This window comes from Paenarthrobacter sp. NPDC018779 (genome assembly GCF_044391085.1).
Classification (GTDB): domain Bacteria; phylum Actinomycetota; class Actinomycetes; order Actinomycetales; family Micrococcaceae; genus Arthrobacter.
The window spans coordinates 21,607-133,534 of record NZ_JBIRZS010000007.1 but is presented as its reverse complement, the minus strand read 5'-3'; the positions used below and the strand labels follow the sequence as shown (position 1 = coordinate 133,534).

Genomic DNA, 111,928 nt, shown 5'->3' with positions numbered 1-111,928 from the left:
CGCACCACTTCCTTGCCCAGTTGCGACGACGGCCCGCCCAGCGATGCGGCGAAGTGCGGCACGCTGGTGTCCTCCCCGAGAGAGAAGAGCTGTCCTTCGGACGGTTCTTCGCTGGGAAATCCGCCCTCGAGCTTTTGCAGGCACACATAATTGGCCCGGCCCTTGACGAGCGCCACGTTCACGGGCCGTTCCAGGGCCGGGTTGATGGTCTCCAGCAGACGGGGAAGGTCCCTCCCCACGATCTGTGTCTGGAGGGCCAGGGTGGCGGTGGACACCAACGTGGGCTTGTTGCTGTCCATGGAATGGGCGATCAACGGGATCAGGTAAGCCAAGGACTTACCCGTTCCCGTTCCCGCCTGGACCAGCAGGTGTTCCCCGGACTCGATGGCCCGGGCAACGTGCTTGGCCATTTCATGCTGGCCAGTGCGGCTTTGGCCGCCCATGCCTGCAACAGCCTTGTCCAACAACTCGAGGGTGAACTTCTCCCCCACCGACGCAGCGGGTTCCGCCGCCACCTTCTCAACCATTGCTGACGAACGACTCCAGCTCGGCAGCAAGGCCCTCGCGGACCATCGCCACCACGCGCGTGCCGTTTTCCTCGTGCTCAAGGCTTAGGATTTCGGCGTCGGAGTTGTGCAGCTTGTTGATCATCTCGCCGCGGTTGTAGGGAATGAGCACCTCCAGGCGGACGCCCGGCCGCGGAATCGACTGGCTGATGGTCTCCAGAAGTTCGGCAATGCCCTCGCCCGTTCGAGTTGAAACCACGGCGTGGCGCGGTTCCTTCTGCCTGAGGCGCTCAACGACGAACGGATCCGCCACATCCACCTTGTTCAGGACGATGATTTCCGGAACCTTCCGGGCGTCGACTTCGCTGAAGACCGTCCGCACAGCGGCAATCTGGCCTTCGGGATCAGGGTGCGAGGCATCAACGACGTGGAGGATCAGGTCCGAATCGGCCACTTCCTCAAGCGTCGAACGGAATGCCTCCACCAATTGTGTGGGCAGCGAGCGGACGAACCCCACAGTATCGGCCAAGGTGTAACCGATGCCGTCGGGCGTTTGGGCCTTCCGGACCGTGGGATCCAACGTGGCGAACAGCGCGTTCTCCACCAGGACACCGGCATCCGTGAGGCGGTTGAGCAGTGAGGACTTGCCGGCGTTGGTGTAGCCGGCGATCGCAACGGAAGGAACGGCATTACGACGGCGGTTGGCCCGCTTGGTCTCGCGCGCCGGTTTCATCGCGGCGATCTCCCGGCGCAACTTGGCCATCCGGGTACGGATGCGCCGGCGGTCGAGTTCGATCTTGGTTTCACCGGGACCACGGGAACCCATGCCGGCCCCTGCGCCACCCACCTGGCCACCGGCCTGGCGGGACATGGATTCACCCCAACCACGGAGCCTGGGGAGAAGGTATTCCAGCTGGGCCAGTTCCACTTGGGCCTTGCCCTCACGGCTCTTTGCGTGCTGGGCGAAGATGTCCAGGATCAACGTGGTGCGGTCAACAACCTTGACCTTCACGATGTCCTCCAGGCCACGCCGCTGGGACGGCGAAAGCTCGGTATCCACCACCACCGTATCGGCGCCGGTGGAGGCGACGATCGCCTTGAGTTCCTGGGCCTTGCCCGAGCCAAGGAAGGTTCCGGGATCCGGCTTGGTGCGGCGCTGGACCAGTCCATCCAACACCTCCGAACCGGCGGTCTCGGCAAGCGCCGCGAGCTCACGGAGGGAATTTTCGGCATCAGCCAAGGTGCCCTCGGTCCAGAGGCCCGCAAGGACTACGCGCTCAAGGCGCAGCTGCCGGTACTCAACCTCGGTGACATCCTCGAGTTCCGTGGAAAGGCCTGCCGTCCGGCGGAGCGCGCGGCGTTCAGCAAGGTCTTCCTGCTCGCCGTCGAAAATGCTGTGCTCTTGGTCAAGCGTGGAGATTGCTTGGGCTTTGCCAAGAACGCCCTTGGCGTCAGGATCCCCGGAATCCTGGGCTGGTACATCCTTGGACAGAATCCGGTCGATGACGGCCTGGATCTCTTCAGGACTCATGTCCTGGGCGTCGGAATCGGATCCGGAGTGCTTCTGGGTGGTCATGGTCTCCTTAGACTGTTCGGCAATTCCAGAATAATGCTGTTTGCTGTGCGGCGCGTCGGTATTCGCGCTGGGCTGACGTGCTTGGGCCAAAAGGGCCTCCTGGAGCGTGGCCGGCAGCCGGATGGCGTCCGGCTGGCCTGGCTGGTGGGTGGTGGCGGTTGGATCCGCGCAGAGGTCCGGTCCGGCTGAAGACTGCCCATCCTTTCCGGTTGCTCTCACGCAAGCCGGTCAAGCCTGCAAGCAGCCAGGCCGGGTCAACGGAGCATGGGGGCGGATGGTGCAGCGATCTTCTGAGCGCCCACTCCCCGGAAAGGGACGCGGACTGAGCCGGGGAACCTGCCGGGCGGAATGGGCGGCGCTGGTCACGGAAGGTGATTCGGCAGCGCGGTCCTGCATCGCGGGCAGAGCCATGGGCTGATTACTCAAAGATCAAGAACATGCCTTCCACGGTAGCATCCCGTGTCAAACGGGCCCTTCCGGGCTGCAGTTTCCCAAGGCGCCGATCGCCAACTAATCTGGCAAATTATGGAGTCTGCACACTATTTCAGCGCCCAACCCGCCGGTCCCTTCACACGTAAGGCTTTGACGGTGGAACTGGCCGGAGCTACCCGGCACCTGCAGACCTCCTCCGGGATTTTCAGTCCGGACGGCATAGACAAAGGAACGGCGATCCTGCTCTCCGACGTGCCGCCGCCTTCGCCCCGCGGAAACCTGCTGGATATCGGCTGCGGCTGGGGTCCGATTGCGTTGACCATGGGGCTGATGGCCCCGTCAGCGCAGGTGTATGCCGTGGATGTCAACGAACGCTGCATCGCCTTGACCAATGAGAACGCGGCCTCGCTTGGGCTCGGCAATGTGAAGGCGAGCCTTCCCGACGAAGTAGCCGCCGACGTCGAGTTTTCCACCATTTGGTCCAACCCGCCCATCCGGATCGGCAAGGACGAACTTCACTCACTCCTGCTGACCTGGCTGCCCAGGCTGGCGCCGGGTGGCAACGCATGGTTGGTGGTCCAGAAGAACCTGGGCTCGGACTCCCTGCAGCGATGGCTGGCGGCCGAATTGGACAAGTCCTTCACGGTGTCCCGTGAAAGCACCTCCAAGTCCTTCAGGATCCTTCGCGTCAGGAAAGCGTCCCTTTAGCGACAATGACGGCTGGGCCGCTGAGTTCAACATGCTCGCGGCCATCCGGTCCCGGGAAGAACTTGACGTCCACCACGCCGCCGGGAACGTTGACGTGCCACGCGTTCGGCGCGGTACTTCCCGCCCAGTGGCGAATGGCAACGGCGGCTGCACACGCCCCGGTGCCGCAGGACTGGGTTTCACCTACGCCGCGCTCGTGAACCCGCATGGTGATTGATCCGAAGCCATCGTGGACCAGTGGCTCCGCGGGGACGACGAATTCCACGTTGGTGCCGTTGGCGGGCTTCGGATCCACCACGGGAGCCTTGAAAAGCTGTGTGGCCGACAATTCAGACAGCTCGGCCAGTGCCACCACGGTATGGGGGTTTCCCATGCTGACCGAAAGGCCAGGGCGGGCCACCTCGAGTCCGTCCGCGCTCACCAGGGCATCCATGGCCTTGGAGGTGGCTTCGGCCGGGAAGATGAACTCCCACGGGCCCATGTCCACGGCGTAACCGTTGTCCGAGCGGACGATCTTCTTGATCCCGCCACGGGTTCCGATGGTCAAGGCTTGACCGGGACCAAGCTCAACCAGGCCCTGGTCGATGAGGAAGTGGACAAAGACCCGAACGCCGTTGCCGCACATCTCGGACAATGAACCGTCGCCGTTGCGGTAGTCCATGAACCATTCCGCCGAGGAATCCTGCTCCAGCAAGGCGCGGCCTTCGGGCAGGTCGCGGGACGGCACGGCCCGGATCAGTCCGTCTCCGCCAATGCCGCGGTGCCTGTCGCACAACTGTGCCACTTGGTCCGCAGTGATCTCGTGGACGGCCCCGGGGTCAGCGATCAGCACAAAGTCGTTTCCGGTTCCGTGGCCCTTTGAAAAGGCCAGGCCTGACAGCTTGGCTTCGGGCAAAGTGGCCTCGGCAGCACCGGGCTGCGGGGCGGAAACTGCGGTGGTCTGATCCATGAATCTAGGCTACCTGCCGCTGGTCTTCGGCCAGAAATCACACGGCCGTGGTGAGGGCAACGGCTTTCGCAACAAGGGCCGGGTCCTGCCAATCGAGCCAGTGGATCCGCGGGTCCGCCCGGAACCAGGTCAATTGCCGCCGGGCGAGCTGCCTTGTTGCCACGATTGTTTCCTCGGCCGCTTGGGGAATGCCCGCCTGGCCATCCAGGACCTTCAGGAACTGTGCGTAGCCCAACGCCCGCGATGCCGTCTTGCCTTGCCGCAGGCCCGCCGCGTCCAATCGTTCCACCTCGTCCAGGAGACCCGCGTCCACCATCCGGTGGACGCGGTCCGCCAGCCGGTCCCGAAGAACGTCCCGGTCCACCGAGAGCCCCACTTGGATTGCCGGCTGGAAGTACTCGCGTTGGGGCATGAACGAACTGAAGGGCCGTCCGGTGAGTTCGTGGACTTCCAAGGCCCGGATCACCCGCCGGGCGTCACCCAGCCTGGCCGCCGAGACCGGATCGACGTGTTCCAGGCGCGCCCGGAGCGGGGACAGGCCAGTGGCCGCACACTCGGCCTCCAGCCGCTGGCGGATCACGGGGTCCGTACCCGGAAATTCGAGGACGTCCAGTGCCGCCCGGACATACAGGCCCGAGCCGCCCACCATGATGGCACGCTTGCCGCGCGCGTGGATGTCCTGGATGGTCCGTCGGCATTCAGCCTGGAAACCGGCCACACTGGCTTCCTCGGTGACATCCATGGTGTCCAGCAGGTGGTGCGGCACGCCCCTGCGTTCGTCCATGGTGATCTTGGCCGTACCGATGTCCATGCCACGGTAGAACTGCAGGGCATCGGCATTAATGACTTCGCCGTTCAGCGCGAGGGCAAGCTCAACGCCAAGGTCCGACTTTCCCGAACCGGTGGGACCCACAACGGCAATTATGGGCAGCACGGACGTATCCGGCCCTTCAGGGTGCATGATGCGCCAAGCCCGGTTCAGCGGCGGACAGGAATGGCCGGCATGCCGAGCGATACACCGGTCTTCGTGCTGCCGGCTCCCGGAGCAGGAACCCCGCAACTGTCAGCCTGCGCACGATCCCATGCGTCGCCAGCCCTGGAGCGGCGAAGAACGTAGTCCGCGGGTCCGGCGGGATCGGCCATAAGGTGGAAGGCAGCGGCCTCGGTGATGGTTACGGTGACGAAATCACCGGGCCGGGGAGTCTCGGAACCTTCGGGCACCGAGAAGTGCACCAGCCGCTGGTCCCTGGAACGCCCTGACAGCCGATGCGTCTCCTCCGCCTTGCGACCGGACTGCGCCGTCACGAGGATTTCGACGCTGCGGCCGAGCTGCTTGGCATTCTCCTCGGCAGCGATCCTGTCTTGGAGGGCCGTCAACCGCTCGTAGCGTTCCTGGACAACGGCCTTGGGCAACTGTTCGGGAAGATCGGCAGCGGGGGTGCCTGGCCGCTTGGAGTACTGGAACGTGAAGGCCGAAGCGAACCGGGACTGTTCCACGACGTCCAGGGTGGCCTGGAAGTCTTCCTCGGTCTCGCCGGGGAAACCCACAATGATGTCCGTGGTGATCGCCGCATTGGGGATCCGTTCACGGACCTTGTCCAGGATGCCGAGGAATTTGCTGGAGCGGTAGGAGCGGCGCATGTCCTTGAGCACCTTGTCCGAACCGGACTGCAGCGGCATGTGCAGCTGCGGCATGACGTTGGGTGTTTCTGCCATGGCGTCGATCACATCATCGGTAAACGCTGCGGGATGCGGGCTGGTGAAGCGGACACGCTCCAGGCCTTCGATGGCGCCACAGGCCCTCAGCAATTTGGAGAAGGCCAGGCGGTCGCCGAACTCCACGCCGTAGGAATTCACGTTCTGGCCCAGCAGCGTCACTTCAACAGCGCCGTCGTCCACCAGCGCCTGGATCTCCGCAAGGATTTCACCGGGGCGGCGGTCCTTCTCCTTGCCACGCAGCGACGGCACGATGCAGAAGGTGCAGGTGTTGTTGCAGCCAACGGAGATGGAGACCCACCCCGAATACACAGAATCACGCTTTGTAGGCAGCGTCGAAGGGAAGACGTCGAGTGACTCGAGGATTTCCAGCTGGGCCTCGTTGTTGTGGCGTGCCCTGTCCAGCAAGGCCGGGAGCGCCCCGACGTTGTGGGTTCCGAACACGGCGTCCACCCACGGCGCCTTCCGGACAATGGTTTCGCGGTCCTTCTGGGCCAGGCACCCGCCCACCGCGATCTGCATTCCCGGGTTGGCGGCCTTGACCTGGCGCAACTGCCCGAGGTTCCCGTAGAGCTTGTTGTCCGCATTCTCGCGCACGGCGCAGGTATTGAACACCACGACGTCGGCAAGCTCGCCTTCAGCCGGCACGTACCCGGCGTCCTCCAGGAGTCCGGCCATGCGCTCGGAATCGTGGACGTTCATCTGGCAGCCAAAAGTCCGGACTTGATAGGTCCGTGGCTCAAGGGAGGGCTGCACTGATTCTGCTGAAGGGGAGGGAATGGTCAAACTCACTACTCAAGGGTACCGGCTTCGTCCAGTACCTCACCGACGATCCTGAACGCCAGGGAGGGCGCGTAGCCCTTCCTGGCCAGCATGGAGGCAAGCCTCCGGGTGTACTTGTCGCGCTCGGCACGGTCCGCAAGGTCAAGTCCGGGCCTGAGCTTGCGCTGAACGAGCTCCCGAGCAGCCCGCTCTTCATCCTGATCGCTGAGCTGGGACAGGGCCTCTTCGGCATGGTCCAGCTCGATGCCTTTGTCCGACAACTCACGGCGCAGCGCACCCTTGGCAAGTTTCTTGCTGTGGGAACGGCTGCGGACCCACATGCGGGCGAACTCCGCGTCATCAATGAGCTGCACTTCTTCGAAGCGGTCCAGGACCGCTTCGGCGACATCCTCGGGAACCTTGCGCTCCGCAAGTTTGCGCGCCAACTGAAGCCGGCTCCGCGGCGCCATGGTCAATTGACGCAGGACGATGGCACGCGCCACGGACTCGGGGTCAGGCTCGGGATCGTCCGCGATGGGCGAATCCGGGTCCGGCCCGAACCTATCCGTCAACGGCCTTCAGCTTCGGGGTGTCCTCTTCGGGCTTGACGCCAACGCCCAGCTTCTCCTTGATGAGGCGCTCCAGTTCCTGGGCAAGCTCGGGGTTGTCGCGCAGGAACCGGCGCGAGTTCTCCATGCCCTGGCCCAACTGGTCGCCATCGTAGGTGAACCACGAGCCGGACTTCTTGATGATGCCGTGCTCAACGCCCATGTCGATGATGCCACCCTCGCGGGAAATGCCTTGGCCGTAGATGATGTCGAACTCCGCGACTTTGAAGGGCGGGGCCATCTTGTTCTTGACGATCTTGGCCTTGGTGCGGTTACCCACCGAGTCCGCGCCTTCCTTGAGCGTCTGGATGCGGCGGACATCGATGCGGACGGACGCGTAGAACTTCAGGGCCTTACCACCGGTGGTGGTTTCCGGCGACCCGAAGAACACGCCGATCTTTTCACGCAGCTGGTTGATGAAGATGGCGGTGGTCTTCGTCTGGCTCAGGCGGCCCGTGATCTTTCGCAGGGCCTGGCTCATGAGGCGGGCCTGGAGGCCGACGTGCGAGTCACCCATCTCGCCTTCGATTTCCGCACGCGGAACGAGCGCGGCCACGGAGTCGATGACGATGATGTCCAGCGAGCCGGAGCCCACCAGCATGTCCATGATTTCCAGCGCCTGTTCACCGGTATCCGGCTGCGAAACGAGCAGGGCGTCCGTGTCCACGCCAAGCTTTGCGGCGTAATCCGGGTCCAGCGCGTGTTCGGCGTCGATGAAGGCAGCAATGCCGCCATTACGCTGGGCATTGGCTACGGCGTGGAGGGCAACGGTGGTCTTACCCGAGGATTCCGGACCATAGATCTCCACGACACGGCCACGGGGCAGCCCGCCAATGCCGAGGGCCACGTCCAGGGCGATGGAGCCGGTGGGAATGACCTCAATGGGAGCCCGGGTATCGTCTCCCAGGCGCATGATGGAGCCTTTGCCGAATTGCTTGTCGATCTGGGCAAGCGCTGCTTCGAGCGCCTTCTCACGATCCGGGGTTGCCGCCATGGTTCACACCTCTGATGCTTTCTCGCTGTGGAGTGGCCTGAACGGCCGCTTTCCTTGTCATGTCTGACGCTATTACGGGGCCCTGACATTTTTGCCCAGCCCGCTTTGCCTATGTGGAAAACAGCTGCGGACTGCGTAGGAAATCGCCGCTCAGGATCAATTTTCCTCTCACAGGAGCATATCCCCATCCGAACAGATATTCGAACAATGCGGCGGCGTGTCACCAGCCAAGATCCGTGCTGCGCGCCTAGCTGATGGGCTTGATGTCCCTGCCCAACCGCCGTTCGAGGGGGACGTCCTGGACATCGCAGACCGCGATCCAGACCTCGCGAGGAGGGAATCCCGCGGCGAGGGCGTCAACCGCAGTCCGTCCCCCGACGCCTGCCAGGACAAGGGAACCTGCAAGGACCCGGGAATAGCCCGCGCCGAATTCGTCGTCCATCAATCGCCAGAAGTCACTCGCCCTCACGGATAGAGTCTCTCATGCTTGCCGGACCTTAGAATGGTTGCCATGAGCAATCCTCTTCCCAGCGCGCCCGCTCCGGCCGTTGCCAGTGACGACGTGGACGACGCCCTTCAGCAGGTGGAACACCAGCTGAGCCTGCTCTGGCGCCGCGCCCGCTCGATTTCGCATCAATTGTCCCGCCAGGTGCACCCGGACATGGAACCGGCCGCCTATGGCCTGCTGACCATCATCCGCCGTGAGGGTCCCATCCGGCTGACGGACCTGGCAACCTGCATTGGCGTGGGAAAGCCCTCAGTGAGCCGGCAGATCGCCTTCCTGGAAGGCATCGGCCTGGTCTACAAGGAAGCTGACCCCCAGGACGGCAGGGCACAGTCCATCCGTTTGACGGACAAGGGCGAAGAGAAAATGCACCAGGTGCAGGACGCGCGCCGGCAGGTCTTCCGCGAAAGGCTCGGCGAATGGCCGCTGGAAGACGTCAAGACCCTTGCCGATTACATGGGCCGCCTCAACGCCGTCTACAGCGATCCCCTCCTCAGGGAGGTTCCCCTCAAGGACAACGACCCGGGCGACGCCACGGACTAGGACGAAGAAAAGGTCCCCAGCCAAACGGCTGGAGACCTTTTCAATGATCTTGGTGGCTTGGTTACCGGGCTCCGGAGAGCATGCCCTGGCCGAAATCGTCGGTGAGATCGAGATCCCGCCCGTAACGCTGGGAGAACTCCTGCGGGACGGTGTCCGGAACAGCGACGCCCTCTGCAACTGCAACGCGGTCGCTGACTTCGCGGAGCATGCTGGACAACGGAACGTCCAATGCGGTGCAGATCGAGGACAGGAGCTCGGAAGAAGCCTCCTTTTGGCCACGTTCAACCTCACTCAGGTAGCCCAGCGAAACACGGGCGCTGTGTGAGACTTCACGAAGGGTTCGGCCTTGACGCTGGCGGACATCGCGCAGTACATCACCGATCTCGTGGCGTAGTACAACCATTTTGCGCTCCTTCTGTTCGCTCTGTGCCTGATCAGCCAAGCCCACATCCTTCCAGCGGACAACGCCGTTTACGGATACGGGCTGCTTTACCATCTGTATCGCCTTGCTCCCTCGTTCTTCCGGTCCGCTGGCTGGCGGACCGGGTTGGTTTCTACATCCTAGGCGCCCCGGCCATTCCGAAGCGACACAATGACACAACTATTGGCAATCAGTTTTTGTTCCCGGCTACTTTACGAACGGTAACCAAGCCCACGTACGGCGGCAAGCAGCCGGTCCAGGGCACCCGCGCACGCTTGTTCCCTGATATCTTGCCTGTCCCCCGAAAAGGAGTATTCAAACCATCGGCTGCCGGCTTCCGTGGCAACGCCAATGAAGACGGTGCCGACGGCCTTGCCGTCGTGCGGATCCGGCCCGGCCACCCCGGTGGTGGAAATTCCGACGTCGGCCGCACAAGCCCGGCGGGCTCCTTCCGCCATGGCCGCGGCAACATCGCCGTCCACCGAACCTACCGCCTCCAACAACTCCCGGGATACGCCGAGGACACCTGCCTTGACGGTGTTCTGGTAAGCAACCACACCGCCCTGGAGCATGCCTGACGCACCGGGTGTGTTTGCCAACGTGGCCGCTACCATGCCGGCCGTCAAGGACTCTGCCGTGGCCACCGTCAGGTGCCGTTCGATCGCTTCGGCGACTGCCGCCGTCGCGGTTTCAGCCGCGGTGCCCGCGGTGGGGGCCGTGCTCATGCGCGGCGTCCGGCGGCGCGGAGCTTCAGTGCCTGGACCACGTACTCAACGCCGGTCCACAACGTGATGGCCAAGGCGACCATCATCACCCAGAAGGCAACATCGACCAGCCACGGCGCAATGGTCTTGAGCGGAAGGGTGTAGAGGAAGATCGCCACTGTCTGGACCACCGTCTTCAGCTTCCCGCCGCGGGAGGCAGGCATCACGCCGTAACGGATTACAACGAAACGCAGCGCGGTAATCCCCCACTCACGCACCATGATCAGGATGGTCACCCACCAGGGCAACTCGCCCAGGACGGAGAGTAGAACCAGGGCCGAACCAATGAGCAGCTTGTCCGCAATGGGATCGGCGATCTTGCCGAAATTGGTGATGAGGCCGCGCGCCCGTGCGATGTCGCCGTCGAGCTTGTCCGTATAGATCGCGACGGCGAACGCGGCCACCGCCGCCCAGCGCCACCATCCGTGCTGACCGTCGTCGGCAAGCAGGAACCAGACAAAGAAAGGAACCAGGACAATGCGGAGCATCGTCAGGATGTTAGGCAGGTTCCAAAGATCGGAACTGCTCGACGTGGCGTTGTCGCCCTCGGCTGTAGTCACCCCTCTAGGCTACCGTCTGGAGATCAGCGGCCAGTGAGCGACCAGGCGTCTTCGCCGCCCTCATCGTCATCGGAACCATCGGCGCCGTCGTAATAGTCGATCGCCTGTGTCCGGTTGTCCAGGTCCGCCGCCACCAGGTCCTCGGCATAGCCACCCGCGGCGATGTTCGCGTTCGCGTTGTCGCTCAGGGCCGCCGTCTGGGCGTCCGGTGCGGCAGGTGCTTCCTGGCCCTTCATCGCAGCCAGGACGGCTGCGAGATCGTCCGGCTTGACCAGGACGTCGCGGGCCTTGGATCCCTCGGACGGACCCACAACGCCACGGGACTCCAGCAGGTCCATCAGCCGGCCCGCCTTGGCGAAGCCCACACGGAGCTTGCGTTGGAGCATCGAGGTGGAACCGAATTGCGTGGTGACCACCAGTTCGGTGGCCTGGAGCAGGACCTCGAGGTCGTCTCCGATGTCGTCGTCGATCTGCTTCTTGGGCGCATCGGCCGCGACGTCGTCCCGGTAGACCGCCTGCAGCTGCCCCTTGACGTGCTCCACCACTTTATGGATTTCCGATTCGGATACCCAGGCACCCTGCACGCGCATGGCCTTGGAAGCGCCCATCGGCAGGAACAGGGCATCACCTTGGCCGATGAGTTTTTCCGCACCTGGCTGGTCCAGCACAACGCGGGAGTCCGTGACGGAGGAGGTGGCAAAGGCCATGCGGGAGGGCACGTTGGCCTTGATGAGGCCTGTGACTACGTCCACGGATGGACGCTGGGTGGCCAGGACCAGGTGGATACCGGCGGCACGGGCCAGCTGCGTGATGCGGACAATCGAATCTTCCACATCGCGGGGAGCCACCATCATGAGGTCCGCGAGTTCGTCCACGATCACCAGGAGGTACGGGTAGGGCTTGATGACCCGCTTGGAATCCACCGGTGGTGTGACCTTGCCGGCGCGGACGGCCTTGTTGAAGTCGTCAATGTGCTTGTAGCCGTAGTTGGCGAGGTCGTCGTAGCGGGCGTCCATTTCCCGGACTACCCACTGCAGGGCCTCGGCGGCTTTCTTGGGGTTGGTAATGATGGGCGTAATAAGGTGCGGAACACCCTCGTACGCGGTCAGTTCAACGCGCTTGGGGTCCACCATCACCATCCGCACCTCGTCCGGCGTGGCGCGCATCAGGAGCGAGGTGATCATGGAGTTCACGAAACTCGACTTACCGGCACCGGTGGCACCGGCCACCAAGAGGTGGGGCATCTTGGCGAGGTTGGCCACCACGTAGCCGCCCTCCACGTCCTTGCCCACGCCCATGACCATCGGGTGGTCCGTACGGCGGGCGTTCTGGCTGCGCAGGACGTCGCCCAAGGAAACGGTCTCGCGGTCTGAGTTGGGAATCTCGATGCCGATGGCCGACTTCCCCGGGATGGGGCTCAGGATGCGTACATCGCTGGAGGCCACGGCGTAGGAGATGTTCTTGGACAGCGCCGTGACGCGTTCCACCTTGGTTCCCGGGGACAGTTCGATCTCGTACCGGGTGACGGTGGGCCCGCGGCTGAAGCCGGTCACCGAAGCGTCCACATTGAACTGCGTCAGGGTGTCGGTCAGGGCTGCGACGACGGCGTCATTGGCCTCCGTGCGCTCCTTCGGAATGGAACCCGGCGTCAGGAAATCCGAGGCAGGCAAGGTGTAGGTCACGTCCCCGGCCAGGGAAAGCTGTTCCGTGCGCTGCGGGATGGGCGCCTGCGGCAAAGGCGCGCCGGCAGGCTTGGCCGGTACCTGTGCCACGGGTGTGGTCATTTCCGGTGTCAGAACCGGGATGGCTTCGGTGGGATTATCCAGGCCAGGTGCCGCACCGAGTCCCTGGGCTGCCTTGATCTTCCCGACGGCGATCTCCGCCTGCGTCGGGCGGCGCACGCCCGGCGGTACGCGCGGTGCGGACGGCGCTGGATTCTCGTCGTCGTCCACTATTGCGTGTTCGAAAGCCTCGTCCCCGACGTAACCTTCAAGCTTGGACTCGGACTCCTCGTCCTTGCCGAAGAGCCGCGTGCGCTTCTTCTTGGGCTTCGCCGCCGGCTCCCCGCCATAGAGGTAGCTGCGGTCGTGCGCATCCTGGCCGGAACGGGCCTCTTCCAGGTCAACGCCCATGAGGTGCTCGTACCCGGTACGGATCCGCGAAGGAATGGCACCAAAAGGTGTTGCCGTGACGATCAGCAAGGAAATAAAGGCCAGCAAGCTGTAAATGAGGACCGGAACAGCCACGTGGATCGCCGCCAGCGGAGCCGCGGCGAGGAAACCAAGCATTCCCCCTGCCCGTCGCAGGCCGTCGAAGCCGTCGGCCACCGTGGGCTGGCCGCCGATGACGTGGGCCAGGGCCGAGCCGGCAAACGTCATGACCATGAAGCCGATGCCTACGCGGTTGTTGCCCCGGCCGTCCTGCGGCTTACGGAACAGCCGGAAGGCGCAGACAAAGAGCATGAAGGGCAGCAGCAATGACATCCACCCGAAGGTGCCGTTGACCACGCTGTACACGACGTCCGGAAGCCAGCCGGTCCAGCCCCACCACGCGAAGGTGGCAATTGCTATACCCAGGACGAGGTTGAAGAGCGCGGCGCCATCACGGCGGTCCTCGGGATCGAGATCGCTGACGTCCGAACCGATGCGGCGGACGCCAGCGCCCACCACGTGGCCGATGCCCTGCCAGGCACCGGAGAGCATCCGGACCGGCAGCGGCGCATGGGGCTCGACGGCGGCCTGCTTTCCCCGCGCGGAACCGCCGCGGCCGCTCCGGGCTGCGGTGCTTTTGCTTGCAGCTCCGCCTCGGCCGGTGCCGGATTTATTGCTGGAGCTGCCTCGTGGCGTGGAGGAAGTACGGGTCGCCATGTTTGCCACGCTACCCGAAGAGGGCCTGAAATCCGCGGATTTCAGGCCCTCTTCGGGTGCATGTTGCCGGAAGGTCAGGCCTCCAGGACCACCGGGATGATCATGGGGCGGCGACGCAGCTTCCGGTTGACCCAAGTGCCGATGACCCTGCGCACCACTTGCTGCAACTGATGGTTGGTGTGGTCGGCGTGGCTCAGCACGGCTTCTTCGAGGGCGGCATTGATCTTGGGAATGATCTCGTCGAACACGGAATCGTCCTCCGCCACGCCGCGGGCATGGATCTCCGGGCCGGAAACGATCTTGCCCGTGGTGCGGTTGATGACCGTGATGACGGAAATGAAGCCCTCGTCGCCCAGGATGCGGCGGTCCTTGAGGTCCGCGTCCGTGATCTCCCCGACACTGGAGCCGTCCACGTAGACGAAGCCCACTTCCACCTGGCCCACGATGTCCGCTTTGTGGTCCTTGAGGTCAATGACCGTGCCGTTGTCACTGAGGATGATGCCCTCGGTGGGAACGCCGGATTCTTCGGCGATCCTGCCGTTGGCGATCAGGTGCCTGGTTTCGCCGTGCACGGGCATGGCGTTAAGCGGTTCAAGGATGTTGTAGCAGTAGAGCAGTTCTCCGGCGGCAGCGTGGCCGGACACGTGGACCTTCGCAGTTCCCTTGTGGATCACGGCTGCGCCGAGCTTCAGGAGTCCGTTGATGATGCGGAACACGGCATTTTCGTTGCCCGGAATCAAGCTGGAAGCAAGGATGACGGTATCGCCTTGCCCCACCACCACGCGGTGGTCTCCGTTGGCCATGCGGGACAACGCGGCCATCGGCTCACCCTGCGAACCGGTGGACATCAGGACCACGCGGTTGTCCGGGAGGTCGTCGATGTTCTTGATGTCCACCAGGATGCCCGGCGGTACGTCCAGGTATCCGAGCTTGGCGGCAATCGCCATGTTCCTGACCATGGAGCGGCCCACGAAAGCGACATTGCGGCCATGCTTGGCCGCGGCATCCAGGACTTGCTGGACACGGTGCACGTGCGAGGAGAAGGAAGCCACAATGATGCGCTTCTTGGCCTGGGCAAAGAGGTTGTCCAGCGTGGGACCGATTTCCTTCTCCGCCGTGGTGAAACCGGGAACATCGGCATTGGTGGAGTCGGCCATGAAAAGGTCCACGCCTTCTTCACCCAGCCGGGCAAAGTGCCGAAGGTCGGTGATCCGGCCATCGAGCGGCAGCTGGTCCATCTTGAAGTCGCCGGTGTGGAGGACCGTCCCGCCTTCGGTACGGAGGAACACGGCCAGGGCGTCGGGGATGGAGTGGTTGACGGCCACGAACTCGCACTCGAAGGGGCCGAACTGCTCAACCTGGCCTTCGGTCACGGTCAGCGTGTACGGCTTGATCCGGTGTTCCTGCAGCTTGGCTTCCACCAGGGCAAGGGTGAGCTGGGAACCGATCAGCGGGATATCTGCCTTGAGGCGCAGCAGGTACGGCACAGCACCGATGTGGTCCTCGTGGCCGTGCGTGAGCACCACGCCCACGACGTCATCCAATCTGTCCTCGATGTACGAGAAATCAGGCAGGATCAGGTCCACTCCGGGCTGCGTCTCTTCCGGAAAGAGCACGCCGCAGTCGACAACCAGCAATTTGCCGTTGATCTCGAAGACCGCCATATTGCGGCCAATCTCCCCCAGCCCACCGAGCGGAACAATCCGCAACGTGCCCTGCGGCAGCTTCGGCGGAGTAACCAGTCCAGGAAGGGCGGTTTGGGTCATATTCAGCTACTTTCCGGCGGAACCGTCCTAGACGTTGAAGTCCATTCCGGCTTCCGCCAAGTCCCCGCGGATGGTGTCGATCTCGGCCTGGTCCGGCTCCACGAGAGGCAAACGGACAACCGAGTTGGGCAGGACTCCCTGCCACTTGAGAATCTGCTTGGCGGCTACTGCGCCTTGGACCCGGGTCATGGTTGCGCGAACCACGGGCTCCAATTCAAAGTTGATGGCCCTTGCCGTGGCGAGGTCGTTCGCGTTGACCGCGTCGATCAGTTCGCGGAAGCGGCGCGTCGCCACGTGCGTGGTCACGCCCACCAGGCCTGCGGCACCGAGCGCCATCCACTGCAGCGTCAGTCCGTCGTCTCCGGAGTAGAACACGAGGTCGGTCTCGGCCATCACGCGGGTGGCGGCGGCGAAGTCGGCCTTGGCGTCCTTGACGGCCACGATGTTCTGGTGCTTGGCCAGGGCAATCATGGTCTCGGGAGCAATCTGGATGGAGGAGCGGCCGGGAATGTCGTACAGCATCACCGGGAGGTCGGTGGCGGACGCAATGGTCTCGAAGTGCGCGCGCACACCGGACTGGCTCGGCTTGTTGTAGTAGGGGGTGACGATCAGGAGGCCGTCGACGCCCACCTCAGCGGCACGCTGGGAGAGGTGGACGGAGTGTGCGGTGTCGTTGGTGCCGGTACCGGCTATGATCGCGGCCTTGCCGCCGACCGCTTCCTTGACGGCACGGAACATGCCGATGTTCTCATCATCGGTAAGGGTGGATGTCTCACCGGTGGTGCCAGTGACCACGAGGCCGTCGCACCCATCTGCCACGAGCTTTTCTGCCAGCGCCGCGGCTTGGTCGTAGTCGACCTTGCCGTCCTCGGTGAACGGGGTGACCATGGCGGTCAGCAGGGTACCAAGAGCGGGAATGTGGGCGCGGGAGTCAGACATAGGAAAAACGTTACCCTGTCCCGCACGGGTTACGGGAATACGGTCCGCGTGATGGTCGTCATGAGGTGGAGGCCGGGCGGACGGTCCGCCGCCCCGGCTCCTCGGCACAGTAGTGCGCAACAGCCCGCTCCTTGAGCTGTTCGGCCCACGCCACGAGCCGCTGCGATGCCCGCACATACTCAAAGAGTTCGAGCGGGGTGAGGGCTTCGAGGTCCGTTTCAGCCAGGCGCCGGGCCAACTCCGCGCCGGGCGCCTGCTCCCCCAGCACTACTCCCTCGCGACGCCACTGGACATCCTCGGGCGGCTCGCCGGCAACGAGTTGCCTGAACAGGAAGTCCACCACGCCGGGGCTGATCGCCTTCATGGGACCAGCCAGGCCATCCGAGGATCTTGGAGCGTTCTTCATGCAGCAATATTATTCGAACATATCTTCGAAAAACAAGGGCAGCCGTCCGCCCAAACCATCCCACCGCCGGCACAGCGCCTTCACAGCAGCCCATGAGACGATCACTTCATGACCAGGCGAGAGACGGCCCCATCCCGGGAATCTCCCCGCGGAAGCACGCTCTCCACACGCCTCACCGGGATCGATGCGGCACGGGGCGCGGCACTCCTGGGCATGATGGCTACCCACCTGGTACCAACATTCGGGCCGGCGCCGGATTGGGCACCCACATGGGTGGGCTTGACGTTTTCCGGGCGCTCCTCGGCTTTGTTCGCCGTCCTCGCAGGCATTGGCCTGGCGCTCTCCACAGGCAAACAGGAACCCCGGGAGGGTGCCGCAGTTTGGGCTGCGCGGCGCGGCGTCGCCTTGCGGGCCTTGGTGATCGCCGTCGTCGGGCTGATGCTCGGCGGCCTCGAAGTCAACATCGCCATCATCCTGGTCCACTATGCCGTGTTGTTCCTCTGCGTCCTGCCGTTCCTGGGCCTTCGGCTGAAGGCGCTGTGCGCTTGGGCTGCCGGCTGGGTACTGGCCGCGCCAGTCCTGGCGTATCTGGTCCGTCCGCTGCTCCTGGAGGCCAACCCGCCCCTGCAGTTGGGCCACAACCCCGGCACCGATGACCTCGAAACGCCCGGCAAGCTCCTCGCGGATCTTTTCTTCACCGGCTATTACCCGGTGTTCCAGTGGATGGCGTACCTGCTGATCGGGCTGGCCATCGGCCGGCTGGCACTCACAACCGTTCGCACCCAGTGGCTGCTGGTTGGCGTGGGCACGGCAACTGGCCTGGCAGCAAAGCTCGCGGGAACAGCAGCCATGGAATCATGGGGCGGCCGCGCTGCGTTGGAGGCGCTCCCCCAAACCCGCGGCTATCCCTTGGAGAGCATGCTCCAGGTCAACCTCACCGGGCTCCAGCAAACCGGCTCCTGGTGGTGGCTTGCCACAGCGTCGCCGCATGCGGGAACCACATTGGACCTGCTGCACACCAGCGGCGTTGCCGCAGCCGTCACCGGCGTGTTCCTCCTCCTCGGCAAGCTGGCCGAGCGTATCAAGGTCAACTTCCTTGTGGTCCTCAGCGGCCCCGGAGCCATGACCCTGACCCTGTACACAGCCCATGTGTGGGTTGTGTCGGGTTTTACCGGCAACCCGCTGCCGGCAGGCTGGACGGACGAAGGCATGTACTGGCCACAGGCTTTGGCCGCAGTGTCCATCGGCGCTTGTTTTGCCTTGCTGCGGCGTCGCGGCCCCCTTGAATGGCTCGCCCACCAGGCCTCGCGGCTGGGCAGCTACCGCCCCGCAGCGGTGGGCTGAGAGCGGAACAGCTTAACGGCGTCGCGCATGGAGGCACGGGCGCGTTTCCGGTCCCCCGAGGCGTCGTACGCGCAGCTGAGCCGGAACCATGAGCGCCAATCTTCGGGTGCCGCCTCGGCTTCGGCCTTGTACTTTTCGAATTCGGCGTCGGCGGCGGCGCGGACGATCCGCCCGCCGGGTGTCCGCGGCAGGTTGTCTACCGGAAGGCCGCCTTCGGATTCAAGGACTTTGGCCATTTGCTCAGTCCGGGCACCAAACAGCAGTTCCCGGATCAGAGCCCAGGCACCGATAACGGGCAACACCAGGTATGCGGCGCCTATCCCCTTGGCAACGAGGTTGGGGTCGCCCAGCAACAGCAGGGACCGCTGCAGCGAAACCACCAGGTACAGCACCAGGAGCAGCGTGATCGCGCCGACCCAGATCTTGGTGCGGTTCTTCTTCAACGCCTGCCACAAACTGCCCACGGTGCTAGAGCCCCAGATCCAGGTAGCCGTCCAGTCCCACGGTGAGGCCGGGGTGGGCGGCGACTTTCCGCAGCCCAAGCAGCACGCCGGGCATGAACGACGCGCGATCAAACGAGTCATGGCGAAGCGTCAGTTGTTCACCCGGACCGCCGAAAAGCACCTCCTGGTGCGCCACCAGGCCGCGAAGACGGACGCTGTGCACACGGACGCCTTCCACGTCGCAGCCCCGCGCACCATCCAGCTCGGATTCCGTGGCGTCAGGGCTGGCCGGGACGCCTGCCTCCTGGCGTGCTTCGGCAATCAGCTGCGCGGTGCGCACGGCGGTACCGGAAGGTGCATCCACCTTGTTCGGGTGGTGCAGTTCGATGATTTCGACGGATTCGAAGTACTGCGACGCCTTGGCGGCAAAGGCCGATGCCAGGACGGATCCCAAGGCAAAGTTGGGAGCGATCAGGACACCGGTACCGGGCTTCTGTTCCAGCAGTTCGCCCAGCGATTCCAGACGCTGGGCGTCCCAGCCGGTGGTACCCACAACGGCGTGGATGCCGTGCTCAACGGCGAAGCGGACGTTGGTCTCGGTGGTGTCAGGAACCGTCAGGTCAACCACGTACTGCGCACCTGCCTCGAGCAGCGTCTCGAGGGAATCACTGCGGCCGAGGGCAGCCACCAACTTCATATCCTCGGCGGCCTCGACTGCCTTCACGGCCTCGATTCCCATGCGCCCGTGGGCGCCCAGCACTGCTACGGCAAGTTGTTCGGTCATGCCCTTAAGCCTACCGTCGGGGCGGGCAGGCCCAGGAACGGTTACTCCCCGGCGCCCACCCATTCGACGGTGCCGTCGCTGAAGAATTGTTCCTTCCAGATGGGAACCTGCGCTTTGATCCGGTCCACGAGTTCGGAGCAGACCGCGAAAGCCTGCCCACGGTGGGCGGCGGCAACAGCGCACACGAGTGCGGGATCGCCCACTTCCAACGTGCCAATCCGGTGGGCTGCCCAAATGCGCACCGGCTGCGAGGCTTCCCCGGAATGTTCGGCCACCAGCTGTTCCACCACCTCGGTCATGGTGCGGTGCGCTGTGGGATGGGCGCTGTAGGCCAGCCGGTCCACGGCCTTGCCGGCGTCGTGGTTGCGCACCACGCCGCTGAAGCTCACCACCGCCCCGGAGGTCTCCGATTCGACGGCGGCGATCGCCTGGTCAACGGAGATCGGCTCGGCACTGAGCACGGCGCTGACTACTTCGAAGTCTGTTTCAGTGGGCATGGCTTCCTTCCAATTGTTCGCAAAGGTGTCCGATCAGCGGATCGAGCACGGCCAGGCCGTCCATGACGCCTTTCGGAGAGCCCGGCAGGTTGATGATGAACGTCTGCCCGGCGGCCCCGGCGTGGCCGCGGCTGAGCATGGCCATGGGCGTCTTGGCGGCACCCGCCCTGCGGATGCCCTCCATGATTCCCGGAATCTCCCGGTCAAGGAGCGGCAGGGTCATTTCCGGCGTCCGGTCGTCCGGGCTGAGGCCCGTACCGCCGCTGGTGATCACGACGGCGGGTTGCTGGGTCAGCAGGGCACGCAGGGCTGCGCCAACCGGCTCTCCGTCAGGGACAACCATGGTGGGGAACGTCTCGAAACCGTGCTCGGCCAGCCAGTCCAGGATGACGGGCCCGGTCTCGTCGCGGTAGATGCCTGCCGCTGCCCGCGTGGAGGCTATGACGACGCCGGCCTTCCGCGGTCCGTGGGCGTTGGGCTCGCACGCGCTCATTCGGCGGCACCTTCCTGCTCGGCTGCGGCGCCCTGTTCGGTGATGTTCCAGTCGCCGCTCTTGCCGCCGCTCTTGGCCAGGACATGGATGTCCGTCAGGACGGCGTGCTTGTCCACGGCCTTGATCATGTCGTAGACGCTCAGGGCCGCCACGGACGCGGCTGTCAACGCTTCCATTTCGACGCCGGTCACCCCACGGGTCTTCACGGTCGCCATGACGGTCACTGACGCGGGGTCCAGCTCAAAGTCGATGGTGACCTTGGAAATCGGCAGGGGATGGCAGAGCGGGATCAGTTCCGGAGTCTTTTTCGCCGCCATGATTCCGGCCACGCGGGCAACGGCCAGCGCATCACCCTTGGGAAGGCCGCCAGAGCCCAGCAGGTCAAGCACCTCCGGGGTGCTGCGGACGGTCGCCGTGGCTGTGGCTTCGCGGGTGGTTACTGCTTTGTGGGAGACGTCCACCATCTGGGCCGTCCCGTCCTGCCGGAGGTGCGTCAGCTCGCCCGGCTCGTTGGAAAGGTGGTTCACAGTACCCATACTTCCACTTCGGCGCCTTCGGGCAGTTCCGTGACGTTCGCCGGGATCTGGACCAGGGCGTTGGAGCGGGCCAAGGCATGGACCAGGTGCGAGCCCGCGCCGCCCTCCATGTGGAGCACGCCGTCGGAAAGCCTGCCGCGCCGCACCTGGTGCTTGCCGTCCGGCGACGTGAGGGCTGCCGCGAGGCGGGCGTGTTGGACCGGTCGCGGCGCCGGGGTTCCCAGGACCTGGGACAGTGCCGGGCGCAGGAACATTTCAAACGAGACGAGGCAGCTGACGGGGTTGCCCGGGAAGCCCAGGAACGGAACGCCCTGGAAGCGGCCAATGCCTTGCGGGCCACCGGGTTGCATGGCTACCGGTACGAAGTCGACGTCTTCAGCAGCCAGGGCTTGGCGGACTACCTCATAGGCTCCCTTGCTGACGCCACCTGTGGTGACAATCAGGTCCACCTGCCCGGCGTGCCCGCGAAGAACCGCGAGAAGCGACTCGGGATGGTCGTCCGAGATCCCCGTCCGAACCACCTCGAGGCCGGCCTGCCGCATGGAGGCTTCCAGCAGCGTGCCGTTGGAATCGAAGATTTTTCCCGCAGTGAGGGACTGCCCCGGTTCAACCACTTCGTCGCCCGTGGTCACCAGGAGGACGCGGAAGGGCCGGCGAACGTCCACCGTGGCCAGTCCGAACGCCGCGAGCAATCCCAGTTGCGCCGGGCCCAGCTGCGTGCCGGCCGCCAGGGCGAGCTGGCCCTCGGTAATGTCGCTGCCCACGTTCCGGATGAACGTACCGGGGGCCGTGGCCGGAAGCCGGACCTCGGCGTTGTCGGCACCCGGCGCAGGGAAGGTGTCCGGGACCGCCTTCTCGATGGGCACCACAGCATCGGCACCCTCCGGGATCATGGCTCCGGTCATGATGGGCACCGCAAAGCCGGGCAGCATCGCTTCGGGGGCCGCGCCGGCCGGGATCGGAGCTGCCACTTTCAGCACCGCACCGCCATCGGAAAGATCAGAGGTCCGGACGGCGAAACCATCCATCTGGGAGTTGTCGAAGGGCGGCAGGGAGCGCGGGGCGTGGAGGTCGACGGCGAGCGCCCGGCCGAGCGCCGCCAGCAAAGGGACGGTTTCGCTGCCGTGGTCCTGGACGGCAGCCTTGCCGGCGGGCCGGGTCCGGTCCACCAGCCGGGCAGTGAGCAGTTCCACCACCGCGGCGCGGTGGTCGGCAACAGATCTGGGCACGGAGGTCCTCCTGTGGTTGCGCAGTTTGCACGCTTGGGATCCGGAGTTGTCCGGACCTACCCAGAGTAGGGCCTCAAGCCACCTTCAGGTTGATCGTGTGGTAGCCGGTGGCTCCGTCGGGGGCCACGGGGGCCCGGTTTTCGCTTTGGGGCTCTCCGGTCACGTCGGTGGCCCGGACCTGGACCTCGTAGTCTCCTTGCGCCAGGTCGATTCCCAGTTGCCACTGGTACCACGTGTCGTTGGAGATCCCGGCTGCCAGCGTGGCCTGTTGCCAGGCTCCCCTGTTGACGCGCAGCTCCACGCGGCTGATCCCACGATGTTGCGCCCACGCTACGCCGCCAAACCGGACTGTTCCTGCCTTGGCCGTCCGGCCACTGCGGGGTACGTCGATCCGTGATTGCGTCTTGATGGGCCCGTGGTCGCTCCAACCGCGCGTCGACCAGTACGCGGTGTCGTCGGCGAAACGGGTCACTTTGAGTTCGGTGAGCCACTTGGTGGCCGAAACGAACCCGTAGAGTCCCGGCACGATCATGCGGACGGGGAAGCCGTGCTCCAAGGGCAGCGGCTCCCCGTTCATGCCCACGGCCAGCAAGGCGTCCCGGTCATCGGTGAGGGCTTCGAGCGGCGTGCTTGCGGTCCACCCGTCATTGCTCGTGGAGAGCACCATGTCCGCTCCGGGTTGGGGGCCTGCCATGGCCAGGAGTTCACGGACCGGCCAGCCGAGCCACAGTGCGTTGCCGATCAACTCTCCGCCCACCTCGTTGGAGACGCACGCGATGGTGATGTGCCGGGCCGTCATGGGTTTGGTGAGCAGCGTGGCGAAATCGATCTCGACTTCCCGTTCCACCATTCCCGTCACTTTAAGCTTCCAGGACGGTGGATCAATGGCCGGAACGGTCAAGGCAGTGTCGATCCGGTAGAAGTCCTGGTTGGGGGTAACCAAGGGGCTGATGCCGTCAACGGCCAGGGAGGCTCCAGCGGGGACCGGCTGCGGTGCGGTCACGGCGGACGGCAGCGTCAGCGAATCACGGAAGCCCGAGGCGACCGCGGCGGCCCGGGTGAGGACCACTGTGACGACGCCGGCCACGGCAGCGGCTATGGAGGTCACGGCCATGGCATTGAGGAAGCTGCGGCGCGCCAGCGGTCCCGGCTCGCCGGCAGGCTCCTTCGGGTCCTCCGTCGGAGCCCATTCCACCAGCCGCCGCACGAGCGTCCGGAGCAACACCATGGTCACCACGGCGGCAACGATCGGGGCAAACCCGGCTTGCGGCGTGGATTGGGCCCGCGTCAGGACGGCCGTGAGCCCGGCGATGCCCGCGAGGCCGGCCAAGGCCAGTCCCAGGCCCTTCCGACGGCGTTCCAGCACGCCTGCTACGGCGGCAAGGACTGCAGCCACGAGCACAATCGAGGCAACCAGCACAATCTTGTCTGCCGTTCCGAAAAGCTGAATCACAAAGTCCTTCACTCCCGGGGGAACGGCATCGATCACCGCGCCGCCCAGTGCAGTGACCGGCGAGACCAACGGACTCAGCAAGCCTGCAGTGAGCTCCCCTGCGGCGATCCCGGCGGCACCGGCAACAACTCCTGCCCCGGCTGCCCAGCTTCCGGCCCTTCTGCTCATGAAGTCCCTCCCTGGACATTGTTCGCTGCAGTACCTCCGCCTGCCGGCAGTGAGAGCGCAAAGCGGCAACCGCCGTCGACGTTTTCCACGCTGACACGGCCTCCGTGGGCTTTCACGATCCCTGCCACCATGCTCAAACCAATCCCGGCCCCGCTGTAACTCCCCTGCCGTCCGGCTGCGCTCCCCCGGGCGGGGTCCTTCTGCCAACCGGTCTCGAACAGGTGCGGCAGGTCTTCGGCCGGGATTCCCCCGCAACGGTCCTGCACGGCAACCACCGCGTGGCCATCGTCCCGGCCCACGGTCACATGCACGTCGGTATCAGGCTTGCTGTAGATGATGGCGTTCAGCAGGACGTTCCGGAGCGCCCTTGCCACGCTTGGACCGTCAGCGACTGCCATGCATTCCCGGTCGCCACCGCCGTCCAGCGTGATGCCGCGTTTCGCCGCCAAGGGAGCTACATCGGACAAGGCATCACTCACGAGGTCGTAGAGGTCCAGGGGCTCGGCACGCAACTGCAGCGAGCCGGCCTGGATTTTCGACAACTCGAGGAGGTCGTTGACCATGGCAGTCATCTGCTCGGTTTGGCCGATGATCTTCCGGTAGTAGGCGGAAACGTCCGAGGCCATGCCGTCTTCCAGGGCCTCTGTCATGGCGCGCATGCTGGCCAGCGGAGTCCGCAGATCGTGGGAAATCCAGGAGACCAGTTCCCGGCGGGCGGTCTCGATCGCGGCTTCGCGTTCCCGTGACTCCGCCAGGCGCCTGCTGCTGGCCTCCAGTTCCTGCGCGAGTCCGGCCAGCTCGGACGTCATGGCGGGGGCGGCCTTGTGCTGGCTGTCCGCGGCCTCCAGGGTTTCCCCACGGCCCAGCCTGCGGGCGGCGTCCACCAGCCGGGCGGCGTTCCGTGACACCCCGGCGCCCAGCATGAGGGACAACGTCACCGCGACCACGGAGGCCATGGCAAGGATGTACCACATGACTTCGAGGTCCCGGGCGGAGATGAACATGGCATTGAAGACGCTGACCATGCCCGCCACAAGCACGGCGACGGTTGCCACCACCACCAGGCAAATCTGTGCCAGGACCGAGGCCCGCCGCAGGGCGCGGAGCAGGAACAGGGTGGCCGTGCCGATCACCACGGCCCAGAGAAGCACCCATGCGAGGATGGTGGCCAGTTCATTGCCCTGCAAGGCCGTCTCCTGAATCGAAGCGGTAGCCGACGCCCCACACCGTCTTGAGCAGTTCGGGTTTGGTGGGGTTGTCCTCGATCTTTTCGCGGAGCCGGCGCACATGGACCGTCACCGTGGAGAGGTCCCCGAAGTCCCACCCCCAAACAGCCTTGATGAGCTCCTCACGGCTGAAGACCTGGTTGGGCCTCCGGAGCAGGAACGCCAGGAGATCGAATTCCCGCACGGTCAACGTCAAGGGTGTCCCGTGGTGGGTGACCGTTCGGGATGCCGGGTCCAGGACGAACCCGGCCAGCTCCACGGTGGGTTCGGGCGCGTACTCCTTGACGCTTCGGCGAAGCACTGATTTCACGCGGAGAACGAGCTCACGCGGCGAAAACGGCTTGGTCACGTAGTCGTCCGCTCCCATTTCCAGGCCCAGTATCCGGTCGTCTTCAGTGCCGAGGGCCGTCACCATGATGACGGGCACGCTCATGCTCAAACGCAGCCGGCGGCAGACTTCCACGCCGTCGAGCCCAGGCAGCATCCGGTCGAGGATGACCAGGTCCGGCTGCCGGCCCGCCGCGAGCTTGAGGGCCGTGAAGCCGTCCCCGGCGATATCAACCTGGAAGCCTGCTTTCAACAGATAGTCACGGACCACTCCGGCGATGGTCTCTTCATCCTCCACCAGGAGGATGCGGCGGTTTCCGGTTTCCGCCGCTGGTGCTGCCGATTGCATGGTCACGCTTTCAGCATAGGTTCGCTGCCCGGGCGCAGCACCCGAATCCGGGCCGCGGACGGCAAGCGTACGGATTCCGTAAGAACTGGCTGTACCAGCCGGATATGACTGCGCGGACAGGTCCAATGCGTGGACTGCGAAGTGGCCGGTGTCACGGATCACGTCCGCTTGCCGTAGCCTTGATATATGAGTGTTCAGCTGGGGATGCCGCCGCTTCCCGGAGGGAACGGCGCGGGTCCGGTACCGCCGCCGCGTCCGGCCGGCACGCCTGCCGGGCTCTGGGACCGCTACGGCCGCCGTGCCACTGACATGCGGTTGTCCCTGACCGACAAATGCAACCTGAGGTGCACCTACTGCATGCCCGCGGAGGGCCTGGAGTGGCTTTCCAAGCAGGCCGTCATGACCAAGGATGAGATCGTCCGCATTGTCCGCGTGGGCGTAGAAGCCTTGGGCGTGCGGGAACTGCGGCTTACGGGCGGCGAGCCCCTGGTCCGAGCGGACCTCGTGGAGATCATCACGGCCTTGCGCAGCGGGCATCCGGACCTGCCCATCTCGATGACCACCAATGGTGTTGGCCTCGACAAGAAGGCCAAAGCACTGAAGGCCGCCGGCCTGACCCGCATCAATGTCTCCCTCGATTCCCTGCACGAGGAAACGTTCACCAAACTGACGCGCCGGCCTTTCCTGGACCGGGTCCTGGCCGGCGTGGATGCCGCCTGGGCAGCGGGCCTGGGACCGGTGAAGCTGAACGCCGTGCTGATGCGGGGAATCAACGACGCCGAATCCCCGGACCTCCTCGCCTGGGCCCTGGACCGCGGCTACGAGCTGCGGTTCATCGAGCAGATGCCCTTGGACGCGGACCACGGCTGGACCCGGCGCAACATGATCACGGCGGTCGAGATCCGCGGGTTGATGTCCGAGCGCTTCGTGCTCAGTGCCGATCCCCGCGAACGCGACGGCGCGCCTGCCGAGCGTTTTGAAGTACGACGCCGGGACGCGGCTTCCGGTGAAGCCACCGGTCCGGTCCTGGGCACCGTAGGTATCATCGCCTCGGTCACGGAGCCCTTCTGCGCCGACTGCCGGCGCACCCGCATCACCGCCGAAGGCAAGATCATGAGCTGCCTGTTCTCCCACGAAGAGTTCGACCTGCTGGGCCTCCTCCGCCAGGGCGCCACGGACCAACAGCTCGCGGAACGTTGGCAGGACGCCATGTGGGTCAAACCAAAGGCCCACGGCATGGACCACACCGGACTGGGTGCACCCGACTTCGTGCAGCCGGACCGCAGCATGAGTGCAATCGGAGGCTGAACCCTTGCTCGTCCGTTACTTCGCGGCCGCACGCGCGGCAGCGGGACTCGAAGAAGAAATCCACGAACTGCCGGAAGGCACCAGTCTGGAGGCACTGCTGGAAGCGGCACTCGCCGTCGAACGTCCGCGGCCGCCGGAAGGCACTCCGTCATTGTCCCGGGTTGTGGCGCGCAGCAGCTTCCTGCGCAACGAAGTGGCTGTCCGGGACCATGCGGTGCCGCTGGGCGCCGATGACATCATTGATGTCCTGCCCCCCTTTGCAGGCGGCTGAGGCTCAGTCCCTCCGGAAGACGCTTTTCAACAGCGGCCTGAATGCGGGCCTGCCCTCCCCTCGCTTCGCTTCCAGCCGGAGCTCCGCGGTGTGCACCAGGACATCGTCCTCGATGCGGAAGGTGTGGCGGGCCACGCCGTCGTCCGTCCTGCGTTCCAAGGTCAACACGCCCGCTGACCACAGTCCCCGCACGGGCGCCGCGGGCGGCCGGCCCATGCTGTCCACGTAGTACCACAACGTGCCACCGTGGCTTGGGTCCACCGTGAACATGCCGTGCCCCTCCAGGTGGGTGCCATCGGGTTCCCGATGGCGGTAGCTCTGCACCACCGCATGTCCCCCGGCTGCCACGGTGAAAACCACCTCGGCTTCCGCAGTGCGCGCCGGACCCCAGGGCGAAGACGCAATCTCGGTCAGTCCGCGCCAATGCCCGATGAACGGGCGCAGCAGTCCAGCAGCGCGTCCGGCGTCCGGATGATCCCGGGATGGCTGGTCCATGGCGACTCCAACGTTCGGCCTTAAAGTACTCGGCCCTAAAGGACAAGGCAGCATGATCGTGTGATCATGCTGCCTTGCCGGAAGTCCTGAGTCCAGAGGGTCACACGGCCTGGAGGCCGAAGGTCTCGTTCTCTTCGAAAGGCCCGACGACGGTGATGGTCCGGGGAGCTGCGGCGAGTTCGCGGGCGAGTTCCTGCACTTCATCCACCGTGACGGCCTTGATCCGGTCCAGGGTCTCGTCAATGTCCTGGAATTCTCCGGAGACCAGTTCAGCCCGGCCCAGGCGGGACATCCGGGAGCCGGTGTCTTCCAGGGCCAGGACTATCCCTCCACTGAGCTGGCCTACGGCCTTGCGCAATTCTTCTTCCGTGATTCCATCGGCAGCCAATTTATCCAGTTCCACGCCCAGGAGTTCCAGGACCTGGGTGACCTTGGACGGTGTGCAGCCGGCGTACATGCCGAAGTAGCCAGCATCGGCATAGGCAGCCGTGAAGGAATAGGTGGAGTAGACGAGTCCGCGCTTCTCCCTGATTTCCTGGAACAGGCGCGAGGACATTCCGCCGCCAAGGACGGCATTGAGCACGCTCATCACGAACCGCCGGTCATCGGTGGCCACGATCGTGGGGCAGCCCATGATGATGTTGGCCTGCTCCACGGGACGCTTGACCACGTGGAGGCCGGCAGTCCCGGTGATGACGGCGCGATCCGTGGCGCGGCGGTCCACGGGAGCGGCTGCGGTGTCCAGCTCCCAGCCCGCCGATTCGAGTGCTTTCTGCACCAGCTCGCAAACGACGTCGTGGTCCAAGCCACCGGCTGCCGTAATGACGAGTTCTTCGGGGCGGTAATACCGCTGGTAGTGCGCCCACACCGAGTCCCTGGCCACGGCCTTGATGGCGTCCGGGGTTCCACCTATGGGACGGGCCAACGGGTGGTTGCCCAGGACCGCTGCCACGAACTTCTCGTGGGCCACATCCGTGGGGTCGTCGCTGTCCATGGCGATTTCCTCGAGGATGACGTCCCGTTCCTGCTCGAGTTCGGCAGGATCCAGGACGGCACCGGTGATCATGTCCGCGATCACGTCGATGGCCATCGGCAGGTCGGTGTCCAGGACCCGCGCGAAGTAGCACGTGCTTTCCTTGGCCGTCGCCGCGTTGGATTCGCCGCCAACTTCGTCGAAGGCCGAGGCGATTTCCAGGGCGGTGCGGCGCTTGGTCCCCTTGAACAGAAGGTGCTCCAGGAAGTGGGTGGAGCCATGCTGGCCCTCGGCCTCATCCCGCGAACCTACTGCCACCCAAAAACCGATCGTGGCCGAACGCTGCCCCGGCATCGCTTCCGTGAGGACACGCACGCCGCCGGGAAGGACCGAGCGCCGCACGACGGAACCGCCCTCGGCGCCATGGATCAATTCGCCGCCGGGAAGCGTCTGCTGCAGGGGCAGGGGTACGACAGTCATTCAAACCTTTCAGATAAGCCGGAAGGGCCGGTGGACCTTTAAGCCCACCGGCCCCTTCAGGGTACTGCTTTGCAGACTACTCTGCGGATGCCTCAGCGGCCTCGGCCGGAGCGTCCTCGGAAGCGCCTTCTTCCTCGGCAACAACCGGGGAGAGGGACAGCTTGCCACGGTCGTCGATCTTGGTGATCTCAACCTGGACCTTTTGGCCCACGGAAACGACGTCCTCCACGTTGTCCACGCGCTTGCCGTTGGCCAGCTTGCGGAGTTCGGAGATGTGCAGCAGGCCGTCCTTGCCCGGGGTCAGGGAAACGAAAGCGCCGAAGGTGGTGGTCTTGACGACCGTACCCAGGTAGCGCTCGCCGATTTCCGGAACCTGCGGGTTGGCGATGGCGTTGATGGCCGAACGCGCAGCGTCTGCGGAAGGACCGTTGGTGGCGCCGATGTACACGGTGCCGTCATCTTCGATGGAGATGTCCGCGCCGGTGTCTTCCTGGATCTGGTTGATCATCTTGCCCTTGGGGCCAATGACCTCGCCGATCTTGTCAACGGGGATCTTCACTGCGATGACGCGCGGTGCGAACTCGGAGAGCTCGTCCGGGGTGTCGATCGCTGCGTTGATGACCTCGAGGATGTGGAGGCGGGCTTCGCGGGCCTGCTTCAGGGCTGCTGCCAGCACGGAAGCGGGGATGCCGTCGAGCTTGGTGTCCAGCTGGATGGCCGTGACGAACTCGGACGTACCGGCAACCTTGAAGTCCATGTCGCCGAAGGCGTCTTCGGCGCCGAGGATGTCCGTCAGTGCTGCGTAGCGGGTCTGGCCGTCAACCTGGTCGGAAACCAGGCCCATGGCGATACCGGCAACAGCGGCCTTCAGGGGCACACCTGCGTTGAGCATGGACAGGGTGGAGGCGCAGACCGAGCCCATGGAGGTGGAGCCGTTGGAGCCCAGTGCCTCGGAGACCTGGCGGATGGCGTAGGGGAACTCTTCGCGGGTGGGCAGGACCGGAACCAGGGCGCGCTCAGCGAGGGCACCGTGGCCGATTTCGCGGCGCTTCGGGGAGCCAACGCGGCCCGTCTCACCGGTGGAGTACGGCGGGAAGTTGTAGTTGTGCATGTAGCGCTTGCGCGTAACCGGCGACAACGAATCGATCTGCTGCTCCATCTTGAGCATGTTCAGCGTGGTGACACCCATGATCTGGGTCTCGCCGCGTTCGAAGATGGCCGAACCGTGAACGCGGGGAAGGACCTCCACCTCGGCTGTCAGCTGGCGGATGTCCGTCAGGCCACGGCCGTCGATGCGGATTTGGTCCTTGAGGATCCGCTGGCGCACAACGTGCTTGGTGACCGAACGGAAAGCAGCGGAAAGCTCCTTCTCGCGGCCTTCGAAATCTGCGGCGAGTGCGCCGAGGACTTCATCCTTGAGCTCGTCCGAGGCGTTGTCGCGATCCTGCTTGTCGGCGATCTGGAAGACGGCAGCCAGCTTGTCGGCGGCGGCAGCTTCCACAGCGGCGTAGGCGTCATCCTGGTAGTCGAGGAAGACGGGGAACTCCACGGTGGGCTTGGCGGCGCGTGCAGCCAGGTCGGCCTGTGCCTCGCACAAAGCCTTGATGAACGGCTTGGCAGCCTCGAGGCCCTCGGAAACAACCTCTTCGGTGGGAGCGGTTGCGCCCTGTTCCTTGATGAGGTTCCAGGAGTTGTCCGTGGCTTCGGCTTCGACCATCATGATCGCGACGTCGTCGCCTGCGATGCGGCCGGCGACAACCATGTTGAAGACAGCGTTCTCAAGCTGCGAGTGCTTGGGGAAGGCCACCCACTGCGAACCCTGCTCGTCGGCGATGAGGGCAACGCGCACGCCACCGATCGGGCCGGAGAACGGCAGGCCGGAAAGCTGCGTGGACATGGAGGATGCGTTGATGGCAACGACGTCGTAGAGCTCGTCCGGGTTGATGGCCAGGACGGTGACGACGATCTGGACTTCGTTGCGGAGGCCCTTGACGAAGGCCGGGCGCAGCGGGCGGTCCATGAGGCGGCAAGCCAGGATGGCCTCGGTGGACGGACGGCCTTCGCGGCGGAAGAACGAGCCCGGGATGCGGCCCGCGGCGTACATGCGCTCTTCGACGTCGACCGTCAGCGGGAAGAAGTCGAAGCCTTCACGCGGCTGCTTGCCCGCGGTGGTGGCGGAGAGGAGTGCGGTGTCGTCATCGATGTAGACCATCGAAGCGCCGGCGGCCTGCTTTGCAAGGCGGCCGGTTTCGAAGCGGATGACGCGCTTGCCGAAACGGCCGTTGTCAATGATCGCTTCGGAGAACTGGATTTCGGGACCCTCCATGAGAGTCACCTCCGTTTCTGTTAGCGGAAGTCCGCCGCATCAACCCAGGCCCCTTCTTTATTACTGGCCTGTACTACACCCGGTCATCGATCGAGACCCACGGGCTGCACCGTCTCCGGTGCCCATCCCGGGAATCACTACCGAGGACCGCGAATGCGCGATGCGGTTGATTCCTGTTTTTAGTTGTTGAAGAAGGCGGCCCGTTCCGCAAGGGACCGGGCCGCCCGAAAGGCAGACTAGCGGCGCAGGCCGAGACGCTCGATGAGCGAACGGTAGCGGGCGATGTCGGTGTCCTTCAGGTAGGAAAGCATGCGCTTGCGGCGACCAACCAGTGCGAGCAGGCCGCGCTGGGTGTGGAAGTCGTGCTTGTGCGCCTTCATGTGCTCAGTCAGATCCTTGATCCGCTGGGTCAGGACTGCAACCTGTACCTCGGGCGAACCGGTGTCGCCTTCAGAGGTTGCGTATTCCTTGATGATGGACTGCTTTACAGCGGCGTCAAGTGCCACGTGAACTCCTAGAGTTGTGCCGTGCTTCCCGATGCAGCGCCTCGCTGACGGGTTGCTTCCAGTGCGTCACCGCACATAAAAACAGGTCCAGCTGCCACGGACTGCGGCCGGAACCATTCATCAGTTTACCGGCAGGTAAGCGGTGTTGTCGAAAGCGCTAGCGTTGGGCCAGAAGCTCGTGGGCCTGGGCAACGTCGAGGTTCATCTGTTCCACCAGCGCCTCCGGCCCCCGGTAGGCCACCATGCCGCGCAGTCGCTGGGTGAATTCCACTGCCACGGTCTGTCCGTAGAGGTTGAAATCCTCCACTTTCTCGTGTGGACGATCTATCACGTGGGCCTCCACCTGCCGGCTCACGCCGTCGAAGGTGGGGTTGGAACCTACGGAAATCGCGGCCGGCCACCGGGTGCCTGCCTGGTCGATCAGCCACCCTGCGTAGATCCCGTCAGCGGGTACGTAGCCGGTGGAATCGTGGGCCAGGTTGGCCGTGGGGAAGCCAAGGTCACGGCCACGGGCGGCACCATGGACCACTTCGCCGCGCATGCGGTGCGGCCGGCCCAGCACAGCGGCCGCCGTGACGACGTCGCCTTCGGCCAAGGCATCACGCACCCAGGTGGAAGAACAACGGCGGTCGGCATCGCCGTCGTGATGCACCGGGAAGCCTCCCGCGCCGAACTCGTTGACCACCTGTACGCTGAAGCCCAACTCGTCGCCGAGTTCCTGCATGGTGTCCACGTCGCCCACGTTGCCCGCACCGAAGCGGAGATCGTGCCCCACCACCACGTGGGCTGCGCGGAGGCCGTCCACCAGGATGTCCCGGACGAATTCCAAGGGCGTCATGGCCGCAAGGTCAAGCGTGTACTTCATGACCAGGACGGCATCCACACCCGTGGATCCAAGGGCGTCGAGCTTGTCCTGGAGGCCCATGATGAGCTCGGGCGCGGACTCAGGCCGGTGCACCTGTGCCGGATGGGGATCGAACGTGACAGCGACGGCAGGAATGCCGTGGCGCCTGGCCGTCCGGGTCAGTTGGGCGAGTACGTGCTGGTGTCCCCGATGGACGCCGTCAAAGTTGCCGATGGTGACGACAGTCGGTCCGAAGTCCGCGGGGACTTCAGTGGGATCGTTCCAGATGTGGACCATCAACCTCGCCTTTTACTGCTGATTTTCGTTGCACCCGGCAACCATCCGGCGCCGGAACATTCTAAGGTTACCCGCAATGCCCCACTGCTGAGGGACGGCCGCGGATCAGGAGGGCCGGCGGCGGTTCAGCCAGAGCAGGCCCAGCACAGGGAGGACCAGGGGGACGAAACCGTAGCCGCGGCCAAAGAGGGACCACACAGTATCGTGCGGGAACGCCACCGGATCGAAGAGGCTCACGGCCCCCACCACCAGGACGCCCACGAGTTCCACCAGCACGGCGGTCAAGGACACCTTGAACCAGGTCCGTCCGGGCTTGGCCAGAGAAATGGTGGCCACGATGTACACCAGGGCGGCGAAGGCCGAAAGGATGTGCGCCAAGGGGGCCTCGGAGAACTTGGTGGCGATCTGGTACCCGGCGCGGGCCGTGGCCGAGAGGGCAAAGACGGCGTAGACCGCGATCAGCAAACGGCCCGGACCCGTGTTGCGGGTGTCCTTCTTCTGCTTTCCGGAGGCTTCGGTCTCGGTTCCAGTCACGTCGTGTTCTTCTTTCAAGGTCAGTACCAGATCTGGTTCATACGCGCCGCCATGACCAGGGCGGTGACGCCCACGGCAGCCAGGACAAAGTTGCTCCACCGGGTTCTTTCGAGGATGGACCAGTACACGGCGCCCAGCGGGATCATGAGCGCGGTGATGAGGTAGCCCCAGAATTCCCAGGGCTCCCCCGCCATCTGCTCCCCCAAGGCAACACGGACGATCGAGCCGACGAGGTACACCAGCAATGCGGCTTCGACGGCCAGCACCGAAAAGATGGTGACATCGTTGGGAGCCTTCTTCAACAGGCCGGCCACTACGCATGTGATGGTGGAAACCAGCCCGACGATCAGGATGGAGTAGAAATACCAGTCCATGGTTATTTGCCCGTCCCGGTTCCCGCTCCGGCACTTGTCCCCGGACCCGTGCCCGGAGCAAAGACCAGGACGGGTTTGGCGAAACTTCCGGCATCGGCGAGGAGCGCAACAAGCTCACCCGACGGCGCGAAGGCTGCGGCGGGATTCTCGACCGTAGCAGCGTTGGCGGAACCGGCACCCGGTCCGGCGGCAATCCGGCGGCCAAAGGAAATCTCGGTGGTTTCGTCCTCGGTGAGGTCGCGGTTGGGCATCAAAGCCCGTGCAGCGACGGACATCTCCAGCACGTCAAGCTCATCGGCCAGTTGTTCAAGGGTCCGCGCCTGCTCGATGCCGTACGGACCCACCTGTGTGCGGCGCAGCGCTGTGAGGTGTCCCCCCACGCCCAGCGCGTTCCCGAGGTCGCGGGCCAGGGCACGGATGTACGTGCCGGACGAGCACTCCACGGTGACGTAGACGTCCACTACCCTGCCGCCGTCGATCTTTTCCATGCCGTGGACCTCAAAACGGTGGATGGTCACCGGCCGGGCGGCCAGCTTTACTTCCTCGCCGGAGCGCACGCGGGCGTAGGAACGCTCGCCGTTGACCTTGATGGCGCTGACGCTGCTGGGCACCTGTTGGATGGGGCCGGTCAGGGCCACTACACCTGAGGCGATCGCGTCATCGGTGATGTCCGCGGCGCTGCGGGCCTCGGTGACTTCGCCTTCAGCGTCGTCGGTGATGGTGCTTTCGCCCAGCCGGATGGTGGCGGTGTAGGTCTTGGACGTGCCCACGATGTACGTCAACAGGCGGGTGGCCTTGTTGATCCCGATCACCAGGACTCCGGTAGCCATGGGGTCGAGCGTGCCTGCATGGCCCACTTTCCGGGTACCGGCCAGCCGCCGCATCCGTCCAACCACATCATGGCTGGTCCATCCCTGCGGTTTGTCAACGATCACCAGTCCAGAAAGCACGCTTACCAGTATATGGGTGGCTAGGATGGCTCCCATGCCTGAGCTTGCCGAGCACGTCCGCGACGTCCCCGTGAACCAGATCCGCGAAATCACCGAGGCGGCGTGGTCCACTCCCGGCGCGATTGTCCTGAGCATCGGCGAACCGGGGTTTCCGCTGGCCCGGCACGTCCTGGATGCCGGAATCGCTTGCCTGGACCGGGATGAGACCAACTACACTCCCAACGCCGGCATCCCGGCACTGCGCGAAGCGTTCGCCGCAAGGTTCCGGGCACAACAGCACGTGGACGTAGGCGCTGAACGGGTCTACGTGGTGGACGGCGCCCAGCAGGGCCTGCACTTCGTGATGAGCATGCTCCTTGCGCCCGGCGACGAAATCCTGATTCCGAACCCCGGCTACCCCACCTTCGCCATGACGAGCCACCTCCTGCATGCGGTCCCCGTGCGCTATCCGTTGTATCCGGAGAACGACTTCCAGCCGCATATCGAGGACATCGAGGCACTTATTTCGCCGCGCACCAAGGTGCTGATGCTGAACTCGCCGTCCAACCCCCTGGGCGCGGTGATCGGCGAGGACGCGATGCGCCAGTTGGTGGAATTGGCTGCCAAGCATGACCTGTGGGTCATCTCCGACGAATGCTACGAGGCCTTCACATTCGACGTACCGCACGTGAGTCCGGCCCGCTTCGACAGCGACGCTCCAGGCAAGGCGAGGGTCTTTACGTCTTTGACGTTGTCCAAGACCTACGGGCTGACGGGCCTGCGCATCGGCGCACTGGTCTGTCCGCCGGGGTTGGAGAAGACCATGAACAACGTGATGGAGTCGATCGTCTCCTGCGTCGCTTCGCCGTCCCAGTACGCGGCCCTGGCGGCTCTGACCGGCCCGCAGGACTACGTCGAAGAAGCGCAAAGGCACTACCGGGGCAACCGCGACGCGGCCTCGGCCATCCTTGCGGCCAAGGGAATTCCGTTCCTGGGAGCCCAGGGCGCCTTCTACCTGTGGGCCGATGTGTCCCATGTGAGCGGCGGCAACGTCCGGGCGTGGGTGCGCAGCTTCCTGGCCGAGTCCGGCGTCGCCTTCGCACCCGGGACGGCTTTCGGGTCAATTGGCGAAGGCTGGATCAGGATTGCCTTGTGCGGCAGCCAGGCGGAGCTGCTCGACGGCGTCTCCCGCCTGCCTGCCCGGGCGTAAGTGGCACGGGGCTGCTGAACCGGGACGCCGCCGTCGGGCGTTCAGTAGCCGGTGCGTCCGGCGTGGCTCCGCCACGCGTCGAAAGGCGAGTCGGCGGAGGCCAAAGGCGAATGCTCCACGGGGAGCAGCTCGGGGCGTTCCCCGGCGAAGTATTCATAGAACAGGGCGTCGTCGAAGCCCGCACGCGCGGCACCGTGCCGGTCCGCGGCAAAGTACACGCGACCGATCCTGGCCCATAGGGTGGCGGACAGGCAGAGCGGGCACGGTTCGCAACTGGCATAGAGCACCGAACCGCTGAGATCGAAGGTTCGGGTCTCCGCCGCTGCCCTGCGGATCGCTACGACCTCCGCGTGGGCCGTAGGATCGTTGTCCCGGGTGACACGGTTCACTCCCTCATGCACTGCGCCATCCGGCGTCACCACGACGGCGCCAAAGGGCCCACCGCCGTCGGATACGTTGCGGACGGCAAGCCCGATGGCACGTTCAAGGTATTCGTTCCGCTGCTGGTCACTGTGAGCCGACATGCTCCGATCTTAGCGATGCCGGGCAGCAGAAAGGCCGGTTCCCTGCACGGGAACCGGCCGTTCGCGGTGTTTGCTAGCGGTTGGCGTCCTCGTCGAGGTCGTCGTCGTCGGAGAGGTCGGTGTCCTCTTCGTCGAAGTCGTCTTCGTCGATCTCGTGCGCGGAGTCGCCCTTGTAGGGATCGGCCTCGCCCGCGTGCTTTGCCCCCGCAGCCAAGGCGGCTACTTCGGCGTCGCGGCGCTTGGCCTCGCGCAGCAGTTCCTCAAGGTTCGAGGCGTTGACCGGAATCTGGTCGGCCACGAATTCGAGGGTGGGCGTCAGCCGCACAGTGATGTTGCGGCCAACTTCCTGCCGCAGGACACCCTTGGCCTTCTCCAAGGCCTTCGCAGCGTCCGCGTGGGCAACCTCGTCGCCGAACACCGTGTAGTAGACGGTGGCGTGCTGGAGATCGTTGGTGACGCGGGCGTCGGTTACGGTGATGGGCTCGACCCGCGGGTCCTTGACCCGACGGCCGAGTGCCTCGGCAACCACCACCTTGATCCGTTGTGCCAACTTGGCAGCGCGTGCCGGATCAGCCATGACTTCCTCCTGGAAAGTAGAAACGGGAACGGAACGGGCCCGCCGGGAAACCCTGGCGGACCCGCTCCGAACGGAACCTAGACGCGCGGCTTCTCGCGCATCTCGAAGGTCTCGATGATGTCGCCTTCGGAGATGTCGTTGTACGAACCCAGGCCAATACCACACTCGAAGTCGGTACGGACTTCGGTGGCGTCGTCCTTGAACCGCTTGAGGGTCTCGACGGTGAGGTTGTCACCGATGACCTTGCCGTCGCGGCTGACGCGTGCCTTCGTGTTACGGCGGATGATGCCCGTGCGGACGATCGAGCCGGCGATGTTGCCGAACTTGGAGGAACGGAACACTTCGCGGACCTCGGCGGTACCCAGCTGGACTTCCTCGTACTCCGGCTTGAGCATGCCCTTGAGGGCCATCTCGATGTCATCGATTGCTGCGTAGATGACGGAGTAGAAGCGCATGTCCACGCCTTCGCGGTCGGCCAGTTCGGCCACACGCTCGGCAGGCTTGACGTTGAAGCCGATGATGATGGCGTTGTCCACCGTCGCCAGGTTGACGTCGTTCTGCGTGATGGCACCCACACCGCGGTGGATGACACGGAGCTGAACGTCGTCGTCTCCCACGTCGATCTTGAGCAGGGCGTCTTCGAGGGCTTCCACGGCACCGGAAACGTCACCCTTGAGGATGAGGTTGAGGGTGTCGATCTTGCCTTCGGCGACGGCCTGGTCGAAGTCTTCCAGGCTGATGCGCTTGCGGCGCTTGGCCAGGGCGGCGTTACGGTCCGCAGCTTCACGCTTCTCGGCGATCTGGCGGGCCGTGCGCTCATCCGGCGTCACCAGGAAGGTGTCACCTGCACGCGGCACGTTGGACAGGCCGAGGACCTGGACGGGGCGGGACGGCAGGGCGACATCGAGTGCCTCGCCGTTCTCGTCGAACATCGCACGGACACGGCCGTGGGCCGTGCCGGCAACGATCGTGTCGCCGACGGCCAAGGTACCGGACTGCACCAGGACGGTGGCCACGGAACCGCGGCCCTTGTCCAGGTTCGCTTCGATGGCAATGCCTCGAGCGTCCTTGTCCGGGTTGGCACGCAGGTCCAGGGCAGCGTCCGCGGTGAGGAGGACGGCTTCGATCAGTTCGTCGATGTTGAGGTTCTGGCGGGCAGAGACCTCCACGAACATGGTGTCGCCACCGTATTCCTCGGGAACCAGGCCGTACTCGGTCAGCTGGCCCTTGACCTTGTCAGGGTTGGCGCCTTCCTTGTCGATCTTGTTCACGGCAACCACAATCGGCACCTCGGCGGCCTGGGCGTGGTTCAACGCTTCAACCGTCTGCGGCATGACGCCGTCGTCGGCTGCGACCACCAGGATCGCGATGTCCGTGACCTTCGCACCACGGGCACGCATGGCGGTGAACGCCTCGTGACCCGGGGTATCGATGAAGGTGATGTCGCGCGGAGTGCCTTCGTGGACGTGGCTGATCTGGTAAGCACCAATGTGCTGGGTGATGCCACCATGCTCGCCGGCCACAACGTTGGAGTTGCGGATGGCGTCAAGGAGGCGGGTCTTACCGTGGTCAACGTGGCCCATGACAGTCACTACCGGCGGACGCGCTTCGAGGACGTCGTCGCCTTCGGCATCCAGTTCGCCCTGGAGGTCGATGTCGAACGAGTCGAGCAGCTCGCGCTCTTCGTCTTCCGGCGAGACAACCTGCAGCTTGTAGCCGAGTTCGGCACCAAGCAGTGCGAAGGTGTCTTCGTCGAGGGACTGGGTAGCCGTTGCCATTTCACCGAGGTGGAACAGCACGGTCACCAGCGAGGCCGGGTTGGCATCGATCTTCTCGGCGAAGTCGGTGATGGAGGAACCACGGCGCAAGCGGATGATGGTCTCGCCATCGCCGCGGGGTACGGTCACACCGCCCAGCGACGGAGCGCTCATCTGCTCCAGTTCCTGGCGCTTTGCGCGCTTCGACTTGCGCTGCTTGCCACGGCCTGCACCGCCCTTGCCGAAGGCGCCCTGGGTGCCACCGCGACCGCGGCCACCCTTGCCGAAGCCACCGCCGGCGGGAGCTCCGCCACCGGTGCCTCCACCAGGAGCACCACCCGGACGGCCGGGACCACCCGGACGGCCGGGACCACCGGGACGGCCACCCGTGGGGGCCGGACGCTCAGTACGGTTGGGCATCATGCCCGGAGTAGGACGGTTTCCGCCAGGGCCACCGCCGGGACGCGGAGCGCCCGGGCGGGGAGCACCGGGGCGCGGAGCACCCGGACGCGGACCGCCGGAACCGGCTGCCGGGCGGGGTCCGCCTGCACCGGCCGCGGGACGCGGACCACCGGGGCGTTCGCCTTCAGTGCGGCCGCCCGGCCGGGGCATGCCCTGGGACGTTGCAAACGGGTTGTTGCCCGGACGCGGCGGACGCTCACCATCGCCACCGCGGCCGCGGGGCATGCCCTGCGAGGTGGCGAACGGGTTGTTTCCGGGGCGCGGACCACCGGGGCGCGGAGCCTGGCCGCCGCCGGAACGTCCCTGCGACGGGGCGTCTGCCTTGGGAGCAGGACGGGCGCCGGGCTTTGCGGACACCGGGGTGGAGGCTGCCGGAGCAGCCGGGGTTGCCGGTGCTGCGGGGGCCGACGGGGCGGGAGCAGCAGGAGCTGCAGGGGCCGCCGGAGCCGAAGCGGCCGGAGCCTTCGGGGTTGCCGGACCCGGCGCCGGAGCGGCCGGACGGGACGGAGCCGGTGCTGCGGGACGGTTTGCAGCGGGGGCGGCGGGTGCTGCCGACTTTGCGGCACCTGCACCCGGGTAGGCGTCGCGAAGCTTCTTCACGACGGGGGCCTCAATGGTTGAAGAGGCGGAGCGAACGAATTCGCCCAATTCCTGCAGTTTGGTTACTGCATCTTTGGAAGTGATACCGAGCTCTTTGGCGAGCTCATGTACGCGGACCTTGGCCACATTTCTCCTGTCTCGGTCCGCACCGAGCCAGGCACGAACCGTCTACTTCTTACTGCGGGCCCTTGCCGCTTCCACGGCGGAAAGGCCCTTTGCAGAGCGCAACAAAGTTGTCATCGTTACGCACTCATCGCTGGGAACTCATCGGGTTTCCATCAGATTTCTGACCCGCTTTCAGGTTTGGACGGTTTTCCCGTGGCGGCCGGGGCCTCCACAAGTGGCATGCCGGACATGAAACGTTCGACGGCGGTGGTTTCGGTTACGCCCGCAAGGGCCCTTCCGAAAGCGCGCCGCTTGATCGCCAATGCCAGGCACTTTTCGTTGGGATGCAGCCACGCACCCCTGCCGGCCATCCGGCGTCGTTCATCCACTACGACAACGGGGGAACCGCTGCCCTGGGCGACCAGCCGGACAAGCTCGGACCGGGAGCCATGCTTCCGGCATCCGATACAGGTGCGAACAGGCCCAGCCGCGTGGCCATGGCCGTGCTCAGGCAGTTCAGCCACGATGTGTCCCACAGCTGCGCATGCCCCTCTACGAACGGATACCGGACGTAAGCCCGGTTCCATCTATTCTAGCCCCCTGCCCCTGACAGCCGAAACCGGGGGTCCATCCAGCGCGGCGCAGACGCGCCGCACCGGCTCCCCTAGTCGGTCTTCGCCGGCGCGGCGTCAGAGACGATGTCGATTCGCCAGCCCGTCAGTTTCGCCGCGAGGCGGGCGTTCTGGCCTTCCTTGCCGATGGCCAGTGAAAGCTGGTAGTCCGGGACCACCACGCGGGCGGACCGTGTGGCCTCGTCCGTGATGGTGACCGAAGTCACCCTCGACGGCGACAGCGAGTTGGCGATGAAGGTGGCGGCATCGTCGCTGAAATCGACGATGTCGATCTTTTCGTCGTTGAGTTCGGTCATGACAGCGCGGACACGCGAACCCATTTCACCGATGCAGGCACCCTTGGCGTTGACGCCGGCAGCGTTGGCCTTCACCGCGATCTTGGTGCGGTGACCGGCTTCGCGGGCCAGGGCCACGATCTCCACCGAGCGGTCCGCGATCTCCGGAACTTCCATTTCGAAGAGCTTGCGGACAAGCCCGGGGTGCGATCGGGACAAGGTGATGGAAGGCCCCTTGGCTCCGCGGTGGACATCCACCACGAAGGCGCGGAGGCGGCTGCCGTGGAGGTACTTCTCGCCGGGGACCTGTTCCGGCGGCGGAAGCAGCGCCTCAACGGTGCCGAGGTTGACCTGGATCATGTGCGGGTTGTTGCCCTGCTGGATCATGCCTGCCACGAGCTCGCCTTCGCGGCCCTTGAATTCGCCCAGCACGTTGTCATCCTCAACATCGCGCAACCGCTGGAGGATGATCTGGCGCGCGGTGCTGGCTGCGATGCGGCCAAAGCCGGCCGGGGTGTCCTCGAACTCGCCCACGGCCTCGCCGTCGTCGTCCAGTTCGGTGGCCCAAATGGTGACGTGGCCGCTCTTGCGGTCCAGTTCGGCGCGGGCCTTCTCAAAGGCGCCGGGCGTCTTGTGGTAGGCCACCAGCAAGGCTTGCTCGATGGTGGGGATCAGGAGGTCCAGCGGGATTTCACGCTCACGCTCCAGGAGCCTCAGTGCGCTCATATCAATATCCATTAGGCCTCCTCGGAAGGTCCATTGTGTTCGTCTGCCAGCCCGGCCTCGTGGAGGTGGCTGAATTCAATCTCGACTTTTCCGTGGCGGATCCTGTCGAAAGGAATGGTGATGGGGTCACCCTGCTTGGGCTTCATGCCCTTTTTGACCTCATGCTCGGGGATCAGCGTCACGGCATCATCCTGCACCGAGGCGATGCGGCCAGTGAGGTTCTCGCCCTGGATGACGTTGACTTTGACCATCCGCCCGCGGGCGCGATGCCAGTGGCGGGGTTCGGTCAGGGGGCGGCCCACGCCGGGTGAGGAAACCTCGAGGTCATAGGGGCGCCCGTCATCCTGGGGGTCGTTGTCCAGGATGTCGGACAGGCCGCGGGAAACGTCCGCGATCGCATCCAGGCTCACTCCCCCGGTTTCTTCCTGCGGGAGGTCCACCACGACGTGGACGGTACGGTGCGAGCCTGCAACGTGGATGGCAACATCCTCGAGGTAAAGCCGGTTGGCCAGGACAGCCGGTTCCAGCAGGGCCTTGAGCCTGCTTTCTTCCGGGTTGCGGATGGTGGCCGTCGAGTTGGTGTCAGTACGGTCTGTTGAAGTCGTGGCTTCCGAGTCACTCACGCTGCCCGCCGCCTCCCGATAGATGTTGTTGTGACTACTAGCCTAACGATTTTCAGAACAACATGGTGCACGGAGTTCGCCGCACACGTGACACCATGGTGTGTTGTGAACGAGCAAACAAGTGAAAAACGGCCGCCCCGCCACTGGGTCCGGTTTGCGCTCGTTTCGATCGTCGCCCTGCTCGTGATCGGCACCGGAATGGTCCTTCTTCCCCGGGATTCCGGGCAACCGGCGGCCGTTCCCTTCTCGGAGACAGCACGGAGCGGCGCCTTCAACGACGCCCTTGCGCTTCGTGATTCGGCTTCCTCGCTCGCTGCCGCGCCCTCCTCCGGTATCGGAGCCGGCACCTGGACGGGTTCTGTGACATTGCTGACAACCCATGCCCGGGCCCTGTTGTCCCCGGTAGCATCCGGTACTCCCTCCCCCGTTTCCAGCAGTGCTCGTGCCCCGGAACCCACGGCGTCTTCCTTCATCACGGACCTGGCCGCGAGCGGCCGGAAGCGGCTCGAGGACGCCAAGCAGGCCGACGCCGGAACCGCCCGGCTGCTCGCCGCCGTCGGGATCGCCCAGGTCCTGGACGCCGAACGGCTGGCAAGCCTGTTGAAGCTCCCCGTCCCCTCCGCAGGTCCGGACAGGAAAGCCACAACGTCCGGGCAGGCAAGGACCTCGTGCCCGTCGGTGAGCCCGACGCCGGAGCCCACAGCAGCCACGACGGACGCCGCCCTGGCCGCCGCTGTGCGGTCCGAGCACCAGGCCGTCTACGTCCACCAGGTAGCACTCAAGCGCCTGGATGCCGCGGCCGCGGTGACGGCCGCCAAGGCGCTCACCACCCATGAGCGCCTCCTGGAACAGGCGGAATCCCTCACCCGGCTCAATTGCGGTGACGTCCCCAACCGGGAGGCCGGCTACAGCCTCTCAACGCAGTTCGCCGGGGACCCTGCTGCGGCACTGGGCACTTTGGAAAGGGAATCCCTGCCGGTGTTCGGCGATCTCGTGGCCCTGTCCACCGGTCCCACCCGGGAGTGGGCCGTGGAAACGCTGCTGGCCGCTGCCCGCCGCGCTGCAGCGTGGGGTTCTGCCCAGACGTCGCTGCCGGGACTCAAGCTCGACGACGGCGACCTGCCGCAGCTGCTTTCCCCCGCTTCCAGCCGGGGATAGGCCAGCCTAGCCATGCTGGCGGAGACGGCATGGCGGTGCTTGGCTGGGTGCATGGCCTCAGCAGAACCTGCCACGATGCACGGGAACGAACCACACCGCGACGACCTCGCCCACCGGCTCAATTGGCTGCGTGCCGGCGTCCTCGGGGCGAATGACGGAATCGTCTCGGTCGCAGCGATCGTGGTGGGCGTGGCCGGTGCAACCACCAACACGGGCCCCATCCTGGCCGCCGGGACTGCCGGGCTGGTAGGTGGTGCGATTTCCATGGCCCTGGGCGAATACGTCTCCGTGAGCAGCCAGAGCGACACCCAGAAGGCCCTCATTGAAAAGGAGCGCAGGGAGCTCGCCGAACAGCCTGAGGAAGAGTTGGAAGAGCTCACCGCGATCTACCAGGCGAAGGGCCTCAGCGCTGCGACCGCCCGCACCGTGGCCCGCGAGTTGACCGAGCATGATGCGTTGGCCGCCCACCTGTCCGCCGAGCTGAACATCCAGGAGGACGACATCGTCAGCCCATGGAATGCTGCTTTCGCTTCCGCGGTTGCCTTCACGCTCGGAGCCATCCTGCCCATGCTGGCCATCCTCCTTCCGCCTCCCGGTCTTCGGGTGCCCTTGACGTTCGCCGCAGTGCTGCTCGCCCTGGCGGTCACGGGTGCCGTCGGAGCGTGGATCGGCGGCGCCTCCAGGTTCCGGGCGGCTGCGCGGGTGGTCCTGGGCGGTGCCCTGGCGCTGGCCGCGACGTTCTCCATCGGCAGCCTGTTGGGCGCCAGCGGCGTTTTCTGACGGCCCGGGAGCTCCGCGGCGCTAGGCTGATCGCGTGAGAATCCACGCCATGGTCCCCATCCCGGGCGACCTGCACGCCAGGTACAACCGCGACTCAGCGGGTCGTGACTGGCTGGCAAGCCTGCCTGGGCTCATCCGGGACTCCCTGGACCGGTGGGACCTGACGGTTGACCTGGCCCCGGGAACTGAACCGTGGAGCGGCCATGGAGCTTTGGTGGTTCCGGTCCTCCGGGACCACATCCAGGGCGCCCTCAAGATCGCCTACCCCCATGACGAAGCCTTGGTGGAGCGGCATGCGCTGACCCTGTGGGACGGCCACGGGGCCGTACGGATGCTGGAGTCGGATGCAGGCAGTTGCTCCATGCTGCTCGAGCGCCTTGATGCCTCTGCCTGGCTGCAGGACTCTCCCCTGGACGTGGCCCGCGATGCCTGGGGTGGCATTGTGCGCCGCCTCTCCATCAGCCCTGACGAGCGGCCGCAGTGGCGTGCGTTCGAGCACGTGGCGGCGACGGCGGAGCGTTGGAGCGATGAACTGCCCCAGGATTGGGAACAGCTCAACCGCCCCTTTCCCCGCTGGCTGTTGGAGGCAGCCCTTGAGGTCTGCCAGACCCGGGGAGCCGTTGGCCGCCGTTCCAGCAGGGACGTCCTGGTACACACCGACCTGCACTATATGAACATCCTTGCGGAGCGTGACGGCGGCGAATACCTTGCGATCGACCCGCAGCCGCAGGTTGGCGAAGCCGAGTTCGCGGTCGCCCCGGTCCTGTGGAACCGCATCAAGGACCTCCCGCGCACCTCTCCGGAGGCTGCCTTGCGGGAGCGGTGCGCCGACTTCAGCCTCGCCGCGGGCCTGGACCCGGAAACCGCCCGGCAATGGGGTGTGGCGAGGGAAGTGGAAAATGCACTGTGGTACGCCCGGAAACCGGGTCATGCCAGCGATCTGGCCCGTTCCCTCTGGGTGGCCAGCACGCTCGCGGGCAAAGCGTTGGCGGACCTCCCGTCCGCGCACGACCTCCCCGGTCCCGGCGAAGCGGTCACCTGAGGCCTACGCGAAGTTGTCGTTCCAGACGTCCACGCCGAGCTTGATGATGAGCGCGGCAACCACGATCAGGAAAACGATGCGGACAAAGCTGCTACCCCTGGCCACGGCCGTCCGGGCACCGAGGTAGCCGCCGGCCATGTTGGACAGGCCCAGCACCAGCCCCAGTCCCCACAGCAGGGAGCCGTGGGGCAGGAAGAAGATCAACGCCCCGGCGTTGGTGGCCATGTTGACGATCTTGGCCTTGGCGCTGGCCTCCAGGAAGGCGTACCCCATGGCCGACACCAGGGCGATGACCAGGAACGAACCGGTTCCCGGGCCAATCAGGCCGTCATAAAAGCCGATGGCTGCCCCGATCAGGCATGCCACCACATAGTGTTTGTGGCCATCGTGCCGAAGCGCCGTCAGCTCGCCGGCATTGGGGCGCAGTGCCGTAAAGATTGCGACGGCGATGAGCGCCACTACGATGATGGGCTTGAAGACGCTGGCCGGCAAGGACGCTGCCAGGATGGCTCCGCCAAAACTTCCTGCCAAGGCGATGACGGCCATGGGGATGGCTGTTTTGAGGTCGGGACCGACGCGGCGGTAGAAGGTCACGGCACTGGTAGTGGTACCGAAAATCGAGCCCATCTTGTTGGTGGCCAGGGCCTGGACGGGCGTGATTCCCGGGACGAGGAGCAGTGCGGGAAGCTGGATCAGTCCCCCGCCACCCACCACGGCGTCAACCCAGCCAGCAGCGAATCCAGCCACCACGATCAGGATGACCGTGGTGAGCTGGATCGACTCGAAGCCGGAGATCAACGGCCGCGGACGGCGTTGACCACGTAGTCCACGGCCTTGTCCACCGACACGTTCTCGGCGTCGCCGCTGCGGCGGTCCTTGATCTCCACGACGCCGTCAACCAGTCCGCGGCCCACGGCCAGGATGGTGGGGACGCCCAGGAGCTCGGCATCGCCGAACTTCACGCCCGGGGAAACCTTGGGGCGGTCATCGTAGATGACGTCCAGTCCGGCGTCCTGCAACTCGGCGGACAGCTTCTCCGCGGTCTCGAAGATTTCGTCGCCACGGCCAACAGCCACCACGTGGACGTCGGCGGGGGCCACGGTTCGCGGCCAAACCAAACCACGGTCATCATGGTTGGCTTCGGCGAGGGCTGCGACGGCGCGCGTGACACCCACGCCGTAGGAGCCCATGGTCACCACTACCTGCTTGCCGTTCTGGTCCAGCACCTTGAGGTCCAGTGCCTCGGCGTACTTGCGGCCCAGCTGGAAGATGTGGCCCATTTCGATGCCACGGGCGGTCTGCAGCGGACCCGAGCCGTCGGGGGCCTCGTCACCGGCACGGACCTCCGTGCTTTCGATGACGCCGTCCCACGTGAAGTCGCGTCCGGCAACGAGCCCAAAGACGTGCTTTCCGTCCTGGTTGGCGCCGGTGACCCAAGCCGTTCCGGAGACCACGCGGGGATCGACCAGGAACAGCAGCTTCGAAGAACCTTCAAGGCCAAGGACGGGTTCTTCCAAGGACAGGCCCGGGCCGATGTAACCCTTGACGAGCCACGGCAGCTTCTTGAGGTCTTCCTCGTTCGCAGCCTCGAGCTGGATCTCTCCGGCGATCGGCAGGAAGGCGCCGATGTTCGCTTCAACCCGCTTCAGGTCCACGGCGCGGTCGCCCGGAACGCCGATGACGACGATCTGGCGCTCACCAGTGGGCAGCGTGACGGCAAGGACGACGTTCTTGAGCGTGTCAGCGGCAGTCCAGGCGCCGCCGTCGGCCTCGCTGCGGGGCGAGAGCTGGTTGGCTGCGTTCACCAGCGTTTCGATGGTGGGGGTATCCGGGGTGTCCAGCACCTCCGCTGCGGGGGCATTGCTGAAGTCGATGTCGGCCGGAACAACCGTGGTGACGGCCTCGACGTTGGCGTAGTAGCCGCCTGCGGAGCGCACGAAGGTGTCCTCGCCGATCTCCGTGGGGAAGAGGAACTCTTCGCTCTTGGAGCCACCCATGGCACCGGCCGTCGCGGCGACCGGAATGACTTCCAGGCCGAGCCGTTCGAAGATCTTGAGGTAGGCAGCACGGTGGGCCGCATAGCTGGCGTCCAGGCCGGCGTCGTCCACATCGAAGGAGTAGGAGTCCTTCATGATGAACTCGCGGCCGCGGAGGAGGCCCGCCCGGGGACGTGCCTCATCGCGGTACTTGTTCTGGATCTGGTAGATGCTCAGCGGCAGGTCCTTGTAGGACGAGTACAGGTCCTTGACCAGCAGCGTGAACATTTCCTCGTGCGTGGGTGCCAGGAGGTAGTCGGCGCCCTTGCGGTCCTGGAGGCGGAAAAGGCCTTCACCGTATTCGGTCCAGCGGTTGGTGGCCTCGTAGGGTTCGCGGGGAAGGAGGGCCGGGAAATGCACTTCCTGTGCACCGATGGCCGCCATCTCCTGGCGGACGATCTCCTCCACCTTGCGCAGCACGCTCAGGCCCAGCGGCAACCAGGTGTAGATACCGGGGGCGGCGCGGCGGATGTAGCCGGCTCGGACCAGGAGCTTGTGGCTGGCCACCTCGGCATCGACGGGATCTTCGCGCAGGGTGCGCAGGAACAACTGGGAAAGGCGAAGGACCACGGGTACCTATCCGTTTCTATGGCAGTCAGGGCAAAAAGAACTGTGTACTAATCTACCGGCTGCGCGGCGCCCCTCTGGAACGCGGGACACAGAAGAGCCACGCCTTCGCGTTTGGAAGCCCCTGGCCGAATCCGGCTGGTCATCCTGCGATGGCGTGGCTCAACGGCCGGCCGGCCGCAGACTCTGTCCGGGGACTAGTCCCCCATTCCCTCCAGCGGAATGGGATCGCCTGCGACTGGGAAGCATTGGTCATTGCCGAACTCACGGGTGGCGCAGCTGCGTGTAGCAACCTTCAAGGTCAAAGTCATGATTTCCCCCTAGCCACCCGCACCCCAACGACACGGCTAGGGACGAATGTATGTGATTGGAGACACCTTTTCAAGGATTCCCGGGCATGATCCGGCCTTGACCAAGGAGGTGCACGGACCTACTTTTATTTCATCAGGTGGTGAATTGTCAGTCTCGGAGGTCGCCATGTCCCGGGTTGCCAAGCACGCTGGAGGGACGCAGGCCAGTGCGATCGAAGCATCAGGGCTTCACATCTCGCGTGGCCGGACCAAGATCATCCGCGGCCTCGATTTCGCAGTGGGCAGCGGTCGGATCACGGGGCTCCTTGGCCCGTCCGGCAGCGGAAAGACAACGCTCATGCGCGGCATAGTCGGCGTCCAGCGCCTCACCCACGGCTCCCTCACTGTCCTGGGGCTGCCCGCCGGGAGCGCGGCCCTGAGGCACGACGTCGGTTATGTCACCCAGGGCGCCAGCGTCTACGGGGACTTGAGCGTCGAGGCAAACGTCAGGTACTTCGGAGCCATGCACAGCGCGACGGCGGCCGACGCCAGCGAGGCGATTGCCGCCGTCGGGCTCCAGGACTTTGCCCGCCGGAAGGCCGCGGACCTGTCCGGCGGACAGTTCAGCCGCGTTTCGCTGGCGTGCGCCTTGGTGTCCCGCCCGAAACTGCTGGTACTGGACGAACCGACCGTAGGGCTGGACCCGGTACTGCGCGCGGAGCTCTGGGAACGCTTCGCCGCCATGGCTGAAACAGGCACCACCCTGCTGGTGTCCAGCCACGTCATGGAAGAGGCATCGCATTGTTCCTCGCTCCTGCTGTTGCGCGACGGGCTGCTGTTGGCGCAACTGACTCCGGACCAACTCGCCGAACGCGGGCGGAGCAAAGACCTGGAACGGGCATTCCTGAACATGATCAATGAAGGCCAAGGGACTTCGGCCCCGACGCTGGGCCGTCACGAAAGGACCGTGGCATCATGAATCCGCGCATGACGCTGGCCACCGCTGTCAGGGTTTTGGGCCAATTGCGCCACGACCACCGCAGCGTGGGCCTCATCTTGGTGGTGCCGGCCCTGCTGCTCGCGGCGGTGTACTTCCTTTTCGAGAATGAGACCCTGCCTCCAGGCGTCCCGCGCACCTTCGACCGTGTTGGGCTCATGATGCTGGCGATCTTCCCGTTCGTGGTCATGTTCCTGGTCACCTCGATCACCATGCTCCGCGAGCGGACTTCCGGGACGCTGGAACGGCTGCTCACCACGCCCATCCACAAAGCCGACCTGCTCTTCGGCTACGCCCTGGCATTCTCCATCATGGCCGCGATGCAGTCGTTGGTGGCCACGGCCGTGGCCTACTGGGTCTTCAACCTGGACATCAAGGGCAGCCCGGGTTTGGTGGTGATGATCGCCGTGATCAACGCCGTATTGGGCGTTGCCTTGGGACTGCTGTGCTCAGCCTTCGCCCGGACCGAGTTCCAGGCCGTGCAGTTCATGCCGGTTGTGGTGGTGCCGCAGATCCTGTTGTGCGGCCTGTTCGTGGCACGAGACCACATGAACGACGTCCTCGACGCCATCGCCGGAGTCCTGCCCCTGACCTTCTCCGTGGACGCGCTGCAGGAGATCGCGGGGAATACCGAGGCAACACAGGTACTCTGGCAGGACACGCTGGTGATGGGAGCAATCGTGGTGGGAGTCCTGGTCCTTGCCTCACTGACACTACGGAGGCAGACTGCATGAGCCTGCAGCCCTTGCGCCGGGGCCGCCGGGGAGCCGGCGACCATTCCAGGGAAGCCATCCTCACTGCTGCCCGCAAACTCTTCGCCGAGCAGGGATTCGATGGCACCAGCCTGCGCCAGGTTGCCCGCGAAGCTTCCGTGGATCCGGCCATGGTGCACCACTTCTTCAAAGGCAAGGACGAACTTTTCGCCGCGAGCGTGGAGTTGCCCGCGGACCCGGCCGAGGTCCTGGCCGGCGTCGACGCCCTTGACCCTTCCGCCCGAGCCGAGGCAATCGTCAAAGCGGTCCTGCGGCTGTGGGAAGGGCCCGCGCAGCACGCTTTGGTGGCATTTGTCAGGGGCACCATCGGCTCCAAGGCGAAGACGGCACTCCTCCGCGAAATGGTGAGCAGGACGGTCCTGGCCCGGATCGCCACTGGCCTTCCCATGGACGAGCAGGAAGCCAGGCTCCGCGGCAACCTGGTGGCCTCGCAGCTGATCGGCCTCATGGTGGCCCGCTACGTTGTCCGGCTGGAGCCGTTGGCGTCGGCCTCCGAAGAAGACGTGGCACGCATGGTGACACCCACCATCCACCGGTACCTGACGGGCGAGCTGGACTGCGCCTAGAACAACACAGTCGCGAACGTTCCCACTTGCTTGAAGCCCACCCGCTCGTAGCTTGCCCGGGCCTTCGAGTTGTAGTCGTTCACGTAAAGGCTCGTCACCGGGGCGAAGGTCCGGGAGAGATTGACGACGGCGGCCATGTAGCCTGCGCTCTGGCCGCGGCCACGAAGGTCCGGATTCATCCAGACGCCCTGCACCTGGGTGACGTCCTGCGTGACGGCGCCGAGTTCGGCCTTGAACACCACAGTGCCCCGGGCATCGATGTGAACCAGGGAATGACCTTGCCGGATGAGCCCCGCAACGCGCCGGCTGTAGAAGTCCTGGCCGCCCAGATAAGGCGAGTACCCCACTTCTTCCTCGAACATGGCGGCGCAGGCCGGAAGGATGACGTCGAAATCCGCCATGGTCCCGAAGGTGAGGGACGGGTTGGCCGGAATAGCCGGTGAACCGGAAATGGTCAGGAGCGGTTGCCGGGAACGAACCTCATGGGCATAGTGGCCCAGTTGTTCGAACCGTGAGTAGAGGGCCAGCACGGTTTCCGCCGGCCCGAAAATGGATGCGTAGCGGCGACCCGACTGATGGGCGGCCGTTGCCACGTCGCCCACCAATTCGGGGTCCAATTGCACGGGAACCAGGTTGGCCCCCGCCCAACAAGCGCCCAGCAGCCGGTCGTCGTCGAAAACGCCGATGACGCTGGCTCCGCCGCTGGTGGGCGCGGCCGTCCCCACGCTGTCCAGATGGGCGAGGATGAAGACGTTGGCTACGGGGTCTTGGTTCGCAAGCGCGCGAAGGGCCAGGGTGTCGGCACCGCCGAGCACCCTGACGCCCAGGCCGGTCCCGTTACGAGACGCTAACCACGGGGCTACCTTTGACAGCATCTTCGCCATCGGCCTCCCCCATCTCTTCGGCGATGCGCATCGCCTCTTCGATCAGTGTCTCAACAATTTCGCTTTCGGGCACGGTCTTGATGACTTCGCCCTTCACGAAAATCTGTCCCTTGCCGTTGCCTGAAGCCACGCCGAGATCGGCTTCGCGGGCCTCGCCCGGTCCGTTGACCACACAGCCCATGACGGCGACGCGCAACGGAATCTCCATGCCTTCCAGGCCGGCGGTCACCTGTTCGGCCAAGGTGTACACATCCACCTGGGCGCGGCCGCACGACGGGCAGGAGACAATCTCCAGCTTGCGCGGACGCAGGTTCAAGGACTGCAGGATCTGGTTGCCCACCTTGATCTCCTCCACCGGCGGTGCGGAGAGGGAGACGCGGATGGTGTCGCCGATGCCACGGGACAGCAAAGCACCAAAAGCCGTGGCCGACTTGATGGTTCCCTGGAACGCGGGGCCGGCTTCCGTGACGCCGAGGTGCAGGGGCCAGTCGCCCTTTTCTGCGAGCATCTCGTAGGCAGCAACCATCACCACGGGATCGTTGTGCTTCACGGAGATCTTGAAGTCGTGGAATCCGTGTTCCTCGAACAGCGAGGCCTCCCAGACTGCCGACTCAACCAGCGCTTCCGGAGTGGCCTTGCCGTACTTCTTGAGGATGCCGGGCTCCAGCGAGCCGGCATTCACGCCGATCCGGATGGACGTGCCGTGGTCCTTGGCAGCAGCTGCGATTTCCTTGACCTGGTCATCGAACTTGCGGATGTTTCCCGGGTTGACCCGGACCGCTGCGCAGCCTGCCTCGATGGCGGCGAACACATACTTCGGCTGGAAGTGGATATCCGCGATGACGGGGATCTGGGACTTGCGGGCGATGATCGGCAACGCCTCGGCGTCGTCCGCGGACGGGCAGGCAACACGGACAATGTCGCAGCCGGAGGCCGTCAACTCGGCGATCTGCTGGAGCGTGGCGTTGATGTCCGTGGTGGGCGTGGTGGTCATGGACTGCACGCTGATGGGGTAATCAGAGCCAACACCAACGGATCCAACCTTGATTTGCCGCGTCTTACGGCGCGGGGCAAGGACGGGTGGTGGGGCTGCTGGCATTCCCAGGCTGACCGAGGTCACGTGGACTCCTTGGGTTTGGGGTGTATCTGGTGGTGGGATGCCCGGACTAGGACACGTGGTCCGAGAGGAGGCCGATGATCGGGGACCATTCGGTGGTGCGGATTCCGGCAATGGCGCCGGCGTCCGCGAACGGGTCCTTCTTCAGGAGTTCATTGAGTTCGGCCTCATCCTGGGATTTGAAGACGAGGAGGGCGCCTGCGCCGTCACCGTACGGGCCGCTCGCGAGGAGCTTGCCCTCTTCTGCCAGATCGCCGAGCCAGGCACGGTGGGCGGGGCGGGCTTCATCGCGGAGGGCGCCGGATTCGGCGACGTACACATACTCAACAGCGAAAACAGTCATGGAGTTAGCCTATCCCGCTCCGCGGCATGATCCGCCATCGGAAGGTCCCGCCAATCGGCCTAGCCAAAGATGTTGACCGGCTTGACGATGTCCGCGTAGATCAACAGCGCACCCATCGCCATCAGGAGCGCGGCCACCACATAGGTAGCCGGGAGCAGCTTGGCGATGTCGAACGCTCCGGGGTCGGGCTTGCCGCGCAAGGCGGCCACCCGGCGTCGAACGCCTTCATAGAGCGCACCGGCCACATGTCCGCCATCCAGCGGAAGGAGGGGGATGAGGTTGAAGATCGCCAAAGCGAAGTTGAGGCCTGCGAGCAGCCCCACCAGCGTGCCGATCCTGGCCTGCAACGGCACCTGTTCCATGGCTGCGACTTCGCCTGCAACGCGCCCCACGCCCACCACGCTGATGGGGCCGTTCGGGTCCCGGGGCTCTTCGCTGAAGGCAGCCTTGGCGACGCCCACCACCCTGGCGGGCAGGTTGAAGATCACACCGGAAATCTGCTTGATGTTCTCCCCTGCCATGGGCAAAACGCTCGACGCCGGTTGGGGCACCAAGGCGCTTTGGGCGCCAATTCCCAGGAATCCAACCTCCTGGTATTTGAGGACGCCGCTGGCATCCTGCTCCTGGCGGCCGTCGGTGCCAATGACCGGACGGGAAGAGAGGACCGGAGTGACCGTGGTAGATACAACGGACCCATTGCGTTCCACGGTGATGGGAACTTCCTTGCCCGCGGACGCCCTGATCCAGCCCGTCAGTTCATCCCAACTGGTGACCTGTTTACCGTCGAAGGTCTTGACGGTGTCGTTGGGCTGGAGGCCTGCCGCGGCGGCCGGGGTGGGCTTGCAGTCGGCGGAATCGGGATCCACGGTCTGCCCGGCGGCCACCTGGCATTTGGAGACGTCGGCAATAGTGGTGGTTGCCTGCGCGGTGCCGAATCCCATGAGGAGGACGGCCGTGAGCACCAGGCCAATGAGCATGTTCATGGCGGGACCGCCGAGCATGACGATGATCTTCTTCCATACCGGCAGCTTGTAGAACACCCGGTTCTCGTCACCGGGGCCCACTTCCTCGTGCGCCACGGAACGGGCTTCGGAAGCCAAGGTCTGGAACATGCCCGTGCTGGACGGGCGGACACCGCCGTCTTCCTTGTTCGGCGGGTACATGCCGATCATCGCCACGTACCCGCCCAACGGAAGTGCCTTGAACCCGTACTCCGTTTCACCTTTCTTCCGCGACCACAGGGTTGGCCCGAAGCCGATCATGTACTTGGTCACGCGCACCTTGAAGAGCTTCGCGGGAACCAGATGGCCCACTTCGTGAAGCGCGATGGAGACAGCGACGCCGATGGCGACGAAAACGACTCCGAGGATGAAGAGAAGGACGGGACTCATGCGGCTGGGACTGCTTCCATCAAGACTGGGTAGGTTTGGCTACAAGGTGCTGGTGGCTAAACGATCGTGGGTACGGGCGCGTGCCCACACTTCAGCATCCAGCACCGACTCCACGGTTAGCTCGGAGGACCCTGAATGTTCGCTGAGGACGGACTCCACAGTATCCACGATGTCGGTGAAACGGATGCGGCCGTCATGGAACGCCTCCACGGCTTCCTCGTTGGCTGCGTTGAACACGGCCGGGAAGGTACTCCCCTGCTTCGCGGCGTCCTTGGCCAGGTCAACGGCCGGAAACGCCACAGAGTCCAAGGGTTCGAAAGTCCAGCTGGTGGCTTGGGTCCAGTCACACGCTTGGGCGGCGCGTGGCACCCGGTCCGGCCAGCCAAGGCCCAACGCAATGGGCAGCCGCATGTCAGGCGGTGAGGCCTGCGCGATGATGGAGCCGTCCACGAACTGGACCATGGAATGGACCACCGACTGGGGATGCACCACCACATCGATCCTGTCCAGGGGAACATCGAACAGCAGGTGCGCCTCGATCACTTCCAGGCCCTTGTTCACCAGGCTGGCGGAGTTGGTGGTGACCATGAGGCCCATGTCCCAGGTGGGGTGTGCCAGGGCTTCCCGCGGAGTGACCTCATGGAGTTGCTCCCGGGTCCGCCCGCGGAACGGGCCCCCGGAAGCGGTGAGGATCAATTTGTCCACTTCCCCTGCCGTACCGGAACGCAGGCATTGGGCGATGGCGGAGTGCTCCGAATCCACGGGGACGATCTGGCCCGGCCTGGCGGCTGCCTTCACCAAGGCGCCGCCAACAATCAAGGACTCCTTGTTGGCGAGCGCCAGTGTGGCACCTGAGCCCAAGGCAGCCAGTGTTGGAGCCAGCCCGATGGAGCCCGTGATGCCGTTGAGGACCACGTCACAGGGGATGGCCGCAATGTGCGTTGAAGCGTCCGGGCCCACGTAGATGTCCGGCTCGTAGCTATTAAGGCCCGCAGCCGCCGCGAAGCCGGCGATCAGCTGGCGTAACTGGCCGCCTTCGCCCCTGGCGATTCCAACGGCCTGTGCGCGCGTGTGCACGGCCTGCCGGGCAATCAGCTCCGGGTTTCCACCGCCTGCGCTCAGGGCCACTACCTCGAAGAGGTGCGGCGCGGCGTCGATCACCTCTATGGCCTGTGTGCCGATGGAACCGGTGGACCCGAGGATGACGATCTTTCGCGGCTGCATGCTTCCAGTATCCCAGTAGCCGCGCTGCCCGGTGAACGCCGCGGCACCTGCAGGTGGAGACCCTGTTGACCACCAGGCCCGCGGGCGTAGCGTGGGAATCGTGGAGTGGCTTTCCTGGTTCGACGCGCGGGATTACGAGTTCGCGAGGCAGGTCCTGCAGCGTGGAACCGCTGCGTTGTATTTCCTCGCTTTCCTGTCCACGCTGAACCAATTCCCGGCACTCCTGGGCGAGCGCGGCCTGCTTCCCGTTCCGGACTTCGTGGCCATGGCGCGGCGGATGGGCAGGCCCACCCTCTTCCGTTGGCGCTACTCGGACCGGCTGTTGCGCCTGGTGTGCTGGGTGGGCCTGGCCGTCTCGACGACCCTTGTATTCGGCGTCCCACAGGCAGGGCCGCCGTGGGTGCCCATGCTGGCGTTCCTTGCTTTGTGGTTCCTGTACATGTCGATCGTGAATGTGGGGCAAACGTTCTACGGTTTCGGTTGGGAGATCCTCCTGCTGGAAGCCGGTTTCACCGTGGCGTTCCTCGGCTCGGACCAGACTCCCCCACCCACCACCATCCTGCTCCTGCTCGTTTGGCTCGTTTTCAGGTTGGAGTTCGGCGCCGGCATGATCAAGATCCGCGGCGGAAGGGAGTGGCGGGACATGACCGCCATGTTCTACCACCACGAGACCCAGCCCATGCCCGGACCGCTGAGCCGCCAGGCCCACTTGCTCCCGCGGCCCCTGCACAAGGTGGAAGTGGCCGGCAACCACTTCGCCCAACTGGTGGTCCCTTCTTCCTGTTCGCACCCCAGCCGTTGGCCGGCATCGCCGCAGGGATCATCATCGTCACCCAGCTGTGGCTGGTGGCCAGCGGCAATTTCGCCTGGCTCAACTGGGCGGCCATCGTCTTGGCGTTCGCCGCCGTCAGCGACCCCGTGGCCCACGCGGTGTTCCCCTTCATTCCGCTTGAGTGGCACCCGGGCGCCCCATCCCCGGCCTGGTGGACCGGCGTCGTACTGGCCGTGACGGCACTGTTGCTGGTGCTCAGCTACCGCCCGCTCCGCAACCTGTTCTCGCGCAGGCAGCTCATGAACGCAAGCTTTAACCGGTGGCGCCTGGTCAACGCCTACGGAGCGTTCGGAACGGTCACCAAGCAACGCATCGAAGTGGTGGTCGAAGGGACGCTGGACGAACAGGCGGACGCGCCGGACGATCGATGGCTGGAGTACGGATTCAAGGGCAAGCCCGGCGATGTCCGCCGGTTGCCGCGGCAGTGGGCGCCCTATCACCTCCGCCTGGACTGGCTCATGTGGTTCCTGCCCCTGCGAACCGTCCACGAGGACTGGTTCTACGCCTTTTTGGACAGGCTCCTGGCGGCCGACGCGGCAACGCTGGGACTGCTTCGCCATGACCCGTTCGACGGCGAACGCCCGCGTTGGGTGCGGGTGCGCACCTTCCTGTACCGGTTCGCCAGCCGGGCCGAGTTCAGAGAAACCGGCCAACGCTGGGTACGCGTGCCCTTGTACGAGGCCATTCCCCCGTTGTCCCTTGCTTCCAGACGCCAGTGGTTGCCGTAGCCGTCCTGCGCTAAACCGTGGCGTCCACCAGTCCTTGGCTTTCCTCAGGCAACGCACGCTTGCTGCTCCGCTTGCTGGTTGGTACGGTCACGGCTTTCTGTTCCACCGCTTCGGCCGCGATATAGAGGCCTTCGCGGTTGAGGTGCCGGGAGTAGCTCGAATCCAGGTACAGAGTGGGGAATGAATCCTCGCTGTTCATCTCCGCGGCCTTGGCCAGGAGGGCGCTGTACAGGTACTCCTTGACAGCTCCGGCCCCGGCTCCGCCGCCATAGACGTAGGCAACCTCCGTGGTGGCGCCCACCACGGCCAGGACCCGGCCGAACTGTTCGGCAACTTCCTTAGCGAAGAACATGGTCTCTTCGTCCACGAATGCCTTGACGCGATCGTAAAAGTTCAGCTTCAGCCGCGACGGCCCGGCGTGCAAGTACTCGGAAAGCTGTTTGCGGGAGGTGAACCCGGTCTGGAATCCGCGGTCCCGCATGGCCTTCATGGCATCGGTCAGCACCGATCCGTAGCCTTTCTTGAACGTGGTGGATGCATCGGCGTTGAACTGGCCCGCCGTGAAGACCGGAAAGTTCACGGTTCCTTCGCCAATGTCGATGCCGATGGTGTGCTGCGCGGCCAGGACATCCCTTGGGGTGATGCCGTCCAGGGCCAGGCCCCGGCGGCGGACATCGGCAAGCATCGCTTCCATCAAGGGCTCGCCCTTGGCGGTGATCGCGTATTGCGCCGATGCGCCTTCGGGGATGACCTGCACGTCCATGAAGCGCAGCTTGACCGTAACGGGCGTCTCGAAGTTGTGCACCGTCACGGTGTGGACGCCGCTCATGAACTCCGCGGCGTAGCTGGTCCGGTGCGAGAGGTATTCATCGATGGGCAGTGCCAGTGCCACCCGGGCACGCACACTCAGGACTTCCTCCACCGGGGGCAATGAGCCGTTGGCGCGCACGTGGTCACGGACGGCCTTGGCTGCGAACACGCCCATGACCAGGATTTTGCTCAGTTCCTGCTGGGCCTTGCTCCTGTGCCCAATGACATCGAATTCCTCGAAAGCTCCCTGGGCGCTCAGCGCCCTGAGGCCGAAGAGGCGCCGGTACTGGTCACCTATCAGCGGCGAGTCGAAGCTCACGTCCAACTCGTTGTAGAAGTCGCCCTCCATCCGGGCGGGCGCCTCGCGGTCCGGTGTTGGCAGTGCATTGGACCGGGTAATGAGTGCCACGCCGCTGGGAAGGTCGATCTCATCGCCATCGGAGCCACCGGAACCCAGCGGTCCGCGGATGATTCCCTTGACGTAGCCATTGCCTACGTCGATGCCGCCGGTGAGATTGGTCGAAATGGTCATGGGAAAGTCCCTTCAGTGTGCGTGGGTGGGGTTCGGGTTGCAGCGGGCGCCGTTATCGCCGCAGTTGGGCGAAGAGGTGGTTGACGTCAACGGGTGCCGACGCAGGCGGATTCTTCTGAGCAGCTCCCGGATCGGCAGGGACACGCGTGGGTTCCTCCGGCCCGGCGTCGGAAGCTTCAACGGAGATGCTGTCCACCGGACGTTCCCTGCCGGCGGGGAGTTGCACGACAGGCCTGTTGACGATGTCCACATAGCCTTGCCGGGCAATGCTTTCCCGGATCAGCACGCGGATGGACAGCGACTGGTTGTCCTGCAGCTCCAGCCACGCGATGACGGCTTCATCCGCGTGGGGCACCGTCAAGCGGTAACGGTGCGGCGGCTGCTTCGCGGCCCCTGGGGTTCGAAGATCGGTCACGTGGTTCTCCTTCGCTGGCTTTCACCTGTGCGATCAAACCCGTCCCGGGATTGACCTGCCTGTGGTCAGGACTGGCCAAGATCGCACCGGTCACAACCCAGAAGTGGCCGGGGTGAGGCGTTCGTGACGCAAAAGCGAAGGATTGCAGGTGAGCCAGCAGGATTGGCGAAAGTCAGGGATCAGCGGGAGTTAGGGATCAGCGGGCGCCCGGGCCCCCGTGGGAAGCACGCGGCGGTGCCGTGGACTCGCGGACCACCAAGTGGGTGGCGAGTTCCACCCGCCGGGAGTCGATGTCTTCGCCGTGCATTTGGCGGAGGATGAACCGCAGGGCCGACCGCCCCATTTCCTGCAGTGGTTGGGAAACGGAGGTCAACGGCGGCACGGACTGTTCGGCTTGGTGCGTCCCGTCGAATCCCACCAGGCTCATGTCGTCCGGAATCCTGACATGCTGCCTCCGCGCCTCTGCAAGGACGCCCAGGGCAATGCTGTCACTTCCAGCGAAGATGGCCGTGGGCGGGTTGTCGAGGGCAAGCAAGGCTTTCATGGCGCGGACGCCGTTGGACGGCCGGAACGCACCGGCAGAGACGTACTCGTGGTCCACGGCGATGCCTTCAGCCATCAGCGCGGCCATGTAGCCGTGCAGGCGGGCCTGGCTGCATTCGGCCTCGGCGGGACCACCGATGAAGGCGATGTTGCGGTGCCCCAACTCCAGCAGGTGCGTGGTCGCGGCTTTTCCGCCTGCCCAGTTGCTGGCACCCACGCTGCAGACATCCGCCGGTGGCGGATTGAGCGGGTCGACGACGGCGATGGGAACCTGCCGCCGCTGGAAGGCTTCCAACTGTGCGGAGTTGTAAGCGGAGGTCACCACAATCATTCCGCTCCGGCCCTCGTCGATCATCCGCTGGGCGCGTTCTTCCGGACCCAGCGGTGAGGAACCTTCGCGACTGGTGACCGAGAGGATCACCTCCATGTCCGTTGCCGCGGCGTGTTCCATGATGCCGTTGAGCACTTCCACGGAGTAGGCCGAATTCAATGAATCGAAGACCACCTCCACGGCCCGGCGCTCCGGCACGGCCCGGCGCTGCAGCGGCGATTTGTAGCCTGTGCGTTGCAGCGCTGCCAGGACCCTCGCCCGGGTCCCTTCGGCCACGTCTTCGCGACCATTGACCACTTTCGAGACCGTCGGGGTGGAAACGCCGGCTTCCTTGGCAACGGCGGCCAGAGTCAGCTTGGCCGACTCCCTACTGATTCCCATGCGTCCTGCTTTCGAAAACTTTCGACGTGCTCTGATCATCGTGCATTGAGGCACTCAAGACAAGATCTGCTCATATATGAGGAAATAAGCCCTTGACGACCATCTGTCCACGCTTTAGTTTAGACCGCAACCTAAATCGGGTTTGCGAAACTTTTCGAAGCATTTCGAAGACTCCCTTGTTCAATCATGCGAAAACACATGGAGAAGCAATGAAGCAATTCCAGTCCTCCCGCCGTTCCTTCCTGGCCCTCGCTGCCCTCACGCCTTTCGCGGCCATGGCAACCACCGCCTGCGGAACTTCAGGTCCCGGCGCAACCGGCGGAGGTGGCGGCGCCAGCATGTGGTTCCTGACAGGAGAGCCGAACCAGAGCATCATGCAGAAGGCAGCGGATGCCTTCGGCGCCGCGAATGCCGACAACAAGATCAGCATCACGTACTTCCAAAACGACGCGTACAAAACGAAGATCAAGACCGCCATCGGCGCAGGCCAGGCACCGACCATCGTCTACGGCTGGGGCGGAGGCGGCCTTAAGACCTACGCCGAAGCCAACCAAGTGGAAGACCTGACGGCATGGTTCGATGCCAACCCGGACCTGAAAAAGAAGTTCTTCCCGTCGTCCTTTGGAGCAGCCACCGTCAACGGCAAGATCTACGCGCTGCCCAACCAGGCCGTTGCACCGATCGTCCTCTACTACAACAAGGATCTGTTCGCGAAGGCCGGCGTCCAGCCGCCCAAGACCTGGGACGACATCATGTCCTTGGTGAAGACGTTCAACGACATGGGAGTGGCTCCGTTCTCGCTGGGCGGCCAGTCCCGCTGGACCTCGATGATGTGGCTGGAGTACCTGCTGGACCGCATCGGAGGTGCGGAGGTCTTCAACGCCATCTTCGAAGGCAAAGCTGATGCGTGGAAGCACCCGGCGGTGATCGAAACCGGCACCAGGATCCAGGAACTCGTCTCCGCCGATGGCTTCATCAAGGGCTTCTCCTCCATTACTGCGGATTCCAAAGCAGACCAGGCCCTCCTCTTCACCGGCAAGGCCGCCATGATGCTCCATGGTTCCTGGACCTACGGATCCATGAAGAAGGACGGACAAAACTTTGTCCAGGACGGCAAGCTCGGCTTCGTCCAGTTCCCCACGGTGGCCGGCGGCAAGGGCGATCCCAAGAGCGGCGTTGGCAACCCGGCGCAGTACATGTCCATCTCGTCGAAGGCCTCCGACAAGGAAAAAGAGACCGCCAAGAAGTTCTTCAAGGACGGCATCATGACTGACACGGTCATTGACGCCTACATCAACTCGGGTTCCGTGCCGATTGTGAACGGCATTGACGAGAAGCTTTCGTCCTCTGCAGACAAGGACTTCCTGACTTTCGTCTACGACCTGGCCAAGAACGCTCCCACGTTCCAGCAGTCCTGGGACCAGGCCCTGAGCCCAACCGCAGCCGAGGCTCTCCTTAACAACATCGACCAACTCTTCCTAAAGTCGATCACCCCGCAGCAGTTCGCCGAGAACATGAACGCAACCCTGGGCAAATGAGCACCTCTACTGCAGCCAGGCCGGTGGCCCGCCGGACTGTAGACGCATCTGAGGGCCGGAAGAACTCCGCACTCGCCTGGCTGACCGTGCCTGCACTGGTTTTCTTCGTCTTCTTCGCTGTGGTCCCCCTGGTGGGTGTGCTCTTCCTGAGCTTCGCCAACTGGGACGGCATCGGAGCGATAGGTGTTGCCGGACTGGACAATTGGTTCAGCGTCCTTGCCGATCCCGGCCTGTACAACGCACTCGGCCTCACGTTCCTGATCATGATCGTGTCATGGCTGGTCCAAACCCCCATCAGTCTCCTGCTGGGCGTCTTCACAGCAGGGAGCCAGAAGTACCGGGCCGCCCTGGCTGTCCTCTACTTCCTGCCGCTCCTGTTGTCCTCAGCCGCCGTCGCCATCGCCTTCAAGGCCCTCCTCGACCCGAACTTTGGCCTGGCCATGGGCCTGGGCCTGCCTTTCCTTGCGCAGGACTGGCTCGGTGTGCCGCAACTTGCCCTGGGCCTGGTCATCTTCGTCATCGCCTGGCAGTTCGTCCCCTTCCACACGCTGATCTACCAAGGCGGCGTGCGGCAGATTCCCAAGTCCTTGTACGAGGCCGCCCAAATCGATGGTGCGGGGACCATCAAGCAGTTCTTCCACATCACGCTCCCGCAACTGAAATACACCATCATCACGTCCTCAACGTTGATGGTGGTGGGATCCCTGACGTACTTCGACCTGATTTTCGTCCTGACGGGCGGCGGCCCAGGCAACTCCACGCGGATCCTGGCCCTGGACATGTACCTGCGCGGCTTCCGGGCCAACCTCATGGGTCCGGCCAGTGTCATCGCCGTCATTCTCGTTGTGATCGGCCTCGTGCTGGCGCTCTTCCTCCAGCGGCTCGGAGGCAAGGACAAGCAGGGCAGCCAATTGGAAGGTATGTAGCGTGAGCACAGTTCTGACACCCCAACAACAATCGCCGGTAGCAGGCTCGCCCGCGAAACCCCCAGCCAACCGGCAAGGCCTGCTGACGCGCATCCGGCGGCTCAACCTCCCGGGCGGCCTTGGCGGCTGGATCTGGCTCGCCGTCATTATCATTCCGGTGTACTACATCGTCATTACCAGCCTGAAGACGTCCGAAGGCTACTTCGGCCAGAATCCCCTGGCGCCACCGACCTCGCCCACCTTCGAGAATTACCAATTGGTCCTCGAATCCGATTTCGCCAGGTACTTCATGAACAGCGTGATGGTCACGTTGGGCGCAGTGGTCCCCACGGTCCTGATCTCCTTCATGGCGGCCTTTGCGATTGTCCGTGGCCGTGGCCGGTTCCTCAAACTGGTGAACGGGATGTTCCTCATGGGGCTGGCCATCCCGCTGCAGGCGACGATTATCCCGATCTACCTGATGATCATCCGTTTGAACCTCTATGACAGCCTGCTGGCCATCATGCTGCCCTCGATCGCCTTTGCCATCCCCTTGACGGTCCTTATCCTGTCCAACTTCATCCGGGACGTTCCCAACGAGCTCTTCGAGTCAATGCGGCTTGACGGTTGCAGCGAATGGCAAACCATGTGGCGGCTGGCCCTGCCACTCACCCGGCCCGCAATCGTCACCGTGTCCATCTACAACGGGCTCCATGTGTGGAACGGCTTCCTGCTGCCATTGGTGCTCACCCAAAGCCCCAACTTGCGCGTCCTTCCCTTGGCTTTGTGGACGTTCCAGGGCGAATACAGCGTCAACATTCCGGCCGTCCTGGCTTCGGTTGTGCTGAGCACCCTCCCCATCCTGGTGCTCTACGTCGTAGGGCGCCGCCAACTGCTCAGTGGCCTGACCGCCGGATTCAGCAAATAGAAAGGATTTCCCATGGCTGACAGCAAACCCTTGCGGGTAGGGATGGTGGGCTACGCCTTCATGGGCGCCGCCCATTCCCACGCATGGCGGACCGCGCCCCGCTTCTTCGACCTCCCCCTTTCACCGCAATTGACAGCGGTGGCCGGCCGTACTGAGGCCGGGGTGCGTGCGGCAGCGGCAAAGTACGGCTGGGACTCGGTGGAAACGGACTGGCGGGCCCTGGTGGACCGCGATGACATTGACCTGATCGATATCTGCACCCCGGGCAACACGCACGCCGAAATCGCCATCGCTGCCCTCGAAGCCGGCAAGCACGTGCTCTGCGAAAAGCCGCTGGCCAACTCCGTGGCGGAGGCCGAAAAGATGACCGTGGTAGCCCAGGCCGCTGCTGAACGCGGCGTGCTCTCCATGTGCGGCTTCAGTTACCGCCGGACGCCTGCCCTCGCGTTGGCCAAGAGAATGGTGGAGGAAGGACGCCTGGGTGACATCCGCCATGTCCGGGCCCAGTACCTGCAGGACTGGCTGACCGACGCCAACGCCCCGCTCACGTGGCGCCTGGACAAAGCAAAGTCCGGCTCCGGTTCCCTCGGTGACATCGGGGCGCACAGCATCGATGCTGCCCAGTGGATCACCGGCATGGACATCACCGGCGTGTCCGCGCTTCTGGAAACGTTCGTTACGGAACGCCCCCTCGCGGGCGACTTGGTGGGCCTCGGCGGGCAAGGCGGCCCGGACGGGCCCAAGGGTCCGGTCACGGTGGATGACGCGGCCCTGTTCACGGCCCGTTTCGCGCCCAAGCACGACGGCGGCAGTTCCTCCGGCGGGCAAGGCACAGACGGCGGTTCCCGCCGAGGTCCCATCGGCATCTTCGAGGCAACCCGGTTCGCGCTGGGGCGCAAGAACGCCATGCGCTTGGAACTCAACGGAACCAAGGGATCCCTGGCCTTCGACTTCGAGGACATGAACTCCCTCCAGTTCTACGAGGCCTCCCTTGAGCCCGACGCCGGCTTCCGCAAGATCATGGTCACGGAACCAACCCACCCCTACACCGCCAATTGGTGGCCCACCGGCCACGGCCTCGGCTACGAGCACGGCTTCACGCATCAGGTGGTGGATCTGGTGAATGCCATCCACGCAGGCGAGCAGCCCTCGCCGTCGTTCGCTGACGCGTTGCAGGTCCAAAAGGTGCTGGCCGCCGTCGAGGAAAGCGCCAACAACGCCAGCCGCTGGGAGAACGTCCACAAGGAGGCATCATGAACCGGCCCATCACACTGTTCACCGGACAATGGGCAGACCTGCCGTTCGAGGAAGTCGCGCGCCTGGCCGGCGAATGGGGCTTCGACGGCCTGGAGATCGCCTGCTGGGGAGATCACCTGGATCCGCAGCGGATCATGGAGGACGACGCCTACCTGCAGAACAAACTGGACATCCTGGACAAGCACCATCTGTCCGTCCACGCCATCGCCAACCACCTCACCGGCCAGGCAGTGTGTGACGATCCGATCGATGAAAGGCACCAGGACATCCTGTCCCCCGGAGTCTGGGGTGATGGAGACCCCGAAGGAGTCCGGCAACGGGCGGCGGAAGCGATGAAGACCACGGCGCGGGCCGCGGCCCGGCTGGGCGTCAAGACCGTCACCGGGTTCACGGGCTCCTCCATCTGGAAATGCGTTGCCATGTTCCCGCCCGCATCGGAGGCCATGATCGAACGCGGCTACCAGGACTTTGCCGACAGGTGGAACCCCATCCTGGATGTGTTCGACGATGTGGGCGTCCGATTCGCCCTGGAAGTCCATCCCTCCGAAATCGCCTACGACTACTGGACGGCCAAACGCACCCTCGAAGCGATTGGCCACCGGGAGAGCTTTGGGCTCAACTTTGATCCCTCCCACTTCATCTGGCAGGACCTGGATCCGGTGATGTTCCTCCAGGACTTCGCGGACAAGATCTTCCATGTCCACGTCAAGGAATCGGTCCGCCAACTCAACGGCCGGAACGGCCGCCTGGGCTCCCACCTGCCGTGGGCCGACCCCCGACGCGGCTGGGATTTCGTCACAGCCGGCCATGGCAATGTCGCCTGGGAACCGATTTTCCGGACGCTCAACGCGATCGGCTACGACGGACCCACCAGCATCGAGTGGGAGGACGCCGGAATGGACCGGCTGGTCGGTGCCCCCCAGGCGTTGGCCATGGTCCGGGACCTCGCCACGATCCAACCTCCGGCGGCGGCTTTCGATGCCGCCTTCGCCACGCGATAGACACCAACGGATACGCCCCGAAACGAAGGAAACCATGACAAACAACACCAAGAGCGCCCTGGTGGTCCGCGGCGGCTGGGACGGACACCAGCCAATCGAGGCCACCGAACTCTTCATCCCCTACCTGGAAGCCCAGGGATTCGAGCTCCGGGTGGAAGAGTCGCCAAAGATCTACGCCGACCCCGACTACATGGCCTCAGTGGACCTGATCGTGCAGTGCATGACCATGTCCACCATCGAAAAGGACGAGTTGGAGGGCTTGCGGACAGCGGTAGAGAACGGCACCGGACTCGCCGGATGGCACGGTGGAATCGCGGATTCCTACCGGAACAACTCGGACTACCTCCACCTGATCGGAGGCCAGTTCGCTTGCCATCCCGGCAAGCACCCGGAGGAACGTATCGGAGAACAGTCGGACAATTACGTCCCGTACACCGTGAACCTGCTGCCGGCCGCCGCGGAGCACCCCATCACCGCAGGGCTGTCCGACTTTGACCTGGTCACCGAGCAATATTGGGTCCTCGCGGACGACTACATCGACGTCCTGGCCACCACTACCCAGAAGGTCCGCGAATGGGACCCGTGGAACCGCGAAGTCACCTCACCCGCCATCTGGACCCGGCAATGGGGCAAGGGCCGTATCTTCGTCTGCACCCCCGGGCACCGCGTCGAAGTACTCCAGGACACCAACGTCCGCACCATCATTGAAAGGGGCATGCTGTGGGCAACCCGTTGAGCAGCGGCAATGACCTGAACGTCGGCATCATCGGCTGCGGCAAGATCGTGGAGCAGTACCTCACCAATTTCCGCCGTCTCGAGTCGATCAATCTGGTGGCCGTGTCCGACCTCGATTCCTCCCGTGCCCAGGCCGTGGCCGACTCGTACGACGGCGTCCGGGCAGTGTCCGTAGAAGAGCTCCTGGCGGCAAATGACATCGACCTGGTCCTGAACCTGACCATCCCGGCAGCCCACGCAGAGATCGCGCTGAAGGCCATCGCCGCCGGGAAGTCCGTCTACGGAGAAAAGCCCTTGGCTGCCACCACGTCCGAAGCACGCCAGGTCCTCGAGGCTGCCCGCACCGCGGGCGTGGTGGTGGGCTGCGCGCCGGACACCGTCCTGGGCACAGGCATCCAGACGGCCCGCAAGGCGATCGACGACGGCCTGATCGGCGCCCCGGTTTCGGCCACCGCCACCATGGCCACACCGGGCCACGAGCGCTGGCACCCGAACCCCGACTTCTACTACCAGCCCGGTGGTGGACCACTGCTGGACATGGGCCCGTACTACGTCTCGGCGCTCGTGACGCTGCTCGGACCGGTGGTTTCAGTGGTGGGCGCCGCGAGCCATACCCGCAACGAGCGGACCATCGGCTCCGGCCCCCGCGAAGGCCAGCAGGTTCCCGTGGCCATCGACTCGCACGTGACCGGTGTCCTGGTCCATGCCTCGGGTGCCCTGTCCACGCTCTTCATGAGCTTCGACGCGGTCAAGACCAAGAGCCCCAACATCGAAATCCACGGCGAAAAGGGCTCGCTTGTGGTGCCGGACCCCAACCATTTCGACGGCGAAGTGCAACTGTTCGCGCTTGGCGCCGAGGATTGGGAGACGCTACCGGTCTCGGCCGGCTATGTGGACTCGGGCCGGGGCTTCGGGATCGCCGACCTCGCGACAACGCCGGCCGGGCAGGAACCAAGGGCCGGCGGTGAGCTGGCGTTCCACGCCTTGGAGGTCATGGAATCCGTCCTGGAATCAGCCACGTCCGGCAAAGCAGTTTCCATTGGAAGCACGGCCCACCGCCCAGCCGTTGTCCCCCTGACAGAGCTGGCGACGGCGGTACGCGCCTAGCGCCCGGCACTCCCGCGAGGTGGCAATTAATGACAGTGTTTCCGCCAAACATTGGCATTAAGTGCCACTTCGCGGCGGGTTAGCGACCGGCCCGGCGAAGCACAGACTCTGCGTGCTTCAGGATTGGTCCGTCGATCATCTTTCCCTTGAACTGGAACACGCCTGAGCCGGCAGCGGCTGCGGCTTCGAGCAACTCCGAAGCGTGGGCGACCGCTTCCGGGGCAGGAGCGTATGCTTCCCGCACCGCCGCCACCTGGTTCGGATGAATGCAGGCCTTGGCTCCAAAGCCACTGGCCACGGCGTCCAGTGACTCGGCGCCGAGCCCCTCAAGGTCCGGAATGTTCACGTACACGGCATCAATGGCTTCCTTGCCTGCAGCCTTCGCGGCAAGCAGCACAGCGGAACGCGAGTGCAATGCGACAGCCCGGTACCCGCCGTCGTCGTTCCTGCTGGAAAGTCCACCCAACGACGCGAGGAGGTCTTCGGCGCCCCACATGAGGGCCACGACGTTCGGTTCCGCAGCGATCGATGCCGCATTGACCACGCCGGCCGCGGTTTCGCACAGGGCAATCACCTGGTACCCCTCGAGGGCCTTCAGTTGCGCGGCGCTCTCCGCCTTGGCCAGCATGACGGTTCGGTAGGGCGTCTTCGCCAAAGCCGCGAGGTCGAGCTCGAAATCGGGCGACCCCACCGGATTCACGCGGACAATGGTCCGGGACGGCTCCAAGCCGCCAGCGCCCTGCTGCGCGAGAACTGCTTCCCGTGCACGCAGCTTGTCCGCCGGCGCCACGGCGTCTTCCAAGTCCAGGATGACGGCGTCGGCGCGACCCGCTGCCTTGCCGAAACGCTCCGGACGATCAGCGGGGCAGAACAAAAGGGCCGGACCCATGGTGAAGGGAGAGGCATCGGAGGAGGGCATTAAGAATCCTTGCTGCTGGGAGGGTGTTCTACCGCTCGGAAACGGACGATTGGGCGGCGTGCGCTTCCCGGGTCCACATCAGGCAGGTCCTGGTTGCCAAGGCCACCACATCGCCGTCCTGGTTGCGGCCAGTGTGTTGCATGGTGACCAGCCCTTGCCCGGGCCGTGAGGAGGAGAGCCGTTTGCCGCTGACCACCGTTTCCGTGTACAGCGTATCCCCGTGGAAGAGCGGGTGCGGGAACGTGACATCCGTGAGGCCCAACTGCGCAACGATGGTTCCTTGCGTCAATTGCGTCACGGACTGACCCACCATGGTGGACAACGTGAACATCGAGTTCATGAGCCTTTGCCCGAACGGCTGCGTGGAACTCCAGGCCGCATCCAGGTGGAGGGCCTGCGTATTCATGGTGAGGGTAGTGAACAGGACGTTGTCCGCTTCCGTCACTGTCCGGCCGGGTCTGTGGGCGTACAAGACGCCCTCCTCCAGCTCGTCAAAGTAGAGCCCCCGTTGCTCCACCACCCGAGGATTGGCGTCCGTCATACGGTCAGTTCCTGGTCCTCTTCGAACAGCTCAGCCCCCGTGGCGGCCAGGACGTCGTCGAGCGTCACGTTAGGCGCCAGTTCGCGGAGCACCAGCCTCGGCTCTCCTTCGTCCTTGACGACGTCGATCACCGCGAGGTCCGTGATGATGCGGTCCACGCAGCCCCTGCCGGTCAACGGCAAGGCACAGTCCTGCACGATTTTCGGCCGGCCGTTACGGTCCACGTGTTCCATCATCACGATGACCTTTTTGGCACCGAACACCAGGTCCATGGCCCCACCCATGCCCTTGACCATCTTGCCCGGAATCATCCAGTTGGCGAGGTCGCCGTTGGCCGCCACTTCCATGGCACCCAGGACCGCCACGTCCACGTGCCCTCCCCGGATCATGCCAAAGGAGGACGCCGAGTCGAAGAAGGCGGCACCGGCGTTGGTGGTCACGGTTTCCTTGCCCGCATTGATGAGGTCCGGATCGACCTGGTCCTCTGCCGGATAGGGCCCCACGCCGAGGATGCCGTTTTCCGAATGCAGAATGACTTCCACACCATCCGGAATGTAGTTCGGGATGAGGGTTGGCATTCCGATCCCCAGGTTCACGTACTGGCCGTTGACCAGTTCCTTGGCAACGCGGGCGGCCAGTTCGTTGCGCGTCCACCCTTTCGCCTCGTGGTGCTCGACGTCGGCACGCCGGTATTCGTGCCGCACGGCTTCCGGACGGGGCGGCACATCCTGCAAACTGTTCATTTCCATGGCTACGCTCCCGCCTGGTTGGTGCCGCCCGGGGCGGACAGGGCCACCGTCCGTTTCTCGATCCGTTTCTCCGCTGTCGGCGCGAGGACCACGCGTTGGACGAAGATACCGGGGGTGTGGATGTGCTCCGGGTCCAGTTCTCCTGGCTCCACGAGCTCTTCCACCTCAGCGATGGTGGTCCGGGCCGCCATGGCACAGAGCGGATTGAAGTTCATGGCCGCCGCGTGGAAAACCAGGTTTCCGTGGCGGTCCCCCTTCCAGGCGTGGACCAGGCCGAAATCGGGGGTCAACGATTCCTCCAGCACGTAGTCGGAATCGTTGAAGGTGCGCACCTCTTTCGGTGCGGAGGCCACCGCGACGTTGCCGTCGGCGTCGTACTTTTGCGGAAGGCCACCTTCGGAAACCTGGGTTCCCACACCGGCTTTCGTGTAAAAGGCCGGGATGCCCGCGCCGCCGGCCCGAAGCTTCTCTGCGAGGGTGCCTTGCGGGGTGAGTACCACTTCCAGTTCGCCGGCGAGGTACTGGCGGGCGAATTCCTTGTTTTCGCCCACGTAGGAGCTGATGGTCCGGCGGATGCGGCCGTCTTTGAGGAGGATGCCAAGACCCCAATCGTCCACGCCGCAGTTGTTGCTCACGGTTTCCAGATCCGTGGTTCCCTGCTGGTGGAGCGCGCCGATGAGCGCTACGGGGATGCCGCATAAGCCGAACCCGCCTACCGCGAGCGACGCGCCGTCCGGGATGTCCTTCACCGCTTCCGCGGCGCTGGCAACAACCTTGTCAATCATCCTTGATCCTTCCCCTGCGGTTAGAGACCCAGCTCGCGGGCGATGAGCATCAACTGGACTTCCGTGGTGCCTTCCCCGACTTCCAGGATTTTGGAGTCGCGGTAGTGGCGCGCCACGGTGAACTCGTTGATGAAGCCATAGCCGCCGAACACCTGGGTGGCGTCCCGCGCGTTGTCCATGGCTGCCTCGCCTGCGACCATCTTAGCGATGGCCGCTTCCGTCTTGAACGGCCTGCCCGCCAGCATCCTGGCCGCGGCGTCGTAGTACGCCAGGCGTGCCGTGTGGGCCCTGGCCTGCATGCGGGCGATCTTGAACTGGATGGCCTGGTACTTGGCGATGTTCTGCCCAAAGGCGCTGCGTTCCTTGGCGTATTTCACCGAGAGATCCACACAGCCCTGGGCGGCGCCCGTACCCAGAGCGGCGATCGCAATACGGCCCTCATCCAGGATGGACAGGAAATTGGCGTAGCCGCGGCCGCGTTCGCCCAGCAGATTGGCCTCCGGGACGCGGACATTGTCCAGGGTCAGCGGATGGGTGTCGGAGGCGTTCCACCCCACCTTGTTGTACGGCTTTTCGGCTTTGAACCCGGGCGTCTCCGTGGGGACCAAGATGGTGGAGATCTCCTTCTTGACGCTGCCGTCCGGTCGTTCTTCCTTGCCTGTCACAGCCGTGACGGTGACCAGGGTGGTGATGTCCGTTCCGGAGTTGGTGATGAATTCCTTGTTGCCGTTGATGACCCATTCGCCGTGCTCCAGATGGGCGTGGGTCTTCGTGCCACCGGCATCCGAGCCTGCTTCCCGTTCCGTGAGGCCGAACCCGGCGAGCGCGCTGCCGGAAGCAAGCTGGGGCAGCCATTCCTGCTTCTGCTCTTCCGTGCCAAAGCGATACACCGGCATGGCGCCCAGCGAAACGCCGGCTTCCAAGGTAATGGCTACGGATTGGTCCACCCGGCCCAATTGTTCCAAGGCCAGCGCTAGGGCGAAGTAGTCCCCGCCCATGCCGCCGTACTCCTCGGGGAAGGGTAGGCCAAAGAGGCCCATCTCCCCCATCTGCTTCACGATCGCGTAGGGGAAGCTGTGTTCTTCGTCGTGCTTGGCGGAGACGGGGGCCACCACTTCATCGGCGAATTCCCGGACGGAATCGCTGAGGTCCTGGTATTCCTCGGAGAGGTCAAAAGTGCTCATGGCTGGACTTCCTTGTCTGTAGCGGCCGCCGGATCTTCGGCGGGTGCGGCACTGTGGATCGTGGCGAGGACCTGGTCTGCTTTGACCTGGTCGCCGGTTGTGGTGGTCAGGTGGACTGTTCCAGAGACGGATGCCACCAACTGGTGTTCCATCTTCATGGCTTCGACGGCGAGCAGCACTTGTCCTTCCTGGACCGGGTCGCCGTCCGCCACGGAGACGGAAACCACTGTTCCGGGCATCGGCGAGCGCACCTCGGGATCGGCGGTGCCTTCTTCACGCTGGATTCCGGCGAGCATCCGCCGCAGCCTCCCGGCGCGGTCCAGCACCTCGAGGCGGCAGGACCAGCCGTCGTTGCCGAGGTAGAGGGCACCATCCGCGGCGCCGAGGGCGAAGGTAACGTGGACGCCGTCGATCTCCAGCTCCAGCCGGTCTGCGCCGTGGTCACGTACGGTCACCGGCGTGGCGGAGCGCCCGACGCCGGCACCGCCGTCGACCCTGACAATCAATTGCCCCTGCTGTTCGGTGACCCAGGCGGTGGCGGTTGCCCCGCCGGGCAGGGCGAACGTGGCACTCCACGCGGCCGGGGCACCGAGGCGCCAGGAGTCCGGGTTGGCCCAGGCGCGTCCGGCCTGCGGGGAACCGGACCGACCCAGCCACCGGGCCACCCCGGCGGCCATCAGCTCGTCGGCACCAACGTGCCGAAAGGCCATGCCCGGCAGCTTGCGCTCGATCAGCCCTGTGTCCAGGTGGCCCGCACGGACCTCGGGATCGTTAATCAACAACCGCAGGTACTCCACATTCGTGTCGACGCCGAGGAGTGTATATCCGGCCAGGGCCGTATCGAGCGCGTCCAGGGCTTGCGTGCGGTCCGGTCCCCAGGCGATGACCTTGGCGAGCATGGGATCGTAGTCGCCGGTGATCTCGAGCCCGGCCCGCATGGCCGAGTCGATCCGGACCCCCGGGTCCGTGCCGCCTTCGTCAAGGAACTCCAACCGACCCATGGACGGCATGAAGTTCCTCTCCGGCACCTCCGCGTAGACGCGCGCCTCCACTGCGTGGCCGTCAAGCACGACGTCGGACTGCGCCACCGTGAGCGGCTCGCCGGCGGCGATCCGCACCTGCCATTCCACGAGGTCGATGCCCGTCACCATCTCCGTGACCGGGTGTTCCACCTGGAGCCGCGTGTTCATCTCCATGAAGAAGAACTCATCCGGGTCCTCATCGGAGACCAAGAACTCCACGGTGCCAGCGCCACTGTAGTTCACGGAACGCGCCGCATTGCAGGCCGCTTCCCCGATCTTGTCCCGTAGCGCTTCCCCGTTCGGAAGCGAATCGAACAGGGCCGAGGGAGCTTCCTCGATCACCTTCTGGTGCCGGCGCTGGAGCGAACATTCCCGCTCGCCGAGGTGGATGACGTTGCCATGGTTATCGGCCAGGACCTGTACTTCGATGTGGCGGGGCGTGCTGACCAACCGTTCCAGGAACAACGTGTCGTCCCCGAACGCGGAGGCTGCCACGCGGCGGGCCGTGCCAAGGACCGCGGGAAGGTCCTCCGGCCGCTCCACCACATGCATGCCTTTGCCGCCGCCACCCGCGGAGGGCTTGATCAGCAGCGGGAAGCCCACACCCGGGGCGGCGTCAATGAGCTCCTGGTCCGTGAGGCCGGGCCTCGCGATGCCGGGCGTGCACGGGACGCCGAAGCCCATTACGTGGTTCTTGGACCGGATCTTGTCCCCCATGACCTCAAGCGCCTCGACGCCGGGGCCAATGAAGGTGATGCCAGCCTCGCCCAGGGCCTTGGCGAAGTCCACATTTTCGGACAGGAAGCCATACCCAGGGTGCACAGCGTCGGCGCCGGTGCGGCGGCAGGCGTCGATGATGGCGTCGATCTTCAGATAGCTCTCGGACGGGGCCGTGCCGCCGATGGCCACAGCGGTGTCCGCGAGCGCCACGTGCTTGGCATGCTTGTCAGCGTCGGAGTACACGGCCACCGAACGGATGCCCATGTCCTTGAGGGTCCGGATCACGCGGCAGGCGATCTCCCCGCGGTTGGCGACGAGGACGGTGGTGAAGGGTGGTGTGCTGGCCCTGGTCAGTGGCTTCGCAGTGGGTGCTGGCAGTGTCATGGTCACATCCTGAAGAGGCCGAAGGAGGTCTCGGGCAGTTGCTGGCGGGACACCACGTCCAAGGCCATGCCCAGGACCCGGCGGGTGTCCGCGGGATCGATGATGCCGTCATCCCAGAGCCGGGCCGTGGAGTAGTAGGGGCTCCCTTGGTCCTCGTACTGCTGTTTGATGGGCGCTTTGAAGGCCTCTTCCTCTTCGGCGGACCATTCCTCGCCGCGGGCCTCGTATTGTTCGCGCTTGACGGTGGCCAGGACGCTGGAGGCTTGGTTGCCTCCCATCACCGAGATCCGCGCGGCGGGCCACATCCACAGGAACCGTGGCGAGTAGGCGCGCCCGCACATGGAGTAGTTTCCTGCCCCGAAGCTGCCGCCGATCACCACAGTTAATTTGGGCACCCGGGCCGTGGCAACCGCGGTGACCATCTTGGCCCCGTTCTTGGCGATGCCGCCCTGTTCGTAGTCCTTGCCCACCATGAAGCCGGAGAGGTTCTGCAGGAAGATCAACGGGATGCCGCGCTGGTCGCAGAGTTCAATGAAATGTGCGCCCTTCAGGGACGATTCGCTGAACAGCACCCCGTTGTTGGCCACGATCCCCACAGGATGTCCGTGCAGATGGGCGAACCCTGTGACCAGGGTGGTGCCGTAGTCCTTTTTGAACTCGTGGAATTCCGAACCGTCAACGAGCCTGGCGATGACTTCCCGGACGTCGTACTGGGCGTTGACGTCCGTGGGAACCACGCCGTAGATCCCGGAAGGATCGACGACGGGCGGCAGGACGACGTCGAGCACGTCCCATGCCGGCGCAGCGGGCTTGGGCAACGTCGCCACAATGTCGCGGACGATCTCCAGTGCGTGCTGGTCGTTCTCGGCCAGGTGGTCTGCCACACCGGAAATTTTGGCGTGGACCTCACCCCCGCCAAGTTCTTCTGCAGTGACGATTTCACCAATGGCCGCCTTCACCAAGGGCGGGCCGCCCAGGAAGATGGTGCCTTGGTTGCGGACGATGACAGTCTCATCACTCATCGCCGGCACATAGGCTCCGCCTGCGGTGCATGAGCCCATCACCGAGGCTATCTGCGGAATCTTGGCGGCGGACATTTTGGCTTGGTTGTAGAAGATCCGCCCGAAGTGTTCCTTGTCCGGGAAGACCTCATCCTGTTTCGGCAGGAACGCTCCCCCGGAATCCACGAGGTAAATACACGGAAGCTTGTTTTCCAGGGCGATTTCCTGCGCCCTGAGGTGCTTTTTGACGGTCATCGGATAATAGGTGCCACCTTTGACCGTGGCGTCGTTGGAGATGACCAGGACGTGGCGGCCGTGGACCAGCCCGATCCCGGCAATGACCCCGGCGCCCGGGGAATCGTCGTTGTACATGCCGTTCGCGGCCAGGGGTGCGATTTCCAGGAACGGGCTGCCCTCGTCCAGCAGGTAGTCGATGCGCTCACGCGGAAGGAGCTTGCCGCGGGCGACGTGCCGTTCCCTCGACTTTTCCGGTCCGCCCAGGGCCGTCCTGGCGAGCCGCTCCTTCAAGTCCTTCACGAGCGCCATTTGGGCTTCCTGGTTGGCTTCGAAGGAGCCCGTTGAGGCACTTGCCGTGCTGGCGATTGTCTGCATCGACCACTGATCCATTCCCGGTCCGACTTCAGGGTGCGGACCATTTCGGTTAGTGCCACGTAACTGAAATTTAGGTTAGTCTGTATTAACTGTGATGTCCAGCACAGCCCCGCCGAGAGCGGGAGGCGCCAAGGAGGAAAAACATGGTTGAAACGCCCCCTGCCGAGGTGGACGGTCCCCGTGCCGCCACCACACAGCGAAGCCAAGCCAAGGAAGAACGGCGCCTGGCGTTGCTCTCAGCAGCGGCCAGCCTCTTCGCCGACAACGGGTTCAGCCGGGTCTCGCTCGAAGACCTCGGGGCTGCCGCCGGGGTCAGCGGCCCAGCGGTGTACCGGCACTTTCCGGGCAAGCAGGCAGTGCTGGCGGAATTGCTGCTCAGTGTCAGCCGCGACCTGTTGAGCGGTGGGCAGAGTGTCATTGCGGCGGCCGATGACCCTTCCTCGGCATTGCGGGGGCTGATTGCGTTCCACGTCGACTTCGCATTGAAGAATCCTGATGTGATCCGTGTCCAGGACCGGGACTTCGGAAGCCTCGGCGAGACCGACCAGGCGGAGGTCCGGTCCCTGCAGCGCTCCTACGTGGAAACGTGGGTCAAAGTCCTGGGGCAACTCCACTCCGGCATAGACACCACAGACCTGCGCGTCCGTGCACACGCCGCCTTCGGCTTGATCAACTCCACCCCGCACTCGGTCCGCCAGCACGGCCGGAAGATCGCAGCCAAGGCCGCCCGGCCGATCCTGGAGCAAATGGCGTTCGCTGCGCTGATGGCTGGGGGGCGCGATGATCCGAGGTTGTCCACATAGGGCAGAGTGGGCCTGCTGCTGGCCTCAGCCGGTTGAAAGACTTAAGGCATGGACGGAGCTCAACTGCTACAGGCGGCATACACAGAACAGTCGTCGCCGGCCCCTGAGTACGCTCGCGTCCTGACAACAGGGGTTGAGTCACTTCACACGCCCGGAAGCAGCCCCCACCACCGCGCAACTCCTCACAGATATTGGCAGGCTGCAGATTGCCGCAGACAGCAAGGATCTGGTCGATCAGTTGCGGGTTCTTGAGGACATGAAGTCAGCGATCTCCGCGTTGCAGGCCAAGATCACGGTGGCGTTCGACCTGGCACAGCGGCAGGAACAAGCCAACGCCGGGATCCCGGCCAGCGAGCAAGGCCGCGGCGTGGCCGCCCAAGTAGCACTGGCCCGCCGCGAATCACCCAACAAAGGCTCCCGCCTCCTGGGCCTGGCCAAAGCACTCGTCACCGAAATGCCCCACACCCTCACAGCCCTCGAAACAGGACAACTCAACGAATGGCGCGCCACCCTCCTCGTGAAGGAAACCGCCTGCCTCTCCGCCGAAGACCGCTGCGCCGTCGACGACGAACTCGCCCCCGACACCGGCACCTTCAACGGCGCCGGAGACAAAACCATCACCGCCGCCGCCAAAGCCGCCGCCTACCGCCGCGACCCCCGCTCAATCACCCAACGCGCAGCCCACGCCACCACCGAACGGCACGTCAGCCTCCGCCCCGCCCCCGACACCATGACCTACCTCACCGCACTCCTGCCCGTCGCCCAAGGAGTCGCCACCTACAAAGCACTCACCAACGCCGCCAACACCGCACGCTCCAACGGCGACACCAGAACCAAAGGCCAGGTCATGGCCGACACCCTCACCGAATGCATCACCGGCACCCGCCAAGGCTTCACCGGCATCGACCTGCAACTGATCATCACCGACCGCACCCTCCTCCAAAGCGACGCCGAACCAGCACGCCTGGACGGATACGGAACCGTCCCCGCCGAATGGGCCCGGAACCTCCTCACCCCAGAACAACCAGACACCGACCACAGCCCCAGCACAGACACCAGCACCAGCACCAGCACCACCAGCCCCGAGCTCAACATCTGGCTCCGCCGCCTCTACACCGCACCAACCACCGGCGAACTCCTCGCCATGGACTCACGAGCCCGCTTCTACCCAGCAACCCTGCGCCGCTTCATCCAAACCCGCGACAACCTCTGCCGCACCCCCTACTGCGACGCCCCCATCCGCCACCACGACCACATCACCCCCTGGTCACAAGGCGGCAAAACCACCCTCACCAACGCAGCCGGACTCTGCGAACACTGCAACCACACCAAAGAAAACCCCGGCTGGAGCGCCAAACCCGAAGCAGGCGACCGGCACAAACTGACAGTCACCACACCCACCGGCCACACCTATGCCTCAACCGCTCCCCCACTACCCGGGAGTTCAATCAGGAGCCAAAGGCAACCACCAAGCCTTGCCTACGCCTGAGCAGCCACCCAGGCCTGCTGCTCGGCACGGACTGTCTTTCCTAGGACTCACAGGGCCACTCTCGGGGGCTGTCACCGGGTCCGTGTCCACCTAGGCTGAAATGCAGCGGTTTGAAACGTCACACGTCGGTCCAGGAAGAGAGCTCATCATGAAAATTGCCGTCACCGGTGGAAGTGGAAAGCTGGGCAGGAGCGTGGTCCGTCGGCTGAGGCAGGATGGCCACACTGTCTTCAACCTTGACCAGGTGGGCCAACGCAGCCAAGGCTTCGTGACCGTGGATCTCCGGAACTACGGCCAGGTAGCCGACGTCATCCACGGCTTGGACGACCGGCACAACGGACTCGACGCCGTGGTCCACTTGGCGGCCATCCCGGCCCCTGGCCTGGTGCCGGATGCAGCCACGTTCGAGAACAATATGCTGTCCACCTACTACGTCTTCCAGTCCGCCCGCCGGGCCGGGATCAAGAAGCTCGTCTACGCCTCAAGCGAGACCGTGCTCGGCCTGCCGTTCGACACCCCGCCGCCCTACATCCCGGTGGACGAGGAGTACCCGGCGCGGCCTGAGAGCACGTACTCGCTGGTGAAGCACCTCGAGGAACAAATGGCCATCCAGCTCACCCGCTGGGACCCCGATTTGAGCATCACGGCACTGCGCTTTTCCAACGTCATGGATCCGGAGGACTACGATGCTTTCCCCTCCTTCGACCAGGACGCCAACCTCAGGAAATGGAACCTCTGGGGCTACATTGATGCACGCGACGGCGCGCAGGCCGTTGCCCGGGCCTTGGAGGCCGCAGCCCCGGGCTTCGAAGCGTTCATCATCGCGGCCGCGGACACGGTGATGAGCCGAAGCAGCGCCGAACTGGCCGCCGAAGTGTTCCCCGGCGTCGACGTGGTCAAGGAACTGGGCCAGCACGAAACCATGCTGTCCATCGACAAGGCGCGGCGGGTCCTGGGCTTCGAACCCGAGCACAGTTGGCGGGACGTGCATTCCAACCGGACCACGCCCACGGAAGACTGAACCCGCTGACCCGCCCTAGATCATGGTCATGACCATGGCGGGATCGGACAGTATCGCACCCAGGTCCGCGAGGAACCGGGAGCCTTGTTCGCCGTCCACCAGGCGGTGGTCGAAGGACAGGCTGAGGGACATGACCTGACGAACCGCCAGTTCGTCGCCAACTACCCATGGCGCCTTCCGGACAGCGCCCAGGGCCACGATCGCCGCTTCCCCCGGATTCAGGATGGGCGTGCCCGCGTCGATCCCGAAAACACCGATATTGGTGATGGAGATGGTCCCACCGGCGAGATCTGCGGGCGTGGTCTTTCCGGCGCGGGCGGTTTCCGTCAGCTCCGAGAGTTCGGTGGCGAGCCCACGAAGTGAAAGCCCGTGTGCATCCTTGATGTTGGGCACGGTCAGCCCCCTGGGCGTGGCCGCGGCGATGCCAAGGTTGACGTAGTTGAACTGGATAATTTCCTGCCGCTCCTCATCCCAGCGGGAGTTCAACGTGGGGTTGTTCCGCAGCGCGATCAACACAGCCTTGGCCCCGATGGTGAGCGGCGTCAGCTTCACGCCTTCGAAAGCCTTGCTGCCCCTGAGCCGCGCCAACAGCTCCATGGTTGCGGTGACGTCAACGGTGAGGAACTCGGTGACATGCGGCGCGGTGAAGGCGCTCTGGACCATGGCCGCTGCGGTGAATTTACGGACGCCCTTAATGGGAGTGCGCGTTTCACGGTCGCCGCTCGGAGCCGGCGTTGCGGAAACAGCCTCCCCGGACGGCTTCGCGCCGAAGTTCTGGACATCCTCACGCGTGATGAGTCCGCGCGGACCGCTACCGGCCACGTCTTCCAGATTGATGCCAAGATCCCGTGCCAGCTTTCGCACAGGCGGGGTGGAGCGCGGCCGCTCTCCGGCTTCGTGATCCACGGCCGGTTGCTCGACGACGGGCTGCTGCACGACGGGCTGCTTCGCGGCGGCCGGGGCAGCAGGTGCCGGTGTTTGGGCTTCGACACGGTCCTGCAGCACGGGTGTCATGGCTTGGCCGCGGGCACGCCGCGTGGGCCGTCCGGTATGTTCGACGACGGCGCCGTAGCCCACCAGGTTCGGCTCGCGTTTGGCGGAGGTTGCCGGAGCTGTGGCCTCCTCAGTTGGGGCGCCACCGCCGGCTGGCCTGCCACCGCCGGAGGAACCAGCCCCGCTCGTGGAACCAGCATCGTCCACTTCGAAGGAGACGATTGGCTTGCCTACTTCCACCACCGTGCCTGGCTGCTCATGCAGCGCCGCCACGACCCCCGCGAACGGCGAGGGCAGTTCAACCACTGCCTTGGCCGTTTCCACCTCGGCGATGACCTGGTTCAGCGCCACGGTGTCCCCCACGGCTACCTTCCAGCTGAGGATTTCCGACTCGGTCAGTCCTTCACCAAGGTCCGGCAGCCTGAATTCCTTGATCATGGTGGCGGTCATCCTTCCAGTCCACTCAGCGAGTTGGGACGTCCCAGGGCGCGGTCAACGCCGTCGAGAATCCTGTCCAGATCCGGCAGGTGGTGCATCTCCACCTTCGAGTAGGGGTACGGAACATCGAACCCGGTGATCCTGACCGGCGCGGCCTCGAGGTAGTTGAAGCAGCGTTCGGTAATGCTCGCGGCAATCTCCGCGCCGAGTCCACCTGACTGCCCGGCCTCATGCGTGATGACCAAGCGGCCGGTCTTGCGGACGGAGGCTTCGACCACCGGATAGTCGACCGGCGCCAAGGACCGGAGATCGATGACTTCCACGGACGTGCCTTCATCGGCCGCGGCCTGCGCAGCGTCCTTTGCGGTCTTCACCAGCGGACCGTAGGCAACCAAGGTGACGTCAGTACCGGCGTTGACCACCGCGGCCTTGTCCAGGGGCATCGCTGTGGACAGGTCCAGGCCTTCGTCCACATCACCCTTGTCGTGGTACCGGCGCTTCGGCTCGAAATACAGCACGGGATCATCGGAGGCGATGGCCTGCTGGATCATGGTGTACGCGTCCTGGGGATTGGACACTGCGACTACCCGCAGCCCGGAAGTATGCGTGAAGTAGGCCTCCGGCGATTCGGAGTGGTGCTCCGGCGATCCGATCCCGCCACCGAACGGAACACGGATGGTGATGGGCATTTTCACCCGGCCCTGTGTCCGGTAATGCATTTTGGCCACCTGGCTGACGATCTGGTCGAAGGCAGGGTAGATAAAGCCGTCGAACTGGATCTCGCAGACCGGGCGGTAGCCGCGGTAGGCCAAACCGACGGCGGTGCCGATAATGCCGGACTCGGCCAGCGGGGAATCGATCACGCGGTGCTTGCCGAAGTCTTTCTGCAGGCCATCGGTGACGCGGAAGACGCCGCCGAGGGTGCCAATGTCCTCACCGATAAGCACCACTTTGGGATCGTTCTCGAGGGATTTGCGGAGGCCTGCGTTGATGGCCCGGGCGAAAGTGAGCTTGGACATCAGAGGGCACCTTCCTCGACTGTTTCGTTGAAGCTGTTCAAGTAGCGCGAATAGTGGTCCTTCTGCCGTTCGATCCACGGGTTCGGGGTGCTGTAGACGTGGTTGAAGACGTCCAGGGGTTCCGGGGCCGGCATGGTGGTGCAACTGGTGCGGAGTTCGGCACCCACGGCATCGGCCTTGGCCTTGACCTGGGCTTCAAGTTCCCCGGTGAGCAGTCCCTTAGCCTCCAGCAGTCTCCGCAGGCGCAGGATGGGATCCTTCGCTGCCCAGTCTTCAAGCTCATTGGCATCCCGGTAGCGGGTGGGATCATCGGCCGTCGTGTGGGGGCCCATCCGGTAGGTCACGGCCTCGATGAACGTCGGTCCCCCGCCTTTGCGGGCCCGGTCCAGTGCTATGCGGGTTGCAGCCATGACCGCCAGGACGTCATTGCCATCCACGCGCATGCTGGGAATGCCGAATCCGGTGGGCCGGTCAGCGAGCTGGATATGGGACTGGAGCCGGACGGGTTCCGAGATGGCCCAGTGGTTGTTCTGGCAGAAGAACACCACGGGCGCCTGGAAGCTGGCGGCAAAGACCATGGCCTCGTTGACGTCGCCCTCGCTGGTTGCTCCATCTCCGAAGTACGCAAGGACCGCCGTGCTGGCGCCGTCAAGCTGGACGCCCATGGCGTAACCGGTGGCGTGCAGGCTTTGCGAACCAATGATGATCTGCGGAGTGGCCATGTTGATGCGCTGCGGATCCCAGCTGTACAAGGCATTGCCACGCCAGACTTTGGCGATTTCGGAGAGCTGGGCGCCGCGGATGTAGGCCACTCCGCTCTCCCGGTAGCTGGGGAACACGAAGTCGTCGTCGCGCAGGGAACGGCTGGAGCCGATCTGCGAGGCTTCCTGTCCCAGGAGGGGCGGCCACAGGGCCAGTTCGCCCTGGCGCTGGAGTGCGGTTGCCTCAGTGTCGATGCGCCGGATGACGGTCATGTCCTCGTAGAGGGCACAGAGTTGCTCGTCGCCGATGTCCTTGATCCACAGATCGAACTCCGGGTGGCTGATCCGCTCACCGTCGGGGGATATCAACTGCAGCAGATTGCCGCCAGTCCGCAGTGGATGATGTGCACTTTGTTCCGGGTCCGGAGTGGCTTGGTCCACTCCCTTTCCCGCTTTATCCGTCAACACAGGTGATCGCGACCTTCCGGCTCGTGTTCGTCGGTCCTCGCCGGACTTGTGATCCAGCCGCAGACCGGCCCCCTGGCACCTTCGCCCCGGGTTATTTGTGACCCTACTCACAACGGGCATCGGGTACAACTACCCACGCCGCCATTGAGCATCCTGCACTGTTTGGTGACTGCCACCCGTGCTAATCTTGCGCATTATGCAACCCTTGGATGGCACTGACACCCGGCTTCTTTCAGCGATGGCCAAGGATCCCCGAGGGACCGTAGTGGCCCTGGCGCAAAGGCTCGGACTCTCCCGCAATACTGTCCAGGCACGCATGGCCCAGTTGGAAAAGAAGCACGCCTTCCTGTCCTTCGAGCGACGCATCAATCCCGTGGCCCTGGGTTATCCGCTGACCGCGTTCATCAGCGTCCACGTCCAACAGCAAAAGCTCGCCAGCCTAGCACGGGAACTGGCCGACATTCCCGAAATCCTGGAAGGGCACGGCTTGACCGGATCCGCGGACCTGCTCCTGCGCGTCGTTGCCCTGGACGCCGAGGATCTCTACCGGATCAACGGCAAGATCCTGGCCTGCGACGGAGTCGAGCGCACGGACACCGCCTTGGCCATGCGGGAAATGATTCCGTACCGCGTGCAGCCGCTTCTGGGCAGGCGTTCCGAGGCGTGAGCCGCGCCGGGATCCTCTTGCCCGGGAACGCAAGCATGCTGTTTGATTCAGAGGGACGCGTCGGGGCCGCCCAAAGGTCCCCAACAGGTGGTGGCGCGGCCGCAGGCTGCTGAAAGGGGCACCGTAGTGAGCAACCCGCAAGAACCGAACGGGCGCGAGGACATGCCGCGCAATCCCAACCAACCCGGGCAATATCCACCCCCACCCGTGCCGCCGGCACCCGGCAACGCACCGCAGGCGGGCGACCCCCACCAGGCCGGACAGCCACAGCACCCCGGACAGCCCGCAGCGCCGCCACAATGGCAACAGCCGCCGTCGTACGCCGGTTCCCAAGCCGGCAACCCGCCCTACGGCGGACCCCAGAACACCAACCCCGGCGCCCAGAACCCCTATCCACAAGGCCAGTACGCGCCGGGCCAGTACCCGCCCAACCAGTACCCGCCCAACCAATACCCCTACGGCCAGCAGCCCACGCAACCGGCAAAAAAGCGGAAGGTCCTCTGGATTGTCCTTGGCATTGTTGCGGGCGTGATCGTCCTGGCCGTGGTGGGCGTGCTGGTGTTGGTGAACCTGGTGGGCAACGCAACGTCGAAGGCGCGCTCCCTGGCGGACGAGTTCACGAACCTGGTGGTCGCCGGAGATACGGAGCGGGCCTACGACGACTACCTGCAGCAGGAGCTGAAGGACCAGCTGGACAAAGAGTCGTTCGTTGATGGCATCGCGGGCCTGGAACTGGACAGTTCCTGCAAGCCCAATTACAGCTCTGTCAACGTCAACAACACCAACGGCAGGAACACAGCGGACATCTCGGGCACGCTGCAATGCGACGGCAAGAGCATCGACCTCCGGTACGTCTTCGAGGGCACCAACGACCTCAAGATGAGCAGCATCCGGCTCCGCCCCTAGCCCACCGTCAAAAAGATTTACGAAGAACCACCCATCCACCTGGGCGCATGGTCCGAACAACCCGTGAAAGCTCCACCCGGAGCTTCGCGACAAAGCCGGAACAACCGGCTACCACCGAAAGGTTCGGACCATGCGTACTTCGCCCAATCGCTTGATCGCCACCATCTTCGGAGCCGTGTACCTCCTGGTAGGCGTGCTCGGTTTCTTCGTCACCGCAGGAACCGGGTTCTTTGCCACCGAAGGTGCAACCCTGATCATCTTCGCCGTGAACCCCCTCCACAACGTGATCCACCTGGCCATTGGAGCCGCTTTGCTCTACGCCGGACTGAACAGCGTCACATTGTCCAAGACCGTGAACACCACGGTGGGCGGCGTCTACCTGCTGGTAGGCATCCTGGGCCTGTTCCTTGTGGGCAGTTCCTTGAACATCATCGCCCTGAACGGCGCCGACAACGTCCTGCACCTGGCCAGCGCCGTGGTTCTCCTTGGCGTAGCGCTCTCCCAGGACAAGGTCACCGCCGCCTCGGCCCGCGCCTGATCCACGTGATGCATCCCCACAGCACCCGCCAGGACCAGGAACGCGAGGAGGCCACCATGGCAGCACAGGACCATCCGACGCTCAAGGCCGCAACCCTGCTGTTCGTCTACTTCGCAGCCATGGCCGCTGGAATGGTGGACCTGTCACTGTCTGCCGGGTATCTCGCCTCTTCCGGGACCGGTCCGCTGATCGGAGGCGTTGCCGCCCTGATGGCCGGACTCGCATTCCTGGCGTGGTCGCTGTGGGGACTGCACCGCAATTCGCTTGTCTTTCCACGGCTGGTCCTCCCAGCCCTGGCTGCAGCGGCAGCCATCCACGTCGCCGTGCTTGCAGTGGGCCTCACTTCTCCGGCCCGAACACTCAACATCAGCCACCTGGCCGCCTTGGGGGTCACCCTCATGGCACTGGCCGGCGCGGGCTGGCTGCGGCGACACCTCAAGACCAACGGCGGCGGCACCCACGGCCAGCCAAGGACCGGGCGGCTTCTGGCAGCCGCGTTCGGAGCCGCCGTCGTTGTTGCCTCGGTAGCGATTCCGGGACTGGCCGCCTCGATGGCCGGCCAGCACGCCGTCCCCCACGGAGAACACGGCCAGGCTCCGTCGGAGGGCGTGAACCCGGCGCTCAACCCAAGCCACCACCACTAAGGGTGGGCAGGCCCGAAGGGGCCCACCATCGGCCGTGCCCTGTTGATGGTGGGCCTCCTTCGTGGAGGATAGAGCCATGGATCCCGTTGAGGCGCTCGATGAAATCTCCTTCTGGCTGGAACGCAGCCTGGCTCCCACCTTCAAAGTCCAAGCCTTCCGCAAAGCCGCCGACGTCGTGCGGCAGCTTCCGCCCGGCGAGTTGCCCCGGTTGGTGGCGGCCAACCGGCTGACGAGCCTCAAAGGCGTAGGGAACCGCAGCGCCGAGGTGATCGGCCAGGCCCTGGAGGGTGGCGTTCCCGATTACCTGGAGGACCTCCGGGAGCGCGGCGCCCAGCCGCTCGCGGCCACCGGCCACCACCTCGCATCAGCCCTCCGCGGCGACCTCCATAGCCACAGCAATTGGTCCGACGGCGGATCACCGATCGAAACCATGGTGGCAGCTGCCCGGACCCTTGGCAGGGAGTACCAGGCCCTCACGGACCACTCCCCCAACTTGACCATCGCCAACGGCCTCAGCGCCGAGCGGCTCGACGAACAACTGGGAATCGTGGATGGCATCAACGCCGGCCAGGACGGCTTCCGGTTGCTCAAGGGCATCGAAGTGGACATCCTGGAAGACGGCACCTTGGACCAAACACCGGAAATGCTGGACCGGCTGGACGTGGTTGTTGCCAGCGTCCATTCCAAGCTGCGCTCCGATCACCAGACCATGACCAAAAGAATGCTCGGCGGCATTTCGGATCCCCACACCAACGTCCTGGGACACTGCACCGGCAGGCTGGTACAAGGTTCGCGGGGCACCCGGCCGGAGTCCGAATTCGACGCGGCGAAAGTGTTCAAGGAATGCGCGGAGTGGGGCGTGGCGGTGGAGATCAACTCACGGCCGGAGCGGCAGGACCCGCCCGAGCGGCTCATCAAGATGGCCCTCGACGCCGGCTGCCTCTTCAGCATTGACAGCGACGCCCATGCCCCGGGCCAACTGGATTTCCTCCAGTACGGCGCCGAGCGTGCGGAGGCCGCGGGCGTCCCCCGGGAACGCATTGTCACCACCTGGCCGCTGCAGCAGTTGCAGGAATGGCTGGCCCTGAAAAAGTAGGCCATGCGAAAGAGCCCCCGCTGCCGGTATGGCGGCAGGGGCTCCCGTTCGTGGACGGCTTAGTGGTTCACCGCCTTCTCGGCGCCGACGCCGGTCAGCGAGCGCACTTCCATTTCGGCCTGCTTGGCCGCATCCTCCTTGCGCTTGTCCAGCACGGTTCCCAGCCAGCCAAGGAAGAAGGCCAACGGGATGGAAACGATGCCCGGGTTGCTCAACGGGAAGAACGCGAAGTTGGCTCCTTGGATCATGGAGGTTTTGGCACCCGAAACAACGGGCGAGAAAGTGATCAGCAGGATCGCCGCGGCGAGGCCTCCATACATGCTCCAGACCGCGCCCTGGGTGGTGAACCTGCGCCAGAACAGCGAGTAGATGATGGTTGGCAGGTTGGCTGAAGCGGCGACGGCGAAGGCGAGCGCAACGAGGAACGCAACGTTCTGTCCGTTGGCGAAGATGCCTCCAAGGATGGCCAGGATGCCGATCACCACCACGGTGCGTCGGGCCACCTTGACCTCGGTGGTGGCGTCCGCCTTGCCCTTGGAGATGACATTCGCGTAGATGTCATGGGCGAAGGACGCCGCGGCGGTGATCGTCAGGCCGGCCACCACTGCCAGGATCGTGGCAAAGGCGACGGCGGAAATGAAGCCCAGGAGCAGCGGTCCGCCCAGATGGAAGGCCAACAACGGAGCAGCCGAATTGACGCCGCCGGGGGCCGACTTGATGGTTTCGGCCCCTACCAGCGCGGCAGCACCGTAGCCGAGCACCAGGGTGAAGAGGTAGAAGAGCCCGATCAGCCAGATGGACCACACCACGGACTTGCGTGCCTCCTTGGCAGTGGGAACGGTGTAGAAACGCATCAGGACGTGCGGCAGGGCAGCGGTCCCGAGGACCAGTGCCATGCCCAGGGACATGAAGTCGAGCTTGGACGTCTCGGTCTTGCCGTACTGCAGGCCCGGGTTGAGCACTGCGGGATTGTTGGCGGTCTCGGCAGCGGAGCCGAGGAGGCTGGACAGGTTGAACCCGTAGATCGCCAGGACCCAGGCCGTCATGACGGCCGCACCGGCGATGAGCAGGATGGCTTTGATGATCTGCACCCAGGTGGTGCCTTTCATGCCGCCGATCAGGACGTACATGATCATGAGGGCGCCGACGACGATAATCACCAGGGCTTGTCCGCCCCAGTCGCTGATGCCCAGGAGGAGCGAAATGAGGCTTCCGGCGCCGGCCATCTGTGCCAGCAGGTAGAAGAAGCACACAGCCAGGGTGGACAGGGCGGCTGCGATGCGGACCGGGCGTTGCCGCAAGCGGAAGGAAAGGACGTCCGCCATGGTGAACTTGCCGGTGTTCCGGAGCAGTTCGGCCACCAGCAGCAGCGCAACAAGCCACGCCACGAGGAAACCGATGGAGTAGAGGAAACCGTCGTAGCCGTTGATGGCGATGGCACCCGTGATACCCAGGAAGGACGCCGCGGACAGGTAGTCGCCGGCGATCGCCGTTCCGTTCTGCGACCCCGTGAAGGATCGTCCTGCTGCGTAGTAGTCGGCTGCGGTCTTGTTGTTCCGGCTCGCCCGGAAGACGATCACCATGGTGACCGCCACGAAGAGGGCAAAGATGCCCATGTTCAGGAGCGTGGAGTCTTTCAGGGCAGAAACCTCCACTGCGGGGACCATGGTGTTCATTGGGCTCCCCCGCGGGTCATGGTGCCGGACTTGTCGAACTCGTGCCCTTCGATCTCATTGCGGATTTCGGCGGCGATGGGGTCCAGCTTCCGGTTGGAGTAGCTCACGTACCATGCGGTGATGCCGAACGTGGTGACGAATTGGAGCAGGCCCAGGATCAGGCCGACGTTGATGTTGCCCCAGACCTTGATGGACATGAAGCCCACCGCATAGTCGGCCAACAGGACGTAGGCGAAGTACCACAGCAGGAACGCTGCCGCCATGGGGAACACGAAGCTCCTGTGCCGCTTCCTCAGTGTCTTGAACCGTTCCGTTTGCTGGACTTCCTGGAAGTCCACGGACGCCGCGGCGTCCTGGGGTTGGGCTTCATTACCCATGGGTTCCTCCTGGTTGTGGTGTGTCCACATCGGCACCGTCTGCGTTACCAGCTCCTGCACGCCAATGTGACTCCCCTCACTATCGAACGCCGTCCAAGGCTGGTTCCAGCACCCGGGACCAAGCCGTCGCTCAACGGTCCCCCTGCTGCGCCGAACGGCGGGAGGCGGGTGCCGGCGTCGTAGTTTCGCCTGATTGGCTACGCTAGGCTCCATGCCCGATTCCCCGCTCTTCACCGCGGCCGCAATAGCCGTGATCGTGCTGGCCGTCGCCGTGGTGGTGGGTGTCGGCCTGAAGGTGGTCCGCTCCTTCCGGGACCTGGGCACCGATGCCGAGCGCGCCACTTACAACACCCTCCATGCCGCCTCGCGCGCCGGGCAGCACCTCCGCGGCGGATTGACGGAAACAGGGGCCGCCAAGGCCAGCAAACAGTTGCGGACCCTCCTGGCCTGTGATGCATTGGCCATCACGGACACCGGATCGGTGCTGGCGTGGGACGGAGTGGCAGAGGACCTGAAGCCCCTCCTGATGGGCCTTGCCACGGACGTCCTGACGAGCGGGCGGACGGCGGTTGTCCCGCACGCCGCAAACACCCCCGGAAGCTACAGCGCCGTCATCGCCCCGATCCGTGCCGATTCCCGCGTGGTGGGCTCCGTCGCAGCGTTGGCACCAGTGGCCGGAGCAGGCCTGGTCCGGGCCACCAGCGAGGTAGCGGACTGGATCGGCACGCAGCTTGAGCTGGCGGAACTGGAATCCTCCCGGACCCTCCTCATGGAGGCAGAGGTCCGCGCCTTGCGTGCCCAGATCAGCCCCCACTTCATCTACAACTCGCTGAACGCCATCGCGTCCTTCATCAACACCGATCCCGCCCGTGCCCGGGAACTCGTGGTGGAGTTCGCCGACTTCACCCGCTACTCGTTCCGACGCCACGGAGACTTCACCACGGTGGCCGAGGAGTTGCGGTGCATTGACCGCTACCTGCTCCTCGAACGGGCGCGCTTCGGTGAACGGGTCCAGGTCAGCTTGCGCGTGGCCCCCGAAGTCCTGAGCACTGTCATACCGTTCCTCAGCATGCAGCCACTCGTGGAAAATGCCGTCCGGCACGGCCTCGAGGCCAAGGAAGGGCCGGGCCACATCACCATTTGCGCCAACGATTCCGGGGCCTTCGCCGAGGTGACCATCGAGGACGACGGCGTGGGGATGGATCCGGAGCACCTGCGGTCCGTCCTCGCCGGACACATCGACGGGGACCATGTGGGGCTCCGGAACGTCGATGCCCGGCTCCGGCAGGTCTACGGCGACCAGCACGGTTTGGTCATTGAAACCGCCCCCGGCGAGGGCACGCTGATCACCATGCGGGTGCCCAAGTCCCAACCGGGCCATGACGCGTGAGGCTAGTCTTTAAGCATGATCAACGTGCTCGTCGCTGATGACGAACTGCCCGCCGTGGAGGAATTGGCCTTCCTGCTGGGGCGCGACGGCCGGATTGGCGCCATCCACCGGGCATCGTCCGGCGCCGAGGCCCTTCGTACCCTTGAGAACGAGTCCGTTGACGCTGTGTTCCTTGACATCCATATGCCTGCTTTGTCAGGCCTGGACATCGCCCGCGCCATTTCCCGCAGCAGCAACCCGCCCGCCGTCGTTTTTGTCACCGCCGACGAGGACTGTGCCCTGGAGGCTTTCGACCTCGCCGCGATCGACTATCTGCTGAAGCCTCTTCGGGCGGAGCGCCTGGCCCGTTCCGTGGACCGGATCAGCGAGCTCATCAAGGACGGCGCACCGGCTCCTGAGATGATCACGGTGGACCTTGGCAGCACCACCCGGATGATCCGCCGGGACGACGTCAGCTACGTCCAGGCCCAGGGTGACTACGCCCGGCTCCACACGGCCGAGGCAAGTTATCTGATCCGCGTGCCGCTCAGCGACCTCGAACAACAATGGGCCGAGGCCGGCTTCATCCGCATCCACCGCAGCTACCTGATCGCCCTCAACCACGTGGGACACCTGAAGCTCTCGGCAAGCGGCCCCAGCGTCACAGTGGCGGGCGCCGAGCTGCCCATCAGCAGGCGGCACCTGCCCGCCGTCCGCGACAAGCTGCAGGCCACGCGCCCCCGGCCGCAAGGATGACGCGCGTTCGGGTCACGGCGCCACAGCAGGCAGCCAGGACGACCCCCGGAAAGTCCCTGGATGCCGGAGAGGACTCCGATGCCGGGCAGGTCTTCATCCGATCCTTGGTCCGTTCACAACTGCGCCTGGCCTTGGTGGTGGGCTGCGGCTTCCTGCTGATCCTGGCGGCCTTTGCCGCCTTGCTGGTGTACGGACCCGGCGTGGCGGAGACCCGGGTGTTCGGGATTCCCCTCGACTGGCTCCTGCTGGGGGCAGGCATCTACCCGGTGATCGGCCTCAGTGCCTGGCTGTTTACCCGGGCGGCCGCGCGGAACGAGGCCCGGTACCGCGATCTTGTGGAGGACAAGTGAATCCGGTGGTTGGCTTGGCCGCCTTCGTCGCCGTTTCACTCGCGACGGCGGCAATCGGCTTCTATGGCCTGCGCGTCTCCCGCACCACGGGCGACTTCTATGTGGCCTCCCGCACGGTGCGGCCGTGGTGGAACGCTTCGGCCATCGGTGGCGAGTACTTGTCCGCCGCGAGCTTCCTGGGAGTGGCCGGCCTCATCCTGCTGTCCGGGACGGATGCCCTCTGGTTTCCCGTGGGCTACACCGCCGGCTATCTGATGCTCCTGCTCTTTGTCGCCGCTCCCCTCAGGCGTTCGGGCGCCTACACCATCCCCGACTTCACCGAGGCGCGCCTCGATTCGAAAGCCGTCCGCCGGGTCACCAGCCTGGTGGTGGTGGCCGTCGGCTGGCTGTACATCGTTCCGCAACTGCATGGCGCCGCCCTCACCATCCGCATCACCACTGGACTGCCGTCGTGGGTAGGTTCGACGGCGGTGGTACTGGTTGTGTGCCTCACGGTGGTGGCAGGCGGCATGCGGTCCATCACGTTCGTCCAGGCCTTCCAATACTGGTTGAAACTGACCGCCCTGGCGGTTCCCGTGGTTTTCGTCCTGCTGGTCCTCGCCGGAAGCGGCACTTCGCCGGAGGCGCCGTTGCCCGTCAATCCCACCGGCCAGGCTGCCGCAAGCGCGTACCAGAACATCTCGTTGATGGTGGCCCTGCTGTTTGGCACCTTGGGGCTCCCCCATGTCCTGGTGCGCTTCTACACCAATCCGGATGGGCAGTCTGCCCGGCGCACCACCCTGATCGTGCTCGGCCTGCTCTCCGTTTTCTATCTCTTTCCCACGCTGGCCGGGGCCGTAGGCCGAGTGTTTGCCCCCGAGCTTGCCCGGGCCGGGCAGTCGGACGCCTTGGTGCTTTTGCTTCCCGGAAAGCTGGTAGGTGGTCCTGCGGGCGATCTCTTGTCCGCCTTGGTGGTGGCAGGGGCTTTCGCCGCTTTCCTGTCCACCACGTCCGGACTGGTTGTCTCGCTGTCCGGGGTCATCAGCCAGGACCTTTTTGGCGGCAGCGTCCGCGGTTTCCGCCTCGCAGCGCTGCTGGCCGCCGTTGTTCCCCTGGGTTTTGCCCTCATGACTGACACGCTGGCACTGGCCGGAAGCGTGGGCCTGGTGTTCGCCTTTACGGCCTCAACCATTTGCCCCGTCCTGCTCCTGGGGATTTGGTGGCGCGGACTGACCGATGCGGGCGCCATCGCCGGCATGGTAACCGGTGGGCTGCTCTGTGGCGGAGCCATGGTGGCCGGCACCGCGCTGGGTGCGGCAACGGCTCCAGCCTGGCTGGCCCAGCCTGCCGCATGGACCGTTCCGGCCGCCTTCGCTGCAACCATCGGCGTCTCCCTGGCCACCAAGGGCAGGATCCCGTCGTCGGTGAACCGCGTGATGACCCGGCTCCACGTTCCCGAACGGCCCGTAGCCACGGAACGCCCCTGACCAACACCCGTTGTCCGCGGACCGCACAAGGTGGACAATGTGGCCATGTCCCAACAGCCGGGACCGGCCGAATCCGAACCGCCCGCCGCCCAGCCGCCTACCTCGCCCAGCATCAGGGCCCAACTGCTGGCCACGGAACACTGGAGCCTGCTGGCTTCCCGAAGCACCACCCAGGGCGAAGTCCTCACGCGCATCAGCATGTTCCTCACCTTCACCTCGGCGAGCCTGCTCAGTGTTGCTTTGGTGGGCAACGCCACCCAGTTCTCGGACGCTTTCCGGGCCTTCGCGCTGACCATCCTCAGCATCGATGTGCTGGTGGGACTGCTCACCCATGTCCGCGTCATGAGCGTCGGCATGGAAGACCTGATGTACGTCATCGCCATGAACAGGCTTCGGGCGGCCTATGTGGACCTGGAACCCGGGATCGCACCGTACCTGATGGCCTCCTACACCGACGACGAAGCGGGCGCCAGGCGAACCTATTACTTCCTTGGGGCGCGCAGGGACTTCACGCAGGTTGCCGGAAGCAGCATGGTGTTCATGGGCACGGTCAATGCAGCGCTCATCGGACTGCTGGTGGGGTCTGCCTTGCTGATCGCCGGGGTGGCCATGCCACTGGCCGTTGGCATAGCCATTCTTGCGGCACTGGCGTTCTTTGCCACGTCACTGCTGCGTGGAAAGCGGCGGTACGACGAGGTGTGGCGGAACAACCCGCCGATCGCACCAGGCCACCGGGATTAGTCGATGGCGGCCATCAGCTCGACCACGCGGTCCAGGAAAGCATCCACCTGGGCTTCCTCGTAGCCGGCATCGCCCTTGGCTGCGCGGAACACGGCACGGCGGACGGTATCCACGCTCAGGGCTTGGTCGTTTTCCAGGTAGCCGATGAGCTGCACGCACAGGGCGTCGACGTCCTGGACGTTGTAGCTGCGGGCCTTCTTCCGGGCGGGCCGCCGGAAGCGTTCCCCGTCCGGCCGGTGCAGGCGGCCCCGGAGCACGCCGGAGAGCTTGCCGATCTGGCGCAGCCAGGCTTCCTCGCCCTGCTGGTTGATCAGGTCATCACGTTCCCGGCGTGCAAACGCATCCTCGAGGCGGTCCAAGGCCGCATCAACGCTGTGCGCGTCATAGCCGCCCTTGACGGGATCGAACGCTACATCGCGTACATCGCTGCTGGCAACGTGCTCCGCAGCTCCAACGGGATTCTCGAACGAATTGCGGGCGCGGTTCAGGAAAGCGTCCACCTGCTTGGCGTTGTAGCCGTACTTGCTCCGCTCCACACGGTCGAACGTTGCGGGAATCTGGCGTCGAATATCCAAAGCCATCAATTATCCTTCGTTGGTTGTCAGACGCCGCTGAGCAGCGCGAACAGAACATAGGCCACAGGGGCGGCGAACACGATTGAATCCAGGCGGTCCATCACGCCGCCGTGGCCCGGGAGGATGCTGCTCATGTCCTTGACGCCGAGTTCGCGCTTGACCATGGACTCGGCGAGGTCACCGGCCGTGGCAGCGGCAACCATGCCGATGGCCAGCACCAAGCCAACCCACCACGGCTTGTCCAGGATGAACAGGCACGCCAGCACGCCAATCACCATGGCGCCACCAACAGAACCCGCGAAACCCTCCCAGGATTTCTTGGGGCTGATCTTTGGGGCCATGGGGTGCTTCCCGAACGAGGCTCCCACAATGTACCCGAAGGTGTCGTTGGCTACGACAAGCAACAGCATGGTGGCGATCTGCCAGGCCCCGCCGGGAATGCCCTCGGGCCAGAATCCCACCGGCGTGGCGCCGCCGCTTGAATGCAGGGGCAAAGCGGCGAAGCTGATCAGGAAGGGCACCCACGCGAGAGTGAAGACTCCCGCGAAGACGCTGCGGGGTGCACCGGCAGCGCTTTCGATGGACCGCCACAGGAGCACGGCCACGCAACTCGCCACCATGGTGAAAAGCAGGCCTTCGAGACCACCAAAGAAAGCCGAAACAGGCAGCGCGAGAGTGCCCGCCATCACCGGAACCACGGGCATGCGGGTACCTTGGGCTTCAAGCGCCCGGTAGACCTCCCACACACCCATCACGGCGAATGCCGTCACCAGGAGGACAAAGCCCAGGGGCAGGAACAGCAGTCCCCCCAGGACGGCGATGAGCATGGCAAGTCCGACGCCGATGGCGGCCGGCAGGTTGCGGCCCGCCTTCGGCGTGGGGTTCCCGCGCGGACGCCTGGCGTCCTTGCGGGTTTCGCGTGTCGGGGCCCGCTCAGCGGGCGCCGGCTCTGCCTGGTTCATCAGACCTCGAGCAGCTCGGCTTCCTTGCGCTTGAGCAGCTCGTCGATGCTGTCGACGTGCTGCTTGGTGAGGGCATCCAGTTCCTTCTCCGCACGTGCGCCCTCGTCCTCACCGGCTTCGCCGTCCTTGACGAGCTTGTCCAGGGAGTCCTTGGCCTTGCGGCGGATGCTGCGGACAGAGACCTTGGCGTCCTCACCCTTGCCCTTGACGATCTTCACGTACTCCTTGCGGCGCTCCTGGGTCAGTTCCGGGATGGTCACGCGGATGACGTTGCCGTCGTTGGACGGGTTGGCCCCAACCTCGGAATCGCTCAAGGCCTTTTCAATATCGCGCAGGGCGGACTTGTCGTAAGGGGTGATCAGGATGGTGCGGGCATCCGGCACTGCGAAGGAAGCCAGCTGCTGCAGCGGAGTGGGCGTGCCGTAGTATTCCACGATCACCTTGTTGTAGAGCCCGGGGTTGGCCCGGCCCGTACGGATCGAGGCGAAATCCTCCTTGGCTACCTCAACCGCCTTGTCCATCTTTTCGCCGGCTTCGAGCAAGGTTTCTTCGATCACGGGGTCTCTCTCCTCAAATAGTCGCTGCCCGGCTTCGGGCGGCCATGCACAGTAAAGTTCCGCCACCAAGGGCGGATGGTCCTGGAAATATCCTAGCCGCTGCTACGGAGTAACCAGCGTTCCCAGCGTTTCCCCGCGGATGGCGCGGGTAACGTTGCCCTCGCCTTCCATGCCGAACACCACCATGGAGAGCTTGTTGTCCTTGCACATGGTCATGGCAGTCTGGTCCATCACGCGGATGTCGCGGCGCAGAGCGTCGTCGTAGCTGAGGACGTCGAGTTTCTCGGCGGCCGGGTCCTTCTTGGGGTCTGCGGTGTAGACGCCATCCACGCCACTCTTGGCCATCAGGACCACGTCAGCGTGGACCTCGAGGGCACGCTGCGCCGCAACGGTGTCCGTGGAGAAGTAGGGCAGTCCGGCGCCGGCACCGAAGATGACCACGCGGCCTTTTTCCATGTGGCGGATGGCACGGCGGGGAATGTAGGCCTCGGCCACCTGGCCCATGGTGATGGCGCTCTGCACACGGGTCTCGACGCCGGCCTGCTCCAGGAAGTCCTGAAGGGCAAGGCAGTTCATGACCGTACCGAGCATGCCCATGTAGTCGGCACGGGAACGGTCCATCCCGCTCTGTGAGAGTTCGGCGCCGCGGAAGAAGTTGCCTCCGCCCACCACGATTGCTACTTCGACGTCGGAAACGGCGGCGGCGATCTGCTTGGCAATGGCACGTACGGTTTCGGGATCGACGCCGAGCTTGCCTCCGCCGATGACCTCGCCGGAAAGCTTCAGAAGCACACGGCGGCGGGTCTTCTCGGGCTGGATTGCAGTGTTGTCGGTTTCCATGGTGCCTTCCCGTTGGTGGACTTTGGCTAGATTACAGTGCTGTGGGTCCGTACAGGTACTTACCCGGACGGGTGCATGAAAAAGGGGCGGCCACCGAAGTGACCACCCCTTTTCATGACTTGCTAGTTTCCGACGCGGAAACGGGTTACTGCGGTTGCCTTGACGCCGGCCTCTTCGAGGACCTGTGCAACGGTCTTCTTGGAGTCCTTGGCGAATGCCTGGTCCAGCAGTACTTCACCCTTGTAGAAGCCGGTCACGCGGCCTTCGACGATCTTGGTGAGGGCTGCTTCCGGCTTGCCTTCGGCCTTGGCGGTCTCTTCGGCGATGCGGCGCTCGGACTCGACGAGCTCGGCCGGAACGTCCTCGCGGGTGAGGTAGTTCGGAGCCATGGCTGCAACGTGGACGGCGACGTCGTGTGCGGCGGTGGCAGCGGCTTCGCCTTCACCGTCAACAGCGAACAGAACGCCGACCTGCGCCGGGAGGTCCTTGGAGGTCTTGTGCAGGTAAGCGTCAACCGTGGTGCCCTCGATGCGGGAGATACGGCGGACAACAACCTTTTCGCCGAGGACTGCGCCCTCTTCGATGACGACGTCGGCAAGCTTCTTGCCATCGACCTCGGTGGCGAGCAGGGTCTCGAGGTCGGCAGCGCCGGACTCGACTGCTACGTCGAGGACCTTGTCAGCCAACTGGATGAACTTGTCAGCCTTGGCAACGAAGTCGGTCTCGCAGTTGACCTCGATCATTACGCCCACGCCGCCGGTGACCTTGGCAGCAACCAGGCCCTCCGCGGTGGAGCGGCCTTCGCGCTTGGTAGCGCCCTTGAGGCCCTTGATGCGGATGATTTCGATGGCCTTCTCGGCGTCACCGTTGGCCTCGTCAAGAGCCTTCTTGACGTCCATCATGCCGGCGCCGGTGCGCTCACGCAGGGCCTTGATGTCAGCAGCAGTGTAGTTCGCCATGTGAACCCCTCTGTGTAGAAATTTTTGTGTTTACGTACTGACAGGACGGCAACCCACCCCGTGGGCCGCCATCCTGTCAGTTGCCCCCGATGCGGTAGCCCGCCTCAGGGAAGGTCCAGATTTACTTGGCTTCGGCTTCGCCGGCTGCAGCCTCAGGAGCCTCGGCTGCTTCAGCGGCCGCTGCTTCTGCCTTGCTGCCTTCGAGGAGCTCGCGTTCCCACTCGGCCAGCGGCTCTTCCGGAGCTTCGGTGGTGCCGGTGGCGCGCTGGTTGCGGGCGATGAGGCCCTCAGCAACGGCGTCGGCAACAACGCGGGTGAGCAGGTTGACGGAGCGGATGGCGTCGTCGTTGCCCGGGATCGGGAAGTCGACCTCGTCCGGATCGCAGTTGGTGTCCAGGATGGCAACAACCGGGATGTTCAGCTTCTTGGCTTCGTCAACGGCCAGGTGTTCCTTCTTGGTGTCAACAACCCACAGAACGGAAGGAGCCTTGGTCAGGTTGCGGATACCACCGAGGTTGGACTCAAGCTTGGTGAGTTCGCGCTTGAGGAGCAGGAGCTCCTTCTTGGTGTAACCCGAGCCTGCGACGTCCTCGAAGTTGATCTCTTCGAGTTCCTTCATGCGCTGGATACGCTTGGCAACGGTGGAGAAGTTGGTGAGCATACCGCCCAGCCAACGCTGGTTCACGTACGGCTGGCCAACGCGGGTAGCCTGCTCGGCAATTGCTTCCTGGGCCTGCTTCTTGGTGCCGACGAACAAGACGGTGCCGCCGTGGGCGACAGTAGCCTTGACGAACTCGTAAGCGCGGTCGATGTAAGACAGCGACTGCTGGAGGTCAATGATGTAGATGCCGTTGCGCTCGGTGAAGATGAAGCGCTTCATCTTCGGGTTCCAACGACGGGTCTGGTGTCCAAAGTGGACGCCGCTGTCAAGCAGCTGGCGCATGGTTACGACGGGCATGCCGACGCTCCTTCCGGCAGGTCATTCATGAGAGAACCCATGGGGCGCTCTTACCCTGCCAATAGTTGACGGTTGTTTAGCCTTTGCCTCGGACGAGGCCGGCTCCTGGCATCCATTGCACTTCCCATCCGGCACAAGGCCGGACCGCAGGAGGCACAATCCTCCGCAGCCTGAAGCCACAAGGCTTCGCTGGTGGAGGGCAGGATACGCGTAGTCAGTCTGAGTCCCCCGCACATCTGAATGAGACATGCTCCTGAACAAGCTTGAGGGCACAGCAAACTGCTCCACTTAGTGTACTACAGCGGACCCACTCTTTTGACCGGCCATCGAGGCCGCTTGTCCACATAGGGCGCCGCGCAGATGGCTCCACACCACGGCGTGCGGGAGCCTTGGGGAATGGCCATCACCAAGCTTATTCCCCTGGTCCTTGCCGCCCTGCTGGCCGGCCCCATCGACGCTCCCACTCCGGCTCCGGCTCAACAACACTGGGCCTGGCCGCTCTCCCCCAAGCCATCCGTCCGGCGGACGTTCGATCCGCCGGACAAGCCGTGGCTCAGCGGGCACCGCGGCGTGGACTTGGGAGCAGAGCACGACGGCGGTTTGGTCACCACCGGGGCGGCGGTCACCTCCCCCGCCGACGGCGTTGTCACGTTTGCCGGGGTGGTGGTGGATCGACCCGTCCTCACCATTGACCACGGCGGCGGGCTCCGCAGCAGCTTCGAACCGGTGACCAGCGAACTAAAGCCCGGCGACCACGTAGCTAAGGGCGACACCATCGGTACCGTGGCCGCCGCTTCCGGATCAGGCCATTGCCCCGGCACATGCCTGCACTGGGGTGTCCGCCGCGGCGAGGAGTACATCAACCCCTTGGGATTGGTTCAGGACCTCCGGCCCTCCATCCTCCTGCCGCTGGACTGAGTGCCTCAGACGATGGCCGAGACTCCCGTGATGGCGCGGCCGGTCACCAGGGTGTTGATCTCGTACGTTCCCTCGTAGGAGTAGATGGCCTCAGCGTCAGCGAAGACCTTTGCCATGCCGTAGTCCGTGACAATGCCGTTGCCACCAAGGATGCTCCGGCCCAACGCGACGCTTTCGCGCATGCGGGCGGTGGTAAAGGCCTTGGCCAGCGCGGACTGTTCATCCCGGGCCACACCGGCGTCTTCCAGTTGGGCCAACCGCACCATCATGCCCATGGATGCCACGGCATTGCCCAGGATCTGGACCAACTGGTCCTGAATAAGCTGGAAGGCTGCCAGGGGGCGGCCGAACTGCTGGCGCTCCACCGCGTAGCTGCGGGCAATGTCGAAGGCAGCAAGCTGCAGTCCCACAGCTTGCCATGCCACGGCCAGGCGCGTGACCTTAAGGACCTTGTTGGTGTCGCGGAAGCTGTTGGCATGGGCAAGCTTGAAGAACTCCGGGACCACCACATTGTCCATCGTGATGTCGGCATTCTGGACGGTGCGCAGTGAAATCTTGTTCTCGATCTTGCTGGCGGAGAAACCCGGAAGGGATGTGTCCACCAGGAAGGCCTTGACCTGGTTGTCCTCCACGTCCTTGGCGTAGATAACCACCCAATCGGAGAACGTGGCGTTGCCGATCCAGCGCTTGGCGCCGTTGAGTACCCAGGTGTCACCCTCGCGCCGGGCAGTGGTGCGCGTACCACCGGCCACATCGGATCCGCCGAGCGGCTCGGTCAGGCCGAAAGCGCCGATCTTCTTGAGCGAGTAGATGTCCGGCAGCCAGGCATCCTTCTGCTCCTGGGAAGCCAAGGCTTCTATGGAGCCCGTGAACAGGCCGTCGTGCACGCCCATGAAGGTAGCGATCGATGCATCTGCCCTTGTGACTTCGGCATGGAGGATGCCGGCAAAGAGGTTTGAGTAACCCTGCCTTCGGACCGGGCTCACGAGGTCGAGCTCGGCAAGCTTGGGGATCAGCTCCATGGGAAACTCGCCGCGGTTCCAGCAGTCCACCGCTACAGGCTTGACCTCCCGCGCCAGGAACTCGCGGACTTCTGCCAGGCGGTCCTGCTCCTTGCCGGTCAGCAGTTGCTCGAAGGCATAGAAGTCGCCATCGGCATACGGAAGGTTCGAGGGGTCGAAGGCGGGGTTGGGCATGTTCTCTCCTTCAGGGAGTGGTCCGCGATTGACCACGTCAGGGCAGTGAAAGTTACCGGCGAGTAAATGTTACTGACCAGTAACTTACCTCATTGACCCACCCCCCGCAACGCAGAACACCCCGGACAGCAAAAAGGAGCCGTGGCCGACGTTTCAACGTCAACCACGGCTCCCGTAATGTAGGGCTACTCGGACTTGAACCGAGGACCTTAGGATTATGAGTCCCGCGCTCTAACCAGCTGAGCTATAGCCCCGTGGATGCCCGGGAAGCCGCCGCAAAGCAGCCCTTCCGGGCAAAGCACTCCAGCAATTCTAATAGCTGTGAAGGAGTGCTTTTGTCACACCACCTTGTCCTCGTACGTGGCCCCGCGGTACAGGTCCTCGAACGTTTGCAAGGTGCCGTTGATGCTGTGCGGCTCAACCATTTCGCGGCTGACTTTACCCATGGCCTTCAATTGGTCCTCCGGCAGTTCCACGAGCGTGGTGATCTTGGCGGCCAGCTCTGTGCTGTCGTTCGGCGTGAACAAGTACCCGTTCTCGCCGTCACGGACCAGGTGCGGCAGGGCCATGGCATCGGCCAGCAGCACAGGCGTTGAGGCTGACATCGCCTCGAGGGTCACCAGCGACTGCAGTTCAGCCGTACCGGGCATGCAGAAGATATCGGCCTTGATGTAGGCCGCCCGCAGGTCGTCGTCGCTGGCAAGGCCCAGGAACTTGACCCTGTCGCCCAGCCCCAGCCGGGCCACCTGGGCCTCGAGGGCTGGCCTGACCTCGCCGCCGCCAACGATTTCCAGGTGGATGTTGAGTTCCCGGGGCGTCTTGGCCACGGCATCGATCAGCACGTCGACGTGCTTCTCCTCGGCCAGGCGCCCGGCGAAGAGGACCGTGGGGTGGGGGTGCGGCTCCATGGTTTCGCCCTGCTGGAGTTCGTAGGCCGCGGAGTCGATGCCGTTGGACAGTGGCAGCACCTTCCGCAGGAACGCGTGCTGGTGCATGGCCTTGGCTGCAAGGGGCGTGGGAGTGGTGACAACGTGGGCCTGGCCCATGACCTTGCCCATGTCCTTCCACGAGATCCGGCCAATGATGTTCTTGAACCACTGCGGGAAGGGCAGGAACGGGTTGAGGTTTTCCGGCATGAAGTGGTTGGTGGCCACAATGCGGATGCCGCGCTTCACGGCCTCGTACAAGACGTGCTCGCCGATCATGTAGTGGCTCTGGATGTGCACCACGTCCGGTTGGACCTTGTCGAAAAGGAGGCTGATTTCCTTTTTGATCTCCCACGGAAAGCAGATCCGGAAGTACTCGTGCGTGGGGACGCTGTGCGAACGGAGCCGGTGGACGGTGGCCTCGTCACGGAATTCCGTGAAGCTCTTTCCCTTGTCCTGCCGGCAGGCCAGCACGTGCACGTTGTGACCGCGCGCCGTCATTCCCTTGGCCAGGCGGTAGCCGAACTGGGCGGCTCCGTTGACGTGCGGCGGGTACGTGTCCGCCGCGATCAGGATGGTAAGGGGTTTGTTGGTGTCGGGAATGGTCACGATGGAGAACTCCTGATGGTCACGGTGCGGACAGCATGAGTGGTGGCAATGCTGCGGTGTCGCCGGTTTGCCGGGCCGCCGAGGCGGTGGCGCAAGGTGGTGCACTCCCCTAGGCCTTACGGTGTGGTCCCTTCGCGTCCTTCTTGCGCTTGGTGACTTCCGGGTGGTGGCGGCTCAGGGCAATAACCCCCACGATAGCAAGGACAGCCGCCGCAGCCATGGCGATTGCCATGACGGCGTGGACATCGGGACGAAGCTCACCCAGGATGACGATGCCGATCGCAATGCCCACCATGGGGTCGATCACGGTCAGCCCGGCGATCACCAGGTCCGGTGGGCCGCTGGAATAGGCGCTCTGCACGAACCACGAGCCCAGGCCACCGGCCGCGGCGATGGCAATCAGGGTGTACCACTGGACGTTGAGCAGGAACAGTCCGTTGGGATCCAGCAAATGCTTGCCGATGATGCGGGTCAGGACGGCCACGAAACCGAACAAGACGCCCGCGCCGAGGATGTAGACGAAGGCACTCATACGGTGCTTGAAGAGGACAGCGAGCGTACCGAACAGGCCTACTGCCAACGCCAGGAGCAGGACGATCGTCAACTCGTCTTCGCCGCTCACATGGTGGTTTTCCTGTGTCACGTTCACGGCCAGCAACACGAACAAGGCCGAGCCTGTCACGCAGGCGGAGATGGCCACCACCGTGGCGCGGTTGATGCTGAGCCCTTGGTCCTTGGCGTTGACCACCGTGGTGATGACCAATGCGATGGCGCCGATCGGCTGAACCACCGTCAATGGCGCAGAAACCAGGGCGATCGCGTTCGCCGCCATGCCCAGGCACAGCAACAGGAGCCCGAACATCCAGCGCGGATTGCGGAGCAGCCGGAGGAAGCCGTTGGAGCTGAGCGCCAAACCGCCGGTATCGGCCTTGACCGCGCTGCCCTGGCGCTGGGCGCCAACGGCGAGGAAGAATGCGCCAAGCACCGCAAGGAAAACCGCAAGCCACACCATCAGCCGCGCCCGCCGTCGTCGTTCTGCAGTTCCTTGCCTTTCCGCAGGATGGCCCAGAAGTAGTTGTAGGCAGCGATCCAGTGCCCCACCAGCCCCATTCCGAGGAACGTCCAGGCGGCAACAAAATAAACGTCCGTGAATGGCAACGGCAGCTTGGACAGTACCAGCAACGGGGTGCCCAGGAGCAGCAGGGCCGTGCGGATCTTGCCGACCACGCTGACGGGCAGGTCCGGGTGGTTCCGGAAGTAGATCAGTGAAGCTATGGCCAGGATGGCGTCCGGCACTACCAGCGCGGCCAGGTACCACCACTGCACGACGCCGGCAATCGCCAGGGTGACCGCCACGGCTATCAGGGCCGCACGGTCCGCCATGGGATCCAGGATCCTGCCAAGTTTGGACGTCTGGTCGAAGCGGCGGGCGATGTACCCGTCAACCCAGTCCGTGCTGCCCATGACCACCAGGACCAGGACGGCGAAACCGTACTCTTTCTGGGCAAGGACCAACCAGACGAAGAGCGGGACGCCCATGAAACGCAAAACGGTCAGGACGTTGGGAACCGTGAAGATGAGGTCGTGATCCACTTGGGGACGGTCAGGGCGTGATCCAGCACCGATCAGCCTCATGTTGTCCCCCTTCCCCTCGTTTTCAGTGTGTGCGGTGCGTCAGAGTGCTATTTCTTCAGCAACTTGCGCAACGCAAACACAAAAACGGCTGCGGCTGCCCCGAAGGCGGCCAGGTCCTTCCAGCGGGCCTTGATGCGCCCGGCCAGGTCCTCGGGGACGGATTCGCTGACGCCTGCGAACCTGGCGGCGGCGAACTCCCGTCCTTCCTGGAGCTTCTGTTTGGTGCTGTCCAAGAGGGCCTGGCCTTGCTTCTTGACGTCCAGCTGCTCACCGAGCTCGTCGCGGACGCCGGTGAGGTGCTCACGGCGCTTGTCCAGCCGGCGGCGCAGTTCGGCTTCCGTGGGCGCCTTGACCGCGTCGGCTTCCTTGGCAGCTTCCTTGGCTGCTTTCTCTGCCTTGGCCTTTTCAGCCGCAGCCTCTTTCGCGGCCTTCGCCGCCTTGGCTGCAGGCGAGTTGGGATCAAGGATGGATTCGTCGAAGGCCGAACCTTCCTTGGCGATGCCAAGATCATGCTTGATGCCGCGGATGGTGTCCTCGGGAACCAACGGCATGGCCTTCTTGAACTTGGCAACCCCGATGAGGGCACCGAGTGCCACGATCAAGAGGAAAACGGCGGAAACAATCAAAGCGGCCAACCAGCCCGGCATGATGGTAGCCAGACCGAGGATGGCGGCCACCACCAGGGCGATGACCAAGAGTGCCAGGAACACCAGCGCGACACCAAAGAAGGCACCGGCAACACCAACCTGAGTCGCCTTGCGCTTAAGCTCAACCTTGGCCAGCGCGATCTCGTCGTTGAGTTGCCGTGGAGCCAGCCGCGCAACAAGCTTGAGGGTTTTCGGCAAAGTACGGATGGCCGGACCTCTACCTGTCCGGCTGGTGTGACGTCCACTCATGGGTTCCGCCTAACTGCTTCCTCTGGGCTTCGTGATGGGCAAACGCGGCTAAAAAGCAGGCCACGGGCACCTGACCTCAAAACTATCATTCAGGTTCCTGCTCACCTTCCGCGTGTCTGTCCGCGGCGCGCCCCCACGGGGCTAAAAAATCTGATGTTTCGGCCATAGGATAGATGATCGTGACGAACCCCATAGCCCCGGGCGATTCCCTGAGCCGACGCGAAAAACTTGTCTACATAGTTCTGCTGGGCGCGCTCACGGCGTTGGGCCCTTTTACGGTGGATCTCTACCTCCCTGCTTTCCCTGCCTTGGAGGACAGCTTTGGCGTGTCGGCAGCGGCTATCCAACTGACGCTGACGGGTACCACGGTGGGCTTCGGACTGGGACAGTTGGTGGTGGGCCCCTTCAGTGACAAGTTCGGGCGGCGCCTTCCGCTGATCCTCGCCACGGCCCTCCACATCGGCTCCTCCCTGGGCGCTGCACTGTCCACGGACATCGGACTCCTCTCCTTGTTCCGCGTGCTCATGGGCATTGGTGCTGCCGGTGGCGGCGTGGTGGCCATGGCCATGGTGCGTGACCTGTTCCATGGCTATGCGATGGTCCGGATGTTCTCCCGGATGTCACTGGTGAACGGACTGGCGCCGATCCTTGCGCCGATCATCGGTTCGCAACTGCTGCTGGTGTTCCCGTGGCCCGGCATCTTCATCTTCCTGGCCAGCTACGGGACGCTGGTGATCGTGGCGGCCGTATTCTTCATCAAGGAGACGCTGCCGGCCGAGCAGCGCGGCACATCGGATGTCACGGTGGGCCAGAGGTACAAGAAGGTCCTGACGGACCGTGTCTTCGTGGGCATGCTGATGGTGGGAAGCCTGAACTTCGGTGGCTTATTCGCCTATCTCTCGGCATCCACGTTCCTGTTCCAGGACATTTACGACTTCTCCGCCCAGGAATACGGGCTGCTCTTCGGCGTCAATTCCCTGGGCATCGTGGCCGGCGTCCAGATCAGCTCCCGGCTGATCAAACGCGTGGCACCCCAATGGATCGTCGCGGGGGCCACCCTGTTCCTCCTGCTCATGGCCGGCCTGATCGTGGTCCTGGACCTGCTGCACGTAGGCCTGTGGGGCATCCTCATCCCGTTGTGGTTCTACATTTTCGCCACCGGGTTCATGTTCCCGTGCGTCCAGGTGCTCTCCCTGGCCAACCACGGCGCCCAGGCCGGAACCGCGGCTTCCATGCTTGGGGCTGCGCAGTTCCTCATGGCAGGCGTTGTTCCCCCGGTGGTGGGATGGTTGGGCGTCAGCTCTGCCGTTCCCATGGGCACGGTCCAGGCGGTCTGCATCGCGGGCGCCATCGCGGCCCTTTGGCTGGTGGTCCGGCCGCGGACGGTACCTTCAATCCACTGAGCTGCAACGTCACCGCCGCCCCTACCACCAATAGCTCGGATACGCCGCGCCCTTGACCCTTGCTCGGATTAATCCGAAGAGCACCAGGACTGCCGCTGCCAGCAGGACGCAGGCCACGAACGCCAGCTGGCCGCTTTCCGCCGTGGCGCCGATGGCTGCCGTGGCAGCTGCCGGAGAGTGGGCGGTGCGCGTCAGTAACATCGCGCCGAGCGCCACGCCTCCGGCGACGGCCGCAACCCACAATGAGTGGCTCCACAGTCCGAACAGCACCCCAACGGACGCCGAGATCATCTGGCCCCCGATGACGTTGCGGGGCTGCGACAGTGGCAACGCCGGAGCACCTGCAACCAGCGCCATGCTCGCAGCCATGGGCGGCAGGAAAAGCAGATGCCCGGAGAGCAACCCCAGGCCCACCAATGCCATGAGGGCAAGGGTCGAGGTGAAGGTGGCCACGAGAAGGGTGCCGGCGGACAGCCTGGCGGGCGCCCGACTGGCAAGAAAGAGTTTGAGCGAAGATCCCATGGGTGCTCCTGTTCTATTGCGAGAACGATCGTTCTCATGTGTTTGCTAGAGTAGAGAACGCACGTTCTCAACGCAAGTCGAAAGGCAAATGGAACCCCATGCCGGAGCAGTCACCTACCGGGCCACTGACAGATACCGACAGGTTGCTGGATGCCGCCGAGGTCCTTTTCTACGAAAACGGTTATCAGTCAGTGGGGATGGATGCACTGCGTGAGGCGTCCGGCCTGCCCCTCAAGCGCATCTACTCGCTCTTCAAGGGCAAGGACTCGATCGCCGTGGCAATGCTCGACCGTCGGGACGACCGCTGGCATGCCTCGCTCGCGGATCACGTGGACCACGAAAGCGAACCCGAGGACCGCGTCATGGCAATCTTCGATTGGTTGGGGGCGTGGCTGGCGGGTGACGGTCATCGCGGCTGCGCGTGGATCAACGCTTTCGGCGAGCTGGGTGGAACCTCACCGGGCGTCCTTGAGGCGGTACGGCACCACAAGACCCGGCTCCGGGCGTACGTGGAAAGTGTCGTGGCCGAAGCTCCCGGGTCACAGCAGGTGGCTGATGCGGTCTTCCTGTTGATCGAGGGGTGCATGGTAAGCGCGGGGATCTCGGGTGACCCCGCCGGTGCCACCACACAGGCCAAGCGTGCCGCCCTCATCCTCCTGCGCAACAACCACCGTTCCGACGCTCCCCAAGCCGGGCCAAGGTGACTCCACTGGCCGTGCTGGAGAGTTCCGTCGGGCAGGCCCCATAGGCTGGGACCATGACGAAAAAACCGCACCGCAACGGCCGGGGGCTGTTCCTCGGAGCCGTGCTTGGCGCCGTCGTCGGGGCCCTGCTTGGCCGCATGGCCGGAAGCGCACTCTTCGGGGCGATCCTTGGCGCGGTGATCGGGGCAGCCCTGCTGTACCGGGTCAACCCCGGCCCTTGGAACCGGCAGTAGCCACACCTCCCCATCCGGGCCCCGGCAAGGCAGAATGGTGGCCAGCCGGGGTTACCCGTGCAACACCTGTGAAGGGGACATCACATGAGTGCGGCTGTGGGTTTGAGGGGTACGGTACGCGGCGCGGCTGCCTTGCGAAGGTTGCCGCTGACGCTGGGACTCATCGCGATCCTGTGGATCATCGGAGCAGTTACGGGAAGCGTGCTGGCCGGGCCAAGCGAGCCGCTCCTGGAGCAGGTGGGCCTGGGCCTGGCCGTGGAACCTGGACCGTGGTGGTCCGTATTCACCTCAGGATTTTTCGCGTCATCATTACTGGACTACCTGGCTTGCACCGCGATGATCCTGGTTGCGGTGGGGATCGCCGAACGCACCATGGGACCTTGGCTGGCCCTGGCGGCGTTCGTGGCAGGAACCGCGCTCAGCGCCTTGGTGGTGGTTGTCCTGGTGGAGTTCGGCACGGACAACAGCGACCAATGGCTCAGCTTCCTGGGCGGCGAATACGTGGTGGGTGCCTACGGTGGCGCGGCGGCCGCCCTGGGCTGCTCGACGGCGGCGCTTGAGGCCCTGTGGCGGCGGCGTCTCAGGACCTGGTTGCTTGCCGCCACGCTGATGTTCGCCTTGTTTGTTGGGGTGGCCCAAACGCTTCAGGCCTTGGCCGGTGCCGTGATCGGCATCCTGGCAGGTTGGGGCATCCAGTCCCTCGTCCTGCGGCGCAAGGCAGGCTCCTTCCATTCCTCGAGCCTTCGCGAAACCCGGTTCCTGGTGGGCACCGTGGTTGGCGTCTTCGCGTTGGGGCCGCTGCTGACCCAAGTGACGGGGACGTTGGAAGTGGGACCGCTTTCCGTGGTGTCCCAAGTGATGCTGCAGGCCAGTCCCACCATGGACGAAGTCCAGGAAGCCTGCGACAACGACAAGAGCTGCGTCACCCTGCAAAGCGTGGTGGGCGTCCAGAGCTTCGGGGCAACCATCCTCACCGTGATCCCCGTATTGCTGCTCCTGGTGTGCGCCGAAGGACTCCGCCGGGGACGCCGGCTGGCCTACAGGCTGACGCTGGCCATCCAGCTGTACCTGGCAGCCGTGACGACGTTCACCATCGTCCAGTACGCCACCGACCCGGAAGTGACGCTGGGCAGCGATGACGTGGGATTCCTGCTCCTTTATGCTGTGCCTGCCATCCTGGCACCGCTCATCATCGCTTTCCTCCTGCTCGGCAACCGCCACAAATTCCGGGTGGAATCGAGCGACGCAGGCTACCGTGTCCTGGGCAGGACCACCTTGGCCATGACCGGCGCAGCCGTGATCCTGTACTCAGCCTCCTGGTTCCTCGAAGGCAACCCTGACCGTTCCACTCCCTGGGACCTGCTGGGCCAGTTGACGCACATCCTGGTCCCTTTCCCGGTCCCGTTTGTCACCGAGCTCCCCCAAGGGCTTGTCAGCACCGTCCTGTACGGCCTTGGAGGGGACGTCATCTGGCTGTGTATCCTGCTGCTGGTCCTGAACAACTTCCAGCGGTTCAGGACGCTCGCTACGGATCCGGCCGCGGATCTGGGGCATGCCCGCGAACTCATTCACGACGGCGGCAACTCGCTTTCGTGGATGGCGCTCTGGGACAACAACCAGTACTGGTTCACTCCCGACCGCAAAGCGGGCCTTGCCTACCAGGTCCACAACGGCATAGCCCTGACGGTTGCGGGGCCGTTCGGAAGCAAGGAGCATCACTCCGGCGCGGCCACGGGGTTCCTGTCCCACTGCGCAACCCTGGGCCTCACGCCCTGTTTCTATTCGGCCACCGATGAGCTGGACGCGGCACTCCTGCCCCGGGACTTCCGCAAGCTGGAGGTGGCCGAAGAGACCCTGCTCAACGTACAGACCTTGACGTTCAAGGGGAAGGAGTGGCAGAACGTCCGGACGGCCTTGAACCGGGCAGAGAAGCTCTCCATCAAGGACCACTGGCACCACTACCACCTCATGCCTCCCGGGATCCGCGCGCAGCTGGCGGAGATCTCCGAAGAGTGGGTGGCTGACAAGGCCCTCCCGGAGATGGGCTTCACCCTGGGCGGACTCGATGAACTGAAGGATCCCGAGGTGCTCTGCTGCGTGGCCGTGGACGACGATGGCCTGGTGCACGGTGTCACCAGCTGGTTGCCGGTCTTCAGCGATGGAGTGGTGAGCGGCTGGACCCTGGACTTCATGCGGCGGCGCACCACAGGATTCAAGGGCGTCATGGAGTTCCTGATCGCATCGGCCGTGACCCACTTCAAGGAAGATGTCCCGCAGATCTCCCTGTCCGGCTCGCCGTTGGCCAACACGGGCTCCGCACCGGACGACGGCGACCACAGTGCACTGGACCGCGTCCTGGCACTGCTGGGCAACGCCTTGGAACCGATGTACGGCTTCAAGTCCCTCGCGGCCTTCAAGTCACGGTTCCAGCCGGAGCACCGCACCCTGTACATGTACTACCGGGATCCCCTGTCCCTGCCGGCGATCGGCTTGGCTGTGGGTTCCGCCTATCTCCCCGGCCTCTCCCCCGCGCAGAGCGCCGGATTGCTCCGCCAGATGGTAGCCAGGGAGGCGGCTGCATGAGCAAGGGACGGACGCAGCCGCTGTGAACGACATCCTGAAAATCGAGATCACCGGCCCTGTGGTCATGACGGTCGCCGTGGTGGTGGGCGTGGGCATGTTCCTGTTGCTCTTCCTCCGTCCCTCCTCGCGCTGGGCCATGACGGCGGTGCTGGGCATCTCCGTGGCTGCATTGGTGGGCTGGCTGACGGTGTGGCTGGTTGAGGACGTCATGGATGTGTTCCACGTGGGCCTCACTCCCCGGGTGTGGTTCTGGGTCATCACCGGCTTCGCGGCGCTGGGGCTGGCGATGGTGACATTCCGCCACAGTCCCCGGTGGCGGAAAGTGGCAGCAGCCATCTCCATTCCGGTTTTCCTGCTGGTCACGGCCTTGGGCGTCAATACCGAGTTCGGCCTGAACAACACCCTCGGCTCGGCGCTGGGCATTCCCACCGAAAGTCCCATCCAGCTGGAAAAGCCGAACCCCGATTCCTCCAACCCGGCGGGCCCTCTGTGGCAGGGCTGGAAACCGCCTGCCAACATGCCTTCCCAGGGCAAGGTGGGCACCCAGGTCATTCCGGCCACGGAATCCGGGTTCAACGCCCGCCCGGCCGGGATCTACCTGCCTCCCGCGGCCCTCACGGACAATCCACCCAAGCTCCCGCTGTATGTGCTCATGATGGGCCAGCCTGGCTTGCCGGACCCCCAGTACGTGTCCGCTGCTCTGGATGATTTTGCGGCGAAGAACAATGGCCTTGCCCCGATCGCGATCGTGGCCGACCAGATCGGCCCGGACCAGGACGACACCCTGTGCCTGGACACGGCAAAGTTCGGCAACGTGGAAAAGTACATCAACGTGGACGTGGTCAATTGGGCCAAACAGAACCTGAACATCCTCCCGGACCGCGACCACTGGACCATTGCCGGATACTCCAACGGTGGCCAGTGCGCCATCTCGTTCGCCGTGAAGTACCCGCAAATGTGGGGAAACGTGGTGGATATTTCAGGCGAGGAGTTCCCCGGCGCAGAGGATCCCGCAGGGAACCTCGAGGACATCTTCCACGGCGACCAGGCCGCCTACGACGCCCAAAAACCCATCAACATCATGAGGGGCAAACAGTTCCCGGACACCACTGCGGTTTTCACGGCCGGCTCGGACGATGTTGTGTACGTTGCCGCTGTCAAGGCCGTTTCGGCTGCGGCGAAGGCCTCCGGGATGACAGTGACGTACTACGAGGTGCCCAACGGCGGACACGTCGGCATTGCCTTGAACGCCGGGCTGGTCAAGGGTTTCGAGGTCCTCTACCCGCGCCTGGGATTGTCGCCGTAGGCACTGCGCCCCTGTTGTGGCGGGTGCCCGGACGATAAAGTTGAGGTGTGCCACATTGGCAAGAGCTGCAGCCGCTACCGGCACCATGGCAGCGTCGGGATGAGCGCATCCTGCCGCTGTGGTGGGACCGGCTGTGTTCCGTGACAAGTCCCCAATCAGCGGCCCTCTACGCCGCCGGCCTGTTCACCGACGATCGCCGCCGCCCCATCGCGCAGTGGTTCAATCCCGAGGCCGATGCCGCGCTGCTGGTGGCTCCCGAGACGTCACCGGAATGGCCGGTCCAGCGTTTCGGTATTTTCTATGCCCCACCGGGTGGAGGCTTCACGCGCGTGTACTCCGCACCGCACGAGTGGCACCCACGGGAACCGAGGACTCCGCCGACTGAGCAGGAAGCCTTCCTTGCCGCGGTGGCCGAAGCCTCGCGCTTCCTCCAGGTGGAGATGGACTTCGTCTGAGCTGATCAATCCGAGGAAAAAATGAACCCCGCACCGGCGTGTGGCCGGTACGGGGTCCGTGCGCTCCTCCGACTGGACTTGAACCAGTAACCCTTCGATTAACAGTCGAATGCTCTGCCAATTGAGCTACGGAGGATTGAAGCGGTAATTAGCTTAACAGGGCCCGGCCGAAAAGCGAAATCGACTCCGCATACCCCCTGGGGGTATAAAAACACCCCCATTCCGGAGATCCGGAACGGGGGTATTTGCGCGCTCCTCCGACTGGACTTGAACCAGTAACCCTTCGATTAACAGTCGAATGCTCTGCCAATTGAGCTACGGAGGATTGAAGCGGTAATTAGCTTAA

At 64.6% G+C, this 111,928-nt stretch carries 113 protein-coding genes, 3 tRNA genes and 1 pseudogene (1 of these 117 cut by a window edge); 42 read left to right on the top strand and 75 right to left on the bottom strand.

Annotation, left to right across the window (positions count from 1 at the left end; translation table 11 throughout):
* Both ACH488_RS10455 and hflX read right to left on the bottom strand, forming a co-directional pair.
* Positions 1 to 527 carry the 5' end (the start) of an ATP-dependent DNA helicase gene (locus ACH488_RS10455; RefSeq protein WP_397324030.1) on the bottom strand. Its footprint begins 1,531 nt before the window's first position, so 527 of the gene's 2,058 nt are visible here — the first part of the coding sequence; its start codon is at positions 525 to 527; the stop codon falls past the left edge of the window.
* On the bottom strand, positions 520 to 2,082 hold the full coding sequence (gene hflX, locus ACH488_RS10450) for a GTPase HflX (RefSeq protein ID WP_397324029.1): 1,563 nt from the start codon (positions 2,080 to 2,082) through the stop codon (positions 520 to 522). The genes ACH488_RS10455 and hflX overlap by 8 nt, the downstream gene beginning before the upstream one ends.
* Before the next feature lie 525 nt (positions 2,083 to 2,607).
* On the opposite strand from hflX, the gene ACH488_RS10445 reads away from it, so the two are divergent.
* A complete protein-coding gene (locus ACH488_RS10445; protein ID WP_397324028.1) occupies positions 2,608 to 3,222 on the top strand; it encodes a class I SAM-dependent methyltransferase in 615 nt (204 codons plus the stop codon).
* Here ACH488_RS10445 and dapF read toward each other — a convergent pair.
* From dapF to ACH488_RS10415, 6 genes are all read right to left on the bottom strand, one after another.
* Entirely contained in the window at positions 3,203 to 4,171 is a 969-nt protein-coding gene (gene dapF, locus ACH488_RS10440; protein WP_397324026.1) for a diaminopimelate epimerase, read from the bottom strand. The genes ACH488_RS10445 and dapF overlap by 20 nt on opposite strands.
* 37 nt (positions 4,172 to 4,208) lie before the next feature.
* Positions 4,209 to 5,132 carry a tRNA (adenosine(37)-N6)-dimethylallyltransferase MiaA gene (gene miaA / locus ACH488_RS10435; RefSeq protein ID WP_397324025.1) on the bottom strand — a complete coding sequence of 308 codons (924 nt, stop codon included), beginning with the start codon at positions 5,130 to 5,132 and terminating at the stop codon, positions 4,209 to 4,211.
* A 17-nt stretch (positions 5,133 to 5,149) separates the two neighbouring features.
* Positions 5,150 to 6,679, bottom strand: a complete 1,530-nt coding sequence (gene miaB / locus ACH488_RS10430) for a tRNA (N6-isopentenyl adenosine(37)-C2)-methylthiotransferase MiaB (protein WP_397324023.1) — start codon at positions 6,677 to 6,679, stop codon at positions 5,150 to 5,152.
* A complete protein-coding gene (locus tag ACH488_RS10425; protein WP_397324022.1) occupies positions 6,679 to 7,221 on the bottom strand; it encodes a regulatory protein RecX in 543 nt (180 codons plus the stop codon). The genes miaB and ACH488_RS10425 overlap by 1 nt, the downstream gene beginning before the upstream one ends.
* Complete coding sequence (gene recA, locus ACH488_RS10420) at positions 7,211 to 8,251, bottom strand: recombinase RecA (RefSeq protein ID WP_364160281.1); 1,041 nt, start codon at positions 8,249 to 8,251, stop codon at positions 7,211 to 7,213. The genes ACH488_RS10425 and recA overlap by 11 nt, the downstream gene beginning before the upstream one ends.
* Before the next feature lie 247 nt (positions 8,252 to 8,498).
* Positions 8,499 to 8,720 carry a DUF3046 domain-containing protein gene (locus tag ACH488_RS10415; protein WP_397324021.1) on the bottom strand — a complete coding sequence of 74 codons (222 nt, stop codon included), beginning with the start codon at positions 8,718 to 8,720 and terminating at the stop codon, positions 8,499 to 8,501.
* A gap of 42 nt (positions 8,721 to 8,762) precedes the next feature.
* On the opposite strand from ACH488_RS10415, the gene ACH488_RS10410 reads away from it, so the two are divergent.
* Positions 8,763 to 9,299 carry a MarR family winged helix-turn-helix transcriptional regulator gene (locus tag ACH488_RS10410; protein WP_397324019.1) on the top strand — a complete coding sequence of 179 codons (537 nt, stop codon included), beginning with the start codon at positions 8,763 to 8,765 and terminating at the stop codon, positions 9,297 to 9,299.
* A 61-nt stretch (positions 9,300 to 9,360) separates the two neighbouring features.
* Here the strand turns inward: ACH488_RS10410 and ACH488_RS10405 are convergent, their stop codons facing one another.
* From ACH488_RS10405 to ACH488_RS10375, 7 genes are all read right to left on the bottom strand, one after another.
* Positions 9,361 to 9,795 (bottom strand): helix-turn-helix domain-containing protein, encoded by a 435-nt coding sequence (locus ACH488_RS10405; protein WP_021472656.1) that lies wholly within the window; start codon positions 9,793 to 9,795, stop codon positions 9,361 to 9,363.
* 137 nt (positions 9,796 to 9,932) lie between these two features.
* On the bottom strand, positions 9,933 to 10,445 hold the full coding sequence (locus tag ACH488_RS10400) for a CinA family protein (protein WP_397324018.1): 513 nt from the start codon (positions 10,443 to 10,445) through the stop codon (positions 9,933 to 9,935).
* Positions 10,442 to 11,044 carry a CDP-diacylglycerol--glycerol-3-phosphate 3-phosphatidyltransferase gene (gene pgsA, locus ACH488_RS10395; protein WP_397324017.1) on the bottom strand — a complete coding sequence of 201 codons (603 nt, stop codon included), beginning with the start codon at positions 11,042 to 11,044 and terminating at the stop codon, positions 10,442 to 10,444. The genes ACH488_RS10400 and pgsA overlap by 4 nt, the downstream gene beginning before the upstream one ends.
* Before the next feature lie 23 nt (positions 11,045 to 11,067).
* Positions 11,068 to 13,911, bottom strand: coding sequence for a DNA translocase FtsK (locus ACH488_RS10390; protein ID WP_397324016.1), 2,844 nt, complete (start codon positions 13,909 to 13,911; stop codon positions 11,068 to 11,070).
* A gap of 74 nt (positions 13,912 to 13,985) precedes the next feature.
* A complete protein-coding gene (locus ACH488_RS10385) occupies positions 13,986 to 15,677 on the bottom strand; it encodes a ribonuclease J (protein ID WP_397324015.1) in 1,692 nt (563 codons plus the stop codon).
* A 27-nt stretch (positions 15,678 to 15,704) separates the two neighbouring features.
* Positions 15,705 to 16,616, bottom strand: a complete 912-nt coding sequence (dapA, locus tag ACH488_RS10380; protein ID WP_397324014.1) for a 4-hydroxy-tetrahydrodipicolinate synthase — start codon at positions 16,614 to 16,616, stop codon at positions 15,705 to 15,707.
* Between the two features lie 58 nt (positions 16,617 to 16,674).
* Positions 16,675 to 17,022 (bottom strand): hypothetical protein, encoded by a 348-nt coding sequence (locus ACH488_RS10375; RefSeq protein WP_397324012.1) that lies wholly within the window; start codon positions 17,020 to 17,022, stop codon positions 16,675 to 16,677.
* A gap of 108 nt (positions 17,023 to 17,130) precedes the next feature.
* Between ACH488_RS10375 and ACH488_RS10370 the strand changes: the two genes are divergently transcribed.
* Positions 17,131 to 18,366: a heparan-alpha-glucosaminide N-acetyltransferase domain-containing protein gene (locus ACH488_RS10370; protein ID WP_397324011.1), complete on the top strand. Its 1,236-nt coding sequence runs from the start codon at positions 17,131 to 17,133 to the stop codon at positions 18,364 to 18,366.
* Here ACH488_RS10370 and ACH488_RS10365 read toward each other — a convergent pair.
* The 9 genes from ACH488_RS10365 to ACH488_RS10325 form a co-directional block, all read right to left on the bottom strand.
* The gene (locus ACH488_RS10365; protein ID WP_397324010.1) at positions 18,342 to 18,830 is read right to left on the bottom strand and encodes a hypothetical protein; all 489 of its coding nucleotides are present in this window, start codon (positions 18,828 to 18,830) and stop codon (positions 18,342 to 18,344) included. The two genes, ACH488_RS10370 and ACH488_RS10365, sit on opposite strands and share 25 nt — an antisense overlap.
* 4 nt (positions 18,831 to 18,834) lie before the next feature.
* A complete protein-coding gene (gene dapB, locus ACH488_RS10360) occupies positions 18,835 to 19,593 on the bottom strand; it encodes a 4-hydroxy-tetrahydrodipicolinate reductase (RefSeq protein WP_397324009.1) in 759 nt (252 codons plus the stop codon).
* 41 nt (positions 19,594 to 19,634) lie between these two features.
* Positions 19,635 to 20,090: a molybdenum cofactor biosynthesis protein MoaE gene (locus ACH488_RS10355; RefSeq protein WP_397324007.1), complete on the bottom strand. Its 456-nt coding sequence runs from the start codon at positions 20,088 to 20,090 to the stop codon at positions 19,635 to 19,637.
* A complete protein-coding gene (locus ACH488_RS10350; protein ID WP_397324005.1) occupies positions 20,080 to 20,583 on the bottom strand; it encodes a MogA/MoaB family molybdenum cofactor biosynthesis protein in 504 nt (167 codons plus the stop codon). The genes ACH488_RS10355 and ACH488_RS10350 overlap by 11 nt, the downstream gene beginning before the upstream one ends.
* The gene (moaC, locus tag ACH488_RS10345; RefSeq protein WP_397324004.1) at positions 20,580 to 21,119 is read right to left on the bottom strand and encodes a cyclic pyranopterin monophosphate synthase MoaC; all 540 of its coding nucleotides are present in this window, start codon (positions 21,117 to 21,119) and stop codon (positions 20,580 to 20,582) included. The genes ACH488_RS10350 and moaC overlap by 4 nt, the downstream gene beginning before the upstream one ends.
* Complete coding sequence (glp, locus tag ACH488_RS10340; RefSeq protein ID WP_397324003.1) at positions 21,107 to 22,348, bottom strand: gephyrin-like molybdotransferase Glp; 1,242 nt, start codon at positions 22,346 to 22,348, stop codon at positions 21,107 to 21,109. Before glp ends, moaC begins: the two co-directional genes overlap by 13 nt.
* A gap of 73 nt (positions 22,349 to 22,421) precedes the next feature.
* Positions 22,422 to 23,969, bottom strand: coding sequence for a molybdopterin-dependent oxidoreductase (locus ACH488_RS10335; RefSeq protein ID WP_397324002.1), 1,548 nt, complete (start codon positions 23,967 to 23,969; stop codon positions 22,422 to 22,424).
* On the bottom strand, positions 23,966 to 25,156 hold the full coding sequence (locus ACH488_RS10330) for a sensor histidine kinase (RefSeq protein ID WP_397324000.1): 1,191 nt from the start codon (positions 25,154 to 25,156) through the stop codon (positions 23,966 to 23,968). Before ACH488_RS10330 ends, ACH488_RS10335 begins: the two co-directional genes overlap by 4 nt.
* Complete coding sequence (locus tag ACH488_RS10325) at positions 25,143 to 25,871, bottom strand: response regulator transcription factor (protein ID WP_397324083.1); 729 nt, start codon at positions 25,869 to 25,871, stop codon at positions 25,143 to 25,145. The genes ACH488_RS10330 and ACH488_RS10325 overlap by 14 nt, the downstream gene beginning before the upstream one ends.
* 186 nt (positions 25,872 to 26,057) lie before the next feature.
* Here ACH488_RS10325 and moaA point away from each other — a divergent pair, with 186 nt between their 5' ends.
* Together moaA and ACH488_RS10315 are read left to right on the top strand one after the other, a co-directional pair.
* Entirely contained in the window at positions 26,058 to 27,179 is a 1,122-nt protein-coding gene (moaA, locus tag ACH488_RS10320; protein WP_397323999.1) for a GTP 3',8-cyclase MoaA, read from the top strand.
* Positions 27,180 to 27,183: 4 nt separating this feature from the next.
* Positions 27,184 to 27,450, top strand: a complete 267-nt coding sequence (locus ACH488_RS10315; RefSeq protein WP_397323998.1) for a MoaD/ThiS family protein — start codon at positions 27,184 to 27,186, stop codon at positions 27,448 to 27,450.
* A gap of 3 nt (positions 27,451 to 27,453) precedes the next feature.
* Here ACH488_RS10315 and ACH488_RS10310 read toward each other — a convergent pair whose 3' ends face one another.
* The 8 genes from ACH488_RS10310 to truB form a co-directional block, all read right to left on the bottom strand.
* A complete protein-coding gene (locus ACH488_RS10310) occupies positions 27,454 to 27,945 on the bottom strand; it encodes a DUF1579 domain-containing protein (protein WP_397323996.1) in 492 nt (163 codons plus the stop codon).
* A 100-nt stretch (positions 27,946 to 28,045) separates the two neighbouring features.
* Positions 28,046 to 29,398 (bottom strand): M16 family metallopeptidase, encoded by a 1,353-nt coding sequence (locus ACH488_RS10305; RefSeq protein WP_397323995.1) that lies wholly within the window; start codon positions 29,396 to 29,398, stop codon positions 28,046 to 28,048.
* A gap of 76 nt (positions 29,399 to 29,474) precedes the next feature.
* A complete protein-coding gene (locus ACH488_RS10300; protein WP_397323994.1) occupies positions 29,475 to 31,724 on the bottom strand; it encodes a polyribonucleotide nucleotidyltransferase in 2,250 nt (749 codons plus the stop codon).
* Positions 31,725 to 31,960: 236 nt separating this feature from the next.
* Positions 31,961 to 32,230: a 30S ribosomal protein S15 gene (gene rpsO, locus ACH488_RS10295; RefSeq protein WP_387433932.1), complete on the bottom strand. Its 270-nt coding sequence runs from the start codon at positions 32,228 to 32,230 to the stop codon at positions 31,961 to 31,963.
* Between the two features lie 157 nt (positions 32,231 to 32,387).
* Positions 32,388 to 33,371, bottom strand: coding sequence for a bifunctional riboflavin kinase/FAD synthetase (locus tag ACH488_RS10290; RefSeq protein WP_397323993.1), 984 nt, complete (start codon positions 33,369 to 33,371; stop codon positions 32,388 to 32,390).
* A 105-nt stretch (positions 33,372 to 33,476) separates the two neighbouring features.
* Entirely contained in the window at positions 33,477 to 33,923 is a 447-nt protein-coding gene (locus ACH488_RS10285) for a hypothetical protein (RefSeq protein WP_397323991.1), read from the bottom strand.
* Between the two features lie 2 nt (positions 33,924 to 33,925).
* Positions 33,926 to 34,279 carry a hypothetical protein gene (locus ACH488_RS10280; RefSeq protein ID WP_397323990.1) on the bottom strand — a complete coding sequence of 118 codons (354 nt, stop codon included), beginning with the start codon at positions 34,277 to 34,279 and terminating at the stop codon, positions 33,926 to 33,928.
* Positions 34,280 to 34,281: 2 nt separating this feature from the next.
* Positions 34,282 to 35,229: a tRNA pseudouridine(55) synthase TruB gene (gene truB / locus ACH488_RS10275; RefSeq protein WP_397323988.1), complete on the bottom strand. Its 948-nt coding sequence runs from the start codon at positions 35,227 to 35,229 to the stop codon at positions 34,282 to 34,284.
* A 34-nt stretch (positions 35,230 to 35,263) separates the two neighbouring features.
* Here truB and ACH488_RS10270 point away from each other — a divergent pair, with 34 nt between their 5' ends.
* Positions 35,264 to 36,418: a pyridoxal phosphate-dependent aminotransferase gene (locus ACH488_RS10270; protein ID WP_397323987.1), complete on the top strand. Its 1,155-nt coding sequence runs from the start codon at positions 35,264 to 35,266 to the stop codon at positions 36,416 to 36,418.
* Positions 36,419 to 36,459: 41 nt separating this feature from the next.
* Here the strand turns inward: ACH488_RS10270 and ACH488_RS10265 are convergent, their stop codons facing one another.
* The 4 genes from ACH488_RS10265 to ACH488_RS10250 all read right to left on the bottom strand — a co-directional run bounded on the left by ACH488_RS10265 (position 36,460) and on the right by ACH488_RS10250 (position 40,868).
* Positions 36,460 to 36,942: a nucleoside deaminase gene (locus ACH488_RS10265; RefSeq protein ID WP_397323986.1), complete on the bottom strand. Its 483-nt coding sequence runs from the start codon at positions 36,940 to 36,942 to the stop codon at positions 36,460 to 36,462.
* Positions 36,943 to 37,015: 73 nt separating this feature from the next.
* Entirely contained in the window at positions 37,016 to 37,519 is a 504-nt protein-coding gene (rbfA, locus tag ACH488_RS10260; RefSeq protein ID WP_397323985.1) for a 30S ribosome-binding factor RbfA, read from the bottom strand.
* A 77-nt stretch (positions 37,520 to 37,596) separates the two neighbouring features.
* On the bottom strand, positions 37,597 to 40,464 hold the full coding sequence (infB, locus tag ACH488_RS10255; protein WP_397323984.1) for a translation initiation factor IF-2: 2,868 nt from the start codon (positions 40,462 to 40,464) through the stop codon (positions 37,597 to 37,599).
* A gap of 152 nt (positions 40,465 to 40,616) precedes the next feature.
* Positions 40,617 to 40,868: a YlxR family protein gene (locus ACH488_RS10250; protein ID WP_397324082.1), complete on the bottom strand. Its 252-nt coding sequence runs from the start codon at positions 40,866 to 40,868 to the stop codon at positions 40,617 to 40,619.
* On the opposite strand from ACH488_RS10250, the gene ACH488_RS10245 reads away from it, so the two are divergent.
* Positions 40,788 to 41,018 carry a hypothetical protein gene (locus ACH488_RS10245; RefSeq protein WP_397324086.1) on the top strand — a complete coding sequence of 77 codons (231 nt, stop codon included), beginning with the start codon at positions 40,788 to 40,790 and terminating at the stop codon, positions 41,016 to 41,018. The genes ACH488_RS10250 and ACH488_RS10245 overlap by 81 nt on opposite strands.
* Positions 41,019 to 41,107: 89 nt before the next feature.
* Here ACH488_RS10245 and nusA read toward each other — a convergent pair whose 3' ends face one another.
* Both nusA and rimP read right to left on the bottom strand, forming a co-directional pair.
* Entirely contained in the window at positions 41,108 to 42,088 is a 981-nt protein-coding gene (nusA, locus tag ACH488_RS10240; protein ID WP_397323982.1) for a transcription termination factor NusA, read from the bottom strand.
* Positions 42,088 to 42,699 (bottom strand): ribosome maturation factor RimP, encoded by a 612-nt coding sequence (rimP, locus tag ACH488_RS10235; RefSeq protein ID WP_397323981.1) that lies wholly within the window; start codon positions 42,697 to 42,699, stop codon positions 42,088 to 42,090. Before rimP ends, nusA begins: the two co-directional genes overlap by 1 nt.
* A 105-nt stretch (positions 42,700 to 42,804) precedes the next feature.
* Between rimP and ACH488_RS10230 the strand changes: the two genes are divergently transcribed.
* The 3 genes from ACH488_RS10230 to ACH488_RS10220 are packed head-to-tail and all read left to right on the top strand — an operon-like array spanning position 42,805 to position 45,679.
* A complete protein-coding gene (locus ACH488_RS10230) occupies positions 42,805 to 43,857 on the top strand; it encodes a DUF4439 domain-containing protein (RefSeq protein WP_397323979.1) in 1,053 nt (350 codons plus the stop codon).
* A 51-nt stretch (positions 43,858 to 43,908) separates the two neighbouring features.
* Positions 43,909 to 44,637 carry a VIT family protein gene (locus tag ACH488_RS10225; protein WP_397323978.1) on the top strand — a complete coding sequence of 243 codons (729 nt, stop codon included), beginning with the start codon at positions 43,909 to 43,911 and terminating at the stop codon, positions 44,635 to 44,637.
* Positions 44,638 to 44,686: 49 nt separating this feature from the next.
* Positions 44,687 to 45,679, top strand: a complete 993-nt coding sequence (locus tag ACH488_RS10220; RefSeq protein ID WP_397324081.1) for an aminoglycoside phosphotransferase family protein — start codon at positions 44,687 to 44,689, stop codon at positions 45,677 to 45,679.
* Positions 45,680 to 45,682: 3 nt separating this feature from the next.
* Here ACH488_RS10220 and ACH488_RS10215 read toward each other — a convergent pair whose 3' ends face one another.
* Complete coding sequence (locus ACH488_RS10215) at positions 45,683 to 46,477, bottom strand: sulfite exporter TauE/SafE family protein (RefSeq protein WP_397323977.1); 795 nt, start codon at positions 46,475 to 46,477, stop codon at positions 45,683 to 45,685.
* Entirely contained in the window at positions 46,474 to 48,285 is a 1,812-nt protein-coding gene (locus tag ACH488_RS10210) for a proline--tRNA ligase (RefSeq protein WP_397323975.1), read from the bottom strand. The genes ACH488_RS10215 and ACH488_RS10210 overlap by 4 nt, the downstream gene beginning before the upstream one ends.
* 474 nt (positions 48,286 to 48,759) lie before the next feature.
* On the opposite strand from ACH488_RS10210, the gene ACH488_RS10205 reads away from it, so the two are divergent.
* The 3 genes from ACH488_RS10205 to ACH488_RS10195 are packed head-to-tail and all read left to right on the top strand — an operon-like array spanning position 48,760 to position 50,908.
* On the top strand, positions 48,760 to 49,551 hold the full coding sequence (locus ACH488_RS10205; RefSeq protein ID WP_397324080.1) for an ABC transporter ATP-binding protein: 792 nt from the start codon (positions 48,760 to 48,762) through the stop codon (positions 49,549 to 49,551).
* A gap of 8 nt (positions 49,552 to 49,559) precedes the next feature.
* Complete coding sequence (locus tag ACH488_RS10200; RefSeq protein ID WP_397324079.1) at positions 49,560 to 50,303, top strand: ABC transporter permease; 744 nt, start codon at positions 49,560 to 49,562, stop codon at positions 50,301 to 50,303.
* Complete coding sequence (locus ACH488_RS10195) at positions 50,300 to 50,908, top strand: TetR family transcriptional regulator (RefSeq protein ID WP_397323974.1); 609 nt, start codon at positions 50,300 to 50,302, stop codon at positions 50,906 to 50,908. The genes ACH488_RS10200 and ACH488_RS10195 overlap by 4 nt, the downstream gene beginning before the upstream one ends.
* Here ACH488_RS10195 and ACH488_RS10190 read toward each other — a convergent pair.
* From ACH488_RS10190 to dxr, 5 genes are read right to left on the bottom strand one after another with little or no spacing between them, the layout of a single operon-like run.
* Positions 50,905 to 51,783, bottom strand: a complete 879-nt coding sequence (locus ACH488_RS10190) for a DUF4081 domain-containing protein (RefSeq protein ID WP_397324078.1) — start codon at positions 51,781 to 51,783, stop codon at positions 50,905 to 50,907. The two genes, ACH488_RS10195 and ACH488_RS10190, sit on opposite strands and share 4 nt — an antisense overlap.
* Positions 51,746 to 52,912, bottom strand: coding sequence for a flavodoxin-dependent (E)-4-hydroxy-3-methylbut-2-enyl-diphosphate synthase (ispG, locus tag ACH488_RS10185; RefSeq protein ID WP_397323972.1), 1,167 nt, complete (start codon positions 52,910 to 52,912; stop codon positions 51,746 to 51,748). Before ispG ends, ACH488_RS10190 begins: the two co-directional genes overlap by 38 nt.
* 46 nt (positions 52,913 to 52,958) lie before the next feature.
* A complete protein-coding gene (locus ACH488_RS10180) occupies positions 52,959 to 53,252 on the bottom strand; it encodes a YciI family protein (RefSeq protein WP_397323971.1) in 294 nt (97 codons plus the stop codon).
* Between the two features lie 59 nt (positions 53,253 to 53,311).
* The gene (locus ACH488_RS10175) at positions 53,312 to 54,643 is read right to left on the bottom strand and encodes a M50 family metallopeptidase (RefSeq protein WP_397323970.1); all 1,332 of its coding nucleotides are present in this window, start codon (positions 54,641 to 54,643) and stop codon (positions 53,312 to 53,314) included.
* Between the two features lie 39 nt (positions 54,644 to 54,682).
* Complete coding sequence (dxr, locus tag ACH488_RS10170) at positions 54,683 to 55,867, bottom strand: 1-deoxy-D-xylulose-5-phosphate reductoisomerase (RefSeq protein WP_397323968.1); 1,185 nt, start codon at positions 55,865 to 55,867, stop codon at positions 54,683 to 54,685.
* 265 nt (positions 55,868 to 56,132) lie between these two features.
* On the opposite strand from dxr, the pseudogene ACH488_RS10165 reads away from it, so the two are divergent.
* Both ACH488_RS10165 and ACH488_RS10160 read left to right on the top strand, forming a co-directional pair.
* Positions 56,133 to 56,737: pseudogene (locus tag ACH488_RS10165) on the top strand (lipase maturation factor family protein); the annotation flags it as partial.
* Positions 56,738 to 56,872: 135 nt separating this feature from the next.
* Positions 56,873 to 57,427, top strand: a complete 555-nt coding sequence (locus tag ACH488_RS10160) for a lipase maturation factor family protein (RefSeq protein WP_397324077.1) — start codon at positions 56,873 to 56,875, stop codon at positions 57,425 to 57,427.
* A 10-nt stretch (positions 57,428 to 57,437) separates the two neighbouring features.
* Here ACH488_RS10160 and ACH488_RS10155 read toward each other — a convergent pair whose 3' ends face one another.
* From ACH488_RS10155 to ACH488_RS10145, 3 genes are all read right to left on the bottom strand, one after another.
* Positions 57,438 to 58,769 (bottom strand): hypothetical protein, encoded by a 1,332-nt coding sequence (locus ACH488_RS10155; RefSeq protein ID WP_397323966.1) that lies wholly within the window; start codon positions 58,767 to 58,769, stop codon positions 57,438 to 57,440.
* 52 nt (positions 58,770 to 58,821) lie between these two features.
* The gene (locus ACH488_RS10150) at positions 58,822 to 59,184 is read right to left on the bottom strand and encodes a hypothetical protein (protein WP_397323964.1); all 363 of its coding nucleotides are present in this window, start codon (positions 59,182 to 59,184) and stop codon (positions 58,822 to 58,824) included.
* A 196-nt stretch (positions 59,185 to 59,380) separates the two neighbouring features.
* Positions 59,381 to 60,439: a LacI family DNA-binding transcriptional regulator gene (locus tag ACH488_RS10145; protein WP_397323963.1), complete on the bottom strand. Its 1,059-nt coding sequence runs from the start codon at positions 60,437 to 60,439 to the stop codon at positions 59,381 to 59,383.
* Between the two features lie 209 nt (positions 60,440 to 60,648).
* Between ACH488_RS10145 and ACH488_RS10140 the strand changes: the two genes are divergently transcribed.
* The 7 genes from ACH488_RS10140 to ACH488_RS10110 are packed head-to-tail and all read left to right on the top strand — an operon-like array spanning position 60,649 to position 67,910.
* Entirely contained in the window at positions 60,649 to 61,977 is a 1,329-nt protein-coding gene (locus ACH488_RS10140) for an extracellular solute-binding protein (protein WP_397323962.1), read from the top strand.
* Positions 61,974 to 62,903 carry a carbohydrate ABC transporter permease gene (locus tag ACH488_RS10135; RefSeq protein ID WP_397323960.1) on the top strand — a complete coding sequence of 310 codons (930 nt, stop codon included), beginning with the start codon at positions 61,974 to 61,976 and terminating at the stop codon, positions 62,901 to 62,903. The genes ACH488_RS10140 and ACH488_RS10135 overlap by 4 nt, the downstream gene beginning before the upstream one ends.
* 1 nt (position 62,904) lies before the next feature.
* Positions 62,905 to 63,810 (top strand): carbohydrate ABC transporter permease, encoded by a 906-nt coding sequence (locus ACH488_RS10130; RefSeq protein ID WP_397323958.1) that lies wholly within the window; start codon positions 62,905 to 62,907, stop codon positions 63,808 to 63,810.
* 12 nt (positions 63,811 to 63,822) lie between these two features.
* On the top strand, positions 63,823 to 65,067 hold the full coding sequence (locus ACH488_RS10125; RefSeq protein WP_397323956.1) for a Gfo/Idh/MocA family protein: 1,245 nt from the start codon (positions 63,823 to 63,825) through the stop codon (positions 65,065 to 65,067).
* The gene (locus ACH488_RS10120; protein WP_397323954.1) at positions 65,064 to 66,068 is read left to right on the top strand and encodes a sugar phosphate isomerase/epimerase family protein; all 1,005 of its coding nucleotides are present in this window, start codon (positions 65,064 to 65,066) and stop codon (positions 66,066 to 66,068) included. The genes ACH488_RS10125 and ACH488_RS10120 overlap by 4 nt, the downstream gene beginning before the upstream one ends.
* Positions 66,069 to 66,102: 34 nt before the next feature.
* Entirely contained in the window at positions 66,103 to 66,804 is a 702-nt protein-coding gene (locus tag ACH488_RS10115; protein WP_397323952.1) for a ThuA domain-containing protein, read from the top strand.
* Positions 66,789 to 67,910, top strand: coding sequence for a Gfo/Idh/MocA family protein (locus tag ACH488_RS10110; RefSeq protein WP_397323951.1), 1,122 nt, complete (start codon positions 66,789 to 66,791; stop codon positions 67,908 to 67,910). Before ACH488_RS10115 ends, ACH488_RS10110 begins: the two co-directional genes overlap by 16 nt.
* A gap of 79 nt (positions 67,911 to 67,989) precedes the next feature.
* Here the strand turns inward: ACH488_RS10110 and ACH488_RS10105 are convergent, their stop codons facing one another.
* From ACH488_RS10105 to ACH488_RS10075, 7 genes are read right to left on the bottom strand one after another with little or no spacing between them, the layout of a single operon-like run.
* Positions 67,990 to 68,829 (bottom strand): HpcH/HpaI aldolase/citrate lyase family protein, encoded by an 840-nt coding sequence (locus ACH488_RS10105; RefSeq protein WP_397323949.1) that lies wholly within the window; start codon positions 68,827 to 68,829, stop codon positions 67,990 to 67,992.
* Between the two features lie 28 nt (positions 68,830 to 68,857).
* A complete protein-coding gene (locus tag ACH488_RS10100) occupies positions 68,858 to 69,370 on the bottom strand; it encodes a MaoC family dehydratase (protein WP_397323947.1) in 513 nt (170 codons plus the stop codon).
* Complete coding sequence (locus ACH488_RS10095) at positions 69,367 to 70,119, bottom strand: CoA transferase subunit B (protein WP_397323946.1); 753 nt, start codon at positions 70,117 to 70,119, stop codon at positions 69,367 to 69,369. The genes ACH488_RS10100 and ACH488_RS10095 overlap by 4 nt, the downstream gene beginning before the upstream one ends.
* A 2-nt stretch (positions 70,120 to 70,121) precedes the next feature.
* Positions 70,122 to 70,904, bottom strand: a complete 783-nt coding sequence (locus ACH488_RS10090) for a CoA transferase subunit A (RefSeq protein WP_397323945.1) — start codon at positions 70,902 to 70,904, stop codon at positions 70,122 to 70,124.
* A gap of 20 nt (positions 70,905 to 70,924) precedes the next feature.
* A complete protein-coding gene (locus tag ACH488_RS10085) occupies positions 70,925 to 72,088 on the bottom strand; it encodes an acyl-CoA dehydrogenase family protein (protein ID WP_397323943.1) in 1,164 nt (387 codons plus the stop codon).
* Entirely contained in the window at positions 72,085 to 74,214 is a 2,130-nt protein-coding gene (locus tag ACH488_RS10080; protein ID WP_397323942.1) for an acetyl/propionyl/methylcrotonyl-CoA carboxylase subunit alpha, read from the bottom strand. Before ACH488_RS10080 ends, ACH488_RS10085 begins: the two co-directional genes overlap by 4 nt.
* A gap of 2 nt (positions 74,215 to 74,216) precedes the next feature.
* Complete coding sequence (locus ACH488_RS10075; protein WP_397323940.1) at positions 74,217 to 75,827, bottom strand: carboxyl transferase domain-containing protein; 1,611 nt, start codon at positions 75,825 to 75,827, stop codon at positions 74,217 to 74,219.
* 143 nt (positions 75,828 to 75,970) lie between these two features.
* On the opposite strand from ACH488_RS10075, the gene ACH488_RS10070 reads away from it, so the two are divergent.
* From ACH488_RS10070 to ACH488_RS10060, 3 genes are all read left to right on the top strand, one after another.
* A complete protein-coding gene (locus tag ACH488_RS10070) occupies positions 75,971 to 76,630 on the top strand; it encodes a TetR/AcrR family transcriptional regulator (RefSeq protein ID WP_397323938.1) in 660 nt (219 codons plus the stop codon).
* 190 nt (positions 76,631 to 76,820) lie between these two features.
* Complete coding sequence (locus ACH488_RS10065; RefSeq protein ID WP_397324075.1) at positions 76,821 to 78,119, top strand: DUF222 domain-containing protein; 1,299 nt, start codon at positions 76,821 to 76,823, stop codon at positions 78,117 to 78,119.
* A gap of 148 nt (positions 78,120 to 78,267) precedes the next feature.
* Positions 78,268 to 79,140: an NAD-dependent epimerase/dehydratase family protein gene (locus ACH488_RS10060; RefSeq protein WP_397323936.1), complete on the top strand. Its 873-nt coding sequence runs from the start codon at positions 78,268 to 78,270 to the stop codon at positions 79,138 to 79,140.
* A 15-nt stretch (positions 79,141 to 79,155) separates the two neighbouring features.
* On the opposite strand, the gene ACH488_RS10055 is transcribed toward ACH488_RS10060, so the two are convergent.
* Genes ACH488_RS10055 through pdhA form a run of 3 tightly spaced genes read right to left on the bottom strand, consistent with a single transcriptional unit; the run spans position 79,156 to position 82,759 of the window.
* Complete coding sequence (locus ACH488_RS10055) at positions 79,156 to 80,583, bottom strand: dihydrolipoamide acetyltransferase family protein (RefSeq protein WP_397323935.1); 1,428 nt, start codon at positions 80,581 to 80,583, stop codon at positions 79,156 to 79,158.
* Positions 80,580 to 81,590, bottom strand: a complete 1,011-nt coding sequence (locus ACH488_RS10050) for an alpha-ketoacid dehydrogenase subunit beta (RefSeq protein ID WP_397323934.1) — start codon at positions 81,588 to 81,590, stop codon at positions 80,580 to 80,582. The genes ACH488_RS10055 and ACH488_RS10050 overlap by 4 nt, the downstream gene beginning before the upstream one ends.
* A complete protein-coding gene (gene pdhA, locus ACH488_RS10045; RefSeq protein WP_397323933.1) occupies positions 81,590 to 82,759 on the bottom strand; it encodes a pyruvate dehydrogenase (acetyl-transferring) E1 component subunit alpha in 1,170 nt (389 codons plus the stop codon). The genes ACH488_RS10050 and pdhA overlap by 1 nt, the downstream gene beginning before the upstream one ends.
* 196 nt (positions 82,760 to 82,955) lie before the next feature.
* Between pdhA and ACH488_RS10040 the strand changes: the two genes are divergently transcribed.
* The 5 genes from ACH488_RS10040 (at position 82,956) to ACH488_RS10020 (ending at position 86,610) form a co-directional block, all read left to right on the top strand.
* A complete protein-coding gene (locus ACH488_RS10040; RefSeq protein ID WP_397323932.1) occupies positions 82,956 to 83,426 on the top strand; it encodes an Lrp/AsnC family transcriptional regulator in 471 nt (156 codons plus the stop codon).
* A gap of 126 nt (positions 83,427 to 83,552) precedes the next feature.
* Positions 83,553 to 84,332, top strand: a complete 780-nt coding sequence (locus tag ACH488_RS10035; protein WP_397323930.1) for a hypothetical protein — start codon at positions 83,553 to 83,555, stop codon at positions 84,330 to 84,332.
* 130 nt (positions 84,333 to 84,462) lie between these two features.
* On the top strand, positions 84,463 to 84,870 hold the full coding sequence (locus tag ACH488_RS10030; RefSeq protein WP_397323928.1) for a DUF4383 domain-containing protein: 408 nt from the start codon (positions 84,463 to 84,465) through the stop codon (positions 84,868 to 84,870).
* A gap of 56 nt (positions 84,871 to 84,926) precedes the next feature.
* A complete protein-coding gene (locus ACH488_RS10025; protein ID WP_397323927.1) occupies positions 84,927 to 85,514 on the top strand; it encodes a hypothetical protein in 588 nt (195 codons plus the stop codon).
* A gap of 76 nt (positions 85,515 to 85,590) precedes the next feature.
* Entirely contained in the window at positions 85,591 to 86,610 is a 1,020-nt protein-coding gene (locus ACH488_RS10020) for a PHP domain-containing protein (RefSeq protein ID WP_397323926.1), read from the top strand.
* A gap of 59 nt (positions 86,611 to 86,669) precedes the next feature.
* On the opposite strand, the gene ACH488_RS10015 is transcribed toward ACH488_RS10020, so the two are convergent.
* Positions 86,670 to 88,286 (bottom strand): cation acetate symporter, encoded by a 1,617-nt coding sequence (locus tag ACH488_RS10015; RefSeq protein ID WP_397323924.1) that lies wholly within the window; start codon positions 88,284 to 88,286, stop codon positions 86,670 to 86,672.
* Positions 88,283 to 88,663, bottom strand: a complete 381-nt coding sequence (locus tag ACH488_RS10010) for a DUF485 domain-containing protein (protein WP_397323923.1) — start codon at positions 88,661 to 88,663, stop codon at positions 88,283 to 88,285. Before ACH488_RS10010 ends, ACH488_RS10015 begins: the two co-directional genes overlap by 4 nt.
* A gap of 211 nt (positions 88,664 to 88,874) precedes the next feature.
* Between ACH488_RS10010 and ACH488_RS10005 the strand changes: the two genes are divergently transcribed.
* The 5 genes from ACH488_RS10005 to ACH488_RS09985 are packed head-to-tail and all read left to right on the top strand — an operon-like array spanning position 88,875 to position 93,345.
* The gene (locus ACH488_RS10005; RefSeq protein WP_397323922.1) at positions 88,875 to 90,053 is read left to right on the top strand and encodes a sensor histidine kinase; all 1,179 of its coding nucleotides are present in this window, start codon (positions 88,875 to 88,877) and stop codon (positions 90,051 to 90,053) included.
* 15 nt (positions 90,054 to 90,068) lie between these two features.
* On the top strand, positions 90,069 to 90,788 hold the full coding sequence (locus ACH488_RS10000) for a LytR/AlgR family response regulator transcription factor (RefSeq protein WP_397323920.1): 720 nt from the start codon (positions 90,069 to 90,071) through the stop codon (positions 90,786 to 90,788).
* Positions 90,785 to 91,138: a hypothetical protein gene (locus ACH488_RS09995; protein WP_397323919.1), complete on the top strand. Its 354-nt coding sequence runs from the start codon at positions 90,785 to 90,787 to the stop codon at positions 91,136 to 91,138. The genes ACH488_RS10000 and ACH488_RS09995 overlap by 4 nt, the downstream gene beginning before the upstream one ends.
* Positions 91,135 to 92,604 carry a cation acetate symporter gene (locus tag ACH488_RS09990; protein ID WP_397323918.1) on the top strand — a complete coding sequence of 490 codons (1,470 nt, stop codon included), beginning with the start codon at positions 91,135 to 91,137 and terminating at the stop codon, positions 92,602 to 92,604. Before ACH488_RS09995 ends, ACH488_RS09990 begins: the two co-directional genes overlap by 4 nt.
* Before the next feature lie 45 nt (positions 92,605 to 92,649).
* A complete protein-coding gene (locus ACH488_RS09985; protein ID WP_397323917.1) occupies positions 92,650 to 93,345 on the top strand; it encodes a hypothetical protein in 696 nt (231 codons plus the stop codon).
* Here ACH488_RS09985 and ACH488_RS09980 read toward each other — a convergent pair.
* The 6 genes from ACH488_RS09980 to rpsB all read right to left on the bottom strand — a co-directional run bounded on the left by ACH488_RS09980 (position 93,342) and on the right by rpsB (position 98,196).
* Positions 93,342 to 93,926: a DivIVA domain-containing protein gene (locus tag ACH488_RS09980; protein WP_397323916.1), complete on the bottom strand. Its 585-nt coding sequence runs from the start codon at positions 93,924 to 93,926 to the stop codon at positions 93,342 to 93,344. The genes ACH488_RS09985 and ACH488_RS09980 overlap by 4 nt on opposite strands.
* 20 nt (positions 93,927 to 93,946) lie before the next feature.
* Positions 93,947 to 94,882, bottom strand: a complete 936-nt coding sequence (locus ACH488_RS09975) for a phosphatidate cytidylyltransferase (RefSeq protein WP_397323915.1) — start codon at positions 94,880 to 94,882, stop codon at positions 93,947 to 93,949.
* The gene (gene frr, locus ACH488_RS09970; protein ID WP_397323913.1) at positions 94,882 to 95,439 is read right to left on the bottom strand and encodes a ribosome recycling factor; all 558 of its coding nucleotides are present in this window, start codon (positions 95,437 to 95,439) and stop codon (positions 94,882 to 94,884) included. The genes ACH488_RS09975 and frr overlap by 1 nt, the downstream gene beginning before the upstream one ends.
* Before the next feature lie 102 nt (positions 95,440 to 95,541).
* Positions 95,542 to 96,279: a UMP kinase gene (gene pyrH / locus ACH488_RS09965; protein WP_397323912.1), complete on the bottom strand. Its 738-nt coding sequence runs from the start codon at positions 96,277 to 96,279 to the stop codon at positions 95,542 to 95,544.
* A 122-nt stretch (positions 96,280 to 96,401) separates the two neighbouring features.
* On the bottom strand, positions 96,402 to 97,238 hold the full coding sequence (tsf, locus tag ACH488_RS09960; protein ID WP_397323911.1) for a translation elongation factor Ts: 837 nt from the start codon (positions 97,236 to 97,238) through the stop codon (positions 96,402 to 96,404).
* Between the two features lie 121 nt (positions 97,239 to 97,359).
* On the bottom strand, positions 97,360 to 98,196 hold the full coding sequence (rpsB, locus tag ACH488_RS09955; RefSeq protein WP_397323910.1) for a 30S ribosomal protein S2: 837 nt from the start codon (positions 98,194 to 98,196) through the stop codon (positions 97,360 to 97,362).
* 396 nt (positions 98,197 to 98,592) lie between these two features.
* On the opposite strand from rpsB, the gene ACH488_RS09950 reads away from it, so the two are divergent.
* Positions 98,593 to 99,114 (top strand): M23 family metallopeptidase, encoded by a 522-nt coding sequence (locus tag ACH488_RS09950; protein ID WP_397323908.1) that lies wholly within the window; start codon positions 98,593 to 98,595, stop codon positions 99,112 to 99,114.
* A 5-nt stretch (positions 99,115 to 99,119) separates the two neighbouring features.
* Here ACH488_RS09950 and ACH488_RS09945 read toward each other — a convergent pair whose 3' ends face one another.
* The 6 genes from ACH488_RS09945 to ACH488_RS09920 form a co-directional block, all read right to left on the bottom strand.
* On the bottom strand, positions 99,120 to 100,310 hold the full coding sequence (locus tag ACH488_RS09945; protein WP_397323907.1) for an acyl-CoA dehydrogenase family protein: 1,191 nt from the start codon (positions 100,308 to 100,310) through the stop codon (positions 99,120 to 99,122).
* A gap of 180 nt (positions 100,311 to 100,490) precedes the next feature.
* Positions 100,491 to 100,564, bottom strand: a tRNA-Ile gene (locus ACH488_RS09940).
* Positions 100,565 to 100,648: 84 nt separating this feature from the next.
* Positions 100,649 to 101,845, bottom strand: coding sequence for a glycosyltransferase (locus tag ACH488_RS09935; protein WP_397323906.1), 1,197 nt, complete (start codon positions 101,843 to 101,845; stop codon positions 100,649 to 100,651).
* A gap of 109 nt (positions 101,846 to 101,954) precedes the next feature.
* Positions 101,955 to 102,857: a DMT family transporter gene (locus ACH488_RS09930; protein ID WP_397323905.1), complete on the bottom strand. Its 903-nt coding sequence runs from the start codon at positions 102,855 to 102,857 to the stop codon at positions 101,955 to 101,957.
* On the bottom strand, positions 102,857 to 103,480 hold the full coding sequence (locus ACH488_RS09925) for a CDP-alcohol phosphatidyltransferase family protein (protein WP_397323904.1): 624 nt from the start codon (positions 103,478 to 103,480) through the stop codon (positions 102,857 to 102,859). Before ACH488_RS09925 ends, ACH488_RS09930 begins: the two co-directional genes overlap by 1 nt.
* A gap of 47 nt (positions 103,481 to 103,527) precedes the next feature.
* Positions 103,528 to 104,376 carry a phage holin family protein gene (locus ACH488_RS09920; protein ID WP_397323903.1) on the bottom strand — a complete coding sequence of 283 codons (849 nt, stop codon included), beginning with the start codon at positions 104,374 to 104,376 and terminating at the stop codon, positions 103,528 to 103,530.
* A 173-nt stretch (positions 104,377 to 104,549) separates the two neighbouring features.
* Here ACH488_RS09920 and ACH488_RS09915 point away from each other — a divergent pair, with 173 nt between their 5' ends.
* Positions 104,550 to 105,779 carry a multidrug effflux MFS transporter gene (locus tag ACH488_RS09915; protein WP_397323902.1) on the top strand — a complete coding sequence of 410 codons (1,230 nt, stop codon included), beginning with the start codon at positions 104,550 to 104,552 and terminating at the stop codon, positions 105,777 to 105,779.
* Between the two features lie 21 nt (positions 105,780 to 105,800).
* Here the strand turns inward: ACH488_RS09915 and ACH488_RS09910 are convergent, their stop codons facing one another.
* Entirely contained in the window at positions 105,801 to 106,301 is a 501-nt protein-coding gene (locus ACH488_RS09910) for an HPP family protein (RefSeq protein WP_397323901.1), read from the bottom strand.
* 98 nt (positions 106,302 to 106,399) lie between these two features.
* Here ACH488_RS09910 and ACH488_RS09905 point away from each other — a divergent pair, with 98 nt between their 5' ends.
* From ACH488_RS09905 to ACH488_RS09885, 5 genes are all read left to right on the top strand, one after another.
* Positions 106,400 to 107,005, top strand: a complete 606-nt coding sequence (locus tag ACH488_RS09905; RefSeq protein ID WP_397323900.1) for a TetR/AcrR family transcriptional regulator — start codon at positions 106,400 to 106,402, stop codon at positions 107,003 to 107,005.
* Between the two features lie 53 nt (positions 107,006 to 107,058).
* Positions 107,059 to 107,238 (top strand): glycine zipper domain-containing protein, encoded by a 180-nt coding sequence (locus ACH488_RS09900; RefSeq protein WP_397323899.1) that lies wholly within the window; start codon positions 107,059 to 107,061, stop codon positions 107,236 to 107,238.
* Between the two features lie 84 nt (positions 107,239 to 107,322).
* Positions 107,323 to 109,821, top strand: a complete 2,499-nt coding sequence (locus ACH488_RS09895) for a bifunctional lysylphosphatidylglycerol flippase/synthetase MprF (RefSeq protein ID WP_397323897.1) — start codon at positions 107,323 to 107,325, stop codon at positions 109,819 to 109,821.
* A gap of 22 nt (positions 109,822 to 109,843) precedes the next feature.
* Positions 109,844 to 111,127, top strand: coding sequence for an alpha/beta hydrolase (locus tag ACH488_RS09890; RefSeq protein ID WP_397323895.1), 1,284 nt, complete (start codon positions 109,844 to 109,846; stop codon positions 111,125 to 111,127).
* A 47-nt stretch (positions 111,128 to 111,174) separates the two neighbouring features.
* The gene (locus ACH488_RS09885; RefSeq protein ID WP_387433762.1) at positions 111,175 to 111,582 is read left to right on the top strand and encodes a hypothetical protein; all 408 of its coding nucleotides are present in this window, start codon (positions 111,175 to 111,177) and stop codon (positions 111,580 to 111,582) included.
* Positions 111,583 to 111,645: 63 nt separating this feature from the next.
* On the opposite strand, the gene ACH488_RS09880 is transcribed toward ACH488_RS09885, so the two are convergent.
* A tRNA-Asn gene (locus ACH488_RS09880) sits at positions 111,646 to 111,718 on the bottom strand.
* Between the two features lie 116 nt (positions 111,719 to 111,834).
* A tRNA-Asn gene (locus ACH488_RS09875) sits at positions 111,835 to 111,907 on the bottom strand.
* Positions 111,908 to 111,928: the final 21 nt, after the last annotated feature.

Bases quoted from the DNA above. Each gene is read 5' to 3' on its own strand.
- hflX (WP_397324029.1), bottom strand. From the start codon at position 2,082: ATGACCACCCAGAAGCACTCCGGATCCGATTCCGACGCCCAGGACATG.
- ACH488_RS10445 (WP_397324028.1), top strand. From the start codon at position 2,608: ATGGAGTCTGCACACTATTTCAGCGCCCAACCCGCCGGTCCCTTCACA.
- dapF (WP_397324026.1), bottom strand. From the start codon at position 4,171: ATGGATCAGACCACCGCAGTTTCCGCCCCGCAGCCCGGTGCTGCCGAG.
- miaA (WP_397324025.1), bottom strand. From the start codon at position 5,132: ATGCACCCTGAAGGGCCGGATACGTCCGTGCTGCCCATAATTGCCGTT.
- recA (WP_364160281.1), bottom strand. From the start codon at position 8,251: ATGGCGGCAACCCCGGATCGTGAGAAGGCGCTCGAAGCAGCGCTTGCC.
- ACH488_RS10410 (WP_397324019.1), top strand. From the start codon at position 8,763: ATGAGCAATCCTCTTCCCAGCGCGCCCGCTCCGGCCGTTGCCAGTGAC.
- ACH488_RS10405 (WP_021472656.1), bottom strand. From the start codon at position 9,795: ATGGTAAAGCAGCCCGTATCCGTAAACGGCGTTGTCCGCTGGAAGGAT.
- ACH488_RS10400 (WP_397324018.1), bottom strand. From the start codon at position 10,445: ATGAGCACGGCCCCCACCGCGGGCACCGCGGCTGAAACCGCGACGGCG.
- ACH488_RS10390 (WP_397324016.1), bottom strand. From the start codon at position 13,911: ATGGCGACCCGTACTTCCTCCACGCCACGAGGCAGCTCCAGCAATAAA.
- ACH488_RS10385 (WP_397324015.1), bottom strand. From the start codon at position 15,677: ATGACCCAAACCGCCCTTCCTGGACTGGTTACTCCGCCGAAGCTGCCG.
- dapA (WP_397324014.1), bottom strand. From the start codon at position 16,616: ATGTCTGACTCCCGCGCCCACATTCCCGCTCTTGGTACCCTGCTGACC.
- ACH488_RS10375 (WP_397324012.1), bottom strand. From the start codon at position 17,022: ATGAAGAACGCTCCAAGATCCTCGGATGGCCTGGCTGGTCCCATGAAG.
- ACH488_RS10370 (WP_397324011.1), top strand. From the start codon at position 17,131: ATGACCAGGCGAGAGACGGCCCCATCCCGGGAATCTCCCCGCGGAAGC.
- dapB (WP_397324009.1), bottom strand. From the start codon at position 19,593: ATGACCGAACAACTTGCCGTAGCAGTGCTGGGCGCCCACGGGCGCATG.
- ACH488_RS10355 (WP_397324007.1), bottom strand. From the start codon at position 20,090: ATGCCCACTGAAACAGACTTCGAAGTAGTCAGCGCCGTGCTCAGTGCC.
- ACH488_RS10350 (WP_397324005.1), bottom strand. From the start codon at position 20,583: ATGAGCGCGTGCGAGCCCAACGCCCACGGACCGCGGAAGGCCGGCGTC.
- moaC (WP_397324004.1), bottom strand. From the start codon at position 21,119: ATGGGTACTGTGAACCACCTTTCCAACGAGCCGGGCGAGCTGACGCAC.
- ACH488_RS10335 (WP_397324002.1), bottom strand. From the start codon at position 23,969: ATGAGCAGAAGGGCCGGAAGCTGGGCAGCCGGGGCAGGAGTTGTTGCC.
- ACH488_RS10325 (WP_397324083.1), bottom strand. From the start codon at position 25,871: ATGCAATCGGCAGCACCAGCGGCGGAAACCGGAAACCGCCGCATCCTC.
- moaA (WP_397323999.1), top strand. From the start codon at position 26,058: ATGAGTGTTCAGCTGGGGATGCCGCCGCTTCCCGGAGGGAACGGCGCG.
- ACH488_RS10310 (WP_397323996.1), bottom strand. From the start codon at position 27,945: ATGGACCAGCCATCCCGGGATCATCCGGACGCCGGACGCGCTGCTGGA.
- ACH488_RS10305 (WP_397323995.1), bottom strand. From the start codon at position 29,398: ATGACTGTCGTACCCCTGCCCCTGCAGCAGACGCTTCCCGGCGGCGAA.
- ACH488_RS10300 (WP_397323994.1), bottom strand. From the start codon at position 31,724: ATGGAGGGTCCCGAAATCCAGTTCTCCGAAGCGATCATTGACAACGGC.
- ACH488_RS10290 (WP_397323993.1), bottom strand. From the start codon at position 33,371: ATGGTCCACATCTGGAACGATCCCACTGAAGTCCCCGCGGACTTCGGA.
- ACH488_RS10280 (WP_397323990.1), bottom strand. From the start codon at position 34,279: ATGGACTGGTATTTCTACTCCATCCTGATCGTCGGGCTGGTTTCCACC.
- ACH488_RS10270 (WP_397323987.1), top strand. From the start codon at position 35,264: ATGCCTGAGCTTGCCGAGCACGTCCGCGACGTCCCCGTGAACCAGATC.
- ACH488_RS10265 (WP_397323986.1), bottom strand. From the start codon at position 36,942: ATGTCGGCTCACAGTGACCAGCAGCGGAACGAATACCTTGAACGTGCC.
- rbfA (WP_397323985.1), bottom strand. From the start codon at position 37,519: ATGGCTGATCCGGCACGCGCTGCCAAGTTGGCACAACGGATCAAGGTG.
- ACH488_RS10245 (WP_397324086.1), top strand. From the start codon at position 40,788: ATGCAGCCACGCACCCCTGCCGGCCATCCGGCGTCGTTCATCCACTAC.
- nusA (WP_397323982.1), bottom strand. From the start codon at position 42,088: ATGGATATTGATATGAGCGCACTGAGGCTCCTGGAGCGTGAGCGTGAA.
- ACH488_RS10225 (WP_397323978.1), top strand. From the start codon at position 43,909: ATGGCCTCAGCAGAACCTGCCACGATGCACGGGAACGAACCACACCGC.
- ACH488_RS10220 (WP_397324081.1), top strand. From the start codon at position 44,687: ATGGTCCCCATCCCGGGCGACCTGCACGCCAGGTACAACCGCGACTCA.
- ACH488_RS10205 (WP_397324080.1), top strand. From the start codon at position 48,760: ATGTCCCGGGTTGCCAAGCACGCTGGAGGGACGCAGGCCAGTGCGATC.
- ACH488_RS10200 (WP_397324079.1), top strand. From the start codon at position 49,560: ATGACGCTGGCCACCGCTGTCAGGGTTTTGGGCCAATTGCGCCACGAC.
- ACH488_RS10195 (WP_397323974.1), top strand. From the start codon at position 50,300: ATGAGCCTGCAGCCCTTGCGCCGGGGCCGCCGGGGAGCCGGCGACCAT.
- ACH488_RS10190 (WP_397324078.1), bottom strand. From the start codon at position 51,783: ATGCTGTCAAAGGTAGCCCCGTGGTTAGCGTCTCGTAACGGGACCGGC.
- ACH488_RS10180 (WP_397323971.1), bottom strand. From the start codon at position 53,252: ATGACTGTTTTCGCTGTTGAGTATGTGTACGTCGCCGAATCCGGCGCC.
- ACH488_RS10175 (WP_397323970.1), bottom strand. From the start codon at position 54,643: ATGAGTCCCGTCCTTCTCTTCATCCTCGGAGTCGTTTTCGTCGCCATC.
- dxr (WP_397323968.1), bottom strand. From the start codon at position 55,867: ATGCAGCCGCGAAAGATCGTCATCCTCGGGTCCACCGGTTCCATCGGC.
- ACH488_RS10155 (WP_397323966.1), bottom strand. From the start codon at position 58,769: ATGACCATTTCGACCAATCTCACCGGCGGCATCGACGTAGGCAATGGC.
- ACH488_RS10145 (WP_397323963.1), bottom strand. From the start codon at position 60,439: ATGGGAATCAGTAGGGAGTCGGCCAAGCTGACTCTGGCCGCCGTTGCC.
- ACH488_RS10140 (WP_397323962.1), top strand. From the start codon at position 60,649: ATGAAGCAATTCCAGTCCTCCCGCCGTTCCTTCCTGGCCCTCGCTGCC.
- ACH488_RS10135 (WP_397323960.1), top strand. From the start codon at position 61,974: ATGAGCACCTCTACTGCAGCCAGGCCGGTGGCCCGCCGGACTGTAGAC.
- ACH488_RS10125 (WP_397323956.1), top strand. From the start codon at position 63,823: ATGGCTGACAGCAAACCCTTGCGGGTAGGGATGGTGGGCTACGCCTTC.
- ACH488_RS10120 (WP_397323954.1), top strand. From the start codon at position 65,064: ATGAACCGGCCCATCACACTGTTCACCGGACAATGGGCAGACCTGCCG.
- ACH488_RS10115 (WP_397323952.1), top strand. From the start codon at position 66,103: ATGACAAACAACACCAAGAGCGCCCTGGTGGTCCGCGGCGGCTGGGAC.
- ACH488_RS10105 (WP_397323949.1), bottom strand. From the start codon at position 68,829: ATGCCCTCCTCCGATGCCTCTCCCTTCACCATGGGTCCGGCCCTTTTG.
- ACH488_RS10100 (WP_397323947.1), bottom strand. From the start codon at position 69,370: ATGACGGACGCCAATCCTCGGGTGGTGGAGCAACGGGGGCTCTACTTT.
- ACH488_RS10095 (WP_397323946.1), bottom strand. From the start codon at position 70,119: ATGGAAATGAACAGTTTGCAGGATGTGCCGCCCCGTCCGGAAGCCGTG.
- ACH488_RS10090 (WP_397323945.1), bottom strand. From the start codon at position 70,904: ATGATTGACAAGGTTGTTGCCAGCGCCGCGGAAGCGGTGAAGGACATC.
- ACH488_RS10085 (WP_397323943.1), bottom strand. From the start codon at position 72,088: ATGAGCACTTTTGACCTCTCCGAGGAATACCAGGACCTCAGCGATTCC.
- ACH488_RS10080 (WP_397323942.1), bottom strand. From the start codon at position 74,214: ATGACACTGCCAGCACCCACTGCGAAGCCACTGACCAGGGCCAGCACA.
- ACH488_RS10075 (WP_397323940.1), bottom strand. From the start codon at position 75,827: ATGCAGACAATCGCCAGCACGGCAAGTGCCTCAACGGGCTCCTTCGAA.
- ACH488_RS10070 (WP_397323938.1), top strand. From the start codon at position 75,971: ATGGTTGAAACGCCCCCTGCCGAGGTGGACGGTCCCCGTGCCGCCACC.
- ACH488_RS10060 (WP_397323936.1), top strand. From the start codon at position 78,268: ATGAAAATTGCCGTCACCGGTGGAAGTGGAAAGCTGGGCAGGAGCGTG.
- ACH488_RS10055 (WP_397323935.1), bottom strand. From the start codon at position 80,583: ATGACCGCCACCATGATCAAGGAATTCAGGCTGCCGGACCTTGGTGAA.
- ACH488_RS10050 (WP_397323934.1), bottom strand. From the start codon at position 81,590: ATGTCCAAGCTCACTTTCGCCCGGGCCATCAACGCAGGCCTCCGCAAA.
- ACH488_RS10040 (WP_397323932.1), top strand. From the start codon at position 82,956: ATGCAACCCTTGGATGGCACTGACACCCGGCTTCTTTCAGCGATGGCC.
- ACH488_RS10030 (WP_397323928.1), top strand. From the start codon at position 84,463: ATGCGTACTTCGCCCAATCGCTTGATCGCCACCATCTTCGGAGCCGTG.
- ACH488_RS10025 (WP_397323927.1), top strand. From the start codon at position 84,927: ATGGCAGCACAGGACCATCCGACGCTCAAGGCCGCAACCCTGCTGTTC.
- ACH488_RS10020 (WP_397323926.1), top strand. From the start codon at position 85,591: ATGGATCCCGTTGAGGCGCTCGATGAAATCTCCTTCTGGCTGGAACGC.
- ACH488_RS10015 (WP_397323924.1), bottom strand. From the start codon at position 88,286: ATGAACACCATGGTCCCCGCAGTGGAGGTTTCTGCCCTGAAAGACTCC.
- ACH488_RS10010 (WP_397323923.1), bottom strand. From the start codon at position 88,663: ATGGGTAATGAAGCCCAACCCCAGGACGCCGCGGCGTCCGTGGACTTC.
- ACH488_RS10005 (WP_397323922.1), top strand. From the start codon at position 88,875: ATGCCCGATTCCCCGCTCTTCACCGCGGCCGCAATAGCCGTGATCGTG.
- ACH488_RS10000 (WP_397323920.1), top strand. From the start codon at position 90,069: ATGATCAACGTGCTCGTCGCTGATGACGAACTGCCCGCCGTGGAGGAA.
- ACH488_RS09995 (WP_397323919.1), top strand. From the start codon at position 90,785: ATGACGCGCGTTCGGGTCACGGCGCCACAGCAGGCAGCCAGGACGACC.
- ACH488_RS09985 (WP_397323917.1), top strand. From the start codon at position 92,650: ATGTCCCAACAGCCGGGACCGGCCGAATCCGAACCGCCCGCCGCCCAG.
- ACH488_RS09980 (WP_397323916.1), bottom strand. From the start codon at position 93,926: ATGGCTTTGGATATTCGACGCCAGATTCCCGCAACGTTCGACCGTGTG.
- ACH488_RS09975 (WP_397323915.1), bottom strand. From the start codon at position 94,882: ATGAACCAGGCAGAGCCGGCGCCCGCTGAGCGGGCCCCGACACGCGAA.
- pyrH (WP_397323912.1), bottom strand. From the start codon at position 96,279: ATGGAAACCGACAACACTGCAATCCAGCCCGAGAAGACCCGCCGCCGT.
- tsf (WP_397323911.1), bottom strand. From the start codon at position 97,238: ATGGCGAACTACACTGCTGCTGACATCAAGGCCCTGCGTGAGCGCACC.
- rpsB (WP_397323910.1), bottom strand. From the start codon at position 98,196: ATGCCCGTCGTAACCATGCGCCAGCTGCTTGACAGCGGCGTCCACTTT.
- ACH488_RS09950 (WP_397323908.1), top strand. From the start codon at position 98,593: ATGGCCATCACCAAGCTTATTCCCCTGGTCCTTGCCGCCCTGCTGGCC.
- ACH488_RS09945 (WP_397323907.1), bottom strand. From the start codon at position 100,310: ATGCCCAACCCCGCCTTCGACCCCTCGAACCTTCCGTATGCCGATGGC.
- ACH488_RS09930 (WP_397323905.1), bottom strand. From the start codon at position 102,857: ATGGTGTGGCTTGCGGTTTTCCTTGCGGTGCTTGGCGCATTCTTCCTC.
- ACH488_RS09925 (WP_397323904.1), bottom strand. From the start codon at position 103,480: ATGAGGCTGATCGGTGCTGGATCACGCCCTGACCGTCCCCAAGTGGAT.
- ACH488_RS09920 (WP_397323903.1), bottom strand. From the start codon at position 104,376: ATGAGTGGACGTCACACCAGCCGGACAGGTAGAGGTCCGGCCATCCGT.
- ACH488_RS09915 (WP_397323902.1), top strand. From the start codon at position 104,550: ATGATCGTGACGAACCCCATAGCCCCGGGCGATTCCCTGAGCCGACGC.
- ACH488_RS09910 (WP_397323901.1), bottom strand. From the start codon at position 106,301: ATGGGATCTTCGCTCAAACTCTTTCTTGCCAGTCGGGCGCCCGCCAGG.
- ACH488_RS09905 (WP_397323900.1), top strand. From the start codon at position 106,400: ATGCCGGAGCAGTCACCTACCGGGCCACTGACAGATACCGACAGGTTG.
- ACH488_RS09900 (WP_397323899.1), top strand. From the start codon at position 107,059: ATGACGAAAAAACCGCACCGCAACGGCCGGGGGCTGTTCCTCGGAGCC.
- ACH488_RS09895 (WP_397323897.1), top strand. From the start codon at position 107,323: ATGAGTGCGGCTGTGGGTTTGAGGGGTACGGTACGCGGCGCGGCTGCC.